Source organism: Streptomyces sp. NPDC090119, from assembly GCF_044747085.1.
GTDB lineage: Bacteria > Actinomycetota > Actinomycetes > Streptomycetales > Streptomycetaceae > Streptomyces.
The window spans coordinates 55,495-167,324 of sequence record NZ_JBIVDK010000005.1; the positions used below are offsets into that span (position 1 = coordinate 55,495).

The following is a 111,830-nucleotide window of genomic DNA, read 5'->3' on the forward strand; positions in this document are numbered from 1 at the left end:
GGACGACGACACCCCACCCACCGGCACGGAACCGGCGGCCTGAGGGCCGCCGGGTCCCTGGGGGGATCAGCGCGCCATGATGAGGCTCATCGCCTCGTTGCGGGTCGTCGCGTCCCGCAGCTGACCGCGCACCGCCGAGGTGATCGTCTTCGCGCCCGGCTTGCGGATGCCGCGCATGGACATGCACATGTGCTCGCACTCGATGACGACGATCACGCCGCGCGGTTCGAGTATCTCCATCAGCGAGTCCGCGATCTGCGTGGTCAGCCGCTCCTGCACCTGCGGGCGGCGCGCGTAGACGTCCACCAGCCGGGCGAGCTTCGACAGACCGGTGATCTTCCCCGTGACCGAGGGGATGTAGCCCACGTGCGCCACGCCCCGGAACGGGACCAGATGGTGCTCACAGGTGCTGTAGACCTCGATGTCCTTCACCAGGACCATCTCGTCGTGCCCGAGATCGAACGTCGTCGTCAGCACGTCCTCCGCCCGCTGCCGCAGCCCCGCGAAGATCTCCCGGTACGCCCGTGCCACCCGTGCCGGGGTTTCCAGGAGGCCCTCGCGGTCGGGGTCCTCGCCGACGGCTATGAGGAGCTCTCGGACGGCGTTCTCGGCGCGTTTCTCGTCGAACTCGCCGATGGTGCCGTCTCCGGCCAGCGTCACGGGGTCGGTCATGTGGTGCCTCGTTCCTGTGCGTCCAGCGCGCGGACATGGTGAAACGCCGCGCCCCCCAGGCTAGAACCCGGGGGGCGCGGCATGCATTCCGGCCAGGTGGCCGAGGGAGCGTCAGCTCTCGGGACGGTCCTCGGGGGTCTGCTCCGGGACCGGGCCGGGCTCGGCCGTCGTGGACTTGACCGTGCTGATCGCGGGCGTCACGCCGTTCGCCCCGTTGGTCAGTGCCAGCTCCTTGGGGGAGAGCACCGGCGGGCGGGTGGACGGCGTACGGCGCGAGGAGCCGGTCCAGGCCGGACGCGGCGGGCGCTTGTGGATCGACGAGAAGATCTCGGCGATCTCCTCCTTGCCCAGGGTCTCCTTCTCGAGGAGGGCCAGGACCAGGTTGTCGAGCACGTCGCGGTTCTCGACCAGGATCTCCCACGCCTCGTTGTGCGCGGTCTCGATGAGCTTCTTGACCTCTTCGTCGACCAGCCCGGCGACCTCTTCCGAGTAGTCGCGCTGGTGGCCCATCTCACGGCCGAGGAAGGGCTCGCTGTTGTCGCCGCCGAACTTGATGGCGCCGAGCCGCTCGGTCATGCCGTACTGGGTGACCATCGCGCGGGCCACGCTGGTGGCCTTCTCGATGTCGTTCGCGGCGCCGGTGGTCGGGTCGTGGAAGACCAGTTCCTCGGCGGCGCGTCCGCCCAGCATGTAGGCGAGCTGGTCGAGCATCTCGTTGCGCGTGGTCGAGTACTTGTCCTCGTCCGGGAGCACCATCGTGTAGCCCAGGGCACGGCCCCGGGACAGGATGGTGATCTTGTGGACGGGGTCGGAGTTCGGCGAGGCCGCCGCGACCAGGGCGTGTCCGCCCTCGTGGTACGCGGTGATCTTCTTCTCCTTGTCCGACATGATCCGGGTCCGCTTCTGCGGGCCCGCGACCACACGGTCGATCGCCTCGTCCAGCGCCTTGTTGTCGATCAGCTTCTGGTCACCGCGGGCGGTGAGCAGCGCGGCCTCGTTGAGCACGTTGGCCAGGTCGGCGCCGGTCATGCCGGGGGTCCGGCGGGCGACGGCGGCCAGGTCGACGTCGGGCGCGACCGGCTTGCCCTTCTGGTGGACCTTGAGGATCTCCAGGCGGCCCTGGAGGTCCGGCGGGTCGACCGCGATCTGCCGGTCGAAACGACCGGGACGCAGCAGGGCGGGGTCGAGGATGTCGGGCCGGTTCGTGGCGGCGATCAGGATGACGCCGCCCTTCACGTCGAAGCCGTCCATCTCGACCAGCAGCTGGTTCAGCGTCTGCTCGCGCTCGTCGTGACCGCCGCCGAGCCCGGCACCACGGTGCCGACCGACCGCGTCGATCTCGTCGACGAAGACGATCGCCGGGGCGTTCGCCTTGGCCTGCTCGAACAGGTCACGCACTCGGGAGGCACCGACACCGACGAACATCTCGACGAAGTCGGAACCGGAGATCGAGTAGAAGGGCACCCCGGCCTCGCCCGCGACGGCACGCGCCAGCAGGGTCTTGCCGGTACCCGGGCGGCCGTACAGCAGCACGCCCTTGGGGATCTTGGCGCCGACGGCCTGGAACTTGGCCGGCTCCTGGAGGAACTCCTTGATCTCGTGGAGCTCCTCGACGGCCTCTTCGCAGCCCGCGACGTCGGAGAAGGTGGTCTTCGGCGTGTCCTTGGTGATGAGCTTCGCCTTGGACTTGCCGAAGTTCATGACCCGCGAACCACCGCCCTGCATCTGGTTCATCAGGAACAGGAACACGACCACGATCAGGACGAAGGGCAGCAGCGAGAGCAGCACGCCGACGAACGGGCTCTGCTTCGCCGGAGAGACGGTGTATCCCTCGGTGATCTGCTTGTCCTGGAACTTGGTCTGCAGGGTCTGGGCGAGTGCCACACCCTGGTCGCCGATGTAGCTCGCCTGGATCTTCGAGCTGTCCTTGACCTTGACGCCGTCCTTGAGCGTGACCTTGATGGTCTGCTCGTCACCGGTGGTGAGCTTGGCCGACTTGATCTTGTTGTCGTTGATCGCCGCCACGACCTGGCCGGTGTCCACCGTCTTGTAGCCGCCGGAATTGCCGACGACCTGCATCAACACGACCACGGCAAGGACGGCCAGCACGATCCACATGACCGGCCCACGGAAGTATCGCTTCACGTCCATCCATACGGAGCGGTGACGCCCCGTCCCTCCTGCCACAGTGAGTTTGATAAGACAGTTCTTCTGACGGTACCCCAGCCTCGACGTCCGCAGCCGCACTCGGCGGTCCGGACGGACCACGGCCCGTCTTCCAATGCTCCAACGTCGCGGAGCCCGCCGGGGTTCCCGATCTTCCCCGGCGGTGCGGCCCGCCCGGCTCAGCCGCCGTAGACGTGGGGCGCGAGCGTACCGACGAACGGGAGGTTGCGGTACTTCTCGGCGTAGTCGAGGCCGTAGCCGACGACGAACTCGTTCGGGATGTCGAAGCCGACCCACTCCACGTCGATGGAGACCTTGGCGGCGTCCGGCTTGCGCAGCAGCGTGCACACCTTCAGGGAGGCGGGCTCGCGCGAGCCGAGGTTGTTGATCAGCCAGGACAGGGTCAGCCCGGAGTCGATGATGTCCTCGACGATCAGGACGTGCCGGCCCTTGATGTCGGTGTCGAGGTCCTTGAGGATGCGGACGACACCGGAGGACTGGGTGCCCGCGCCGTAGGAGGACACGGCCATCCAGTCCATCGTGACGGGGGTGGACAGCGCGCGCGCCAGGTCCGCCATCACCATGACGGCGCCCTTGAGGACACCGACGATCAGCAGGTCCTTGCCCGCGTACTCCGCGTCGATCTTCGCGGCCAGCTCGGCCAGCTTCGCGTCGATCTCTTCCTTGGTGATGAGCACCCGCTGGAGGTCGGCACCCATGTCTTTCGCGTCCACCCGCATCACTTTCGGTCGTCCCGCACTTACGGCCGCGCCGGCGGCCACCGGCAGGCCCGGCCCTTCGGAGTCGGGCTCCGGGGGTCGGATTTCAGCCTTGCCGAATCACCAGTCTGCCACCCTGCCGCCGGGCGCCGACCTTGCCCGGCAGATTGATGGCTCCCTGGCCGCGCCAGGCGGTGATCAGGCGGTCCATCTCCTCGATGTGCCGGGCGAAGAGCGAACCGGCCGGGGCACCGGCCTCGATGGCGGCCCGGCGCAGCACGCGGCGGCGGACGGCGGGGGGCAGCGCGTACAGCTTGGCGCACTCCAGCTCGCCCTCCGCGTCGCGTACGGAGGACTCGGCCTGGCCCGCCCAGGCGTCCAGGGCGTCGGCGTCGTCGCGGGAGAGCTGGGCGGTGCGGGCGAGCGCCTCCACGACGCCCTTGCCGAGCGCCTTCTCCAGCGCGGGCAGGCCCTCGTGGCGCAGCCGGGACCGGGTGTAGGCGGGGTCGGTGTTGTGCGGGTCGTCCCAGACGGGCAGGGACTGGACCAGGCATGCCTTGCGGGCGGTCTGCCGGTCCAGTTGGAGAAACGGGCGCCGGTAACGGCCGTCGGCCCCCGAGACCGCGGCCATGCCGGACAGGGAGCGGATGCCGGAGCCGCGGGCGAGGCCGAGCAGGACGGTCTCGGCCTGGTCGTCGCGGGTGTGGCCGAGCAGGACGGCGGCGGCGCCGTGGCGTTCGGCGGCGGCGTCCAGGGCGGCGTACCGGGCGTCGCGGGCGGCCGCCTCGGGGCCGCCCTCGCGGCCCACGGTGACGGCGACGGACTCGACGGGGGCGAGGCCGAGTTCGCGCATCCTGAGGGCGACCTCGTCGGCGCGCAGGGCGGAGCCGGGCTGGAGGCCGTGGTCGACGGTGACGCCGCCCGCGCGCAGGCCGAGGCGGGGGGCCTCGAAGGCGAGGGCGGAGGCGAGCGCCATGGAGTCGGCGCCGCCGGAGCAGGCGACGAGCACGAGCGGGGCGGTGGCGGGGGCGGGGCCCCGGTGGCGTTGCGCGGTGCCGGGACCGCCCGGGCCGCCCGGGCCGGTGGTGCGGCGGGCGACGGCCACGGAGCCGTGGCCGGTGGTGCCGTGCTCGGCGGCCTGGCCGGTGGCGATGTCGTGGAGGACGCGGCGGACCGCCAGGCGTATCGCCGCGACCGCGGGATGGGGACCCATGTCCGGTTCCCTTCATGAAGTTTCGGGGGACGAGCCCGAAGTCCGGTCACTCAGAGTGCGTCGATGGTGACAGAAGCGGGCCCTTCCCCGAGCATTGCACGCCTACGCATGGCTGACGGTCCCTCGGACGGGTGATTGGAGGGGCGTTTCCCTGCCGTCCGTCCGCCCGCACCGCTCTTAAGGGTCGGTCGTGCCTTAAAGGTCGGTCGTGCGGTGCACGCGCGCGACCCAGCCGGCCGGGTCGGAGATCTCGGCCTTGGTGGGGAGCGTGTTGGGCGAGGTCCACACCCGGTTGAAGCCGTCCATGCCGACCTCGCCGACGACCGCGCGGACGAAGCGCTCGCCGTCGCGGTACTGGCGCAGCTTGGCGTCGAGGCCGAGGAGCTTGCGCAGCGCGAGGTCGAGGCGGGAGGCGCCCTTGGCGCGGCGCTGCTGGAACTTCTCGCGGATCTCGGCGACGCTCGGCACGACCTCGGGGCCGACACCGTCCATGACGAAGTCGGCGTGCCCCTCCAGCAGGGACATGACGGCGGTGAGGCGGCCGAGGATCTCCCGCTGGGCCGGGGTCTGCACCAGCTCCACCAGCGAGCGTCCGCCGTCCTCCTGCTCCCCCTCGGGGCGACCCCCGGCGAGCGACTGGGCGGCGTCGCGGATGCGTTCGAGGAACGTCATCGGGTCGACGTCGGTCTCCGCGAGGAACGCCTGGATCTCGCCCTCCAGGTGGTCGCGGAGCCAGGGGACGGCGGTGAACTGGGTGCGGTGGGTCTCCTCGTGCAGGCACACCCAGAGCCGGAAGTCGTGCGGGTCGACGTCGAGTTCGCGCTCCACGTGGACGATGTTCGGCGCGACGAGCAGCAGCCTGCCGCCGCCGCCCGGGGTGGTTCCTGACGGGAGGTCGGGGGCGGCCGGGGCGAAGGTCTCGTACTGGCCGAGGACGCGGGAGGACAGGAACGACAGCAGCATGCCGAGTTCGACGCCGGTCACCTTGCCGCCGACGGCGCCGAGGACGGCGTTGCCCGCGCCGGGGCCGCGCCGCTCCTGCATCTTGTCGAGCAGGGGCTTGAGCAGTTCGCGGAAGCCCGCGACGTTGGCCCGCACCCAGCCGGGCCGGTCGACGACCAGTACGGGGGTGTCGTGGACGTCCCCGGTGCCCATGCGGGTGAACGCCCGTACGTGTTCCTCGGAGACCTTGGCGTGTCGGCGCAGTTCCGCGACGACCGCCCTGGCCTCGTCCCTGCTGATGTCCGGCCCCGGCCGCACGAGCCGCGTCGCGGTCGCCACCGCGAGGTTCCAGTCGACCATCCCCTGAGAAGCGGTGCCACCGAAGCTCGTCATGCGTCAACGGTACGTGAGCCCCCGCTCTCCGGGGAGTCCGTCGGACGGGCCGGAGGGGACGCCGGTGGCGGCGGGCTCCCGGGGGGAACGGACGCCGGTGTCCGCGGGACGAACCCGCGCCCGCACCGCACGGCGTGGCCGACCGCCCCGGCCCGGCAGGCCGACACGCACCGGCGGCGCCACGGCCCGGGCGCCGGGGCTCCAGGTGTCCGCCGGGCTCGACGGCCCGCCTCCCCTGGCATTTCCCGCGCGGACGCCCACTCCGCCAGGAGCACCCGGGTGCGCCCGGCCGGGTCCCGTCGAACCGCCGGAGGCGAGGGCCTGTCTTCCGGATCTTGCCGGGGTCGCGGGGTCTGGCACGCACATCTGCCGCGTTGTCGTCACTCGCCGACACTCCGCGTCGACTCCCTCCTCCGCCTTGCAGCTGCACGCACCAGACCCCGCTCAGGTCGGCCTGAAGGCGCCCTCGGCCCGAGCCGGCCTGATCCGGAAGACAGGCCCTAGCCGCAGCCGCACCCGGCCAGGGTCGTGGCCGTGCGGTCCAGGGCCGACTGGGCCGACTGGGGGTCGGTGGTGCCCGAGGTGAGGAAGGCGAAGGACAGCAGGCGGCCGTCCTTGGTGACGACCGTCCCGGCCAGGGAGTTGACGCCGGTCAGGGTGCCGGTCTTGGCGCGGACGACACCGGCGGCGCCGCCGTCGGCGTAGCGCTCGGCGAGGGTGCCGGTGAAGCCGCCGACGGGCAGGCCGGTGAGGACCGGGCGCAGGCCGGGCCGGGCGGGGTCGGCGGCGGTGGCGAGCAGGGAGGTCAGGAGGTCGGCGGTGAGCCGGTCGTTCCGGTCGAGGCCGCTGCCGTCGTGGAAGGCGGCGCCGCGCATCGGCAGTCCGAGCTTGGTCAGCCGGGCGGCGACGGCCTTGGCGCCGCCCGCGAAGCTGCCGGGCTGCCCGGAGGCGAGGGCGGTCTGCCGGGCGAGTGCCTCGGCGATGTCGTTGTCGCTGTTGGTGAGCATCCGCTCGACCACGTCGGACAGCGGGGGCGAGGAGACGGTGGCGAGGGTCGTCGCGCGGCCGGTGGCCTTGGAGGGGCCGGGCGGGGTGGCGGTGACGCCCGCCTCCTTCAGCAGGCCCGCGAAGGTGCGGGCGGCCTCGGCGGCGGGGTCGGCCACGCGGGTCACGGGTCCGCTGCCGGAGCCGTCGGTGCGGCCCTCGTCGGCGGTGAGGGGGGTGACCTCGGCGAGGTTGTCGTTGACGCCGATCGGGTGCCGGGAGGGGCCGGAGTACAGGGTCGTGTCGTAGGACAGCGTGACCTTCGTGACGCCGCGCTTCTTCAGCGCGGCGGCGGTGTCGGTGGCCAGGGTGCGCAGGCTGGCCCAGCCGCCGCCCGCCCGGTGCGCGGTGAGGGTGGGGTCGCCGCCGCCGACCAGGACGAGTTCGCCGGTGTCGGGTTCGAACGCGGTGCGGGTGGTGAGGCGGTGGTCGGGGCCGAGCGCGGACAGCGCGGCCACGGCGGTGGCGATCTTGGTGGTGGACGCGGGGGTGAACGCCTGGCCGGAGTGGGCGCCGTACAGGCGGGTGCCGGAGGCCACGTCCACCACGGCCGCGGCCTGGCCGTCGCCGAGGGCGGGGTCGGCCAGCAGGGGGCCCAGGACGCCCGCGATGCCGCTCGGCGGGACTTTGCCGGACGTGGCGGGCTCCGCGGCTCCGCCGAGCGCGCGCAGCACGGGCGGGGCGCTGGGGACGGTGTCGGGACCGCCCGCCCGGACGCCGCCGCCGTCGTGATCTGTGCCACGTGCGAGCGTGAGGGCGACCGCGCGGTCCCGCTCCGCCGTACGCTGACCCGCGCCGTCGAAGGGTCCGGCGACGGCCACGGCGCCGACGGCCAGCGCCAGTCCGGCGGTGGCCGCCGAGGCGGTGTACCACCCGGTCCGAGAGGGCCTGGGACCAGGCAGGCCGGGTCCGGGACGCAGGGCGGACGTCAACCGCGCAAGACGCGGTTTCACGACGGACGCCGTGTGCGCCAGACTCGGTCGTAGGGCGTCCGCGAGCCGCTTCACATGCGGTCTCGCGGCCCGCAAAGGTCCCAGCTCCGGCACGACCACCAGCCCCTTTCGCGATCACACTCCTGCGTGAGGGACACTTAATCACCAGAACTATGCGCTGATCATGGAGGAGTCACCGGTGGAGTTCGACGTCACGATCGAGATCCCGAAGGGTTCGCGGAACAAGTACGAGGTGGACCACGAGACCGGTCGGATCCGCCTGGACCGTCGCCTCTTCACCTCGACCGCCTACCCGACCGACTACGGATTCGTCGAGAACACCCTCGGCGAGGACGGCGACCCGCTGGACGCCCTCGTCATCCTGGACGAGCCGACCTTCCCGGGCTGCCTGATCAAGTGCCGCGCGATCGGCATGTTCCGGATGACGGACGAGGCGGGCGGCGACGACAAGCTGCTGTGCGTCCCGGCCACCGACCCCCGGGTGGAGCACCTGCGCGACATCCACCACGTGTCGGAGTTCGACCGCCTGGAGATCCAGCACTTCTTCGAGGTCTACAAGGACCTGGAGCCGGGCAAGTCGGTCGAGGGCGCCAACTGGGTGGGCCGCCAGGAGGCCGAGGAGGAGATCGAGCGCTCGTACAAGCGCCTGGAGGAGCAGGGCGGTCACTGACCTGCCCTTCCTCATCTGAGCGGGCCGTGCCATCCCGGCGGGGGTGGTGCGGCCCGCTCGTGTTTTCACGCGCATACTGAGGCGTAATCGGAACGTGCCATTCAGGGAGCGGTGAGAGGTGTCGGAGGCGGAGGACCGCAAGCCCCGGTCGGACGAGGCACGGGCCTCCTACGACCCGGAGATCACGTCCGAGTTCGCCATTCCGGAGGGGCTCGCGGTCGCCAGGACGGGCGGCGAGTCGGAGACGACGTCCGAGTTCTCCCTGCCCCGGGGCTACGAGGGGGCGCAGGCGGAGGCCGAGCCGGAGGGCTCGGCGTTCAACATGCCGCACACGTACAGCGTCAAGGACGCCCCGGCCGCGTTCACCCCCGCGACGGGCGTCCCGATGATCACGCTGATCACCGACGCGCCCTGGCAGGACCGGATGCGCACGATGCTGCGCATGCCGGTGGCCGACCGTCCGGCGCTGGAGCCGGTGGTGCGCGCCGAGGACGAGGGCCCCGCGGTCCCGCGCGTGCTCGACCTGACCCTGCGTATCGGCGAGTTGCTGCTCGCGGGCGGTGAGGGCGCCGAGGACGTGGAGGCCGCGATGTTCGCGGTGTGCCGGTCCTACGGGCTGGACCGCTGCGAGCCGACGGTGACCTTCACGCTGCTGTCGATCACCCATCAGCCCTCCCTGGTGGAGGACCCGGTGACGGCGTCCCGGACGGTCCGCAGGCGCGGCACCGACTACACCCGGCTGGCGGCCGTCTTCCGGCTGGTGGACGACCTCACGGACACCGAGGCCCATGTCTCGTTGGAGGAGGCGTACGGCCGGCTGGCGGAGATGCGCCGTAACCGGCACCCCTACCCCGGCTGGGCGCTGACCCTGGCGAGCGGGCTGCTGGCGGGTGCGGCCGCCGTGCTGGTCGGCGGTGACGTGATCGTGTTCATCGCGGCGGCGCTGGGCGCGATGCTGGGCGACCGGCTGGCGTGGCTGTGCGCGGGGCGCGGGCTGCCGGAGTTCTACCAGTTCACGGTGGCGGCGATGCCGCCCGCCGCGATCGGGGTGGCGTTCTCGCTGGCGCACGTCGACGTGAAGGCGTCCGCGGTGATAACCGGTGGACTGTTCGCGCTGCTGCCCGGAAGAGCCCTGGTGGCGGGCGTGCAGGACGGTCTGACGGGCTTCTACATCACCGCCGCCGCCCGGCTGCTGGAGGTCATGTACTTCTTCGTCGGCATCGTCATCGGCGTGCTGACGATCCTGTACTTCGGGGTGCAGATCGGCGGTCGGCTGAACCCGGACGCGCTGGTGAACATCCCGTCCCGGCCGGTGGTCCAGATCGTGGCGTCGATGGTGCTGTCGCTGACCTTCGCGGTGCTGCTCCAGCAGGAGCGGTCCACCGTGCTGTGGGTGACGCTCAACGGCGGTGTCGCCTGGTCGGTGTACGGCGCGCTGCACTACACCGCGGGCATCTCACCGGTGGCGTCCACGGCGGTGGCGGCCGGTCTGGTGGGCCTGTTCGGGCAGCTGCTGTCGCGGTACCAGTTCGCGTCCGCGCTGCCCTTCACCACGGCCGCGATCGGCCCGCTGCTGCCCGGTTCGGCCACGTACTTCGGTCTGCTGTCCATCGCGCAGAGCGAGGTGGACAAGGGGCTGGTGTCGCTGGCCAAGGCCGTGTCACTGGCCATGGCCATCGCCATCGGGGTGAACCTGGGTGCCGAGATCTCCCGGCTCACCCTGCGGATCGGCTCCGCGGGCAAGCGCCGCGCGGCCAAGCGGACCAGGGGCTTCTAGGGCGCCTGCCCTACTGGGGGCGGTGGCCGCCCTGGTCGTACCCGTAGGGGTAGGGCTGCTGGGGGTGCTGGGGGTGCTGCGGCTGCTGGGGGTGGCCGTAGCCGTCGTACTGCGGCTGCTGCTGGGGCTGCTGGCCGTAGTACGGGTCCTGCTGGGGCTGCTGGCCGTAGCCGCCCTGGCCCTGGCCGGGGTAGCCCTGGCCGCCCTGGTGCTGGTCGCCGTAGCCCTGCTGCCAGTGCTGCTGCTGGGGATGGTGCGGGGCGGCCTGCTGCTCGTAGGGGCGGCCGTACGGGTCCTCGTGGGGCTGGTCGGGCTCGATGCGGCGGAGCTGGGTGGTGGAGTCGTCCATGGCCGGGGCCTGCGGGTGCTCGTACCCGGACTGCTCGGGGGCCTCGCGCTGCGCGCGCTTGTTCTTGCCGCGGGCGCGCAGGAACTCGATGGCGATCGGGACCACCGAGATCAGGACGATGAGGATGAGCATCGCCTCGATGTTGTCCTTGACGACGCCGATGTTGCCGAGCCAGGAGCCCAGCAGCGTCACCCCGGCGCCCCACAGCACACCGCCGATGACGTTGAAGGTCAGGAACGAGCGGTACCGCATCCCGCTGACGCCCGCGATGATCGGCGTGAAGGTGCGCACGATGGGCACGAAGCGGGCCAGGACCAGGGACTTGGGGCCGTACTTCTCGAAGAACTCGTGCGCCTTGATCACGTTCTCCTGCTTGAACAGGCGCGAGTCGGGCCGGTTGAACAGGGACGGGCCGACCTTCTTGCCGAACATGTAGCCCGCCTGGTCGCCCAGGATCGCGGCGACGCAGATCAGCGCGATGGCGCCCCACAGCGGGAAGTCCAGCTTGCCGGAGGTGATCAGCAGACCGGCGGTGAACAGCAGCGAGTCACCCGGCAGGAAGAAGCCGATGAGCAGGCCGGACTCGGCGAAGACGATGAGCAGCAGACCCCAGATGCTGTAGGTGCTCAGCAGGTAGTTGGGGTCGAGCCAGCTCGGGCCGAGGGCGAGTGTCATCACGGGTCCGGGCTCCTGAGGGGGGAAGAGGGCGGCGACGGCGGCTGCGATGCGTGGGTGGCCGCCCAAAGCTATCAACGCTTCGTGGTCGGCCCAGGTTCCACCGGCCGTCCCAGAATGCACTGTGCGACGACCGGCGCAAAGCTGTGCGTCATGGGACTCGAAGACTACGGCGGCGGCCAGGGGCCCGAGCCGGACGTACTGGTGGTGACCGCGAACGACGTGCCCGGACGCCGGGTGGAGCGGGTGCTCGGCGAGGTCTTCGGCCTCACCGTGCGCTCGCGCCACCTCGGCAGCCAGATCGGCGCCGGGCTGAAATCGATGATCGGCGGCGAGCTGAAGGGCCTGACCAAGACCCTGGTGCAGACCCGCAACCAGGCCATGGAGCGCCTGGTGGAGCAGGCCCGCGCGCGGGGCGCCAACGCGGTGGTGGCCTTCCGCTTCGACGTCACCGAGGCGGCCGACCTGGGCACCGAGGTGTGCGCCTACGGCACGGCGGTGGTCCTGGCCCGGGAGTGAGCCAGGACCGGTGCGCGCCCTATGCCTCGTGCCGGTCGGCGTTGGCGGCGATCGCGTCGCGCAGATGCTGGGCGAAGCCGTCGCGCGTGGAGTCGTAGAACGCCCTGAAGCGCTCGTCGGCGACGTACATGTCACCCAGACAGCGGTGCATGGCGGGCGGGCAGTCGTAGTACCAGCGGCTGATGTGCTGCCGGTGCTCCTCGGCCAGGTCCATCGCGGCCTCGCCTCGGGGCGTGTCACCGGCGGCCATCAGGGCCGTGTAGCGGCCGGTCCAGTCGTCCATCTCGGCCTGGAGGCGCTTCCAGTCCTCCTTGCTGTAGCGGGCGGTGCGGCGCTGCGACTCGGCGTACGCCTCGGTGCCGCCCCAGCGCTGCTCCGCCTCCTCGGCGTACCGCGCGGGGTCCTTGTCCCCGAAGACCTCGAAGCGTTCCTCGGGGGTGAGGTCGATGCCCATCCTGCGTGCCTCCATGGCGTGTTCCACGGCCTCGGCCATCTGCCGCAGCCTCTCGATCCGGGCGGTCAGCAGCTCGTGCTGCCGGCGCAGGTGGGAATGCGGGTCCGCCGCCGGGTCGTCCAGCAGTACGGCCACCTCGTCCAGCGGAAAGCCCAGTTCCCGGTAGAAGAGGACCCGCTGGAGCCGGTCGAGGTCGGCGTCGGTGTAGCGCCGGTGTCCCGCGTGGGTGCGCTCGCCGGGCACCAGCAGTCCGATCTCGTCCCAGTGGTGCAGCGTGCGCACCGTGATCCCGGCGAATCCCGCGACCTGCCCCACCGACCAGCCCACTTCCCGCTCCCTGTCGTCGCCGTGACCGCCCGGACACCACGCTGCCGCCTCACGCCGCGTGAGGTGCAAGCCGCGTTCCGTTCAGGATGTTGTGTCCTTTGTGTCCGCTTATGGTGAGCCCGTGGCCCAGGACACCGCGCGGCAGCCGCCTCCGACCGCTCCCACGGCCCCGGCACGTGCGCTGCTGCCGCTGATCCTGCCCTCCGTGACGGTGGGGATCGCCTCCAGCCTCGTCTTCGTCGGGGTGAGCACGGCCGCCGAGAAGCTCCAGCACGTGCTGTGGGGACCGCTACCGGGCGCGCTGGGGGTGGGCCGGTACTCGGTGCTGTGGATGTTCGTGATGCTCTTCGCCACCGGTGTCGCGGTCGGCCTGGTGGTGTGGAAGGTGCCCGGTCACGCCGGTCCGGACCCGGCGACCCTGGGCCTGGACGCGCCGGTGCTGCCACCGGTGGTGCTGCCGGGGCTGGTGCTCGCGGTGGGGCTGATGCTGGCGGGCGGGCCGAGCCTCGGCCCGGAGAACCCGATCATCGCGGTCAACGTCGGCCTCGCCATGTGGCTCGGGCAGAAGCTGGTGCGCCGAGCGCCGGACTCGCTGTGGCCGGTGCTGGCGGAGGCGGGCACCATCGGAGCGCTGTTCGGCACGCCGGTCGCGGCGGCGCTGGTGATCTCCGAAGCGCTGGCCGGGCGCCCGCTGCGCGGACGGCTCTGGGACAACCTCTTCGCCCCGCTGACCGCCGCCGCCTGCGGTGCCATCACCACCACCCTGGTCGCCCGCCCCACCTTCGACCTGGGCCTGCCGCCCTTCGGCCACCCCCGCTGGAACGACGTGCTGGCCGCCCTGGTGATCGCCTCGGCGTCCGCGCTGCTCGGCATGTGCGGCGTCTACGTCTTCCCCTACGTCCACGCCGCCTTCCACCGGCTGCGGCACCCGATGCTGATGCTCCCGGCGGGCGGGCTCGTACTGGGGGCGCTGGCGGCGGCGGGCGGGCATCTGACGCTGTTCAAGGGGCTCACCGAGGTCGGGGAGCTGGCGCGGGACCCCGACGGCTGGTCGGCGGGCCAGTTCGCGGTGCTGGCGGTGGTGAAGCTGGCGGCACTGGTGGTGGCGGCCTCCTGCGGGTTCCGGGGCGGCCGGATCTTCCCGTCCGTGTTCATCGGGGCCGCGCTGGGCCTGTGCGCGCACGCGCTGGTCCCGGCCGTGCAGCCCGCGGTCACGGTGTCCACCGGAGTGCTGGGCATGCTGCTGGCCGTCACCCGGCAGGGCTGGGTCAGCCTGTTCACCGCCGCCGCCCTGGTCGCCTCCCCCGCCGTGCTCGCCCTGCTGTGCATCGCCTCGCTGCCCGCGTGGCTGCTGGTGACGGGGCGGCCGCAGATGCAGTTGCGCGCGGACGGTACCCCGATCCGCTGAACTCCCCCGGAACTCCCCCTGATGGAGGCATGGTCCATGGCGCTGCACCGAGGTTCCAGGAAGCACGGGGAACGTCACATATCCGTCAACCCGTTCTTCGGGGACGCCGACCCCGTCAGCGGGATGACCGAGGCCCCGCCCACCCACCGGATGCCGGACGCGCCGCTGGCCCCCGCGACGGCGTACCAGGTGGTGCACGACGAACTCATGCTGGACGGCAACGCCCGGCTGAACCTGGCCACCTTCGTCACCACCTGGATGGAACCGCAGGCCGGGGTGCTGATGGCGGAGTGCCTGGACAAGAACATGATCGACAAGGACGAGTACCCGCGCACCGCCGAGCTGGAGCGGCGCTGCGTGGCGATCCTCGCCGACCTGTGGAACGCCCCGGACCCCTCGGCCGTGGTCGGCTGCTCCACCACCGGCTCCAGCGAGGCGTGCATGCTCGCCGGGATGGCCCTCAAGCGCCGCTGGTCCAAGCGGAACGCCGACCGGTATCCGGGGGCCCGCCCGAACCTGGTGATGGGCGTCAACGTCCAGGTCTGCTGGGACAAGTTCTGCGACTTCTGGGAGGTCGAACCCCGGCTCGTCCCCATGGAGGGCGACCGCTTCCACCTCGACCCGCGCGCGGCGGCCGAGCTGTGCGACGAGAACACCATCGGGGTCGTCGGCGTCCTCGGCTCCACCTTCGACGGCTCCTACGAGCCCATCGCCGACCTCTGCGCCGAACTGGACGCCCTTCAGGACCGCACCGGCCTCGACATACCCGTGCATGTCGACGGCGCCTCGGGCGCGATGGTCGCTCCCTTCCTGGACGAGGACCTCGTCTGGGACTTCCGCCTCCCGCGCGTGGCCTCGATCAACACCTCCGGCCACAAGTACGGCCTGGTCTATCCCGGCGTCGGCTGGGCGCTGTGGCGGGACACCGAGGCGCTCCCCGAGGAGCTGGTGTTCCGGGTGAACTACCTGGGCGGCGACATGCCCACCTTCGCGCTGAACTTCTCCCGCCCCGGCGCCCAGGTCGCGGCCCAGTACTACACGTTCCTGCGCCTGGGCCGCGAGGGCTACCGCGCGGTGCAGCGCTCGACCCGGAACGTGGCGACCTACCTGGCCGGGAAGATCGAGGCGCTCGGCGACTTCCGCCTGCTCACCCGCGGCGACCAGCTCCCGGTGTTCGCCTTCACCACCGCCGACCACGTCACCGCGTACGACGTGTTCGACGTCTCCCGGCGGCTGCGGGAGTACGGCTGGCTGGTGCCCGCGTACACCTTCCCGCCGGACCGGGAGGACCTCTCCGTGCTGCGGGTGGTGTGCCGCAACGGGTTCTCCCACGACCTGGCCGACCTCTTCCTCGCCGACCTCACCCGCGCCATGACCGGCCTGCGCCGCCAGGAGGGGCCGACCGGTGACCGGGAAGCGGCCACCGGGTTCCACCACTGAGCGCTAGGACGCCTGCTGCCGCTCCAGCGCGACCAGCTCGAACGCCGTCTTCCCGTCCAGGGACTCGCGGATGATGTCGGCGTGTCCGGCGTGCCGGGCCGTCTCGCGGATCAGGTGGAGACAGAGCCAGCGCAGCGAGACCGCGCCGTCCGGCGGAAACCAGGGCGCCTCGGGCAGCGGGAAGGTGTCGTCCAGGCTGGGCGCGGAGCGGATCAGCTTCTCCGTCGCGGTGGCCACCTGCTGCCAGTACGCCAGGAACCCGGCCACCGTCTCGTCCTCGGTGAGCAGGAAGGACTCGTGCCAGTTCGACTCGTCCCGGGGTACCGCCGCGGGCTCCCGCAGGGCGCGGGCGACCCAGCCCTGCTCCACCTCGACGACATGCTTCAGCAGCCCGCCCAGCGACAGTTCGCTCACGCTGGGGCGGGTCCGTGCCTGCTCCTCCGTGACCCCCAGCATCGCCCGGCGGATACCGCCGCGCTGCTCCTCCAGGAAGGCCAGCAGTGCCCCGCGCTCGTCTCCCGGCGCCTCGGCTCCCACGTGAGCAACCATGATCGTCCGCCTCTCCTGAGGTCCCGCCGGAACCGTCCGGCCCCGACACCGACGAAGCTACGGGCCATCGAGGTCAGATCCTGTCCTCGATGGCCCGTGACGGCGGACGTTTCTCGCGGCGGCTCAGAAACGGTTCAGCGGCTCAGAAGGGGAAGCCGCTGCGTCCGTGCTGCACCGAGATCCACTTGGTGGTGGTGAAGGCTTCGAGGGTCGTCTCGCCGTTCAGCCGGCCGAGGCCGGAGTGCTTCTCCCCGCCGAAGGGGACGATCGGCTCGTCGTGCACGGTGCCGTCGTTCACATGGAACATGCCGGTGTCGATCCGCTGCGCGAAGGCCACCCCGCGCTCGATGTCACCGGTGTGGACGGCGCCGCTGAGACCGTAGGGGGTGTCGTTGACGATGCGGACCGCCTCCTCCTCGCCGTCGAACGGGACGAGGAAGACGACCGGCCCGAAGACCTCCTGCCGCAGCAGCTCCGACCCCTCGGGCACGTCGGTGAGCACGCTGGGCGCGACCAGGTTGCCCTCGACCGGGCCGCGCACCAGGGCCGTCGCCCCCTCGGCGAGCGCCTGCTCGACCACGGCGGAAAGGGCGTTCGCCTGCGTGGAGTTGATGACCGGGCCGATGACCGTGGCCGGGTCGCGCGGGTCGCCGACCGGCAGCGAGCGCACTTTGGCGACGAACTTCTCGGTGAACTCCGCCGCGACGGAACGATCCACCAGCACTCGGTTGGCGGCCATGCAGACCTGCCCCTGGTGCACGAACCGGCTGAAGACGGCCGCGTCGACCGCGTAGTCGAGGTCGGCGTCGTCCAGCACCACCAGGGCGCTGTTGCCGCCGAGTTCGAGCACCGCCCGCTTGAAGTGCGCGGCGCACACGGTGGCGACATGGCGGCCGGTGCCGTCGGAGCCGGTGAAGGAGATGACCCTCGGCACCGGGTGCTCCAGGAAGGCGTCCCCGATCTCCGCGATGTCGGTGACGACCACGTTGAGCAGCCCGCCGGGCAGACCCGCGTCCTCGAAGAGCTTGGCGATGACGGTGCCGCCCGCGATCGGGGTGTTCTGGTGCGGCTTGAGGACCACGCCGTTGCCGAGCGCGAGCGCGGGGGCGACCGACTTCAGCGACAGCAGGAAGGGGAAGTTGAAGGGGCTGATCACGCCCACCACGCCGACCGGGACCCGGTACAGGCGGTTCTCCTTGCCGTCCGCCGGTGAGGGCAGGATGCGGCCCTCGGGGCTCAGCGCCAGGTGGACCGCCTCACGCAGGAACTCCTTGGCGAGGTGGATCTCGAAGCCCGCCTTCACGCGGGTGCCGCCCAGCTCCGCGACGATCAGCTCGGCGATCTCCTCCTCACGCTCCTGGAGCAGGGCGAGGGCCCGCTCGAAGACCGCGCGACGGGTGTAGGGGCTGGTGCGCGCCCATTCCTTCTGGACGCGCTCGGCGGCGCGGTACGCCTGGTCGACCTCGTCGACCGAGGCCACGGTGATCGAGGCCAGCTTCTCGTCGTCGTAGGGGTTGAAGTCGATGACGTCCCAGGAGCCGGTGCCCGGCCGCCATTCGCCGTCGATGTACTGCTGGGCGAGGTCGCTGAAAAAGGCCGCCATGTGATCCCTCAATCGTGAGCGTACGGCTGAGTCACGCCGGGTGCTGATCACAGGCCATCGTACTGGTGCGCTACGCAGAGCGAGGAGCGCGTGGCTCCTCAACTCCCTTGTGCGTTACACCTGTTCGGCGAGCCTCGCGATGAGTTCGCGGCTCTCCTCCGGGCCCGGGCTGTCCTGCTGGAGCTCCTTGAGGGCGTGCTCGTACTGGGCGACGTCCTCACGCTTGTCCAGGTAGAGCGCGCTGGTGAGCTGCTCCAGGTAGACCACGTCGGACAGGTCCGACTCGGGGAAGCTGAGCAGGGTGAAGGCGCCGCTCTCCCCGGAGTGCCCGCCGAAGCCGAAGGGCATGACCTGGAGACGTACGTTGGGCCGCTCGGAGACCTCGATCAGGTGCCGGAGCTGCCCGCGCATGACCTCGCGGTCGCCGTAGGGGCGGTGCAGGGCGGCCTCGTCGAGCACGATGTGGAACTCGGGCGCGTGGTCGCCGAGCAGATGCTTCTGCCGCTCCAGGCGCAGCGCGACCCGCCGCTCCACGTCCTCCGCACTGGCGCCGCGCATGCCGCGCCGGACGACCGCGCGGGCGTAGTCCTCGGTCTGGAGCAGGCCGTGCACGAACTGCACCTCGTAGACCCGGATGAGGTGCGCGGCGCCCTCCAGGCCCACATAGGTGGGGAACCAGCTAGGCAGCACGTCGGAGTAACTGTGCCACCAGCCCGCCACGTTGGCCTCCCGCGCGAGGGAGAGCAGCGCCTCGCGCTCCGCCTCGTCGTCGATGCCGTAGAGCGTCAACAGATCCTCGACGTCCCTGGTCTTGAAGCTCACCCGGCCCAGCTCCATCCGGCTGATCTTCGACTCGGAGGCGCGGATCGAGTAGCCCGCCGCCTCGCGCGTGATCCCCCGAGCTTCACGCAGCCGCCTGAGTTGCGAGCCGAGCAGCATCCGCCGCACCACCGATCCGGGCTCTCCCGCGCTCACGTACGTCGCCTCCCCAACCGTCCTCAAGTGCCTGAGTCTGCCACTAAAACACTTCAAGCAGTACTCGTACGGTTACGGAAACGGAAAGAGCTGAACCGTTTCTGCCCGCCATAGGTCACGACCACTGGCGGTGCTGAGCACTCCGATGGCGGAAAAAATGGCCAAGAAGCGGTACGCGCAGGGCGATTTCGGCCGCGTGCACGTGCATCTGCCCTTGCATCTGCTGTGCGCATCCGAAACCATGGTGCCGCGCCACCGCCGCCTCGCAACGACCGCGAATCCCGGGAGTGCCTCGCATGGGGACGAATGGATCGACCATGCTCAAGCCGTTACGGCAGGGCCTTCCGCCGCTGGACCCCACGGCCGTGTCCGAAGCCGCCTCCTGCGCCCTGCCCGCCCGCTACGAGGCGGTCCGCGAGGCCCGGCACTTCACCCGCTCCACCCTGGGCCACTGGGACGTCGGCGACCGCTTCGACGACGTCGCCCTGGTCGTCTCCGAACTCGTCACCAACGCGCTGCGCCACGCGCTGCCCGCCGAACTCCCGTCCGGTGCCCCGCGTTCGGCGCCCGTCCGGCTGCATCTGCTGCGCTGGACCGGCCGGTTGGTGTGCGCGGTGCGCGATCCGAGCGACGAGACGCCCGTGCCGCGCGAGACGGAGGACGACTTCTCCGCCGAGTCGGGCCGGGGGCTGCTGCTGGTGGAGTCCTTCGCGGACGGCTGGGGCTGGCACCCCGTGGAAGGCGAGGCGGGCGGCAAGCTGGTCTGGGCGCTGTTCCGGCTGGGCGGCACCGCCTGAGCGGCCGGAACTCCCTTGCTGGTCAGCAGCGTTGACATCGTTGCCGACGCGGCTGCCGCCGGGGGCCCGCCGGTGGCGGGGTCAGCCGGCGATGAGGTGGTCGAACTCGCCGTCCTTGATGCCGAGGAGCATGGCCTCGATCTCCGCGCGGGTGTAGACCAGCGCGGGGCCGTCCGGGAAACGCGAGTTGCGCACCGCGACCTCGCCGCCGGGCAGCCGCGCGAACTCCACGCAGGAGCCCTGGGAGTTGCTGTGGCGGCTCTTCTGCCAGGCCACGCCGTCCAGCTGCGTGGCAGTCATGCCGTTGTACACGTCGTACCCCCCGTACACGCCGTCAACGTAGCGGTCCACAGGTCGCTCCCCGCTGTGCACTGTCTGATGTGGCCGTGGATCGTGGCCATGGATGCACTGGTCGATGTCGCTGATCGATGTCGTACTGATCGATGTCGCACTGATCGACGTCACGCTGGTCGATCGACCCGGATCATAACCTTGTTCATGTGCAGATGAATGGGCAGATGCACGTGCACGGCGGGTGTTCCCGCGGTTACAGCTTTGACGTCCGCTTTACCCGAGCCTCTGGGGCAGGTGGTGTTGACGCGTCTGCCCGAAAGCGGCTCGTGGCATGCGCGAGCGGGCGCCACGCCCGCGCTTCCGCGCCAGGTAGTCCGGATCGGAACGTCCCGCCCCGTGGACGGACGCGTGCCGCTCCCTCCCTGTTGCGCGGTGTCCCGGATTCGTCCGGGTAACGGCTGGTAACTTGCTGCGGACCTCCGGCTCTGGGGGGCCTCGCGCACGGCCGGCGGGGCGACCGGCTACTGGTTGGGAGCTTGACGTGACGACGGCTACGGCAATGGTGCGGGCCGCTGCGGCGGCGGGACTGATGGGCGCGCTCGCGCTGACCGCGACGGCGTGCGGCGGGGACGGCTCACCGGACGACTCCCCCACCACGAGCAGCGCGGCCCCGGCCCCGTCCGGCCCTGACGGCTCCGGTGGCGCCGAAGCCTCCGACGGGCTCCAGGGCAGCTGGGTCACCACCGGCGGTGGCAAGATCATCGCCCTGGTGATCACCGGGAAGCAGGCCGGGCTGTTCGTGACCGGCGGCACGGTGTGCAGCGGTACGGCGGGCGAGCGGGCGGGCAAGGGCGTGATCCGGCTGAACTGCCAGGGCGGCGACGACAGCCGGGCCGAGGGCACGGTCGACTCGGTCGACGGCAAGGCGCTGAAGGTGACCTGGAAGGGGAGCACCGGGTCGGAGTCGTACACCAGGGCCGAGGGCGGCAAGCTGCCCACCGGGCTGCCGACGAGTCTCCAGCCGTCGTAGGTCCACCGATGGTCCGCCGATGGTCCGTCGATTCCCCGGTTTCTCCGCCTGAAGTGGTGAATCGGCGGGGGTGGGTGCTCGGCCCCCGCGCGAAGGCGCCATGATGCGGGGAGACGTCACGACCTCGATGGGACCAGTACATGCGCCGTGTCATTCCGCTCACCCTCACCGCTCTCGCGGCCGCCCTCGCCCTGACCGCCTGCGGCGGCGGTGACGACGGCGGCGCGGACGGCGCCAAGAGCAAGGACGGATCGGGCTGCGCGACCGGCGCGGTCGCCCTGGAGGTCGGGTCCGCGAGCGTCGCGCCCGCCGCCGGGGACAGCGGCGAGGTGCCGGTCAGCATCACCAACCAGAGCGCCCCCTGCACCCTGGACCACTTCCCCGGCGTCACCCTGCGCCAGGGCGACCGGTCGGTGAAGCTGGCGGTGAGCGAGGGCGCGCAGGCGCAGACCCTGAAGCTGGCCAAGGGCGCCTCGGCGACCTTCACCGTCTCCTACGTGCGCGGCGCGGACGGCGACGCCAAGGCCCTCAAGGCGGGCACCATGGAGGTCACGCTGCCGGGCGGCGGGGACGCGAAGAGCTTCCCGTGGAAGTTCGGCCCGGTCGCGGGCAAGGGCGCGGACGGCCTGGACGCGTCGGTGAGCGCGTTCCAGCAGGTGGGCGACTAGGGCTCCGGCCGGGGGCGGGGGCTCGGCGGGCAGGCGCTCGCGGCCCGTGGCCGGTTCCGGGGCGGCGGGCCGCGGTCCGTGACGCGCTCAGGGCGACTCCGGCGTGACCGTCGGCGGCGCCGTCCTCACGGCAGCCGTCGGCGGGACCTCACCTGGGCCTCGTCCGCCGCCTTCGCTCCCTCCGTCCACCCGGCCTCGTCGTTGATGCCGCGCAGCCGGGTGGTGGTCGTCCGCGGGAACATGCTCTCCAGGCGGTCGGTCACCGCCGTCTCGCGGGTGACCAGCACCGGCAGCAGATCCTGGCTGACCTGGCTCTCGGCGGCGGCCGCGAGCCGGTCGCCGACGCGGTGGGCGTAGGCGGCGAGGAACGACTGCCGGAAGGTCTTGGTCCGCTTGCGGCCCCCGGCCCGCTGCGCCGCCTCGGCCTTGGCCATCGCGTGCGTGGCCTGCACCAGCAGCGACGTGTACAGCAGCTCGACGGCCTCCAGATCGGCCTCGAAGCCGACGACCGTGGAGAAGGCGTACGGCTCGTTCCACACCGCGCGGCAGTGGTTGGCGCGAGCGACCGCGTCCAGCAGCACGGCCTTGGCCTGCTCGTACGGTGGCTCGACGCCTATCCGGCAGGCGCCGGGCGCGTCCGGCGCCGGGGCGGAGGCGGCGAGCAGCGCCTCGTCGACGCTGTGCCGGGCCATCAGCTCCTGCGCCTTGGCGGTGAGTGCCTCGGCCTCCTCCGGATACCCGGTGCCCTCGGCCTTGGCGAGCAGGGCGCGGATACGGCCGAGCATGCGGGAGGTGCCGGGTCCGGCGGGGCGGCGGGGTTCCTCCAGCGGCTCCAGCGTGGGCAGCCGCAGCAGCAGCCGGTACAGCTCCAGGACGGTGGTGGCGTGCGAGAAGCGGTCGGTGGGGCGGGCGTCCGGCTGGTCGGCGAGGGCGTCGAGCTGGGCGGTCCAACGGGGGCCGCGCGGCCGGTCCTTCGCCGCCTGGGCACGGATCAGCGCGGCGGTGAGGCCGAGGTGGGTCTCGTCCAGCTCCCGGCGCACCAGCCGCGCCACGTCGGCGGGCTGCCACCCGCGCTGCCAGGCGGTCGCCATGAACTCCTCGCCGCGCCGGGTGAGTTCGGCGTCGGCGCCGATGTCGGCGGCGAGCAGGGACGCGCCGGTGTCGAGTCCCGAGTCGGTGTCGTCGTAGAGAGCGGCCGCGAAGGCGCGTTCGACGGTGCTGGCAGTGCTGGTCACGTGGTCGATCGTGCCATGCCCCGCCGACAGGCCGCCGAAGTTGTCCACAGGGTGTGGACAACGGCGGCTCGGCGCGATCCGGGAGCCCGGAAGAGAGTGTCAACCATCGGTTGACAGTGCCGGGGTGTCAACCTACGGTTGTCACATGGCGAGCAACCCGAAAGTCACGGCATCCGTACGCCTCGACGACCTCATCGAGGCCATCAAGACCGCCCACGCCGAGCCCCTCGAACAGCTCCAGGACGCGGTGATCGCCGCGGATCACCTGGGCGACGTGGCGGACCATCTGATCGGGCACTTCGTGGACCAGGCCCGCCGCTCGGGCGCGTCCTGGACCGACATCGGCAAGAGCATGGGCGTGACCCGGCAGGCGGCGCAGAAGCGGTTCGTCTCCAAGGAGTCGGCCGATCTCGACCCCAGCCAGGGCTTCAACCGCTACACCCCCCGCGCCCGCAACGTCGTCATGGCGGCGCACAACGCCGCGGTGACCGCCCGCAACGCGGAAGGCCGCCCCGAGCACCTGGTCCTCGGCCTGCTGGCCGAACCGGAGGGCCTCGCGGTGAAGGCGATGGAGGCACAGGGCGTCGAGGCCGACGCCGTACGCCGGACCGCGACCGCCGCGCTCCCCCCGGCCACCGGGACCACCCCCGACCTGGTCCCCTACGGTCCCGAGGCCAAGAAGGCCCTGGAACTCACCTTCCGCGAGGCGCTCCGGCTCGGCCACAACTACATCGGCACCGAGCACATCCTGCTGGCCTTGCTGGAGCAGGAGAACGGCGCGGGCGTCCTCACCGGTCTGGGCATCACCAAGGAGGGCACCGAGGAGTACGTGAACCGGGTGCTGGCGCTGCTCCTGGAGCAGAAGCAGGCGGCGGCCTCCGCCCAGCAGGCGGCCACCCACCCGGACGACGAGCAGGACGGCTGACGCGTCCGGACGACGAGCAGAACCGGTTGCTGCGTCCGGACGACGAGCAGGACGGCTGACCGGTCCGGACGACGAGCAGGACAGCCGCCGCGTCCGGACGACGGCCAGGACAGCCGACCCGCGCGGCGAAAGCACAGGTCAGGCGCATTGTCAGACCCCCCTGCCACACTCGCACTCATGACCGACCGGTGGGCGCTCGCACCGGCCGAGGACGGTGGCGTGGACGTCGCCCCCCTCGGCCGGGACGGGCTGCCCGCGGGTCCGGTCCGGCGCGAGAGCGATCTCGCCCAGGCGGTGCGGAGCCGCCCGGAGACCGGACGCTGGGTGTGGCGGTCGACCTCCGAGGTCTACCCGCGCCTGCTCGCCACGGGGGTGCGAGTGGAGCGGTGCTACGACATCGAGGACGCCGAGACCCTGCTCCTGGGCCACGAGGGGCGGTACGGCGAGCCACGCTCGGCCGCCGCCGCCCTGGCCCGTCTCCGGGGCGGCCCCGTACCGCCCGACCCGCCGCAGCGCGCGGCCGAACCGGGCGCCCAGTCCTCGCTGTTCGAGCCGTCCGGCACCCGGATGCCGCTGACCGGCCTCCTGGAGGTGTACGCCGAACAGCAGCGAAGACACGACCGGACCGCCCACCCCGACCGGATGCGCCTGCTGACCAGCGCGGAGTCGGCGGGGATGCTGGTGGCCGCCGAGATGAACCGCGTGGGCCTGCCCTGGCGCGCGGACGTGCACCGCGCCCTGCTGACCGACCTGTTGGGCGAGCGGTACGCGGGCGGTGGCGAACCACGCCGCCTCGCCGAGCTGGCCGACGAGGTGTCCACGGCCTTCGGCCACCGGGTCCGCCCGGACCTCCCGGCCGAGGTGGTCCGGGCCTTCGCCCGGGCCGGGATCAAGGTCGGCTCCACCCGCCGCTGGGAGATCCAGTCCCTCGACCACCCGGCCGTGGCCCCGCTGCTGGAGTACAAGCGGCTGTACCGGATCTGGGTGGCGCACGGCTGGTCCTGGCTGCGGGACTGGGTGCGCGAGGGCCGGTTCCGTCCGGAGTTCCTCGCGGGTGGCACGGTCACCGGGCGCTGGGTCACCAACGGCGGGGGCGCGCTGCAGATACCCAAGGTGATCCGGCGCGCGGTCGTGGCCGACCCCGGCTGGCGGCTGGTGGTGGCCGACGCGGCCCAGATGGAGCCCCGGGTGCTGGCGGCGATCTCCCGCGATCCCGGCCTGATGGAGGTCGCGGCCCGCGAGAGCGACCTCTACCAGTCCGTGTCCGACCGCGCCTTCTCCGGTGACCGCGACCAGGCCAAGCTGGCCGTGCTCGGCGCGATCTACGGCCAGACCAAGGGCGACGGCCTGAAGAACCTGGCCGCGCTGCGCCGCCGCTACCCGAAGGCCGTGGCCTACGTCGACGAGGCGGCCCGCGCGGGCGAGGAGGGCCGCCTGGTCCGCACCTGGCTGGGCCGCACCTGCCCGCCGGTGGCCGGAGCGGACGTGGCGGAGGAGGCGGGCATCCCGCTCGGCGAGGCGGAGATGTCCGGCTGGGGAACGTCGGGCGACCGCGGCCGGGGCCGTTTCGCCCGTAACTTCGTCGTCCAGGGCAGCGCGGCCGACTGGGCGCTGCTGCTCCTGGCGGCCCTGCGCCGCGCGTGCGCGGACCTCGCCGCCGAGCTGGTCTTCTTCCAGCACGACGAGGTCATCGTGCACTGCCCCGCCGAGGAGGCCGAGCAGGTCGTCGCGGCCATCCGGGAAGCCTCCGTCCTGGCGGCCCGCCTCACCTTCGGCGACACCCCGGTCCGCTTCCCGTTCAGCACGGCCGTGGTGGAGTGCTACGCCGACGCGAAGTGAGCGGACGCGTCCGCTGTGCGACCATGGCTGACAGAGCTCGATCGCGGCTCCTGGACGAGGTGCGCCGTACCCAGCCCACGACAAGACGGCGCGTGGAGTTCGACATGGGATGGATCGCGCTCGTGATCTCGGGAATGCTGGAAGCGGTGTGGGCGACAGCCCTCGGCAAGTCGGAAGGCTTCAGCCGCCCGCTGCCGTCCGTGGTCTTCGTACTCGGCCTGCTGCTCAGCATGACGGGCCTGGCCTTCGCCCTCCGCACGGTCCCGGTCAGCACCGGCTACGCGGTCTGGGTCGGCATCGGCGCGGCCCTCACGGCGGCCTACGCGATGCTCTTCGACGGCGAACCGGCCAGTACGGTCAAGATCGTGCTGCTGCTCGGAATCATCGCGTGCGTGGCGGGGCTGAAGCTGGCGCACTGAGGCGGTGCCCCGCGCGGCGGAACGGCGACCGGAAAGTCATGGCTCGTCCAGGGCAACCCCGACCCCACCTCATCGGTCACACGAACATCACTTGTCCGTGTTTCCGCAGGTCCGGAAAGGGCCCCACTTCCTGTGATGACTCGTACCCGCATGGCAGCCGCGACTCTGACGGCCGCGCTCGCCACGGCGGGCGGTCTGCTGACCGCCACCCCGGCTTCCGCCGTCACCTGTGCCTCGCCGTCCTGGACCGCGCAGTACTACGCGAACACCTCGTTCAAGGGCACGCCCAAGCTGACCGCCTGCGACTCGGCGATATCCGAGAACTACGGCTACGGCGACCCGGCCGGGGTCACCCTGCCGAAGGACAACTTCTCCGTCCGCTGGTCCGTGACCCGTGACTTCGGCTCCGGCGGCCCGTTCCGGCTCGCCGCGGCCACGCAGGACGGGATGCGCGTCTACGTCGACGGCATGCGGCGGATCGACCTGTGGCGGAACGTTTCCTCGACCGCGCGCAAGACCGTCGACCTGACCATCCCCGCGGGCAGACACACGCTCCGCGTGGACTACGTCGCGTGGACCGGCTACGCCTCCGCCGCCTTCACGTACACCCCGCGCACCGACGCCAGGACGGACACGGTCAAGCCCCTGGCGCCGACCGGGCTCACCGCCGCGTACGACCGCGGTACGGCGAAGGCCACGCTGCGCTGGACCCGGAACAAGGAGATGGACCTCGCCGGGTACCGCGTGTACCGGCGGGCGAGCGGCGCGAGCTGGGCCAGGGTCAGCGGCACCGGTCCTCTCACCTCGGCGTCCTTCGTGGACGCGCCGCCCGTGACCGGCCAGACCTTCTTCTACGAGCTGCGCGCCGTCGACAAGGCCGGCCGCGAGTCCACCGGCAGCGCGGACGTGTCCGCCACCACGGTGGACCGCACCGCTCCGGCGGCGCCGACCGGCCTGACGGCGACGGACGGGCAGGGCGGCGTCGCCCTGGCCTGGCAACCGGTCGCGGGTGCGGCCAAGTACACCGTCTTCCGCCGACAGCAGACCGAACCGGGCTTCCCGGAGGCCCCGGTGACCCAGGTCGCCACGCCGTCCTCGGCCTTCTGGACCGACACGACCGCCGCCGAGCGCACGGGCTACACGTACTACGTCGCCGCCGTCGACGCGGCGGGCAACACCTCGCAGACGCGCGCGACGGTCTCCGCCACGCGCGACGACCACGCCCCCGCACCGGTCACCGACGTGACGGCCGTGTTCAAGCCGGGCACCGGCATCGTCGTGAGCTGGGCCCGCTCGACCAGCGGCGACGTCGAACGGTACGAGGTCTACCGCGACGGTCACCTGTACACGGACGTGTCCGGAAGCACCTACACCGACATGACGGCCGAGCACGGCTCCACCTACACCTACACGGTGGTCGCCGTGGACATGGGCGACCACCGTTCCCCCGTCTCCGCGCCCGCTTCGGCCACCACGGACGGCGATCTCGTCGCCCCGGCCCCCGTCACCGGCCTGACGGCGACGCCCCGCGAGGACGGCGTCCTCCTGGAATGGACGCCGAACACCGAGTCCGACCTGAAGCGGTACGAGGTCTTCAAGGCCGAGAAGTACGACGACGGCGACGGCGGCCAGGTCTGGCTCGCCCACCGCGTCGAATACCTCGGCCCGGACACCACCTCGTTCCTCCACACCAGCGCGGCGGACGGCGAGAACGTGATGTACGCCGTGATCGCCGTCGACAACTGGGACAACCAGCTCAGCGCGACCGACGAGACCGTGCACTGGACCGAGGTCACCGAACTCGGCACCCCGACCGAGGACTGATCCGCGGTCCCTCGGCGGGGACGGTACTCAACTGCTCGACGCCGCGAGGAAATCGCGTGTTCTCGACAGGGCGACATCGGCGGCGCGGAACCGCAGCGACGATCCGTCGGAGGAAGCGGACACCTGGACCGTGCCGTCGGCCGCTCTTTCGACGTGGACGTCCTTCTGGCCCGGGGCACCCCAGCCCCGCACGCGCACATCCCGTACGTCATGGAAGCGGAGAAAGAACTCGAAGCCCTCGGCGCCGTGCACGCGGGAGAATCCGAGAGTGGCGGAGCGGCCTCGTTCGTCGAAATGGACGTAGAAGAGGTCGCTGTCGCTCAGGACGTCGTGCGCGCACAGTGCCGGGAGTTCCGGGCTGCTCTCGGCAGCACCCTCAGAGGCTTTCATGGAAAGTCTTCTCGCTCGGGTCGGGAACAGTGGTGTGGAGCCTGGCGTCGAGCCTGCCGAGGAAGTGGTGAGGCCCGCTGTCAGCGGATTCCGGACCGGCCCGGAATCCGCTGACATGGCCGACGAGCACATCGGCACTTCCGGTGAAGCGAAGGAATTCGGACTTACCGTCGTGCGACACCGCGACGCGCATCCTGTGCCTGCTCCCACTGCGCACCGCCAGTTCGAAAGAGACGGGCAGTCCGGGCTCCCAGTCGTCCAGTTCCAGATCCTCCACGGCGAGGAACTGGAGCTGCCCCTGCACCGTGTCGACATCCGCGGCCTCCCATTCCTCCGGCAGCGGCAAGGGCGGAGCGGGCAGGTCCAGCCGCAGCGTCACGGTGGGGCCGTGCCAGTCGAGGTGCACGGACCGGAGTCTGACGGAGCGCAGGTCCAGGGGGGCCGGCCCGTAGAGCGGGGCGAGAACCTCGCTGTTTCGGGGGGAGAGCTCAGCGGTCATCGTGAATCATTCCAGAACGGTTCGCCCACCCGAACTCTGATCTGCCTCTTCTGTTCGTCGTGGAAAGCCACTTCGACGGAGATTTTCGCGCCGACCTCAGGCAGGTCGAGCACCGGCGGATCGGGGTTGTACGAGGCGATGTCCAGGAATCCGATCACTTCGGGAGAGCCGTCCAGCTCGATGAAAACTCCGAACGGTCGTCGAATGCGGACCACCCCGTGGGTCTTACTGCCGACCGGATGCCGGAGCTTTGCGTCTTCCCATTCGCCTTCCATGGCTACCTGTGCCTCACTCTGGGGTAGTGGTTCAGATCCTCCACGGAAGTGTTCGGGATCTCGAGCTCGATCAGGGGCCCGCCCTCGTAAGGGCGCTCGTACTGCCCGAAGCGAAGATCATACTCTTCCAGGGGAATCTTGATCTCTATGACGCCTTCACCATAATGCTGGGCATATTTATCTGCGAGTTCACGCTCCTTGGCGAAATACGCATTTCCGTCCGAGTAGGGGTCATGGGGTCCGCCCGGGAAGTCTTCGGCCCGGTATCCCAGGGATTCTTGAATGTCACCCTGCCCCCGCTGGGGGGCCTTGTAGATCGACTGGTAGTCGGGAGCGAGGCCGAGCGAGTCGGACCATGTGGTCGGGTTGACCACGTAGGTGACGGGGTTGGGTGCGGGGGCCAGGCCCAGTGGATCGGGGGTCGTATAACGCCCGGTCTCCGGGCCGTAGTGGCGGAAGTAGTTGTAGTGGAGGCCGGTTTCGGGGTCGTAGTACTGGCCCGGGAAGCGGAGTGGGGTGTAGGTGGTGGCGGTGGTGTTCCAGGTGGTGCTTCCCCAGACGGTGGTGCGGGTGTGCCAGGCGATCTCACCGTCCTCCGCCACGAGTTCGCGTGGCGTGCCGACGAGGTCGGTGACGATCGCGAAGAAGCGGGAGTCGATCTCCGTCTGGGGGGCGTCGGCGGCGGTGATGCGTTCGGTCTGGGCGATCGGTTGCAGCCCGCGGTGGTCCCAGGTGAGGGTGACCGGGTTCGGGACGTCGGGTGCCGAGGTGGTCTGTTCGCAGAGGGTGGTGCCGTCCCAGCTGAAGACGACCTGTTCCGTCACCGTCGTGCCGTCTGCCGACAGACGTTGCTTCGAGGTGCGGCGGCCCAGGGCGTCGTAGGTGTAGCGCCACACCGTGCCGTCGGGGGTGGTGACCTGGGCGAGGCGGTCTTCCGGGTCCCACGCGTAGCGCCAGGTGTCGGGCTTGTGGGAGAGCCGGGGTTTCTGGCGGAGGGTGACACGGCCGAGGGCGTCGTGTTCGTAACGGACCTGGCCGGCGCGGGTGATGCGGGTGCCGGTGTAGGTGCGGTCGCCGGTGGCTTCGTGGCCGGGGTGGGTGGCCGGCCAGGAGGCCGTGGTCTGGTTCCCCGCCGCGTCGTAGGCGTACGACTCCGACCAGTTCGTGGCGTGGACGGCGGTGACGCGGCCTGCCGGGTCGAGGGTGAACGTGCGGGGGCCGTCGAGGTGGTCGTCGAGGGCGGTGAGGTTGCCGTCGGCGCGGTAGGTGTAGGCCCGGCGCTGCAGCAGGGTTTCGCCGTCCGTGGCCGCGGTCTGGGTGGCCAGGCGGCCCATCGGGTCGTAGGTGTGGGTGAGGGTGAGGAAGTCGCTGATTCCGCGGGTGAGTTCGCGGCCCGCGTCGTCGTAGGCGATGTCGACGGGACGGCCGGAGACGACCAGGTCCGTACGGCGGCCCGCGGCGTCGTACGACCAGGTGGTGCGGGCGCCGGTGGGGGTGGTGCGGCCGGTGCGGCGGCCCAGTTCGTCATGGTCGTACCTGAGGGTGCGGCCGTCGACCGTTTCCGTGCGGACGCGGCCGTACTGGTCGCGGAGGACGGTCAGGCGGGTGCCGTCGGGGCCGACCGCTTCGGCGAGCTGATCCGAGAGGTCGTACGCGAAGGTGCTCACTCGGCCTGCCGCGTCCTTGCGGAGGGTGCGCCCCAGCGCGTCGCGCTCGTACGTCGTCGTCTCGTCGAGTGCGTTCGTCCGGGAGACCAGGTGGCCCGCGGGGTCGAAGACGTACGCGAGGGTCCGGCCGTCGAAGTCGGTCTCGGACCTGAGGTGTCCGGCCGGGTCGTAGGCGTAGTCCCAGGTGAGGCCCTGCGGGTTGGTGACGCGGGTGAGGCGGAGCTCGGCGTCGTGGGTGAACTCGTGCCGGACGCCGTCGGGGGTGGTGCGGGCGGTGAGGAGGTCGAAGTGGGTGTACTCGAAGCGGGTGGTGCCGCCGACGGGGTCGGTGTGGGTGGTGCAGTTGCCTTCGCCGTCGTAGGTCCAGGTCTCGCTGGTGCCGTCGGGTGCGGTGCGCCGGGCGAGTTGCCCTTCGACGGTCCATTCGAGGCGGGTGGTGAGGCCGGTGGGGTCGGTCATGGTGACCGGGCGGCCGAAGGTGTCGCGTTCGTAGCGGATGACGGCGCCGAGGGGGCCGGTGATCTCGACCGGGAGGCCCGCGCGGTCGCAGCGGACCGAGGTCACCTGGCCGAGCGGGTCGGTGACCGAGGTGAGGCGGCCCGCTCCGTCATGGGTGAAGTGGGTCGTGTGGCCGGTGGGGGTGGTGCTGGTAAGGCGGTTGCCGCGATCGTCGTAGGTGTGGCGGGTGGTGTTGCCGTCCGTGCCACGGATACGGGTGAGGCGGTCGAAGTCGCCGTACTCCGCCGTCACTTCACGGCCGTCGGCGCGGGTCACCGAGACGACGTTGCCCGCGTCGTCGTACCCGCACGTGGTGATGTGCCCCAGCGGATCGGTCCGTGTCAGCACCCGTCCGAACCGGTCCCGCGTGAACCGGGTGACATGGCCCAGCGGGTCCGTCTCGGCGATCACCTGGTTCGCGGCGTCGATCAGATAGCGGCGGGTGTGGCCCTCGCCCGTCGTCGCCGTGGTGACGCGGTGACCGGTCGCCGGGTCCCGTTCGCCGTACGTGAGGCGGAGCGTCATGTGGCCCGCCTCACCGCCCTCGGCGACGCAGCGGTCCTGGTCGTCGTACTCGTAGGTGTACGAGCGGTCGTTGCTGTCGGTCCACGAGATGGCGCGACCGCGGTCGTCGTACGTGAACGTCAGCGGGAGGCCCGAGGAGTTGAAGACCTGGGTCAGGTCGCCGGACTCGGAGTAGGCGTAGCGCTTGATCTCCTGGTCGGTGCCGTCGGGCGCCGCGCCGGCCAGGGACAGGGTGGTGACGCGGTCGTCCTCGACGGTGAGGGTGAGGCGGTGGCCGCCGGAGGAGGTGACGGCGAGGGGGATGCCTTCGGGGGTGTGCTCGAAGGTGATCCAGTTGCCGTTGCGGTCGTCGATCTGTTCCAGTACGGACCGGTCGGCACTCCGATCGGTGAAGTGCCAGGTGCGGCCCGTGTGCGGGTCCGTGACGGTGTAGCCCTCGTCGACGCGGTCCAGGGGCCAGCGGCGGCTGCCGACGGTCGGGAGGGTCGGGACGCCGGGCGCGGGGTGCGGGTAGGTGAGGAGCAGGCCGTCCTCGGTGACGAAGATGACGCCTTCGGCGTCGATCTCCAGGCGCTGGTCGAGGGTCGAGGTCCAGGAGGGGCCGAACCAGTGGCCGAGCCGCGACCCCGATTCCAGGCGGCGGGTGAAGACCAGCGGGAGCGTGCCGGGCAGCGTGACGTCGGTCTGCGGCAGGTACATCGTGCCGGTGACCAGGTCGACCGGGTCGCTGGGGTCGTTCTCGACCTTCTCGCGCGGGTGCTCCGGGTGCGGCTCCTTCGTGGCCGCCTTGCGCGCGACGTTCTCGCCCTCGCGGAGCGCCGCCCGCTCGGTGCTCCGCACCCCCAGCCGGACCCCGCTGCGGGCGAGACCGGCGCCCTTCGTCCCGATCAGCTCGGGGATGAGACGGCCGACGAACTCGGAGGGGTCCTTCTTGAAGCCGTCGACGGCCGCGGTGACGATGCGTTCGGGGTGGGCGGCGGTGGAGGTGAGGCCGGAGAGCGTCATGGAGACGTTCTGCAGGTAGGCGGCGGGGTGGGTGAGGTTGTAGGGGTCGGTGGGGTTGAGGCCGCGGGCGAAGTTCACCAGGCCGGCCGTGCCCTTGAGCGCACCGCCGACCACGTGGGTGAGTTCGGTGTCGTACGCCTGGTAGCCGTCGACGATGTCGTTGCCGAGGCGGTCGAGCGGCGGGGGCTCGGCCGGGGCGTGGGCGAGGGCCGCCCTCACCTTGCCCTGGGCGTCACCGGCGGCGGTGTTGCGCTGCTTGCGGGCCTCGGCGAGCGTGTCGTACGCCTTCTTGATGTCGGCCTTGCCAGGGTCGTGGAACGGCTCGGGCCGGGGGCCGGGGTCCTCGTCCGCCTTGATCTTCGCGTTGTAGGCGTCGACCTTCCTGTTGTACGCGTCGGCCGCGTCGGCCGAGGACTTCTTGCCCTTCTTGTAGAGCTCGACGGCCTCCTTGGCCTTGCCCTGCGCCCACTTGACCGTGTCGGCGTACGCGTCGAGGGCGCCGCTCGCCTTCTCACAGGCGTCGGCGGCGTGGGCCCACTTGGCGGGATGGACGCCGAACTTCTCGCGGAACGCGTCGCCGCCCTCGCCGACCCAGCCGGAGGAGTCGACCTTGCGCATGCCGGAGCTGACGTGGTCGAACGCGGTGTGGAAGTCCTTGAGGTGCTTCGCGGCCTCGCGGATCTTGTCCGGGTCGCCGTGGACGAGTTCGTCGGCCTCCTCGGTCTGGCCGAGCTGCTGCTCACCGGGGGTGGCGCCGAGGTCGGAGGCGACGTCGTCGCCCCAGTCCTCGACCGCGTCGGCGGCGCCGTGCGCACCGACGTGATCGAGGCCGTCACCGATCTTGTCCGTGGTCCAGTCGACACCCTCGCCGACGAGCTTCTTCCCCGCGTCGACGCCGTCCTCGAGCTTGCCCAGACCGGCGTTGGCCTTGTCCTTGAGGTCGTCCAGAAGTCCCACGGCTACTCGCCCCCGCCGTGCGACGCCGACCGCACCGGGCCGCTCATCACCGCGTGGTCGTCGAGGCGTGACCTTGGTATGTTCCGCGACTGCTCCGCCGCACCCCCGTGCTCAGTCATGCCAGACATCATGGCCACACGGCCTCATGAACTGCAACGCACCTACGTCACAACCCCTTTGACGAAACCCGAGCCCGGACACGCGTGCCGAGGGGGCGCCCGAGACAAGAAAACCCCAGGTCACGGGTGATGTGACCTGGGGTTCAACTGAGCCGCTTTCGGGATTCGAACCCGAGACCTACGCATTACGAGTGCGTTGCTCTGGCCATCTGAGCTAAAGCGGCGTGTTGGACGCACCGGGGTGCGGGCGGCAACGTCGGTAAGTCTACACAGGTGCGGGGGATGGTTCGTACCGGCCCCGGTGGGCGGGGCCGGTACCAGGGGTGTCAGGTGCAGCGTTTGCCCTGGGTGGGCGGGGTGCCGCGGAGGAGGTAGGTGTCGATCGCGGAGTCGATGCAGGTGCTGCCGCGGCCGTAGGCGGTGTGGCCGTCGCCCTCGTAGGTGAGGAGGCGGCCGGAGGAGAGCTGGCGGGAGAGGGACTGGGCCCAGCGGTAGGGGGTCGCCGGGTCGCGGGTGGTGCCGACCACCACGATGGGCGCCGCGCCCTTCGCCTCGATGCGGTGCGGCTCGCCCGTGGCCCGCACCGGCCAGTACGTGCAGTTCAGGGAGGCCCAGGCCAGGCTGGGGCCGAACACCGGGGACGCCTTCTCGAACTCCGGCACCGCCTTCTCCACCTGCTCCGGGCCGTCGAAGGCGGGCGGGAGGTCGAGGCAGTTCACGGCCGCGTTGGCCATCATCAGGTTGCTGTAGTGGCCGCGGGCGTCGCGTTCGTAGTAGCTGTCGGAGAGCGACAGCAGGCCCGCGCCGTCGTTCTCGTCCATCGCCGAGTTCAGCGCCTCACGGAGCCGCTCCCAGCTGCTCTCGTCGTACATGGCCGCGATCACCCCGGTGGTGGCCAGCGACTCGGTCAGGCGGCGGCCGTCCGCGTCACCGGCCGGGAGCGGGTGGGCGTCGAGCGCGCGGAAGAACTTCTCCAGGCGGTCGCCGACCTGCCCGGGTGTCGCGTCCTTGCCGTCCAGGGGGCAGTCGGCCTGCTTGACGCAGTCCGCCGAGAACGCCCGGAACGCCGTCTCGAAGCCCGCCGTCTGGTCCAGGTTGAGCTGCCGGGCGTCCAGCGAGGGGTCCATCGCGCCGTCCAGCACCAGGCGGCCGGTGCGGTGCGGGAACAGCCCGGCGTACGTCGCGCCGAGGAAGGTGCCGTACGACGCGCCGACGTAGTTCAGCTTCTTGTCGCCGAGCAGTTCGCGCAGGACGTCCATGTCACGGGCCGCCTCGACGGTGGAGACGTGCCGGAGCAGCTTCGCGGAGTGCTTCCCGCAGCCCTCGGCGAAGTTCCGGTCCGCGCCGACCAGCGCGGTTTTCTCCTTGGCGTCGTCGGGGGTCATGTCCGTCTGGGTGAACGTGTCCATCTGGCGCCCGTCGAGGCACTCCACGGGCTCGCTGCCGGCCACCCCGCGCGGGTCGACGGCGACCATGTCGTAACGGGCGCGCACCTCGGCGGGGTAGCCGAGGGCCGCGTAGCTCTGGAGGTAGCCGATCGCGGAGCCGCCCGGACCGCCCGGATTGACCAGCAGCGAGCCGAGCGGCTCGCCCTTGCCGGTGGCCTTCTTCCGGGAGACGGCCAGCTTGATGTCGCCGGAAGCGGGCTTGTCGTAGTCGAGCGGCACCTTCATCGTCGCGCACTCAAAACCGGCGGCGCCGCACTTCCGCCAGCTCAGCTTCTGGGCGTAGTACGGCGACAGCGCCGACGGGGTCGACATCGGCAGCGCGGCCAGCGCCGCCCCCACCGTGCCGTCCGAGCCCGTACCGCTCGCGCCGCAGCCGGACACGAGCAGCGCGGACGCCGCGAGCAGGGCCGCTGCCGTCCGGGCCGTGGCGCGGGAGGCGGCCATCGGCCGGAACGGACGGCGCGCCAGCGGCGGCCGGGCGGGCGGGGGCGACGGGGAGGGCCTGGTGTCCATCAGGCGAGCGTAACGCTGAGCGACGCCCCGCGTGCTCTGCGTCCAGGTTGTGGCGTCACCCCGCGCGCAGTGCCATCGTCATCGCCTCCACCGCCAGCAGCGGGGCCACATTGCGGTCGAGGGCGTCACGGCAGGCGGCGATCGCCTCGATACGGCGCAGGGTGGACTCCGGGGAGCCCGCGCGGGCGACGCGCTGGAGGGAGTCCTCGGCGTCCTCGTTGGCGATGGCCAGCCGGGAGCCGAGCTGGAGGGCGAGGACATCGCGGTAGAAGCCGGTGAGGTCGCCCAGGGCCACGTCGAGGCTGTCGCGCTGGGTGCGGGTGCGGCGCCGCTTCTGCATGTCCTCCAGGTCCTTGATCACACCCGCCGTGCCGCGCGGCAGCCGTCCGCCCTGGGCCGCGCCGAGCGCCGCCTTCAGCTCGTCGGTCTCCTTGCCGTCCATCTCCTCGGCGAGCTGCTTGGCGTCCTCGGCGGCGGCGTCGACCAGCTCCTGGGCGGCCTTGAGGCAGGCGCCGACCTCGTCCAGCCGCAGCGGCAGTTTCAGTACCGAGGCACGGCGGCGGCGGGCCTCCGGGTCGGTGGCCAGGCGCCGGGCCCGGTCGACGTGCCCCTGGGTGGCACGGGCGGCGGCCGCGGCCACGTCGGGCTCGACACCGTCGCGGCGCATCAGCATGTCGGCGACGGCCGCGACGGGCGGGGTACGCAGGTTCAGATGGCGGCAGCGGGAGCGGATCGTCGGCAGCACATCCTCGATGGAGGGCGCGCACAGCAGCCAGACCGTGCGTGGGGCGGGCTCCTCGACGGCCTTCAGGACGGCGTTGGCCGACTTCTCGTTCAGCCGCTCGGCGTCCTCGACCAGGATGATCTGCCAGCGGCCGTTGGCCGGGCTGGTGAACGACTTGCGGACCGTGTCCCGCATGTCCTTGACCAGGATCTCCGCACCCACGGCCGCGACCGAGGAGACGTCCGCGTGGGTGCCGAGCAGCGCGGTGTGGCAGCCGTCGCAGAAGCCGCAGCCGGGGGTGCCGCCCATGGCGCGATCGGGGCTCACGCACTGGAGGGCCGCGGCGAAGGCGCGCGCCGCCTGGTTCCGGCCCGCGCCGGGCGGGCCCGTGAACAGCCAGGCGTGGGTCATCTTCGACGCCTCCGGCGGCGGCTGGTCCGCCGCGGCGGCCGTGACGAGCGCGTCGGCGTCCCGCGCGGCCGCCTCCAGCGTCGCGCTCACCTTCTCCTGCCCGACGAGGTCGTCCCAGACGCTCATGGGTCACGCCGCCCTTTCCGTCACTTCGTGTTCCGTCGTCCATTGTGCGGGGGACCACCGACAGCGCCGCCGACAGTGCCCGCACGGCGAAGGGCGGCACCCTCCGCGACGCCGAAGCGCCCGGTGGACACCGCCCCCTGGTTCCGCCCGGTCAGCCGCGCCGACCCCGGCCGCGCCGGCCTCCGTCGTCGTGCCGACCACGTTCGTCGTGCGCGTCGTGCTCGTCATAGGAACCGAGGAGTTCGTCCGCGAGCGACGGCAGGTCGTCCAGCGGGGTCTCCTCGGCCCAGTCGGGGCGCGGGCGCCGGGGCTTGCCGTCGGCGCCGAGCTGCGGGATCTCGCGGGTGCGGTCCTCGTCGTCGCGGACCGGCCGCAGGACGGCCGTCTCCTCGACAGAGCTCACCGGCGGCAGCACGGCCGTCTCGTCGGCGTCCCGGTCGGAGAACTTCGGCAGCAGCGCCGTCTCGTCCGCCGCGCCCTGCGGGGCGGGCGGCTGCGGCAGCTCGGCCGTCACCTCGGACTCGGAGCCGCCGTCGCGCACCGGGCGCAGCACGGCCGTGTCGTCGGTGGCGCGGGGCGCCGGGGCGTCCGGGACGGCGCGCTCGCGCTCGGACGGCTTGCGGGCGGCGGTGTCGGCCGCCGTCGCGGCCTCGGCCGCGCGCCTGCGGGCCTCCTCGGCGCGCAGCAGGGCGTCCTCGGCCTTGCGCTGCTTCTCCAGGCGCAGGGCCTCGGCCTCGGCGCGCTGCCGGGCCTCCTCCTCGGCCTCCTTGCGGCGCCGCTCGTCCTCGGCCTTGCGGCGGGCCTCCTCCTCGGCGCGGGCCTTCTCCTCCGCGAGGAGACGCTGACGCTCCTCCTCGGCACGGCGGTGCGCCTCCTCGGCGCGACGGCGGGCCTCTTCCTCCTGCCGCTCGGCCTCGCGGCGCTGCGCCTCCTCCAGCTCGCGGCGCTTGCGCTCCTCCTCCTCGGCGCGCAGGCGGGCCAGCTGCTCCTCGCGCTCGCGTGCCACGCGCTCTTCCTCGGCCTTGCGGGCGGCCTCCGCCTCGGCCTTGCGGCGGGCCTCCTCCTCGGCCTTCTTCCGCGCCTCCTCCTGGGCCTTGATCTCGGCCTCGGAGAGCGGCAGCACGGTGTCGAGCCGGTGCCGGATCACGGAGGTGACGCCCTCGGGCTCCTGGCCCGCGTCCACGACCAGATAGCGGCCGGGGTCGGCGGCGGCCAGGGTGAGGAAACCGGCCCGCACGCGCGCGTGGAACTCGGCGGGCTCGGACTCCAGCCGGTCCGGTGCCTCGGTGAAGCGCTCCCGCGCGACCTCCGGCGGCACGTCCAGCAGGACGGTCAGATGCGGGACGAGTCCGCCGGTGGCCCAGCGGTTGATGCGGGCGATCTCGGTCGGCGACAGATCACGGCCCGCGCCCTGGTAGGCGACGGAGGAGTCGATGTACCGGTCCGAGATGACGACCGCGCCACGCTCCAGGGCGGGGCGTACGACGGTGTCGACGTGCTCCGCGCGATCGGCGGCGTACAGCAGCGCCTCCGCGCGGTGCGACAGGCCCGCCTCGGACACGTCCAGCAGGATCGAGCGGAGCCGCTTGCCCACGGGGGTGGCGCCCGGCTCACGGGTCAGGACCACCTCGTGGCCCTTGGCGCGGATCCACTCGGCGAGGGCCTCGGCCTGGGTGGACTTGCCCGCGCCGTCACCGCCCTCCAGGGAGATGAAGAAACCGTTCGCCGCGGGGGCGGTCACCGGGTCGTCGCCGCCGAGCAGGGCGTCCTTGATGTCCTGGCGCAGCGGGATGCCAGAGCGGTCGTCGACCTTGGCGAGGACGAGCACGGCCACCGGCAGCAGCAGCGCGCCGACCAGCATCAGGGTGAAGGAGGCACCGCCGTGCGCGAAGACGAAGCGGCCGCTCTCCAGCCGGTGGCGGCCGATGAGCCCGGCGACGACCGGGGCGATCAGGGCGCCGAGCGCCATGAAGACCCGGACGACGGCGTGCAGGTGCTCGGTGATCCGGCCCCGGCGGGAGTCCTCGGTCTCCTGGTCGAGCAGGGCGTGCCCGGTGTTCGCGGAGATGCCCGCGCCGACGCCGGCCAGGGTGAGGATCAGCAGGACGGTGGTGACGTCCGGGACGAGACCCGCGGCCAGCAGGGCAACGCCGGTGAGCGCGATGGCCAGGGCGAGCAGCCTGCGCCGGGACAGCGAGGGCAGCAGGGCGGGCGCGGTGCGGATGCCGACGCCGACACCGCCGGTCAGGCCGAGCACCAGCAGGCCGTAGAGCACCGGGCCGCCGCCCAGGTCGGAGGCGTGCAGCACGCACACCGCGACGGCGGCGGAGATGGCTCCGGCCACCGCGGCGCAGGCGATGACCAGCAGCAGCACGGCGCCCGTGCGGCCCTTGTCGACGCCGGTGCCGGTGCGCGGGCGGCGCAGGCCCTCCAGCGGGGAGCGCGGGCGCGGGGTGCGCGTGCCGGGCAGCTTCAGCGCGGTCAGCACGGACACGGACGCGGCGAACAGACCGGCCGCGACGTACGCCGCGAGGGCCGCGTGGTGCTGGTCGAACCAGGCGATGCCGGTGCCCAGCAGGTTGTTGAACAGGGAGGCGGTGACCAGGGCGGCGGCGGCCAGCGGGAGCGCCACGAAAGCGGTGCGCAGCGACAGGCGGCGCAGGGCGTCCAGGTGGTCGGGCAGCGGCCGCACCGACGCGCCCTCGGGGGGCGGGGTCGGTAGCAGCGCGGGGGCCGCGCTCTCCCGGCACACCGTCCACAGCCGCTCGGCCACGCCGGTGACGAAGGCGGTGGCCAGCAGGACGGTCAGGGCGTCGCCCGGCAGCCAGTCGATCCACAGCGGCGCCACGATCAGCAGCGCGGCCCGCAGACCGTCGGCGCCGACCATGGTCCAGCGCCGGTCGAGCGGGCCGTCCTGGGCGGTGAGCGTGGTCAGCGGGCCGAGCAGGACGGCGCCGAAGAGCACGGTGGCCAGCACCCGGGCGCCGAAGACCGTCGCCACGGCGAACGCCGCGCCCCGGTATCCGCCGCCGAAGGAGCCGTCGGCGACGGCCGCCTGGAGGACGAGCACCACCAGCACGAGCAGCGCGAGGGCGTCACCGACACCGCTCACGAGCTGCGCGCTCCAGAGGCGGCGCAGGTCGGGTCGGCGCAGCAGTGAACGGACGGCTCGCTCGCGGGAATCCGCGACGAGGGCGTCGTCCGGTGCTGGGTGGGGGGCCGTTGGCTGCTCGGCTCGCGTCATGCGTTCAGCCTATCCGCAGCCACCCACCCCCATGCCCCCCTTGTCCCCACCCCTTCCCTGACCCTCACACCTTGATCCCCTAAGGGGCGCACGCCGGAGCGCGGACACCCCGGTACCGAGCCGGTACCGGGGTGTCCGCGCACGCGGAAGCGGGGGAGAGGCGCGGGGGTCAGTCCTCCGAGCCGGAGCCCGTCGCCTTGGCCGCCGTGGTCTTCTTGGCGGTCGTCTTCTTCGCCGTGGTCTTCTTGGCGGCCGCCGTCGTCGTCTTGGCCGCCGTCTTCTTGGCGGCGGTCTTCTTCGCCGGGGCCGTCTTCTTCGCGGTGGCCGCCTTCTTCGCGGGGGCCTTCTTCGCCGTCTTCTTGGCGGGCCCCTTCGCCCGCTTCTCGGCGAGCAGCTCGAAGCCGCGCTCCGGGGTGATCTCCTCCACACTGTCGCCGGAGCGCAGGGTGGCGTTGGTCTCCCCGTCGGTGACGTACGGACCGAAGCGGCCGTCCTTGACCACGACCGGCTTGGCGGAGACCGGGTCCTCGCCCAGCTCCTTCAGCGGCGGCTTGGCGGCGGCCCGGCCACGCTGCTTGGGCTGGGCGTAGATCGCCAGCGCCTCTTCCAGCGTGATCGTGAAGAGCTGCTCCTCCGCCGTGAGCGAGCGCGAGTCCGTGCCCTTCTTCAGGTACGGGCCGTAGCGGCCGTTCTGCGCGGTGATCTCCACGCCCTCGGCGTCGGCGCCGACCACGCGGGGCAGCGACATCAGCTTCAGGGCGTCGTCGAGCGTCACCGTCTCCGGGGACATGGACTTGAAGAGGGAGGCGGTACGCGGCTTGACGGCGTTCTTGCCGGTCTTCGGGGTGCCGTCCGGGAGGATCTCCGTGACGTACGGGCCGTAGCGGCCGCGCTTGGCCACGATCGGATTGCCCGACTGCGGATCGGTACCCAGCTCGACATCACCGCTCGGCTCGGCCAGCAGCGCCTCGGCCAGCTCCGTGGTCAGCTCGTCCGGCGCCATGTCGGTCGGCACGTCGGCGCGCTGGTGCTCCTCGGTGTCCTTCTCCCCGCGCTCGATGTACGGGCCGAACCGGCCCACGCGCAGCACGATGCCGTCGCCCACCGGGAAGGAGGAGACCTCGCGGGCGTCGATCGCGCCCAGGTCGGTGACGAGTTCCTTCAGACCGCCGAGGTGGTCGCCGTCGCCGTTGCCCGCGTCCGCCGCGGCGCCGGAGTGCGTGCCCTCGCCGAAGTAGAAGCGCTTGAGCCACGGCACGGACTGGGCCTCACCGCGCGCGATGCGGTCGAGGTCGTCCTCCATGCGGGCGGTGAAGTCGTAGTCGACCAGCCGGCCGAAGTGCTTCTCCAGCAGGTTGACCACGGCGAAGGACAGGAAGGACGGCACCAGGGCCGTGCCCTTCTTGAAGACGTAGCCGCGGTCCAGGATCGTGCCGATGATCGACGCGTACGTCGACGGGCGGCCGATCTCGCGCTCTTCCAGCTCCTTGACCAGCGACGCCTCGGTGTAGCGGGCCGGGGCCTTGGTGGCGTGGCCGTCGACCGTGATCTCGTCGGCGGCCAGCGGGTCGCCCTCGGAGACCTGGGGCAGCCGACGCTCGCGGTCGTCCAGCTCGGCGTTCGGGTCGTCGGCGCCCTCGACGTACGCCTTCAGGAAGCCGTGGAAGGTGATCGTCTTGCCGGAGGCGCTGAAATCGACGTCCCGGCCGTCGGCGGAGGCGCCGCCGATCTTGACGGTCACGCTGTTGCCGGTCGCGTCCTTCATCTGGGAGGCGACGGTCCGCTTCCAGATCAGCTCGTACAGCCGGAACTGGTCGCCGGTCAGGCCGGTCTCGGCGGGGGTGCGGAAGCGGTCGCCGGAGGGGCGGATCGCCTCGTGCGCCTCCTGCGCGTTCTTGACCTTGCCCGCGTAGGAGCGCGGCTGCGGCGGGAGGTAGTCGGCGCCGTACAGCTGCGTGACCTGGGCGCGGGCGGCGCCGATGGCCGTCTCGCTCAGGGTCGTGGAGTCCGTACGCATGTACGTGATGTAGCCGTTCTCGTACAGCTTCTGGGCGACCTGCATGGTCGCCTTCGCGCCGAAGCCGAGCTTGCGGCTGGCCTCCTGCTGGAGGGTCGTCGTACGGAACGGGGCGTACGGCGAGCGGCGGTACGGCTTGGACTCGACCGAGCGCACGGAGAACCGGGTGGTCTCCAGGGCGGCGGCGAGCGCGCGGGCGTTCGCCTCGTCGAGGTGGAGGGTGTTCGCGCTCTTGAGCTGCCCCAGGGAGTCGAAGTCGCGGCCCTGGGCGACACGCCGGCCGTCGACGGTCTGGAGGCGGGCGACCAGCACGGACGGGTCCGAGGAGTCACCCGGGCGGCCGGTGGCGAAGGTGCCGGTCAGGTCCCAGTACTCGGCGGAGCGGAAGGCGATGCGCTCGCGCTCGCGCTCGACGATGAGCCGGGTGGCGACGGACTGCACACGGCCCGCCGACAGCTTCGGCATGACCTTCTTCCACAGGACCGGCGAGACCTCGTAGCCGTAGAGGCGGTCGAGGATGCGGCGGGTCTCCTGGGCGTCGACCAGCTTCTTGTTCAGCTCGCGCGGGTTGGCGACGGCCTCGCGGATCGCGTCCTTGGTGATCTCGTGGAAGACCATCCGCTTGACGGGGATCTTCGGCTTGAGGACCTCCTGGAGGTGCCAGGCGATGGCCTCGCCCTCGCGGTCCTCATCGGTGGCGAGGAAGAGCTCGTCGGAGTCCTTCATCAGGTCCCGGAGCTTCTTTACCTGTGCCTTCTTGTCCGCGTTGATGACATAGATCGGCGCGAAGTCGTGTTCCACGTCCACACCGAGGCGGCGGACCTCACCGGTGTACTTCTCCGGCACCTCCGCGGCGCCGCTGGGAAGGTCCCGGATGTGCCCGACGCTCGCCTCGACTACGTATCCGGGGCCGAGGTAGCCCTTGATCGTCTTCGCCTTGGCAGGCGACTCGACGATGACGAGTCGGCGGCCGCCCTGTGCGGTCTCGCTGGTCGGGGACAACTTCGCTCTTCTCTCCGGTCGGCGCTGGGAATCCTCCCCAGGCGCTCGTCCCTGGGGTCGCGGCGTGGTGGCTGGTGTGACGCTGCGGAGTGTGACGGTACATCCCGCCCCCGTGTCAAACGGGAAAAGCCCACAACGGCCACTCGAACGGTAACCCGACTACCGCCATTCCTGCCGCCCGGAGTACCCGCCGAGCGCTCACCCCATGCCCGGAGCCCTCCGCTCCGACCGCCGCCGCGCCGACCCGGCCGACGCGGTCAGGGACGCGTCAGGCAGTACGCGGCCAGCCCCAGCGAGACGACCGCGGTGGCCCCAGCGAACACCGCTGATGCGACCCGGTTCACACCCACGGCGACCGGTTCGGCGCGGCGCACCCGCGCCCCGGTCCACACCATCAGAGCCCCTCCGAACAGCGCGAACACCACTCCCGCGAACACCGCCGGCACGCTTTCCATGATCCGTCCGCCCCTTCCGCGCCCGCGGCGCGGTCCGCTCCGATCCAGCGCGGGGAGGCTGCCACGCCAGGAGAACGGCGGGGCGACGCCGGGGTGAACGGACGGGGCCGCCTCTTGTCGCCGTCGGGCGGCACACATCACTTTCCGGCCTTTTTGCCGTTCCGCGCCGTGCCCCCGGCATACGACGATGATCCGGCGCACGTCCACCGGCCCGGGTACGCCGGGTACGACAGTCGGATCAGCCGCCGTACCCCGCGCCCGGCGGCTCAGCCCACCGGTTCCAGGAAGCCCTGCTCCACCAGGAGCCGGATCTGCGCGGGCGTGCGGTCGCGCAGCACCACGGGGTCCTCGCCGACCAGCTGGGCGATGGCGTCCAGGATGACGCCCGCGCTCAGCGAGCCGTCGCACACTCCCGCGAAGCCCGCGCCGATGGTGTCCACCTTCGTCGCCCGGCGCATGCCCCGGTGCTGACGGAGCACCACATGCTCGGGGTCCTCGGCGCCGGGCAGGCCGACCTGCTCCTGGACGACCTCGTCGGCGAGCCTGAAGTGCCCCTCCAGCAGGGCGGCGTCGTCGTGCGCGCGGAGGTGGTCGACGCGCTCGAAGTGGTCCCGGATGGTGTCGCCGAGGGGCTGCTCGACCGGGTGCGGCCACTCCTCCACGGTGACGGAGGGCTCGGTCGCGTCGGTGCGGCGCAGGGTGATCCAGCCGAAGCCGACGGCCTTCACCTTGCGCGCCTCGAACTCGTCCAGCCACGCGTCGTACCGCGACTGGTACTCCGCCTGGTCCTCGCGGTGGTCCCCGGCGTCCCTGAGCCACAGCTCGGCGTACTGCGTGGTGTCCTGGACCTCGCGCTGCACGATCCACGCGTCGCACCCGCGCGGCACCCAGGAGCGCACCCGGTCCTGCCAGTCCTCCCCCTCCACGTGCTGCCAGTTGGCGAGGAACTGCGCGAACCCGCCCTCGTTCAGCCTCTCCCCCGCCTGCTGGACGAGCGAGCGGCACAGATCGTCGCCGCTCATCCCGCCGTCGCGGTAGGTGAGGCGGGCGCCGGGCGAGATGACGAAGGGCGGGTTGGACACGACCAGGTCGAACGTCTCGTCGTCCCGGACCGGTTCGAACAGCGAGCCCTCGCAGAGGGTCGCGGCGGGGGCGCCGGAGAGGGCGAGGGTGAGCGCGGTGATGTGCAGGGCGCGCGGGTTGAGGTCGGTGGCGGTGACCCTGGTCGCGTGCTGGGCGGCGTGCAGCGCCTGGATGCCGGAGCCGGTGCCCAGGTCGAGCGCGGCGCCGACGGGGGTGCGCACGGTGATGCCGGCGAGCGTGGTGGAGGCGCCGCCGACGCCGAGGACCACGCCCTCGTCCCGGCTGCCGATGCCGCCCGCCCCGCCGACCGCGCAGCCGAGGTCGGACACGATGAACCAGTCCTCGCCGTCGGGCCCGCCGTAGGGGCGCACGTCGACGGTGGCGGCCAGCTCGTCGCCGCCGACCGGCGTGAGCCACCCGGCCTCCACCGCTTCCTCGACGGGCAGTACGTCCGTCAGGCGGGCGCGGGGCACCGGCTGCTGGAGCAGGAACAGCCGCACCAGGGCCTCCAGCGGCGTGTCGCCGCGGGTCGCGCGCAGGGCGGGCACGGTCTCGCTGCGGGCGAGCGCCGCGTACGCGGGCGCGCCGAGCAGATCGAGCAGGCCGTCCGCGGTGAAGGAGGCGGACAGCAGGGCGTCGCGCAGGCGGGTGGCCGCCTCGGGCCGGTCGGTGGCGGGCAGGGGGGCGGAGCCGGAGTCAGTCACGCACCCATTGTGGCCCGCCGCGCCGTCCCGGGTCCGCCGCCGCCGACCGTCCGTACGGGCGGCGTCAACCTGCGTACGAGTGCTGTCAGCTCCTGGCGGCGGGTGCTGTCAGCTCTTGGCGGCGGGTGCCGAGGCGGAGACCTTGCAGCTCTGCTGCTCGGAGATCGCCTCCTTGACGTCGCCCTGCTCCAGCCGCTTCAGCGCCTCGGTGCCGCTGTTGCTCTGGCGGCCGATCTCCTTGGTCTGGTCGGCGACCTCGTGCAGGCCCTTGGCGAACTTGCCCTGGTCCTTGGTGTCGAGCCCGTCGACCTTCTTCTTCAGGTTGGCGTAGGACGTGGCCAGGCTGTTGAGGTTCGTGACCGCGTCCTGCTGCCGCTTGGCCCCGCCGTCGACCCCGGGGGGTGCACCGGCGCCGTTGATGGCGGTGGCGATGGCCTTGTAGCCGTCGGACATGTCCTGGAACGCCTGCGCGTACGTCTGCTTGGCCGCCTGGGGCTGGAGGTCGCTGTCACTGGCGATCTTGGCGATGTCGGCATTGGCCGTCTTGATCTTGGTGTACTGCGCGGGCACCGCGTCGCACACCTTCTTCGCCCAGACACCCAGCTTGGGGTCGGGGCCGCCGCCGTCGCTGCCGCATCCCGTCAGCGCCGTCATCAGTACCGCGCCGCCGGACAGGGCGGCCGCGAGCTTCTTGTTCACCGGATCGGTCCCTTCCATGGCTATCGGCCACCGGAATCTACACGGCGGAACGAGACCATCCACACGACCGGTGCCCTATAAGCAGACTTTTGCGGTGCTTCGCACCATGCGAGAGAAGGCTCACGGCCGACGGGCCCTCCACACACGCGGGCGGGCGGGCGGCGCGTCAGCCGCACCGCCCGCCCGCCCGTCGACCTCCTCTTACGGCACCACCGCGGGGGGCGTCGAGTTGGGCACCTCGCCCGCGTCCTCGTCCCCCACCGCGATCCCGCGCCGCTTGGACACGTACACCGCGACCACGATCACCAGCAGGGCGAACACCGCGACCAGCACGCGGACGAGCAGGCTGCTGTGGTCGCCGTAGGAGAACTTGATCACGGCGGGCGCGATGAGCAGCGCGACCAGGTTCATCACCTTCAGCAGCGGGTTGATCGCCGGGCCCGCGGTGTCCTTGAAGGGGTCGCCGACCGTGTCGCCGATCACCGTGGCCGCGTGGGCGTCGCTGCCCTTGCCGCCGTGGTGGCCGTCCTCCACCAGTTTCTTGGCGTTGTCCCAGGCACCGCCGGAGTTGGCCAGGAACACCGCCATCAGCGTGCCCGCGCCGATGGCGCCCGCGAGGAAGGCACCGAGGGCGCCGACGCCGAGGGTGAACCCGATGAAGATCGGCGCCATCACGGCGAGCAGTCCGGGTGTGGCCAGCTCGCGCAGGGCGTCCCGGGTGCAGATGTCGACGACCCGGCCGTACTCGGGCTTCTCCGTGTAGTCCATGATTCCCGGCCGCTCGCGGAACTGCCGTCGCACCTCGAACACCACCGAACCGGCCGACCGCGACACGGCGTTGATGGCCAGCCCGGAGAAGAGGAACACGACGGCCGCGCCCGCGATGAGGCCGACCAGGTTGTTGGGCTGGGAGATGTCCATCGACAGGGTCAACGGCGAGCCCGGCCCGCTGAGCCGCTCCCCCACGTCCGCGACGCCGGTGGTGATCGCGTCCCGGTACGAGCCGAAGAGCGCCGCGGCCGCGAGCACGGCGGTGGCGATGGCGATGCCCTTGGTGATGGCCTTGGTGGTGTTGCCGACCGCGTCCAGGTCGGTGAGCACCTGGGCGCCCGCGCCCTGCACGTCCGAGGACATCTCGGCGATGCCCTGCGCGTTGTCGGAGACCGGGCCGAAGGTGTCCATGGCGACGATCACCCCGACCGTGGTCAGCAGCCCGGTCCCGGCGAGCGCCACCGCGAACAGCGCCAGCATGATCGAGGTGCCACCGAGCAGGAACGCGCCGTACACGCCGAGGCCGATCAGCAGCGCGGTGTAGACGGCGGACTCCAGGCCCAGCGAGATGCCGGAGAGGACGACGGTGGCGGGGCCGGTGAGCGAGGTCCGCCCGACGTCGCGGACCGGGCGGCGGCTGGTCTCGGTGAAGTAGCCGGTCAGCTGCTGGATGACGGCGGCGAGCAGGATGCCGATGGCCACGGCGACCAGCGCCAGCACCCGCGGGTCGCCGTCCTTGCCGCGGATCGCCGCGTCGGTCACCCCGGCCAGCTCGGAGTAGCGGCCGGGCAGATAGAGGTACACGGCGATGGCGACCAGCACCAGGGAGATCACCGCGGAGACGAAGAAGCCCCGGTTGATGGCGCTCATGCCGCTGCGGTCGGCGCGGCGCGGGGCGACCGCGAAGATGCCGATCATCGCGGTGAGCACGCCGATGGCGGGCACCAGCAGCGGGAACGCGAGCCCGGCGTCGCCGAAGGCGGTCTTGCCGAGGATCAGCGCGGCCACCAGGGTGACGGCGTACGACTCGAAGAGGTCGGCCGCCATGCCCGCGCAGTCGCCGACGTTGTCGCCCACGTTGTCCGCGATGGTCGCCGCGTTGCGCGGGTCGTCCTCCGGGATGCCCTGCTCGACCTTGCCGACCAGGTCGGCGCCGACGTCGGCGGCCTTGGTGAAGATGCCGCCGCCCACCCGCATGAACATGGCGATCAGCGCGGCGCCCAGGCCGAACCCCTCCAGCACCTTGGGCGCGTCGGCCGCGTAGACCAGCACCACGCAGGAGGCGCCGAGCAGTCCGAGGCCCACGGTGAACATGCCGACGACGCCGCCCGTGCGAAATGCGATCTTCATCGCCTTGTGCGAGACGACGGTGAGATCCTTTTCCGGTTCTCCCTCTCCGGGAGTCGCCTCCCGCGCGGCGGCGGCGACGCGCACATTGCTGCGTACGGCGAGCCACATGCCGATATAGCCGGTGGCCGCCGAGAAAACCGCGCCGATCAGGAAGAACAGCGAGCGTCCGGCCCGCTGGTTCCAGTCGTCCGCGGGAAGCAGCAGAAGCAGGAAGAACACGACGACCGCGAATACGCCGAGGGTGCGCAACTGCCGGGCCAGATAAGCCTTCGCGCCTTCCTGGACCGCCTCCGCGATCTCCCGCATGCGTTCGGTGCCCTCGCCCGCCGACAGCACCTGGCGCACCAGGACGCCCGCGACCACCAGCGCGGCCAGGGCGACCGCCGCGATCACGGCGACCAGGACGCGGTTGCCGTCGGTCAGGACCACGGCCGCGAGGGATGCGGAGTGACCCGCCTGACCAGGGATGGATAGCCCCGCCATTCGTCCTCCTTGACGCTTGGGCTGAGCTCAAGATGTGGACGGACTTGTAGCTACTCGATCGTGATCCCGACCGGGCACGGTAAACAGAATTGCCCGCCCCTTACCCTTTAGCAAACGATCGAGTGGAGGACCAGAGCACGGAACCCGGACGGAGTAATACCCCTGAGGCATTTACGGTCGCGGGTTCGCCGCGCGACCTGCGGGGGTTTCCGGTAGTGAATTCCTTCACGTATTCCGGGGCGGGCGCGCCCCGGCGGAAAACGGCCGGAACGACGCGAGGGGCCCTGCGGTGCAGGGCCCCTCGTACGTGCGTCGCGCGCGAGTCAGATCAGGACGGCGGGCGGCGGGACGGTCGGCCAGGACATGCGGATCAGCCCGCCGTTCTCACCGGTGGTGACCTCGACGTCGTCCACGAGGCCGCTGATGACCGCGAGGCCCATCTCGTCCTCCTCGGCCTCCACGTCCGCGTCGGCCGCGGCGCCTCCGGCCACCCGCTCGGCGGGGACGGCGTGCGGGGCCTCGTCGCCGACCTCGATGGAGAACAGCTTCTCGTCCTCGATCAGCGCCACCTTCACCGGCGCGGTGATGCCGACGCTCTGGTGGAGCCCGACCGCGCGGGAACACGCCTCACCGACGGCGAGGCGGACCTCGTCGAGTACGGCCTCGTCCACTCCGGCCCTGCGCGCCACCGCGGCCGCCACCAGACGGGCGGTCCGGACGTGCTCGGGCAGCGCGCTGAAGCGGAGTTCGACGGTGGCCATGCATCCCCCTCGCGTACTACGGGTGTGCGGTGCGGGGCCGGGGCCGCCGAAAGACCGCACGCCCACGATGAAACTTGTGCGCCCCGGACGCTTGCGGACCCGAGGCGGGGCCCACCGGCGTCCGGACCGCACAGACGGCCCGGACCCGGCGAACGACCCTGATCAGTCGGTGGCCGCCACCGCTTCCTCGACCGAGGTGTGGATCGGGAACACCTTGGTGAGGCCGGTGATACGGAAAATCTTCAGAATGCGCTCCTGGTTGCAGACCAGGCGGAGCGAACCCTCATGGGCACGCACCCGCTTCAGGCCGCCGACCAGCACGCCGAGCCCGGTGGAGTCGAGGAAGTCCACGCCCTCCATGTCGACGACGAGGTGGAAATTGCCGTCGTTCACCAGCTCGACCAACTGCTCGCGCAGCTTGGGCGCGGTGTACACATCGATTTCGCCACCGACCTCGACGACCGTACGATCGCCGACGGTACGGGTCGACAGGGACAGGTCCACGAATCCTCCAGCACCTTGCTATCGAGCGGTCATCCCTCGGGGACATCCCGGCTTACGGCCCTTGGAACACTTCGCCAGCCGCGATGGCATTCGATCACTTACCGGCAGGTGTTCACGACGCCTTGGCTCCATTGTCCGTCAAGCCGGTGACACACTCGGTGCCGATGGCCAAGAATCACCGACCCGATCACCCCCAGCCGGACCCGGCGTCCCGCCCGTCTCCGGAGACGGTTCTGCACCGGCTCGCCTCCGGTCCGAGCAGGTCCGCGCGCATCACTCATACGGAGCACTTGCCCCCGCGCGCGGGCCGCCATGCCGTCTGGCCGGACCGGATTCGCGCGGAAGTGATCGCGGCGGTCCAGGCCCGGGGGATCGAGCACCCCTGGGCCCACCAGGCGATCGCCGCCGAGCACGCCCTGGACGGCGACTCGGTGGTCGTCGCCACCGGTACCGCCTCCGGCAAGTCCCTGGCCTATCTGATGCCGGTGCTGTCCGCCCTGCTGGACGGCTCCGAGGCACCGAACGGGCGCGGCGCCACCGCCCTGTACCTCTCCCCCACCAAGGCCCTGGCCGCCGACCAGTGCCGGGCGGTGCGGGAACTCGCCGCACCGCTGGGCAACGCGGTGCGCCCCGCGGTCTACGATGGCGACACCCCGTTCGAGGAACGCGAGTGGGTCCGGCAGTACGCCAACTACGTGCTGACCAACCCGGACATGCTGCACCGGGGCATCCTGCCCTCCCACCCCCGCTGGGCCTCCTTCCTGAAGTCGCTCAAATACGTCGTCATCGACGAGTGCCACACCTACCGGGGCGTGTTCGGCTCGCATGTCGCCCAGGTGCTGCGGCGGCTGCGCAGACTGTGCGCCCGCTACGGCGCGTCGCCCGTCTTCCTGCTGGCCTCCGCCACGGCCGCCGAGCCCTCCGTGGCCGCCCGGCGGCTGACCGGGCTGCCGGTGGTCGAGGTCGCCGACGACGCCTCCCCGCGCGGGGAACTCGTCTTCGCCCTCTGGGAGCCCCCGCTCACCGAACTGCACGGCGAGAAGGGTGCCCCGGTGCGCCGCACCGCCACCGCCGAGACCGCCGACCTGCTGACCGACCTCACCGTGCAGGGCGTGCGCTCGGTCGCCTTCGTCCGCTCCCGGCGCGGGGCGGAGCTGATCTCGGTCATCGCGCAGGAGCGGCTCGCCGAGGTCGACCGCTCCCTGGTCCGGCGGGTCGCCGCCTATCGCGGCGGCTACCTCCCCGAGGAACGCCGCGCCCTGGAACGCGCCCTGCACTCCGGCGAACTACTCGGCCTCGCCGCCACGACCGCCCTGGAGCTGGGCGTGGACGTCTCCGGCCTGGACGCGGTGGTGATCGCCGGGTATCCGGGCACCCGCGCCTCCCTGTGGCAGCAGGCGGGCCGCGCCGGACGCTCCGGGCAGGGCGCGCTGGCGGTCCTGGTGGCCCGCGACGACCCGCTGGACACCTATCTCGTCCACCACCCGGAGGCCCTCTTCGACCGCCCGGTGGAGTCCACGGTCCTCGACCCGGACAACCCCTACGTCCTCGCCCCCCACCTGTGCGCCGCCGCCGCCGAGATCCCGCTGACCGAGGCCGACCTCGAACTCTTCGGCCCGGTCAGCGCCGACGTGCTGACCCAACTGGAGGCCGCGAAGCTGCTGCGCCGCCGCACCCGGGCCTGGCACTGGACGCGCCGGGAACGGGCCGCCGACCTGACCGACATCCGGGGCACCGGCGGGCCTCCGGTGCAGATCGTGGAGGAGGGCACCGGGCGCCTGCTCGGCACGGTCGACGCGGAGGCCGCGCACTCCGCCGTCCACGAGGGCGCGGTCCACCTCCACCAGGGCCGCACCTACCTGGTGCGCTCGCTCGACCTGAAGGACTCCGTCGCCCTGGTCGAACGGGCCGACCCGCCGTACTCGACCGCCGCCCGCGACACCACGTCCATCGCCGTCCTGGAGACGGAGACCGAGATCCCGTGGGGCTCCGGCCGCCTGTGCCTCGGCTCGGTCGAGGTCACCAACCAAGTGGTCTCCTTCCTGCGCAGACGCCTGATCACCGGTGAGGTGATGGGCGAGACGAAACTCGACCTCCCTCCGCGTACGCTCCGCACCCGCGCGGTGTGGTGGACGGTCACCGAGGATCAGCTCGACGAGGCCCGGATCAACCCGGAGATCCTCGGCGGCGCCCTGCACGCCGCCGAACACGCCTCGATCGGCATGCTGCCCCTCTTCGCCACCTGCGACCGCTGGGACATCGGCGGGGTATCTGTACCGCTGCACCCCGACACGCTGCTCCCTACGGTCTTCGTCTACGACGGCCACCCCGGCGGGGCGGGCTTCGCCGAGCGCGCCTTCCACACCGCCCGCTCCTGGCTGACGGCCACCCGCGAGGCCATCGCCGCCTGCGAGTGCGAGGCCGGCTGCCCCTCCTGCGTCCAGTCCCCCAAGTGCGGCAACGGCAACGAGCCACTGCACAAGCGGGGAGCGGTGCGGCTCCTCACGACGCTGTTGCGGGGGGCGCCGGAGGAGGCGGGGGCGGACGGGGCGGGGGCTGCTGGAGAGGGCGAGGCGAGCTAGGGGCTGGGGCCTGCGAGGCGGGTGCCCAGGCCTCCGTGCCCGACGGGTCGGGAGGTCCAGCCCTGGCCCGTACCTCCGCCCCGAACGGCCCGCCTCCCGAGCCCGCGCTCACGTCCGAGATCTCGCCGACGAGCGCGCACCGCACCAGCCTCGCGCCCTGGGCCGACGCCACCCGGCGCCCCGCGGCGCAGGCAGCCGCCACGCCCTCGGCCCAGTGGTCCGCCGCCGCGAGCGCCGCCAGATCGGCCGCGCCTGCCGCCCGGTGCCGGACGACGACGGCGTGCCCCATACCGAGCACGGCGCCGAACACCAAGCACAGCAGCGCGATGACCCCGAGACTCCAGACGGTGGCGGACCCCCGATCACTCTTCCGGCACCTCATGACCCTCCTCCCCGCCTCCCGTGGCCTCCTCGGCGGCGGCCACGGCCTCCTCGCGTACTTCGAACAGCAGCCCCGTCAGCACCGGGGGCCTGGCCACCACGGTGACGCGCACCCGCTCGCCCTCGCGGGCGACGCCGACCGTCGCCCCGCCCGGTGCCGTCTCGCGGGCCAGCCGGACCACCTCGTCGGGCGGGTCCTGGCGGGCGGCGGCTCGCGCTCCGGCGCGGGCGGCGTCCACGCACTGGATCTGGGCGGCCACGGCGAGCAGCCCCCAGACCAGCGCCATGGTGAACGCCACCAGCACCGACAGCACCACGGCAGCCTCCGCCGTCACGAACCCCCGGTCCGCGCCCCGGTCACATCCGCGCACTGAGCGCTCGTTTCACGATGCCCTGGAGTTCCGCCTTGACCTGGCCGCTGGTCACGACCTCGTAGAGCAGCAACGCGAAGCCGACCGCCGCGATGATCCCCATGGCGTACTCGGAGGTCACCATTCCGGCGTCCTTGCGGCAGCGTTCCCGCAGCAGCGCCCACGCCTTGCCCGCCTTCTCACGCATCTCAATTCCCTTTCTGTCCAGCTTGGTTGTCACGTTCGTCCGCATCGGTCCGCTCTGTCAGGGCCCACCTCCTCCCAGCGCGCCGCCCGCGAGGCCGATCACCACGGGCAGCACGCCGACCGCGATGAAGGCGGGGAGGAAGCAGAGCCCGACCGGCGCGGAGATCAGCACGGCCGCCCGGCGGGCCCGGACCGTGGCCGCCCTTATCGACTCCGCCCGCGCGTCCGAGGCGAGGCGGGCCACCGGGTCCGCCGCGGGGAGCCCGGAACGGTCGGCCCGCTCCAGCAGCCGGGCCAGCGCCCCCGCACCGGGCAGCGCCGCCAACCGTGCCCAGGCGTCCGCCGGTTCACCACCGAGCCGGGCTTCGGCCGCGCCCCGCGCCAGCGCCTCACCGACAGGGCCGCCGAGCGCCTCCCCCACCGCCCGGGCGGCGACGACGGGACTCGCACCGGACTCGATGCAGGCGGCCAGCAGCTCTGCGGCGAGCGGGAGTTGACGATCCACCGCGGCCGTGTCGACCGCCGATGCCGACGGCGCCACCCGGCGCTCCTGCCACCGCCACAGCAGCGCGGCGGTCACGATCCTCACCAGCGCCCCGACGGGACCGCCGACCATCGCCCACACCCCGCATGCCACCCCGGCCACCGGCAGCCACCGTCTGGCCAGGGCCGGGACCGCGAGGGAGCGGCCGGTCCCGGACGGCTCCGGGTCCAGCAGCCCCGCCAGCCGCTTCCGCGCCAGGCGCCGCTGCCGAGCCGACTCCAGCCACCGGGCCACCGAGCCGAGGGCGACGGCCACCGCCAGGGCCACCCCCAGGCTGTGGACGACAGCGCCGCTCACGCCGCCTCAGCTCCGCGCACGATCCGGGCCGCCCACCACACCCCGGCGCCCTCGAACAGCGCCCCCGCCACTAGACAGCCCAGCCCCGCCCCCGTGTGCAGGAGCACTCGCAGCGGGTCCGCGCCCATGGCCGCGCCGAGGAGCAGCCCGAGCAGGGGCAGTACCGCCAGCAGCAGGGCCGTGGCCCGGGCGCCGGACAACTGGGCTCGCAGGTCGGCACGTTGGTCCCGTTCCGCGCGCAGCGCGCCGTCCAGGCGGCCGAGACCGGCGGCCAGTCCCGCGCCCTGGTCCACCGCCACCCGCCAGCAGGCGGCCAGCCCCAGCAGCCCCTCGGCGCCCGGTTGCCGGGCCGCCACGGCGAGCGCCCCCGGCACATCGCCGCCGAACCGGGCCGCGGCGATCACGGCCGCCTGCGCCTCGCCCAGGCCCCCGGAGTCCCGTTCCGCCCGCAGCAGCGCCTCGCCCGGTTGCTGCCCGGCACGGACCTCCCCGGTGAGCACCCCGCACAGGGCGATCACCGCGTCCGCCCGGCGCTCCCTCACCAACCGGGCCCGCCGGGCCTTCGCCACCCGGCGCAGCACCGGCACCCCGGCGGCCCCCGCGACCACCGGGATGACCGAGGCCCCGGCCGCCGCCAGCACCAGCCCCGCCACCAGCGACCACCACTCGGCACCCACCCGGCCGTGCAGCCGCCGCAGTTCACCGAGGAGCCGTTCCCAGGGCGTCGGCCCGGTGTCCACCACTCCGTCGGCCGCGAACAGCAGCCTCGCCCGCCTGACCCCCAGATGCCGTGCGTTCAACAGCCAGGCCACTCCCCCGGCGCAGGCCAGCCCCGCGCCCGTCACCGTCTCTCCCATGCCGACGTCAGCCATCGCTCCCCCGCTCGCTTCCCGCCCCGTCCAGCAGCGCCCGCAGCCGCTCCCAGCCGCGCTCCGGCACGAAGGCCCGCTCGCCCCAGCGGAGGGCCGGTACCGTCCGCACCAGCCCCGAGGTGTCCCGCTCCAGCACATGGACCTCCGCGATCCGGCGCCGCCCGGCGCGGTCCCGCACCAGGTGGATCACCACCGACAGCGCCGCCGCCAACTGGCTGTGCAGCGCGGCCCGGTCGAGCCCGGCCGCCGTCCCCAGCGCCTCCAGCCGGGCCGGTACGTCGGCGGCCGCGTTGGCGTGCACGGTGCCGCAGCCGCCCTCGTGGCCGGTGTTGAGCGCGGCCAGCAGATGCACCACCTCGGGGCCGCGCACCTCCCCGACGACGAGCCGGTCGGGCCGCATTCGCAACGCCTGCCGGACCAGGTCCTCCAGCGTGACCAGCCCGGCGCCCTCCTGGTTGGCGGGCCGTGTCTCCAGCCGGACGACATGCGGGTGGTCGGGGCGGAGCTCGGCCGAGTCCTCGGCGAGCACGATCCGTTCACCGGGCCCGACCAGCCCGAGCAGCGCGCTCAGCAACGTCGTCTTCCCGAAGCAGGGTCAATGACACCACTAGTGAGGCACACTCACGTCATGAAGAACACCCAAACGGGGGGCGCCCGAACGCGCGCCGTGATCTACCTCCGCATCAGCCAGGACCGCGCTGGCGCCCACCTCGGCGTCGACCGCCAGCGCGAGGACTGCGAGGTGCTCGCCGAGCGAAACGGCTGGGACGTCGTCAAGACCTACATCGACAACGACATCTCCGCCTACAGTGGCAAGAAGCGCCCCGACTACCGGCGGATGCTTGATGACCTTGACCAGGGCGCCGCCACCATCGTCGTCGCCTGGCACACCGACAGACTCCACCGCTCCCCCACGGAGCTGGAAGAGTACATCGACCTGTCCGAACGCCGCGGCGTCAATACCCACACCTGCCAGGCCGGGCCCATCGACCTGTCCACACCGTCCGGCCGGATGACCGCGCGCATCCTCGGCGCCGTCGCCCGCCACGAGTCCGAGCACAAGGGCGAACGCGTCGCCCGCGCCCGCCGACAGAAGGCTCTCGCCGGGGAATGGATGGGAGGCATCCGTCCGTTCGGCTGGGGGCTGCCGACTGGAGAAATGCGCACCATCGCCGACCGGAAGACCGGCGAGGATGTCCAAGTCCCGGCCCTGGACATGATGAAGGCCGTGCCCGAGGAGGCCGTGGCGTTGCGCTTCTGGACGGACGAGATCCTGTCCGGCGGGTCGATCCGGTCCCTGGTGAAGTGGTGCGCCGACAAGGGCGTCCTCACGACCCGCGGCAACGCGGTCACCCATACCGACATGCGGGACATGCTGCTCCGCCCGAGGAACGCCGGGATTGCCGTCTATCGGGGCGAGGAGGTCGGCACCGGGAAGTGGGAACCCATCGTCGACGAGGCGAAGTTTCGGGCAGTCGCCGCGATCTTGAGGGACCCGAGCCGGACCGTGAACCGGGGCACACAACCGAAGTGGCTAGGCTCGCTGCTGTACCGGTGTGGCCGTCATGCCTGCACCGGGTACGTCACCGTCACCCAGTCGGGTGGCCGACAGTACCCCTCGTACCGTTGCCCCACCGGTCACGGCGGTGGCCGGCGCGCCGAGACCGTCGATCAGTACGTCGAGGACGTCATTGTCGAGCGGCTGTCGCGGCCGGACTCACACGACCTGCTTGAACCGGCGCCGGACGGCGTGGACGTGGCTGGCCTGCAGGCGGAGAGCGAGCAGGTCCGGCGGCGGATGGCGGATCTTGCGGGGCTTTTCGGCGCCGGGCGGCTGGAGCTGGCGCCGTTCACCCAGGGCATGGACACGGCCCGAGCCCAGTTGGACGGGGTGACCCGACAACTCGCCCGTGCAGCGACGCAGGACCCGCTGGTCGGCCTGGTGGGGGCGCCGGATGTTCGCAAAACGTGGAAGGTGCTGCCGTTGGACCGGCAGCGGCATGTGCTGCGGGCGCTGGTCGAGGTGACACTGAAGACACCGCGGCCCGGGCGAATGCCAGACGGCGGGTACTTCGACTATGACGCCGTGGTGTTCGAGTGGAAGCGCGGCCGGTAGGCACGGGCGGGACAGGTCGCCCTTGCCAGAGCCGCGCCTAGTGATCGGCCGTGTTGACCTCCGCCAGCCCAATCCCGAGGACCAGTTGCGCAGTCCGGTTGAGCTCCTTGAGTGTTTCCTCGGGCATGGCTTCGCGCCGGACGCCGAAAGCCACGCCGTAGCGGGTTCTGAAAGGGACGATCACCTCCCCGTCCGGCAGGTCGTCGGTGAAGAAGTACCACGCAGTAGGCGAGTCTGGCTGCTCCATGCGCTCCCCCATCTCCCGCTCACGCGTTCGATTTATGGTTCAGACCAGCCCCTTCTTCGGGTGCTGGGCCGGAGTCATGATCGCATCACACGCCCCATATATCTACAGCCCGCATTCAAACACTACGGTGAGTGAAGCTTAGGCATATGCCCCACCGGCTACTCACCCTGCGGTGGGACTAGTGAGTCAATCAGTCGCAGCAACCGCTCACGCTGATCTGCGGGGAGTTGATCAAGCTTCCGCACGTAAGCAACTGCTTCACCGGTCCCAGACCGCAAGGGCTCTACGCCGTGGAACTGAGCGCCAGCAGCATCTTGGAGCCTCTCAACGGGTAGCTGATAGCCCACCGCCAGCGCGCGCAGCTCCCAGAAATCCGGAGGCGTAATGCCTCCCTCCTCGTTCCCCTCCAAGCGATAGATCCGGCCACGCTTCACGACCTTCTGAGTCACTGGATCCACCGCTCGCGCGGCCACCTTGCTCAGACCGTCACCGAGTTCTGCGCGACGACTCCTGAGAAGGTCTGTGAGCTGAGCCCCGGGACCGTGTTCAGGGTTAACAGACAGCTCAGCATTGGGCGCCATGGGGCACATCCTGTCATTCCTCTCTCAACTGCGAACGTCGGCCCGTTCAGGCTCTTCGTGGATTCACGGGTCTGTACGAGCAGGTAACCAGACCCGTTCATCCATCCCACTGAACGGATTGTTCAGCAAGCCGAGCGCGACCGCCAGGTAGCGCGGAGTCGTTGGCTGATTACAAGTGCGCCCCCTTCCTCCATCTTGCTGGACAAGTCGTTCAGCTGGAGGGATACTCTCTCTACGCCGTCCATCTAGATGGACACGTCGTCCTGTGGAGAGAACGTGAGCAGTCAGACCACGATGTACGCCGTCGAAAGCGGCGCACGGCTGAAGCTCCTGATGGAGCGAACGGGGACCGGTAATTCGATCTCCAGCCGCGCGCTGGCCAGAGTTGCTGGAGTGGCGCACGGCACGATCGGCGCTCTCATGACCGGCGCCCAGAAGGCGGTGCCAGAAGACAAGGCCAAAACCATTGCCGCCGCGCTCGGCGTTGATTTGCTCGTCCTCTTCGTCCCCATGGAGCGCGCGGGTCGCGTCCTGATTCCGGCGCAGGCCACCGCATGAGCGCTCCTGCCCAGACCACTGAGTCCACGCGCCCCATCCGCTTCGCGGACTCCGCGCGAAACGTCGCCTACTGGGCCCGGATCAGCCGCCTTGTTGACGCAGCGCCCTCACTCACCAGCGAGCAGCGAGCAGCCGTCCGCACCGCGTTCCACCAGAGCTGAAACGCCGAAGGGCCGCCCAACCTGCCCGGCCTGGCGACCCCACGACCGGCGCCCCTGACAGCAGAGAAAGCAGAGGTCACCGTGACCACCGACAGTACCCCGGAAAGCATCTCGATCAGCGTGCAGCAGCCCGCCGTCCAAGCGCTGGCCCACCTGATCGCCGAGCACCCCACCCTGCCCGGCGCGTACATCACCGTGCACGACCTGCATGAGCTGTACCCCGGCCGCCTGGACCTGCAGTTCATGCGGGCCTGGGAGTTCGAGACCTGGCGCGAGGCCCTCAACATCCCGGCCAGCGACGTCAGCCTCGCCTTCTCCAGCACGAACAGCTGGATCGCCGCCCGCACCACCATCGCCGACGTGACCGTGGAGATCTCCGGGTTCGGCATCCACCTCACCCTCGCTGACGTCACCGCTCCGCGCGAGAACACCGAGGACGCCGCGTGAGCGCCGGAAGGGCCCGCGGCTCCGACCGCTTCACCACCGCCGGCCAGGACACCACCCTCACCCAGCGCGCCGCCGCCACCCAGCTGGTGCGCGAGCACGCCCGCGACCAGGCCGACGAGCAGCACCTCCTCGACGTCCTCGGCCTCACCGCCCCCAGCAGCAAGGACAGCTAGACATGGCGCGCACCAGCGGCAGCGACGAGATCGGCGAACAGCTCGCCGAGCGCATCACGGCCTTCATCGTGGACACCGCCACCAACGCGCCCCGCTCCCTGCAGAAGCGGATCGGGCCCAGCGAGGTCGGCGACCCCTGCGAGCGGAAACTGACGTACAAGGTGCTCGACTGGCCGACCGCCCGCGACGACGGCGACCCCGCCGCGTCGATCATCGGCACCGGCTTCCACAGCTGGATGCAGGAGGCGTTCGAGCGGCGCCAGACGGAGATGCCCGACGGCCGACCCCGGTACCGAGTCGAAGAGCGGGTCACCGTCCGCGACTCCCCGTACGAGGCCGCCGTCGTCGCCGGGTCCACCGACCTGTTCGACCGGGCGACCGGCACCGTCTGGGACTGGAAGCTCGTCGGCCACACCACGCAGGACAAGTACCGGCGTGAAGGCCCCGGCGACCAGTACCGCATCCAGGCCCACCTGTACGGGCTCGGACAGGAGAACGCGGGCGAGACCGTGCACCGGGTCGCGATTTGTTTCGTCGCCCGCTACCACGAGCTGCGCGTCCACGTCTGGACCGAGCCGTACACCCGGCAGATTGCCCTCGACGCGCTCGCTCGCCTCGACGCGATCCGCTCCCGCCTCGACAGCCCCGAGGCATCCGCCAGCGGCTACAGCCACACCTGGTGGACCCAGATCCCCACCTCGCCGAAGGCCAAGTGCCGGTTCTGCGAGTGGTCCAAGCCCGGCAGCAGCGACCTGAGCGTCGGCTGCCCCGGCATCCAGGCCGACCGCCCCGCGCGGCACGGCTTCGAATCCCTCATCGCATAGAAGGAGCGCATCCGCATGGACGCGAACAGCTTCCTCATGGGCGGCGGCGGTGCCCCCACCGCCAAGTTCCCCAGCATCGGCACCGTCGTCGGCGGCCGCATCACCGAACCCCCCACCATCGAGCAGCAGCGCGACATCCAGACCGGCGAGCAGAAGACCTGGAACAACGGCGACCCGATGATGCAGCTCGTCGTCACCGTCCAGACCGACGACCGCGACCCGGCCATCGAGGACGACGACGGCCGCCGCCGGATCTTCGTCAAGGGCCAGATGAAGAACGCCGTCGCCGACGCCGTCCGGGTCACCGGCGCCAAGGGCCTGGAGGTCGGCGGCATCCTCCGGGTCCGCTACAGCCACGACGGCGAGAAGAAGAAGGTCGGGTTCAACGCGCCGAAGCTGTACGACGCGCACTACACCCCCGCCGCGCAGGCCGAGTTCGGCGTGGCCCCGGCCGGAGTGAACACGGCCACCGGCGAGATCGCCAGCCCGCCGCCCGCCGCCCCGCAGCAGTACGCGGCCCCGGCCGTCCCCGCCCAGCAGCGCGGCGACGAACCCCCGTTCTAGGCCCCGCCCCTCGCACGCCGTCCCGCCGCCGCGCCCTACGCCGCGCGGCGGCGGGACGGACCAACCCACCAGGAAGGACCGGGCCGTGACCGAACGCCCATACACCGACGACGACCTTCGCGCCGAGGCCGCCCGCCAGCACGCCACGCTCACCGAGGACCCCGACTTCATGGGCGTCAGCGAGCAGATGGAAGGCCGGGATGTCACCCCCGACGGGGGCGTCGCCTGGGACGACTTCAGCGACGAGACCCACGCGACGGCGCAGCACAGCATTCACGACCTGATCAACGGCGCGGCTGACGTGTCCCGTTGGGCCGTCGACCTCGGCGCCGACGGACTGGAGCCCTCGCCCGACGTGATCAACCTCGACGGCGACAACGGGCCCGTGATCCGCGTCCTCTTCGCCTTCGAGCCCGGGATGCCGGAGGGCATGCGCCGGGCGTTCCAGATCGGCGTCGCGCAGGTCATCGCCGACAACTCCTGACCAACCCACCAGGAAGGAGCCACCTCATGGCCACGATCACCATCGACGCCGAGACCGCCCGGCACGTCCTGTGGCACTACGGCTGCGACGGCGGATGGGTCCCCGGCAGCTTCACCGTCCTGCTGATGCGGGTCATCGACGCCGCCGACATCATCCACACCTCCCGGCTCCGCACCGTCTACCCCGAGCTGGTCGCCGCCATGAACCTCGCCGCCACCCGCGAAGACGGCACCGCCCGGCTCCAGCGCATCGCCGGAATCCCGGCCCCCGCGCCCACCGCCTGACCCTCCGCGCCTCGGCGACCGCCCGCTTCCCCTCACCACCCGGCGGCCGCCCTCCCCGCCCGCCGCCGCGACCTCCCCCCGACGCGGCGGCGGGCACCCCGAACCTCGCAAGGAGCACCCACTCGTGACCACCGCCCCGGTCCGCGACACACCACTCGACGGCGCCCTCTGGCTCATCGGCCACGGCTTTGCCGTCTTCCCGGTGGACCACCCTGGGCTGCTCCAGTGCGCGGGCATCGGCATCGGCCACGACCCCGCCACCTGCGCCCAGCGCGGCAAACACCCGGCGGTCACCTTCACCAAGCGGCACACCCGCGACGAGAGCCTCGCCCGCCAGTGGTTCGGGCTCGACACACACCCGCGCAACGTCGGCGTCTTCGTCGGCGGCACCACCGGCCCCGACGGCGAGCAGCTCCTCGTTGTCGACTCCGACCGGCCCGGCGCCCTCGAGGACGCGGCCGCCACACTCGGCGAGCAGCACACCCCGACCATGCGGGTGAACACCGCGCAGGGGTACCACGACTACTACTGGGCCCCCGCCGGCCTGAAGCTCGGCAACGGACTCGGCGCCCTGCGCGGCCAGTTCGACGGCGACGTCCGCGCGGGCAACGCCTACGTCATCGGGCCCGGCAGCATCCACGCCACCGGCGTCCTCTACGAACTGGCCGACGCCGACCAGCCGCCCGCCGCCGCACCCGAGTGGCTGCTCACCACCCTCACCACCAAGCCCGCCGCCCCCGCCCCGGCCGCGCCCGGCACGGTCGTGCTGCCCGCCGACCGGCACGACGCCTACACCCGCCGCGCCCTCCAGGCCGAATGCGACGCCATCGCGGCCGCCACCGACGGCGACCAGAACAACCAGATCAACACCAGCGCGTTCAACATCGGCACCCTCGTCGGCGCCGGAGCCCTCACCGAAACCGAAGCCCGCGACGCCCTCCTCGCCGCCGCCCGCGCCGGACACCACCCCGACAGCCGGGCGCTGCCCACCATCCACTCCGGGCTCACCGCCGGGATCGCCCACCCGCGCACCCCGTGGCCGCCCACCCCGCGTAGCCGCAACGACTTCGGCCAGCTCCTCCCGCAGCAGCCCGCCCCGGCCCCCGCGGCCGCCCCGGCCTGGGCGGCGCCCGCCGAGCAGCCGGTCACCCTGCCCACGCCGATGCCCGCCCGCGACTGGGACGACCTCGGCAACGCCGAACGCGTCATCGACCGGCACGGCACCGAGATCCGCTGGCTCGCCGACATCGAACGCTGGGCCTACTACGACCGTGGCCGCTGGAACCTGAAGGCCGCCAACACCGGCGTCTGGACCCGCGTCGCCAACACCATCAACCGGCTCGCCGACGAGGCCGACAACTACAACGACCAGGCGCCGCCCCCGCCCGAGCCCGACAGCAAGGCCAAGCCCCTGCCCAGCGAGCAGGAGAAGTTCCTCGCCTGGGCCCGCAAGCAGCGCATGCGACCCAAGCTCGCCGCAGCCCGCGACGTCCTCCAGGCGTACCCGGCGGTGCACACCACCATGGACGCCTTCGACCAGCCCGACATGCTCCTCAACATCGCCAACGGCATTGTCGACTTGACGACTGGTGACCTCCGCGCCCACGACCGCGGCCTCTACCTCATGCAGCAGTCACCCATCCGCTACGACCCGCACGCCACCTGCCCCCGCTTCGACACCTTCCTCGGCGAGGTCATGCCCGACCCGGCTCGGCGCGCCTACCTCGCCCGCGTCGTCGGCTACAGCCTCACCGCCGCCACCGGCGAACAGGTCATGTTCATCCACCACGGCGAAGGCGCCAACGGCAAAGGCGTCTTCACCCGCATCGTGATGGGCTTGCTCGGCGACTACGCCCAGGCCGTCCCCGCCTCCACCCTCATGGCCAAGCAGAACGACGGCGGCATCCCCAACGACATCGCCCGCATGGTCGGCAAACGGTTCCTGTCCACGTCCGAGACTGGCCGCACCAGCGACGGGCGCGGCAAGCCCCTGGACGAGGAACTCGTCAAGCGCCTCACCGGCGAGGAGTCGATCCCGGCCCGCTTCCTCAACGCCGAGTTCTTCGACTTCAAGCCCGTCGGAAAGATCCACCTGGCGACCAACCACCTGCCCGACGTATCCGGCACCCACGGCATGGCCCGCCGCCTCCAGGCCATCGGCTGGGACGTCATCGTGCCCCCGGCCCGCCGCGACCAGAAGCTCGCCGAGAAGATCCTCGCCGCCGAAGCCGCAGGCATCCTCAACTGGGCCATCCGCGGCTGCCTCGACTGGCAGAAGCAGGGCCTGGCCGTACCCGACGCCGTCACCGAGAAGACCCGCGAGCACATCGCGCAGTCCAACCCGCTCGCCACCTGGCTGGAACAGGCGACCGACGAGGTACCCGACGCGGTCACCGAGAACAGCGAGCTGTACGCCAGCTACCGCACCTGGGCCGACAAGGCGGGCGTCAAGACGCCCATGTCGCAGAAGGCGTTCACCACCCGACTCATCGAACGCGGCTTCCAGCAGTCCAAGGACGGGCGCACTCGCCGTGCCCTCACCCATGGTCTCGCGCTCGCCCGCCTCGGGGGTGCCCAGTGAGCGACTGTGCGAAGGGGTTCGAAGGGGTTGCGAAGGGGTTTGCGAAGGGGTCTGCGAAGCCTTTGACCTGCAATTCGAAGGGGTCGAAGGGGTTTTCAGACACTCACGCATACAAGGAGATGCACAACACGATCGCCTCGTATGTAAGAGGAACCTCGCTCAACCCCTTCGATCCCTTCGCTTCGCAGGTCAACCCCTACGCGAACCCCTTCGACAACCCCTTCGCAACCCCTTCGCACCCCTTCAGGGCCGGGCCGTGACCGCCCGCCGCCCGCGGCCGACGCAGGCTGACCACGCCGAGGCCACCGCCACCACCGTCCGGCGGCGCCCCTGCCCGGCCTGCGGCCTCGAGATCCTCACCGCCCGCACCCCCGACCGTGTCCTCGCCGTCGACGTCCGCGCCGACCCGGCCCCACTCGACTGGGACGCCGAACACGCCGCCCGCCGGGCCGGGCTCCTCACCTGGTGCCTGACCGGCGGCCCCCACACCCCGCAACGCCTGCGCTGGCGCGACCGGGCCCACACCCGGCACTGCACGCACCAGGTCGTCGCCGACCACCACTGCCAGCCCCACACCCGCCCGACCTACCGTCAGGAGAGCTTCCTGTGAGCCAGTCCTTCACCATCTCGCTCCCGCCCGGCCTGCCGCTGCTCAACGCCAACCGGCGCGTCCACCACCACGTCCGCGCCACCCGCACCCGCGAACTGCGAGCCGCCGCCATCGAAGCCGTTGCCGGACACCGCGACCTGATGGCCGCGCTCGCCGCCGCCAAGTCCGGCCCCCTGTTCACCCGCGCCCGGATCGTCGCCTACCTCCGGCCCGCCCGCGCGGGCCGCGCCGACCCCGCGAACTGGTACCCCAGCTTCAAGGCGGTGGTGGACGGCCTCGTGGACGCCGGGCTCCTCGAGGACGACGACCACACCCGGCTCATCGGCCCCGACATGCGGCTCGGCTCCCGCACGCCGGGCGGCCAGCTGGTCCTCGTCATCAGCGACGCCACCGGCTGGACGGACGTGGCCGCATGAGCGAGGAGCCCGCCGTCATCACCGGCATCCGGCCCGGCCTGACGGTCCGCGCCGAAGAGTACGGCCGCAACCCGCGTGCCGACTGGCTGTGCCGGTGCGGCCACCACCAGCAGGCCCGCGGTACGGCCGCCGTCCAGCAGCTCGTCGCCGACGTCCGCGTCGGCCACTGCCCGCACTCCGCGAAGGGACTCGCCGCATGACCGGCACCACCCGCGCCCTGCGCCTGGCCTGTGTGACCGCCGCCGTCTACCTCACCGTCCTCGCCTACACCTCCGCCCTGCACCGCGCGCACGGGCACGCGGCCGCCCTGTGCTGCACCGCCTTCTTGCTGCTGACCGCGGCCCGCCGCGAGACCCTCGCCGCCCGCGACCGGCGTGCGGCGGCGGTGCGCGCCGAGCGGGCCGCCCGGGCCCGCGCCTACGCCGACGACCGGCCGTACGCCGCCGAGTACGCCCGGGGCTGGCTGGACCTGCACGCCTCCTGTTGCCTGACCGGCTGGCACACCGGCGGCACCGACCACGACCTCGTCCACTGCACCCGGAAGGACCACAGCCGATGAGCGAGCCCCTGCGCGCCGTTCTCACCGTCACCGTCGAGACCCGCAAGAACAGCGACTACTACTTCGACCACGACGACCTCCTGGCCAACGTCATCCCCTGGATCGAGAGCAGCCTCTCCGACCGCGACGACATCGCGAAGGTCACGATCACCGCACAGCCGCCCACCACCGAGCCCACCCTGCGCGACCGCATCGCCGAGGCGCTCGTCGACTGGGCGTACCGGAGCACGGACCGGAAGTACACGGCGTTGCGCCGCGACGAGACCGTCCGGGCGAACGCGTACAGCCGTGCCGACGCGGTGCTGGCCGTGCTGCCCGCGCCCGTGGACCGGGCCGCCGTCCTGCGCGAGGCCGCCGAGGTGGCGGAGTCCTTCGACATCGACGCCAGCCCCCAGTCGGTCGCCGCCGAGCTGCGTCGCCTGGGCGCCGAGACCCTGGCCGCTGAGCCGTCGGCCGACCGCTGCGACACGGAGTTCATCGGCGGCGGCCAGTGCACCAAGCCCGCCGGTCACCGCCCGCCCGGCAGCGACAACCCCTGCACGCCCCGCTACACCGCCGACACCATCACCGACAACGCCCTCGACACGCTGTACCGCGACCTCGCCGGGCTGCGCGAGGAGCTGGGCGGCCGCGACGAGGAGGCGCGCGAGCGCTGGGTGCAGAAGCAGGAGGAGCAGCTCGGCATCAAGTGGGCCGACTTCCGCGCGGGCAACTGGCAGATGGACCTGGCCGCTGGCCGGGACTTCGCCGCCGCCTACGTGGCCGCCGCCCGCGCCCTCCTCGGGGACGCACCGAACTACAGCGAGACCAAGCTGGAGTTCGACGTGAAGATCGCCGAGTCCCCCGAGCTGTACACGCTGGTCGTTCAGCGGCACGGGCCCGGCGTGCTCACCCCGCACGAGGCCCGGCAGCGCGCCGAGGGCGAGCTGGCGCGGGTGCAGGCCGCCATCGAGCGGGTGCGCGCCCTGCACGTACCCATGCAGCTCGAGGGGCAGGCTTGGTGCAACGAGTGCTGCGTGGGGCGCACCACCAGCCTGCGGACCGCAGAGTGGGTGGCGCTGTTCCCCCACCCGTGCCCGACTCTCGCCGCCCTCGGCGACACCGAGTGACCGCCCACCGCCCCCGGGTCCTAGACCTGTTCTGCTGCGCCGGCGGGGCAGGCATGGGCTACTGGCTGGCTGGGTTCGACGTCGTCGGCGTCGACATCGTGCCGAGGCCCCGCTACCCGTTCGAGTTCATCCAGGGGGACGCCCTCGACGTCATGCAGGACCGCTGCCAGGAGTTCCTCCTCGTCCACGCCTCCCCGCCCTGCCAGGCTCACACCGCGCTGACCAAGGGCACCAACAAGGGCCGCACCTACATCGACCTCATCCCGCAGATGCGCGAGCTGTGTGTCTGGTACGGCGTGGACTGGGTCATGGAAAACGTCAACGGCGCCGCGCTCCGCAAGGACCTCACCCTGTGCGGCGAACAGTTCGGCCTCGGAGTGCTCCGGCACCGCAACTTTGAACTCGGCTGGATCGGCTGCGCCCCGATCACGCCGATGCCACACCGCAGACACCGCGGCCCCGTCCGCGGCTGGCGGCACGGTGTCTGGCGCGACGGTCCTTACATCGCCGCCTACGGCAAGGGGGGCGGCAAGGGCACCGTCGCCGAGATGCAGCAGGCCATGGGCATCACGTGGACCGATGTGCACGAGGAACTCACCGAGGCTATCCCGCCCGCCTACACCGAGTGGATCGGGCGAGAGTGGCTGGTCCGAGGCGAATGGGGCGCGAACCGCGAACCCGATCCGAAGCAGCGGCTGGCGCGACTCCGACGCTCCTTGGCCACCGTCGCCTGACCGTACGACTCCGGCCGCCCGCGTTCTCACCGCGGGCGGCCGGGCCAGCCCCACCGTCCCACAGCCTGGAGAACACCTTGAGCACCTGCACCGCCTGCGACCACCGGGACGCCGGGGACCAGTACCTGTGCACGCCCTGCACCACCCGCCTCGCCGACCGGCTGGCCGGCCTCCCCGACCTGTACGCCGAACTCTCCCTGACGCCGCGGGTGACCGGGCTCGCCGAGGTCGTCACCGCCGCACCCGTGGAAGCCCGCGCGCCGATCGACCTGACCGCACTGGACCTGCCCGGCAACGCGGCCTGGAAGCTCGAGGTCCGGCGCCGCGACATCCAGCGGGTGCGCTGGCCCGACCGGAGCGGGCCCGAGCCCGCCAGCCTCATGGCGCACTGCCGCTGGCTGCGCATGGAGGTGGAGTGGATCGCCGCCCACTACCCGGCCGCCGCCGACCTCGCCGCCGAGGTCCGACACCTGGAGAGCGACGCGCTCACCATCGTCGGGGCGCCCCCGGCCCGCGCGCAGCGCCTCGGCTACTGCGTCGCCGTCACCGACGACCAGGGCACCGTCTGCGGGGCCGTGCTGCGCCGCTACCCGGGCGAGCCGGTGCGCTGCCGCTGGTGCCGCACCGAATACCGGAGCGAGCAGGACCTCCTGCTGCTGCGGCACTACCAGCCGAGCGAAGTCGCATGACCCGTACGGCACGGGGGGTTGTGCAAAACCCTGGGTGCGGTATCCTTCTGGAGGTGGAAACGCCCCCATGGCGGGACCGCCTCCGCGAGGCCGACGAGCTGCTGGAACAGCTCAACGCCCAAGCGGAGCAGGCCCGCAGACGCAGAGCGTTCGCGCTCAAGGACGGGGCTGAGGATCTCGGCAGCGTGTACGCGCTGGCGAAGGACCTGAGCCTCAGCCAGACCGCCGTATCCAAGGCGATCAAGAAGTACACACCCGCATAACGCAGAGCGGGAGCCAGAGCAGTAGCTCCGACGGTGCTGGAACACCGCCGGGCGCGCGCACCGCTCCGACTCCCTCACCGCTGACCATCCTGACCTAACCAGGAGGCATCGGCTATGGCCGATCTTGTCACGCCCGCGCCCCAGCGCGGCACCCACCCGACCCGCAAGCTCATCGCCGCGGGCATCATCCGCCGCACCCCGGCCAGCACGGCCGCCGCCCAGCAGCACCGGCTCGCCGCGCTGCACCGGGCCTGCCAGCGGGACTACGCGGACGCCGCCCCGATCCGCGCCCGCATGACCCACCGCGCGCCCCGCCTGTACAGCACCGCGGCGGTGACCCGATGAGCGAGCAGCAGAACTGGCCCGAAGGCGTGATCGCCCGCTACCTCACCGTCGGCGGCGCCACCGTCTACCTCATCCACGGGAACCGCACCTACCCCACGAACGACGGGATCGGAGCGACCCGCAACCACACCACTGCTGTCTGCACCGGCTGCCCCGCCGCCGAGGAGTTCAGCCACTGGAAGACCGTCCGGGGCAACTACTCGTCCTGGGAGACGCGTGACCCCGACTCCGCCGACCGGGACGCACGCGACTGGGCCCAAGCCCACGCCCAGACCTGCCGCGCCATGCCCCGCCCGGCGGTGACCCGGTGAACACCCGCACCCTCACCAAGGGCCAGATCGCCGTCCTGACCGCCGCTGCCGTGGCCATGCTCGCGGTCGGCACGGTCGGAGCGGTCGGCACCTACGGCAACGTGGTCTCCGAGTTCCACCGGCGGGCCACCGCGGGCGGTGTCGTCGCCTCCGGCGAGGGCCTCACCCTGATCCTGTCGCTGATCATGCTGGGCCGGACCATGCTCGGCATGGCCTCCCCGGCCGCCGTACGCGCCGGCCTCTGGCTCGCCCCGGTATCCGCCAGCTTCACCGGGCTGGCCATCGCCGACAGCGTCACCGAGTCCGCCGTCTACGCCGTCACCCCGCTCGCCATGTCCGGCGCCGCCGAAGGACTCGGGCTCATCGCCCGCTCCATCGTCGTCTACCGCACCGGTGTGGACGCCGAGACGATGCGCCGCAACGCGGACGTGGCCCGGCGCCTCGCCTACGAGCGGGCCGTCGCCGACAGCCACCCCGGCAAGCTGAAGAAGAAGTGGGCAGTGCGCCGGTACTGGCGGCTCGCCCAGCACGTCGGCGTCGGCGACGCCCAGCTCGGCGCCGGACTGGTCGACGTACAGCGCACCCGCGTCCGCGACGGAGCCGATGCCGCCCTCGCCTCCATGTACGGGGTGGCCACCCCACCCGCCCTGGAAGCGCCCGCCGAACCGTCCCGCCCGGCGTCCGCCACCGAGCGGCTGCGCACCACCTTCGCCGACATGGACCCGGCCGCCGCGATCCGGCTCGCCGCTGATGCGCGACCTGATGCGGACGTGGTCGAACTCGCCGCGATCCTCAGCACCTACGGCCTCGCCGTCGACCCCGTCGCCGTCGCCGTGGTACTCGGCGAGCGGCCTGCCGAGTACGAGGTGCACCGACCCGATGCGCCTGTTGCGCCGCAGGTCAGCCCGTCGCCTCCGGCTCTGCCCGCGCTGAGCCTGCAGGGCGCGGTCGAGGAGGCCGCAACAGCTCTCGGTCCCGATGCCACGGCCCGCGACATCGCGGCCCGCCTGGAAGAGACCCGGCGGCTGGTCGTCCCCGAGAACCACATCCGGAGCGCCTTGTCCCGGGCCGCAAAGAAGCCCGCCGCAACGCCCCGCAACGACCCCATGAAGGGCGGCTACAACTGATGCGCGCACTCTTCTTCGGCGCCCTGCTCGGGCTGCTGCTCTGCCTCCCGGCCGCCACCGAGGTGACCACCACCGTCGCCACGGCCGCCGCCACCCAGCCCGCCGTCATCGCGTTCGCCGCCGGTATCGCCGTCCGGCCCGCACTCGCCCGCCGGATGCGGGGGTGGACGGCATGAGCGACGCCCTGAAGGGAGCGGAGGCCGCCGTCCGCGAGGCCACCACGAACACCGCGGACGTCGCGCAGATCGTGGCCGCCGTCCTCGCCGCCCAGCAGGCCGCCACCCCCGCCCCCCAGCCGCCCGCCCCGCGGCCCAACCGCCCGGTTGGCCTGTACGTCGCCGCCGGAATCGGCGGAGCCGTCGCCCTCACCGCCCTCGCCATGGCCGCCGCACTCCTCGCGGTCGCGGTCGCCGTCGGCGCCGTCTGCGCCACCGTCTGCCTGCTCGTCCTGCGCTCCGTCTGGCAGGACATGCAGGTCGGACGCCGCCGGTGACCCGGCGCCGGCCGCCCGGCCGCACCACCTGCCGGGCCCTGGCCCTGATCGGGCTCGCACTCACCCTGACCAGCCTGTACATCGCCATCCACTGACCCGGAAGGAACCCCATGTCTGAGACCTTCGAGACCATCCGCTACACCGCCGATGTCGTCGTCATGACCACCAACGGCAACGTCCTCCTGATTCAGCGCGGCTGGGCCCCGTTCGAGGGCGCGTGGGCGCTGCCCGGCGGCCACGTCGACCCCGGCGAGACCAGCCGCGCCGCCGCAGCCCGCGAACTGGCCGAAGAGGCCAGCGTGTACGCGGCGCCGGAGGAACTGGTCCAGGTCGGCACGTTCGACCAGCCCGACCGTGACCCGCGCGGCCGGTACGTCACCGTCGCCTACCGCCTGGAGGTCATCCCCGGCATCCCGATCGAGGCCGGCGACGACGCAACCAACGCCCAGTGGTGGCCCCTGAACGCGCTCCCCGAGCTGGCGTTCGACCACGCCGACATCATCGCCGCCGCCCAGCGCGCACACTGACCTGCCCTTCCGTCCCCCACGGACTCGTGCCGTGGGGGAGCGGTGGGGCCGGACAGCCCGGCCCGCACACCCCGAGGGGACATCCGATGGACCGCACCCCAGACACCGGCAGCGAGATCGAGATCGAGGACGACGGCGACTACACGATCACCTTCTCCATGAGCCTCCCGCCCCAGCCGACCAGCACCGAGGACCAGGAGAAGTAGCCATGGCCAGCACCCCGTCCGAGGAGCCCACCACGTACACCGTCGGTGAGACGGCCCGCATGGTCGGCCTCGCTTTCCGCATCACCCGCCGCGAGGCCAGGGGCAAGTCCACCGCCCGGCTGGAGCGCCGCGCCGACCGCATCCAGGAGCAGGCCGAGGAGCGCAAGGCCGCCGCCGCCAAGGCCCGCAGGAAGTAGACCCGCCACGGGGCGGCCGCCACCCGGCCAAGGATCGTCGGCCGCCCCGTGCCCCCGGCACCCAGACGAGCACCCGGAGACGCACAGCATGACCCTCAGCCTGATCAAGCCGCCAGAGGACGCGCAGGACACCCCGGACAGCCCCGCGTCCCCGCCGTCCTCCACCCACCCCGAACGGCGCCGCGCCCGCTACCAGCGCATCGCCCGCGCCGCCCTCGCCGACGACCGCGTCCGCACCGCCGGACGCCTCACCGTCCGCCACGCCGCCTACACCCTCGGCGGCGCCCGCATCCTCACCCGCCGCGCCTGGGACTCCCGCACCACCGCCCGGCACGAACGCATGATGCGCGCCGCCGAAGCCGCCGGGAACGAGGAACTGGTCCGCCAGTGGGAACAGCGCGCCTACGCCTACCGGTTCGCCCGGCACAAGCGGCGCATGGAACTCCTCCAGATGGCCCTCAACGCCCCCAAGGCCGTCGGCTCCGCCACCGCCACCGGCGCTGGCACCCTGCTCCTGCTCGGCATCATGCTCGCCTGGTACAACCACGACCTCGCCGACATCCTCACGCCCACCAGGGCCGTCATCGAGTTCGTGGGCTGGGTTGCCTTCCTCGCCAGCGTCATCTGGGCGCCCCTGCTCTACTCCCTGCCCGTCCTCGCCCTCACCGGCGCCTGGGCCGTCGGCCGCCACCGCCAGGCCGCCCCCACCTGGGCCCTGCCCGGCGACCCCGAGACCCGCGACGTCGTTCCCGACGAGGGCGCCATCCTCAAGGCCCTCAGCAACCTCGGCATCGGCCCCCTCAACAAGGCCATCAAGGAGGGCTGGCAGCCCCGCTGGGTGTCCCCCACCACCCGCTCCGGCGGCGGCTGGCACACCCAGCTCCAGCTCCCCATGGGCGTCAACGTGGAAATGATCGCCGACAAGAAGCGGACCCTCGCTCACAACCTGCTGCGTAAGCCCGTCGAGGTGTGGCCGACCGAGCCGCGCGACCAGGCAGGCGTCCTCGACCTGTGGGTAGCCGACCCCGGCGTCCTCACCAAGCCGGTACCGGCCTGGCCGCTCCTGACCGAGGGCACCACCGACTTCTTCAAGGGCGTCCCCGTCGCCATCAACGCCCGCGCTGACCGGGTCACCGGACGACTGATGGCATCCAACTACCTGATCGCCGGAATCATGGGCTCAGGCAAGTCGTCGCTGGTCGTCGCCCTGCTGCTCGGCGCGATGCTCGACCCGCTGGTCGAGGTCGACGTCCACGTCCTGGCGTACAACATCGACTACGACCCGATGCGGCCGCGCCTGCGGACCCTGGTCAAGGGCGACGAGGACGAGCACATCGTCGCGGCCATGGAGACGCTGCGCTCCCTGGCCAGCGAGGTGTCCCGCCGGGGACAGGAACTGGAACGCCTCGGCACCGAGACCAAACTGACCCGCGAGATCGCCGAACGTGACCCGTCGATGCGGCCCCGGATCGTCGTGTTCGACGAGGTACACGAGCTGTTCGGACACCCCGACCACGGGAAAGAGGCCAAGGAGCTGGCACTGAAGGTCACCAAGAAGGCACGCAAGACCGGCATCGTGCTGCTGTGGATCACGCCCGACGCGGACGCCAACAGCCTCCCGCGCGGGATCTCCAAGACCGTGTCCCACCGGATCGCGTTCGCCATCAACGACCACCAGGGCAACGACGCGATCCTCGGTACCGGCATGCACAAGAACGGGTACTCGGCGACCACGCTCGTCGCGGGCGAAGACCTCGGCACCGCCATGGCCGCGGGCTTCGGGAAGACCCCTGGACTCATCCGCTCCTACTTCCTGCGGAAAGAGGCAGGCGCCGACGAGATCACACCCGTTGTGGAGCGCGCCGTTGCGCTGCGGGAAGGTCTCACGCCCGCGGACGCCCCGCACCCCACCTTCGAGCCCGCCGACCCGCTCGCGGACGTCGCTGCCGTTCTCGGAGACGACACCCGCATGCTCACGCAGGAGGTTCTGCACCGGCTCGCCGAGCGCCGCCCTGACGCCTATCGCGAATGGGGGCCCGCCGACCTCAAGCGGGCCCTGGAGCCCTACGGCGCCGAGCAGTACAAGAGCGCCGGGAAGTCCGTCGTCGCCCGCGGCCGCGTCCTGGACGCCCTTGCCGAGCGCCTCGCCGAAGCCGACGCAGACCTGGACAACGAGCAGGGAGCCGCCTGAATCTCGGGGAGTTCTCCCCAACCGCCTCCCTATCCCGCCTCCCCTGTGCTGACCTGCGAGAACACCAGCGTGGGGAGGCAGGGGAGGCAGCACCACAGGAGGCCGCTGCCTGGGCAAATTCGGGGTCTCACCTCCCCCGCGCAGGCTCCCTCCCTGCCCACCACCTACGCAAGGATGACGCCATGCATCGCATTAAGAAGGGCCAGACGTACCGGACGTGCAGCGGTGGTGCCACGTCGCACTACCCCGCCACCGTGATCGTGCTCGACGACCACGCCCCGGGCGCCCGCACCGTACGCGTCCGCCACGAGGACCGAGCAGCCCTGACCTACGAGATCCCGGCCAGCTACTTCCACCCGACGAACGAGACGACGGCGGGTCGGCGACGCATCACCGGCTACTTCCTGATCGCCGACCCGGGGAACTGACCGCGGGCATCATGGGGGCATGGAGTCGCAGATCATCCGGCCCGGCCACCTCACCGCCCACCAGACCGCCCGCGCCCTCGGCATCACCCTGGCCGGCGTCCGCAAGCTCAAGCAGCGCGGCCAGCTCACCCAGTCTGGCGGCACCATCGGCCAGCCGTGGTTCCCAGCCAACGAGGTGATGGCGCTCGCCGCCAAACGCCGGTCGCGCCCCGCCGCTTGACCGCAGGTCAGCGACGTGTCACGCTTTCCCCGGACTGCTGTGCCTTCACACAGCCCACACACTCACGACGAAGCCCCGGCAGGCCACCAGGCCCCGGGGCTTCGTCGTGCTCGTCTGCCGCCCGGCGTCGGGCAGAGGTGGCCCCGGTACGGGAGCGCCGGGCGGCAGACCCCCAACATCACAACCCGGCCACACGACTCCTCACAGGCCCCTACGACGGCGCATGATGCCCCCTCAGCGTCAGCAATCCCGTGGGGGGACCATGAGCGACTACAGAGACATCCAGACCGCCGTTCGCGTCGAGAAGATCCGCATCTGGCTTGCCTGGGTCACCGGCAACGTGATCCTTCTGATCGTCGCGTCGATGACACAGCACGTCCGCATCCTCAGCGTCATCACCCAGGTGCTGCTCGCCGCTGGCTTCCTCGCCCTGACCGTCGCCCTGTTCCGCATGACCGGCGCCCTCAACCGCAAGGCCGCTGCCGCCCGTAAGGATGTCCTCGGCGACGTGTAGACGGAGGTGGCGCCCGTGGCTGGCAATCCACGCAACGGGCGCCCCTACCGTCGCCTCTGCGACCAGCAGCGCGCCCTCGGACTGCCCTGCTGGTGGTGCGGCAAGGCGATCCGCTACGACATCATCGGCCGCGCCGCCCAGCGCCACCGCGACGCCTTCACCCTCGACCACGCCGTCCCGCTTTCGCGCGGCGGTGACCTCCTCGCCCCGGCCAACGCCCGCTCGGCACACCGTCGGTGCAACAGCGCCCGCGGCAACCGCACCGACCCGCAGCGCCAGCCGGTACGGTCCTCACGGAGGTGGTGACTGTGCTCGAACCGCACCTGACCCTGTGCAGCGAGGACCTGCTGTCCAAGTGGGGCTTTAACGACGGCGACGATCCTGAGGGCTGGCTGGTCTACTGCGAGACCGTCGGCATCGACTACAACGAAGTCGACTTCCCCCTCGCCGAGCTGGTCCGTAAGCACCTGCTCCCTGCCCTGGATCAGATCGTCACCGTGGTGGACATCGACACCATCCACAACCCGATCCGTGCCGAGAGGGTCAACGGGGTGGATGTGACGTGCCACTGGTACGGCCACACTGAAGGCGCACCCAAGCTGACCCCGGAGCAGATCAACATCCCCATGAGCGAGGTGGCCCGGCTCGTACGGAGGTGACGTCGCATGCTGTACGTCGTCACCGGCCCGCCAGCCGCAGGCAAGACCTCCTGGATCGAGGCGCGCGCCCGAGCGACGGACATCGTCATCGACCTGGACCGCATCACCCAGGCCCTCATGGGCCCCGGCGCCCCCGGCTGGTCCCAGCACCCCATCGCCCTGAAGGTCGCTCACCGTGCCCGCTACGCGGCCATCGACGAAGCGGTCAAGCACCTTGACCAGGTCGACGTGTACCTGATCCACACCATGCCGTCGGCCAAGTGGCTGGCCCGGTACCGGCGGCACGGTGCCGAGGTCGTCGCCGTCGACCCCGGCAAGGACATCGTTATGCAGCGCATCGCCGACATGCGCGCGCCAGGACTGCGCGCCGTGGCAACGCGCTGGTACGCACAGCGAGCGAAGCTCAAGAGCGAACGCACGGTCACCCGGCAGGCGTCACGGGCCTGGTGACCGCCGGGAGTCGAGCGCACCCAGCACCTCGTGGAGCGGTCGCCTCAGCCACCGCTCAGCCGCCCGGCCACCGCCGCCCGGCCCGGTCACAGGGTGTGGCCGGGCCCCGGACCGGCAGGCCAGAGCGGTGATCCAGCGGGCCGGACCTCCAAGGGGAGGGGGGCCCGAGGGCATCGTGAACGCGGGAGGGCGGGCGACCCAAACGCCCTTCTCGCCCGGTTTTTTGCGCGGCCCGAAATCAAGATCTATTCACGCGAACTCGGTTCGGTCGTTTTAGCGGCCGTCACTCTGCGTGATGTCACGGTGTGTGACGGGAGAGGTGATCATGGGGGCGGTCACCGACGCGGTCTCCGCAGAGATCGACACCCTGCACGGCGACGACACTGCACCCGGTCTGGCCCAACTCGCGCTCGCGTTGGCCCGGTCCATCGACGACACCGACGCCGCCACCGCGCGAGCCGTCGCGGGGCGTGAACTCCGGGCCGTGATGACCGACCTGCGCAAGCTGGCCCCCGTCGGGGAGGAGGGGGACGCGGTCGATGACATCGCTCGCCAGCGAGAGAAGCGCCGGGCTGCAGCCCGGGACGTCGCCGACGGGTGACGGCCCGCTGCGGGGCTGGCAGGAGCCGCCGATCCAGGTCGCCCCGCCGTTCGTGTCCAGCGCCGGACAGGAGGCCATCGACCTCGCGGCCCGCGCCGGGCTCGAGCTCGACCCGTGGCAGCAGCACGTCCTGCGTGTCGGCATGGGCGAACGGCCCGACGGCTCGTGGTCGGCGTTCGAGGTCGCGGTCAACGTCCCCCGCCAGAACGGCAAGGGCGGCATCATCGAGGCCCGCGAGCTGTGGGGCCTGTTCATCGGCGGCGAGGAGCTGATCCTCCACAGCGCCCATGAGTTCAAGACGGCGAAGGCCGCGTTCAAGCGAGTCGAGCGCCTCATCCGTGGGTGCCCTGACCTGCACAAACGCGTCAAGACGTACCGACAGACCGTCGGCGAGGAAGGCATCGAGCTGCACAACGGGCAGCTCCTGCGGTTCATCGCCAGGAGCAAAGGCAGCGGCCGTGGCTTCACCGGGCACTGCAACATCCTGGACGAGGACATGATCCTCGGCGACAACGAGATGGACGCCCTGCTCCCCACCATGGCCGCGGTCGACGACCCGCAGATCTGGTACCTGGGCAGCGCCGGCATCGGCGCCCTGTCCGTGCAGCTGGCCCGCCTGCGCAAGCGGGCCCTCGCCGCGATCGAGGAGGGCCGCACGGACCCGTCGCTCGCCTACCTGGAGTGGTCGGCCGATCTGCACGTCAAGGAGTGCCCGGTCGACTGCACCGCGCATGACGACCCCGCCTCCGACGCTGCGGTCCTGAAAGCCAACCCGGCGGTCGGCTACCGGCTGACGCTGGAGAAGGTCGCCAACGAGCGGTCCACGCTCAGCGCTGCTGGGTACGCCCGCGAGCGGCTCGGTGTCGGGGAGTACCCGTCGGAGGACGGCGACTCGTGGGCGGTCATCGGACGGGACGTCTGGGAGGCCCTGGCGGACGGGACCAGCCAGATGGAGGACCCGGTTGCGTTTGCTATCGACGTCACCCCCGAGCGCTCGCACGCCTCGATCTGCGCGGCTGGCCGCAACGGTGAGGCCGTGCACGTGGAGGTCGTCGACAACCGGCCCGGCACCGACTGGGTGGCCAAGCGGGCGCGGGAGCTGACGGAGAAGTGGCAGCCACGCTGCTGGGTCATGGACCCGGGCAGCCCGGCTGGCTCCCTCATCCGCGACCTGACAGACGCGTTGAAGGCCGACCCGGACGAGGAGGTCGGCGAGGACGAGGAGCCCCGGCTCCTGGCGCCGATCGTGCAGACCAAGACCCGGGACGTCGTCCAGGCGGTCGGACAGTTCTACGACGCGGTCGTATCCGGGCAGGTCGCCCACCTCGATCAGGCGCCGCTGGCGACCGCTCTGGCGGGCGCCCGGAAGCGGGACCTGGGCGAGTCGTGGGCGTGGGCCCGGCGCGGGGTCGGTGTGGACATCACGCCGCTGGTCGGGGTAACGCAGGCCCGGTGGGGCGTGTTCGTGGAGATCGAGGAGCCGGAGGAGGAGGTGGAACCGTGGGCCGACTTCGGCTGACTCGCACGGCCCGCGCGCGGTCCGGCGTCCTGAGCGGTGGCGCGATGGTCGCGGCCGGCGCCGGGCTGGGGCTCGGACTGGCGGTGGGCCTCGTCGTGGGTGGGGTGCTTCTGGTGGTGTACTGCCTGCTGCTGGCCGACACCGGTGACGGGGGCGGCCCGTGACGAATCTGTGGCAGCGCTCGCGCGGTGGCCGCGCCGAGTCGCGCGACATCGCGACGATCGACGACTTCGCAGCGGCCCTGCAGCAGTCGCTGGGCTGGGGCGCGATGTCCGCGCTGGGGCTCACCCAGACGCAGCCCGGCCAGGCCGCTGAGAAGGCGCCGACGGACCTGCCGGGGTACGCGCAGCTCTTCGCGACCAACCCTGTCGTGTGGGCCTGCATGGTGGCCCGCATGTCCGTGTTCTCCGCGCCGCGGTTCACCTGGCAGCGCCTCAACAACGGCACCCCGTCGCAGATGTTCGGCACGTCCGAGCTGGCGCTGCTGGAGAAGCCGTGGCCGGGCGGCACGACGCAGGATCTGCTGAGCCGGGTCATCCAGGACGCCGACCTGGCGGGGAACTCGTACTGGACGGCACAGCAGGGCGAGGCGGTGCGGATGCGCCCGGACTGGGTGCAGATCGTGCTGGAGCGCCGTACGCACCCGCACGGCGGCGATCTGGGCTGGCGCCGGTACGGCTACCTGTACCAGGAGCCCGGTGCGGAGCCGGTGTTCCTGTGGCCCGAGGAGGTCGCACACTTCGCGCCGGTCCCGGACCCGCTCGCGACGTACCGCGGCATGTCCTGGCTGACCCCGGTGATCCGGGAGACGCAGAACGACAACCTGATGGCCGCCCACAAGAGGAAGTACTTCGAGAACGCGGCCACCCCGAACATCGTGGTCCGGCTCGACAAGCAGGTCACGCCGGAGGCGTTCTCGAAGTTCAAGGCGAAGATGGACGCCGGGCACCGTGGTGTCGAAAACGCCTACAAGACCCTGTACCTGGGGGGCGGCGCGGACGTGACCGTGGTCGGCGGCGACCTGCGCCAGATGGACTTCAGCAGCGTGCAGGGCGCCGGGGAGACCCGCATCGCGTCGGCGGCCGGTGTACCACCGATCATCGTGGGCCTGTCCGAGGGCCTCAAGGCCGCCACCTACTCCAACTATGGACAGGCGCGGCGCCGCTTCGCGGACGGCACGATCCACCCGCTGTGGCAGAACGCCGCCGGGTCCTTCGCCCCGCTCGTCACGCCGCCCGGCTCCGGCTCGGGCGCGGTCCGCCTCTGGTACGACGCCCGGCACGTGCCGTTCCTGCGCGAGGACGCCAGGGACGCGGCCGAGATCCAGGGCGTGGAGTCCCGCACGATCCGCACCCTCGTCGACGCCGGGTACACCCCGGAGTCCGTCATGGCCGCCGTCACCGCGTCCGACTGGTCCCTCCTGGTCCACACCGGCCTGTTCTCCGTACAGCTGCAGAAGCCCGGCGGCACCCACGAGGACCTGCCGCCCGCGCCCTCCGAAGGGAGCCCCTGATGCCCGCCCTGTCCCCCGCGATGCGCGAACTGGAGAGGTCGGCGCCGTTCCAGCTGGCACGCGCCGACGGAGACGAGGAGGGCGACGGCCGGACGCTGTCCGGCTACGCGGCCCTCTTCAGCTCCCCCACCGAGATCAACTCCTGGGAGGGGGCCTTCACGGAGACGATTCGCAAGGGCGCCTTCAAGAAGACCATCCGCGAGCAGACGCCCGTCATGCAGTTCGACCACGGCCGGCACCCGCTGATCGGCTCCATCCCGATCGGCGCGATCGCCGAGCTGCGCGAGGACGACCAAGGTCTCTACGTAGAGGGCCGCCTCACCGACAACTGGCTGATGCAGCCCGTCAGGGACGCGATCGCCGAGAAGTCGGTGAACGGCATGAGTTTCCGATTCGAGGTCGTCCGCGAGGAATGGCGCGACGTCAACGGCAAGCTGGTCAAGCCCGAAGAGGTGTACGACCTGCTGTGGATGCCGGGCGACCGCGGGCCGCTGCAACGCGAGCTGATCGAGCTGAAGTGCCGCGAACTCGGGCCGGTCGTCTTCCCGGCCTACGCGGGTACGTCCGTCTCGGTCCGCGCGCGGGATGTCGCCGACCACCTCGCCCTGGACGACGAGATGACCCGGCGTATCCGCCACTCGCTCGCCCGGGACGCGTCCACGCCGTCCGTACCGGACGACCCGGAGCTGCGCCGCGAGGTCGCCACCGCCCTGCTCTACCAGCGAGACCGCTCACCGGCCGGGCCGCCCGCCGAGCACCCAGCCCCCACAGACCGTTCCACTGGCGCGCCGCTCCTTACCGAGCACCCGCCCACCCCCGACGCGCCGCCCGCCGATGGGCACCCGTCACCGTCCGACCGCACCGTCCGCATGCGCTCGCAGCTCGCCGAGATCGGCGGGCTCATGGATGACGTGCTGGCGTCCATCGACACCCCGAAGGAGACCCGCTGATGCCCAAGCCGCTTCAGCTCTCGCACCAGCAGGCGGTCATCCGCCTGCGTGACATCCGCGCCCAGCTCGAAGAGCTGGAGGCGCGGGACGACCTGACCACCGACGACGAGCGGCAGTTCGACGAGCTGACCACCGAGTTCGCCGAGGTCGACGACCACCGCCGCCAGATGGAGCGGCGTAGCGTCCTGGAGCGGGTCCGTTCCTCGACGCAGGCCGCCGACCGGCAGCCGCCCGCCCTCGGTGTCGAGCGCGGTACCCCGTCCGGCCGGGGCGGCGCCTACGACCTCGACCCGATCCTCAACCCCGACAGCGTGGAGGACCGCCGGTTCCGCAACCCGTGGGACCTCGGGGAGATGCGCACCTTCGGCCGCTCCCCGGAGGACGTCGGGCAGGAGCTGCGGGCCCGCGCGCTGTGCGCCGTGGAGAAGATGGCCGGTGCGAACGACGGCATCCGGTCCACGGCCACCAGCATCATCGAGGCGTGGGACGACAAGCGGGGCAGCATCGCCCGCATGTGCCTGGCGACCTCGTCCCCGGAGTACATGCGCGCCTGGTCCAAGCTGGCCCGTGGCGCTGGCCACATGGTCACCCCGGAGGAGCAGCAGGCTCTGGAGCGGGCCATGTCCCTCACCGACAACCAGGGCGGCTACCTGGTGCCCTTCCAGCTGGACCCGACGATCATCATCACGGCGAACGGGTCCATCAACCAGATCCGGCAGGTGGCCCGTCAGGTCGTCGCGACCGGCGACGTGTGGAACGGCGTCAGCGCCGGTGCGGTGTCGTGGCGGTGGGCCGCTGAGAACTCCGAGGCCGCAGACAACGCGCCCACTTTCGGACAGCCCACGGTGCCGGTGTGGAAGGCCGACGGGTTCGTGCCGATCTCCATCGAGGCGATGGACGACGCCGAGAACGTCACCACCGAGGTCGGCCGTCTCCTGGCGTTCGGCAAGGACACCCTGGAGGCTGGGGCGTTCGTCGCCGGTTCCGGCGCTGGGCAGCCTACCGGTATCGTCACCGCGCTCACCGGCACCTCGTCCATCGTCACGTCGACCACGACGGACACGTTCGCGTCCGGCGACGTCTACAAGACGGACACCGCGCTGCCGGGCCGGTACCGGCCGAACGCCTCCTGGCTCGCCAACCGCGGCATCTACAACGCCATCCGCCAGTTCGACTCCGCGGGCGGCACGAACCTGTGGGAGCGCATCGGCGCCGACGTCCCCCCGATGCTCCTGGGCCGCCGCGCCTTGGAGGCCGAGGACATGGACGGCATCGTCAACGCCACGCAGGAGAACTTCGTGGCGGTGTACGGCGACTTCGACAACTACGTCATCGCCGACCGCATCGGCATGAGCATCGAGTTCCTGCCGCATCTGGTGGGCGCCAACCGCCGGCCGACCGGCCAGCGCGGCTGGTACGCCTGGTACCGGGTCGGCGCCGACTCGGTGAACGACGGCGCGTTCCGGATGCTCAACGTCACCTGACCCAGCCCGCCCGCGACGGCCGGACACCTCACCACGGTGTCCGGCCGTCCGCGCCTTCCCCGAGGGAGCCCCTTCATGAGGCAGAGCCTCTACACCGTGGCGCGGGCCAAGCTGACGCTGCCCGTCGCCCTACGTACGAACGGCACCGTCAACGGCACGACCGTCGACCTGCACGAGAACAAGGACGCGTCCCGCTCGGCGATGCTCGTCGTCCACACCGGCACCATCACCGACGGCTCGCACGCCGTGGTGCTGCAGGAGTCCGACGACAACGCGACCTGGTCCACCGTGGCCGCCGCCGACCTGCAGGGCTCCGCACCCACCATCGCCTCCACCGACGACGACGTGCTCTTCGAGCTGGGCTACAAGGGCGCGAAGCGCTACCTGCGCGCGTCCGTGACCACGTCCGGCGCCACCTCGGGCGGCACGTTCGGCGCCACCATCCTGCGCGCCTTCCCCCGCCGCACCCCGATCGCGCACAGCTGAGGAGCATCATGCAGCGCTGCAAGGAATCCTTCACCGTCTGGCGCGACGGGGCCCCGGTCGCCTACGTCGTCGGGCAGTTGGTCGACGACGAGGACCCGATCCTCATCACCCACGAGCACCTGTTCGCTGCTCCCGAGGCCACCGTCCGTCCGGCGCCCCAGGCGGTCCGCGCAGAGCAGGCGACCGCCGCTCCGGGCGAGCTGCGGGCCCTGAGCGCGCCCCCGGCCACCGGGCGCCCGCGCAAGGGCACCCCCCGCAAGGAGTAGCCAGTGCCGTTCGATCTCGGCTCCACGGTGCGCCTGGCCGCCGACTGCACCGACCCCACCGGGGTGCTGACGACCGCTGCAACGGCGGCCGTGACAGTGACGCTGCCGGACGGGTCGACGGCCAGCCCGCCCGCGTCCGAAACCGGCACGACCGGCCGCTACCAGGCCGACTACGTCGCTACGGCCGCCGGACGGCACACGGTGCGCTGGCAGTTCACCGGCCCTGCCCACGCCTACACCGACATGTTCGACGTGCGGGACGCGGCACCCCCCGCCCTGCTGTCCCTGGCCGACGCCCGCACCCACCTGAAGAAGAACGACCACGGCGACGACGACGAGATCCGCGAGTGGATCGAAGCGTGCACGCGGGCAGTCGAGCAACTCGTGGGTCCGGTCGTCGTTCGCACCGTCACCCAGGACATCTTCTTCACCAGCGGCCGGTCGCTGACGCTCGCCTTGACGCCCGTCGTGAGCCTGGTGTCGGTGAGCGCGCTTAGCCCTGGCGACACCTCCTACGACGTACAGGGGCTACACCTGGACGGCGCCACCGGGATCGTCACCCGGCTTGACGGCGGGCTGCTGCACGGGCCACTACGTGCCATCAGCCGCGTGGGCCGTGTGGTGGTCACGGCGAATATCCGTGCCGCCGCGAAGATCATCCTTCAGCATCTGTGGCGCACCCGGCAGGGGCCCGGCCGACCGCAGCGCGGCATGGACGACTATGACGTCAGCGAGCCCATCCCCGGTCTCGGCTTCGCGATTCCCAACCGGGCCGTACAGCTGCTGGACCCGGACAGCCTCGGGCCGGAGGTGGGTTGATGGCCAGCTCGGCGGTGCCCGGCGCGATGGCCGCGCTCCTGCAGATCCTCACCGACACGGACAGCCTGACCGGAGTGGACGTCATCGACGGCCCACCGGTCGACGACATTGCCACACGCGACTTCCTCGCCGTCGGCTGGTCCGGCGGCGAGGACGAAGCGGTCACGATCGTGCAGGACTTCAACGCCGCCGGGGCCCGCACCCGCGACGAGGACTTCACCATCGCCTGCGTCCTGGACGTCTGGTCCGGAGACGACACCGTCGCCGTTGTACGTGCGCGGGCGTTCGCTCTCCTGGCCGTCGTGGAGACAGCTCTGCGCGCGTCCGACCCGAACCCCGAGGCGTCCACGCTGAACAGCACGGTGCTGTGGGCGCACCTGACGCGGGCCTCACTGCGCCAGTACTTCACCGACCAGGGCGTACGGGCTGCCCTGGGCTTCGCGGTGTCCTGCCACGCCCGGATCTGAGGAGGAGACCCATGGCGCGTGTGCGCTTCCTGGGGCCGGAGCCGGTGACGGTGCCCGAACTCGCCAGCCGCGAGGTCCAGCCGGATGAGGTCGTGGAGGTACCGGACGAGCGGTTCGACGGCTACGTGTGCCAGCCCGGCACGTGGGAGGCCGTGGAGGAGCCGCGACCCCCGGAGCCCGACCGTACCGAGCTGGCCCCGCTGGCGAAGAAGACCGCGGCCCGGCCGCAGAAGACGGAGGACTGACCGATGGCGATTGGATCGGGTCTCGGCGCGCAGATCGGTATCGCGGCCGAGACGACGTACGGCACCTACGTGGCGCCGTCGAAGTTCATCGAGTTCACCAAGGAATCGCTCGCCCTCAAGAAGACCACAGCTCAGAGCGCCGGGATCGCGGCGGGCCGCCTGCTGCCGCTGTCCTCTCGGCGCGTGGTAACGCGGCGTGAGGCGCAGGGCTCGCTGGAGATGGAGGTCACCAACAAGGGCATGGGTCTGCTGATCCAGGCTCTGATGGGGACCACGGTCACGCCGGTGCAGCAGGGTGCGGGCCCGGCCTACCTGCAGACCCACACCCTCGCCAGCACCGCGGGCAAGAGCTTGTCGGTCCAGAAGGGCGTGCCTCTCGTGAACGGCACGGTCACCGACAAGAGCTTCCTGGGCTGCAAGGTCACGTCGGGCGAGTTCTCGTGCGAGGTCGGGCAGATGCTGACCGCGTCGTTCGAGGTGGACGCGCGGGACTGTGACGAGGCCCAGCCGCTGGCCGCCGCCAGCTACTCGAACATGGCGCCGTTCCACTTCGCGCAGATGGCGTTGAAGACCGGCAGCTTCGGCTCGGAGGCCGTACTGGACGGCATCCGCAAGGTGTCCTGCAAGATCGAACGGCCGCAGGATGTGGAGCGCTTCTACGCGAACAACGCGGGCCTGAAGGCGGAGCCGATCGAGAACGACCAGGTGAAGATCTCCGGGACGATCGAGACGGACTACACCTCGACCACGCTGGACGACCTGCACACCAGCGATGGCGCGACCAGCCTCGTCTGGGAGTTCAAGGGCCCCTTGATCGCCGCGACCTACTACGAGACTTTCCGGCTCACGCTCCCGGCCATTCGTCTGGATGAGGGGCCGCCGACGGTGGACGGCTTCGGCGTCGTCAAGCCGTCGTTCACCTTCGTCGGGCTGTACGACGGGACGAACCAGCCGAAGATCGAAATCATCAGCACCGACACCACCTTGTAGGCCGCCATGGTGCAGGGCTTCCGTATCACCGGCACCGGCCAGCTGCTTGAGCTGGCGGCGCGGCTGCGCCGGGCCGGACACGAGAACATCCGCCAGAGCTACACCCGCCGAATCCGCCGCGCGGCCGAACCGCTGCAGCGCGACCTGCAGGACAAGATCCGGCACCTCGAAATCAGCTCGCCGGGGCGGGGCGGGGGCAAGCGCGGTGGCGCCTCGCCGACGACGCGGCCCCTGCGGGCCACCATCGCCGACGCCATCCGGATCTCGGTGCGGACCACCGGCAACCCCGGCGCCCGGGTCTGGGTCGACAAGGGCCGCCTGCCGCCCGACCTGCGCCGCATGCCCGACGTCATCAACAGCGGACGTATCCGCCACCCGGTGTTCGGCAACCGGCGCCGGTGGGCCACCCAGACTGCTACCCCGCTGTGGTGGGACCGGACGATCCGCGCCCACACCGACCGCATCACCCGCGAAGTCAGCCGTGTGGCTGACGACGTGAGACGCCGCCTCGAATAGGAGAACCCCCCTTGATTGTCGTCTACACCCCCGAGGGCGAGGAGCCCCAGCACTACGACGCCACCAAGCTCAGGACATCCGAGGCGGTGATCGTGCAGCGCACCGTCGACAAGACGTGGCAGGAGATCCTCAAGGGCTTGGAGAGCGACGACCTGGACGCGATGCGCGGCATCGTCTGGGTGCTGCGCAAGCGCAGCGAACCGTCGCTGCGCTGGGCCGACTGCGACCCCGGCGTGACCGAGCTGACGACCCGGATGAGTAACAAGGAAGTCGAGCAGGTCATCCGCGACGCCTTCGACTTGAGCAAGGCCGGGGACGAGGTGACCCCGGACATGGTCGCGGACATCCTCCGTGCCCGCGTCGACCAGGTCGCCGTCGACCCCGAGTACGCGTTCCGGCTCATCGACACCCTGGCGGCCGAGGGAAAAGCCGAGACGGAGGCCGCCCCGGACCGGGCGCCGGACGGAGGGGCGGCGAGCGAGGTGGCGGGTGGGAGCCCGAGCCCGACATCGAGCGGGCCCGAGACCTCTACCTCGGGCTCTTCGCTCACCTCCTCCACATCCCTCCAGCCGGAGTCGACGACCTCACCGTCACCGACTTCTACTCCCTGACCGCCTGGATCGAGCAGCACCAGGCAGCCCAGCAGCAGGAAGGCGGTGGCTGACCGGTGCCCTCGATGACGTTCACGCTGGACGGCCGGGACCAGCTCTCCCGAGTCCTGGACGGAGCTGGGGATGCGGCCGAGCGGCTGCGCCGCCGCCTGGCCCGCACCTCGGATGAGTCACGCCTCCGGCTGGCCGGGTTCACCCAGGACGCCGACGGCAGGCTGAGGAACCTGCGCGGGCAGTTCGTGGCGACCGGCTCGGTCGCCGACGCGCTGCGCACTCAGGTGCATGACCTCACCGAGCGCAGCCGCGCCGACTTCGACAAGTTCGGCGAGCACTCCGTCGGGTCGCTGAAGATGCTGGCGCTGGCGGCGCTCCCGGTGGCAGCGTCCCTGCTGCCGATCGTCGCCAGTGCGGGCACTGTGGGTGTGGCTGTCGGTGCGATGGGCGCCGCGATCGCCGGGCAGATCAAGTCGCTCGGCGAGGCGTCCGAGGCGGAGAAGGCGTGGGACGACGCGGTCGCCAAGTCCGGCGCCCATTCCAAGGAGGCCGTGGCCGCGCAGGCCGAGTACGCCCGCGCGGTGGCCGTTCTCCCGCCCAAGACCCGCGAGGCGGCAGCCGCGGTCGGGGTCCTCAAGGACAACTACCAGGCGTGGTCGGACAGTTTGTCCGGCGACACGATGGGCGGCTTCATCAAGGGCGTCGCCATCGTGGACGCGCTGCTGCCCAAGACGACCGGGCTGGTGAAGGTCGCGGGCCGGGAGACCGACCGCTTCATGACGATCGTCGGCGGCGAGATGGCCTCGCCCGGCCTGGACAAGCTGAACGCCCGCTTCACCGCGTTCGCCGACCGGACCCTGCGCGGCCTGAACGACGAACTCGTCCACCTGCTGCGGGTGTCGGACGGCGCGCAGATCGGCGGCGGCGTCGCCGAGTTCATGGACTGGGCGCGCGCCCAGGGCCCCACCGTGGTCAGCGTCCTGCGCAGCATCAGCGAGGCCGTCGTCAACGTGTTGCACGGCGCCGGGGACATGGGCGTCGGCATGCTGCAGGTCGTGGACGTCCTCGCCAAGGTCGTGTCTGCTGTGCCGCCCGAGGCCATCGGCACGATGCTGCAGATGGCTCTCGCCCTGCGGCTGGTCAAGAGCGCGAGCCTGGGGCTGGCGGCCGGCCGCAGTGTGGTGGCCGCGTTCGCCGCGCAGATGCTGCTGATGCGGACCGAAGCCGCCGCCGCGCCCGGCGCGCTGGCCGGTGCCCGCGCGGCCATCATGAGTCTGTCCCGCACAGCGAAGGTCGCGGTGGCGGGCACGGGGATCGGGCTGCTGTTGATCGCGCTGAGCGAGCTGTCCTCGCGCAGCGAGCAGGCACCCCCGGATGTCGACAAGCTGACGTCGTCGCTCAAGCAGCTCGGCTCCACGGGCAAGGCCACCGGGGAGGCGTCGCGCGCGTTCGGCAAGGACTTGGGCGGCCTGTACGACAAGGTCCGCAGCCTGACCGACCCGACCACCACGGACCAGGTCCAGCAGTGGATCGTGACGCTGGGCGGGCTGGGAACGTGGGACTCCACCCCGGTCAAGAACGCCAAGGGCAACATCGACGCGATCGACGGCGCGCTCGCCAACCTAGTGCAGTCCGGTCACCAGGAGCTGGCGGCCGCCGCGGTGCAGCGGCTGGGCGCCGCCTACGCCAAGGGTGGCCACGACACCTCTGAGTTCACCGGCAAGTTGACTGGCTACAAGCAGGCCATCGCCGATGTGAAGTTCGAGCAGCAGCTCGCCGCCGACAGCATGGGTGTCTTCGGGCAGCAGGCGCAGTCCGTGCAGCAGAAGCTCAACGCGCAGAAGCTCAGCGCGGACGGGCTGCGGCAGAGCCTGCAGGCCCTCAACGATGTCCAGCGCCAGGGCCTGGGCGGCATGATCGGGTTCGAGGCCAGCATCGACGCGGCGGCCAAGGCCGCCCGCGACAACGCGGGTTCGCTGCGGATGGTGCACGGCGAGCTGGACCTCAACTCGGAGAAGGCAAGGAACGCGGCGACCGCGCTCAACGACCTGGCGTCCAAGACCGACGAGGCCGCGTCCCAGGCGAGAGAGTCCGGCGCGAGCTGGGAGACCGTCAACGGGATCTACGACCGGGGCCGGTCCAAGCTAATCGCGGCCGCGCAGGCGATGGGGCTGAGCAGCACCGAGGCCAACCGTCTCGCCGGCCAGATCCTGAAGATCCCGGACAAGGCCGCCAAGGTCAGCATGAGCACGGAGGACGCGCGCCGCGACCTGGACGGCTTCATCTCCAAGGTCAAGGGGTCACCCGGCGCGAAGTCCGTCACGCTCACGACTCTGTCCGCCGGTGCCCAGCGGGTGTTGGAGGCGTTCGGCTACAAGGTCACGCACCTGAAGGACGGTCGGGTCCAGGTCTCCGCGAGCACGGGGACGGCGCTGTCCAACCTCTACGCCGTCCAGCGGGCCCGCAACGCGCTGACCGACAAAGCCATCACGATCACGACGAACCGCGTCACGAAGTTCACGTCGGTGCAGGGCGGCGTGACGGTCGCCAAGCGCGACTACGCCCAAGGCGGCAGGATTCGCGCGCTGGCGGGCGGCGGCCCAGCAGGTGACGTGCAGTACTTCCCGGACGGCGGCCCCATCTCCGGGCCGGGCACCGGCACGTCGGACAGCATCTGGGCGATGTTCGCCTCCGGCGCCCGCGCTCGCGTGTCGAACACCGAGTACGTCATCCGGGCTGCCTCGGTCGCACGGTACGGGGTGCCGTTCCTCGACGCGGTCAACTCGGGGACGTTCGACCTCAAGGCCCTGTCCAAGAGCGGGCTCGCTGGCGGCGGTCTGACCGGTGCGGGTGGGGATGCCGCGCGGGGCCTGGCGGTGGGGCTGACCGGCAGCACCGGTGTGGTCGACGCGGCCGCCCGGGTCATGGCCGGTGCGGTCGTCACCGGCATCAGGGCCGAGCTGGAGATCGCGTCCCCGTCGAAGAAGACGAAGGCGCTGATGGCCGACGTCGGCAAGGGCATGATCATCGGCCTGACCGGCTCCCAGGCGAAGATCAAGGCCACGGCCGCTGACCTCGCCAAGGACATCTGGACAGCGTTCTCGGGCAAGAAGGATGACCGGTACGTCGCCTACGTCAACACGGAGACGAACAAGCTCCTGGCGGCGGCGAAGAAGCGGGACGTCCTCAAGGCCAAGATCGCCCAGGCCAAGGCGTTCGCGTCTGACCTCACGAAGAACGCGCGGGAGGGCGCCGCCCTCAGCAACCTCGGACTGGAGCCCGGGCAAGTCACGGCGGCCAGCATCAAGGGCGGGCTCGCCGCCAAGCTGGCGCAGATCAAGCAGGTCACGAAGTACATCGGCATCTTGGCCAAGAGGGGGCTCAACAAGAGCCTCTTGCACCAGATCCTCAACATGGGCCCGGAGCAGGGATACGCCTACGCGAGCGCGCTGGTCGGTGCGGACAAGGCGACCTTCAGTTCGATCAACTCGCTGGAAACGCAGATCAACAAGTCGACAACGACGCTCGGGCAGGTCGGCGCGGACCGGATGTACGACTCCGGGAAGAATGCCTCGAAGGGGTTCCTCAAGGGCCTGGAGTCGGAGGAGAAGGCCCTTGAGAAGACGATGGTGAAGATCGCCACGGCGATGCAGAAGGCGCTCCGCAAGGCGCTCGGGATCAAGTCCCCGGCGCGGGCCACGATGCCCGACGGGGTGAACGTGGTCCGGGGTATCGCGGTCGGCGCCGTGCAGGGGCTGCCGTACATCGACCGGGCCATGCAGGCGGTGGGCGCCCGGATGACCGGCCACCCGGCGCTCGCCGTGACGCCGGGCCGGGCCGCGGTCGTCGGGTCCGGCGGGCAGCACATCAGCGTGCAGATCGACATCAGCGGTGCGCTCGATCCGTACGCCACCGCCCGCGAGGTGGAGAAGGTCCTCGCCAAGGTGAGGCGCGGGCGCGGTGGCGCGTCGTATGCGTTCGGCTGAGACAGGGGGGTGGACGCGGTGGCGCTGCTGGTGGAGATGGGCTGGGGCGGGCAGATTCAGTATCCGGGCACGATCCAGTGGACGGACATCAGTCGCCGCGTCGATGTCGTCCGTGGGGTGGTCATCAGCCGTGGGGCCTCCGACGAACTGTCGGAGACCCAGCCCGGAACGGCGACCCTCACCCTGACCAACCAGGACGGCTACCTCACGCCGGGGAACACCGCCAGCCCGTACGGGCCGTACGTCCGGCGCAACACCCCGATCCGGATCGCGGTGGCCCTGATCCCCACCGCGTCCGGATCGGCGCCCTACCCGATGTCCTCGCTCGGCGACGACTTCGACGACGACGTGCTCAGCACGACGCTGTGGCCGAACAGCTACGGCGGCGTGACCGAGCGCGGCGGCGTGGCGCGGGTGCCGGTGAGCACCGTCGCGGACGCGGGCCTGCAGTCCGCGCGGGTGTGGAAGCTGCTCGGCTCGAAGCTGACGGCCAAGCTCGTCACCGTCCCCAAGGCGGGCGGCTCCACGAACGCGGCCGCGTCGATGTGGGTGAACAGCACGACGGCGGGGACGCGGATCGGCTGGCGGTACGACGCCCTCACCGGCGTGCTCGCCGCCATGTCCCAGACCGGCTACTCCGACGCCACCCCCACCAGCCTCACGTACAACGTGGTGGACTTCGCCTGGCTGCGGGTGCGCGAGGCGGGCGGCACCGTGTACTGGGAGACCTCCCCGGACGGCACCGCCTGGACGGTCCAGCGGAGCATGGCCACCCCGGCCTGGGTGACGAGCCAGACGCAGGCCGTGGAGTTCCCCGCCACCCGCACCGGCGGCACCAGCGACGTCATCGAGTGGGACCTCGTCGGCGCCACGGTGAAGCCGCGGTTCTATGGCGTGGTCAACGAGTTCCCCGTCGACTGGGAGGGCCTGGCCAGCACGGTCACGATCTCGTGTACCGATCTGTTCAAGCGGCTCAACAAGCTGCCTGCGCTGCGGTCCATGCTGACCGAGGAGATCGTGGTCTCGTACCCGGTCGCGTACTATCCGCTGACCGAGCCCGCCGACTCCGTCACGGCCGGAGACCTGTCCGGCAACGCGCGGCCGTCGATGGCCATGACCCAGGCCGGGTCCGGTGGCACGCTCGCCCTGGGCGCCGACTCCGGACCGGCGGCCACCGGCGACAGCGTGCCGACCTTCACCCCGGCCAGCGCGACCTCCGGGCAGTACCTCACCGTCGACCTGGGCCCTGCAGCGCAGCAGCAGTTGAACTCGGCACCGACGGCCATCGAAGCCTGGTTCAAGACGACCACGACAGGGCGGGCGATCCTCAGCCTGTACTCACCGGACCGGCAGATCGTGCAGGTGCTGTCCCTGTCGGCGAGCGGCGCCATGCAGATCGAGTGGACGGCCACCGGCAGCAGCACCCTGGCAGTAGAGACGGTGTCCGGCACCAGCGGCCTCGCCGACGGGAACTGGCACCACGTCGTCTGGGACCAGACCGTCAACGGCACCGTCTGCGTGGACGGCGTCAACGTCGACCCCACGATCCCCGTCACCCTCGGGCCCGACCAGCGCATCCTGGAGATCGGCGGATACCGAGGCACCCGCCTGTGGTCCGGCTCCCTCGCCCACGTAGCCGTCTACGCCAACTCGTACATGAGCGCCGTTCTCAAGGACCACTTCAGTGCGGGTGCCGCAGGGTACGCGGGCGAGACGGCCGACGTCCGGATCTACCGCTTCTGCAAATACGCGGGCCTGCTCAGCACCATTTTCCAGGGTGGCACCTTCGACCCGATCGCCTCCCAAGGCCCTGGCGGCACGGGGGCGGTGGCCCGGATGCGGGAGGTGGAGAGCACTGAGAGCGGGCGGCTGTTCGCGTCCCGCGACGCGTATTTCATGACGTTCCAGTCCCGCGACGTGCGCTACAACCCGTCGCCTGGACAGGAGGCGTTTCAGATCGCGTACGCCGATCTGGAGACCCGGAGCGTCAGCGTCGCCGACGACGACCAGAAGCTGCTCAACGACGTCACCGGAACCCGGCCGGGCGGCGCCACCCAGCGCGTCACCGCGCCCGCGAGCATCGCCGCGTTCGGGACTTACCCGCAGGAACTGAACATCCTCAAGACCAGCGACAACAGCGTGCTGGACGCGGTGAACTGGCTGGTGTCCCGGTACGCCGCCCCGCAGCCCGAACTGCGCGAAGTGCCGATCGAGGCGTACACGATGCCGTCGTACGCGGCCGTCCTCGACGCCGACATCTCCAGCTACTTCTCCGTCACGAGCATGCCCGCGCAGGCGCCCACCCCCACGATGCGGGTCACCGTCGAGGGCTACACCGAGACGATCAAGGAGAAGTCGCACCTGATCCAGTTCCACACCAGCGCCTCCCTCACCGACAGCGTCTGGGTGATGGACGACCCCGTCTACTCCGTCCTCGACTCCACCACCCGCCTCGCCTACTAGGAGCACCACATGCCCGTGCCCGTCGTCAGAGCCGAGACCTTCTACACCCCACCCCCGCCACAGCCCGCCGACCTCTGGGCGGACGTGCCCGCCGCCGAGCGGGTCTGGAGCTGGTACGAGGTCCGCATGGGCCGCCGCGTCACCCCGCCCCAGGACACCGTGGACGAGGTCTACTTCGCGCGGATCAACCAGAACAGGTGGATCGCCGACTGCAGCTGCGGCTCCGCCGCCGTGGTGTCCCCGACCGACCCCCGCTACGCCTGCACCGAATGCGGCTGGGGCTGGTGCACGCTCGTCTTCCCCGACGACCCGGCCGCCGTGGAGGCCAGCCTCCTGGGCCTCCGGCCGAACCTGCGGAACTGGTGGAACCCGCTGGACCCCCGTAACCCCGACGCCACCACCGTCGTCAGTGCCTCATGACGTTCACGCCGCGCACCTGGGTGGTCGGCGAGGTGGTGTCCGCGGCCACCATGAACCAGGAGATCCGCGACCAGTTCAACAGCATGTTCGGCGCCTGGACGGCATACACGCCAACGTGGACCGCGAGCACCAATCCGGCCCTGGGCAACGGCACCCTGTCCGGCCGGTACATGAAGATCGGCCGCACGGTGCTGTGCGAGGTCACCCTGACCACCGGGTCCACGACCACCTACGGCTCCGGCGTCTACTCCTTCGGCGTGCCCGTACCGGCGGCGGCCAGCGGCATCGACCCCGTCGGCACCGCTCGCCTGACCGCCGGGTCCACCTACATCGGGCAGTGCTCCCTCGGCTCCGGGCAGAGCGCGATGAACGCCACGTTCCCGGCGTCGGGGTCCCCGGCGTCCGCGGCGAACATGAACGGCACCGCACCAGCCACGCTCGCCGCTGGCCACATCCTCCGCATGTTCATCACCTACGAGGCCGCCACATGATCACCGCACTCGGGCCCTGCACCCTCGCGGGCCTGTACGCCACCGACGAAGTCCCCGCGAAGACGCTGCCGATCGGCACGGGCCCCGGCCAGGGCTACCGCACGCTGCTCCGGGTCGTCGTCCCCGTGGCGCCCGGCGACGTCCTTGAGGTCACCGGCCGCGCCCGCGTCACCAACGACACCGCGCCGCCGTACACGGTCGGCGTCGGCTACCACCTGTGGATGTACGACTGCGACAACGGCAAGGGCAGCAGCGGCACCTGGACGCTGATCAGCAGCCTGTGCGGCGACAACGTCACCCGCGACCGGCACCACATGCCGGTGCTCACCGACACCGTCTACACCGTCCCCGCGGAATGGCCAGCCGGGCACCGCATGGTCGTGGTCCTGCGCGGCGACGCGATGTCCACCGCCGCCGACGGCCAGGCCATCACCGTCGACCAGACGTACGGGCAGCTCACCGTCCGCCGCTGGACCCCGCCCGCCTGACCCCGCCCCGCCCCCTCGCCCCGCGCCGACCCGGCCGGGGCTTTCTCTATGCCTGGAGTTCCACGATGAAGCTCGTCACGAGAGAGCAGCTGGGCTGGCCCGCGTCGGCCGCGCCCGACCAGCTCTCCACCAAGGGCGTGAAGGTCCACTACGAGGGCACGCCCGTGAGCGCGCGCCTGCTCACCGACCACACCGCCTGCATCGCCGAGTGGAAGGCCCTCCGCAAGTCCCACCTGGCCAACACCAAGGAGGGGTACAGCGACGTCGCCTACAACTACGCGGCCTGCCCCCACGGCTACCTCCTCGAGGGCCGGGGCATCGGCAAGCGGACCGGCGCCAACGGCAACCAAGACCTCAACAAGGGGCACTACGCGATCGTCGGCCTCGTCGGCAGCGACGGCCTGACCGAGCCCACGGACGAGATGCTCGGCGCGATACGCGACGGGATCGAGCTGCTGCGCCAGCACGGCGCGGGCGACGAGATCCGCGGACACCGCGACGGCTACGCCACCGCCTGCCCCGGCGGCCCGCTCTACGCCTGGGTGAAGAAGGGCGCCCCCCGGCCCGGCGGCACCACCGCGCAGCCGACGCCCCCCGCGGGCAAGCCGAAGTACGAGCCGTTCCCCGGCGCCGCAATGTTCCGCGCAGGCCGCCGCTCGCCGGTCATCGCCGCCATGCACAAGCGGCTCGTCGCCGAGGGCTGCGGCCGGTACCAGTCCGACGCCCACGCGGACACCTGGGGCTCGGGCGACGAGCGCTCCTACGCGGCCTGGCAGCGGAAGCTCGGCTACGCGGGTACCGACGCCGACGGCACCCCCGGCCCCACCTCGTGGAACAAGCTCCACGTCCCCAACACCTAGGAGAACCTCATGCTTGAGACCAGCCGGCCCGACGTCGACGCGGTAATGAAGACCGCGCGCACCTACGCCCGCGACCTCGCCGAGCGGGTCGTCGCCACGTTTCTCCAGGCGTTCGTCGGCGCCCTCATCCTCACCTCCCCATTCGACCTGGGCATGTGGCAGGCCGCCGCGATGGGCGGTGTGGCCGCCGCCCTGTCCCTCATCAAGGGCATGCTCGCGCGAGCCCGCTCCGTGTCGAACAGCGCGAGCCTCGCCAAGGGCGTCTGATGTGGGGGGCGACGGCACGGCCGGTGCTCTCGCGCCGCCGTGCCTTCCTCACCGTCGTCGGCACCGGCTGGGCCCTGTACGGCGGGCTCGGTATCATCGGCCAGCCCCGCTACGGCACCGCCCGCGGCCTCGCCTCCGTCACCCGCTACATCCCGCTCGACACGCTCGGCTGGATGTGGGTCGCCTGCGGTGGCATCGCCGCCACTGCCGGACTCCTCACCGGACACCCCCGCGTGCAGGCCCTCGGCTACGCCGCGCTCGGCGTCCCCGCCGGTCTGTGGTCCGGCGTCTTCGCGGTCGCCGCCGCGACGACACTCCCCACCGCCGTCGGCTCGGCATGCGGATGGGGGGCCTTCACCATCGGCGTGGTGCTGGTGTCTGGCATGGACGACCCGCCCCCGCCGTACCTGAGAAAGGCGGGTATCCGCTGATGGACGTGGGAGCGATGGTCGGCGGCATCGCCGCGCTCGTAGTCGGCGTACTCGGCTGGACGCAGAGCCGGGCGACGAACCGGCGCAGCGACTTCCAGACCATCACCGACCGGCTGGACGCCGAGGTGAAGGAAGAGCGCACCCAGCGCAAGCTCCTCACCCGCGCGTACCTGGACCTGTGGGGCTGGGCGCGGAAGGTCGGCCCGGACACCCCGGCCGGGCCCGCGCCCGACCCGCCCGTCGACCTTGACATGACCCCCTGGAAACTCTGACCGCGGCCCCGCTCTCCCTCGGGAGGGCGGGGCCGTTTCGTCATGCCTGGGGGCCGGCGGGCGGCTGGTCGGCGACGAAGGTCCCGATGCCGGTCTCGCCCCGCAGCCAGCCCTCGCGGCGCAGGTGCGCGAGCGCCTTCTGTGACGTGGACGTGGCAATGCTCAACTCGGTGGCCAGCTCCAGCGTGGACGGCACGCGCGACCCCGGCGGGTAGGTGCCGTCCTTGATCCGGCCGATGACGAGCTGTGCCACCTGCCGCCACACCGCCCGCGTCCGGTCAAGATCCATGCCCTGACCGTAGGTAGCCGCGCCTTACCGTGCGACCGCAGCTACCCTCGGCAAGGTGCGGTATGGCGCGGTAAGGTCGGGTCAAGAACAAGCCCCGCGACCGCTGACACGGTCCGGGGATTGGACGACTGCTGAGGAGTCGACGTGAGCCACCGTACCGCCACCCGTCCCACACCGGCAGGCCGCCCGCCCGGCAGTTTCCCCGCCGAGGTGCTGCCCCACCTCGGTGACCTCGCGCTCGCCGACGTCACCGCCGACCAGGCCGCCGGGCGCACGTGCATCTGGGGCGGCCGCGCCCTCCCGCTCGCTGCCGCCGTCGACCTCGGCGAGCACCCGCACGACGGAGTGCTGACCTTCCCCCAGTCGTGCGGACCCTGCATGGTCGAGCGGGCCACGGACGCCCTCGCCGAGCACTCCCTCGGCTGCGCCACCTGCCAGGACCGCGAGCGCTGGAAGGAGTGCGCGACCGGCTACGGCCTGCTCCGCGCCCAGCGGCAGGGACTGCGGGTGGAGCGGGGTGGCTGCCGGTGAGCCCCGTCATCCCCGACGACCCCGAGCTGTCGCACGCGACGTTCCGCGCCATGGGCTACTGCGGCGCCTGGGACAAGACCGACCGCCTCTGGTGCACCCGGTCACCTGACCACGACGGCGCACACGCACACCGCTACGAGAAGACGCACCCGCTCGACGCCGTCGGCGTGCAGTGGACCTAGACCCCCGGGCGGTCACCCGGGCGCGGCTCCACCCACGGCGACCGGGGTGGACCGCAGGCTGCCGCCGGAGCAGGACCCGGCCGGCGGCAGCCGCCTACTCGAGCAGCTCGGAGACGGGGACACCGATCGCGCGGGCAATCCGCAGCAGCGTCTCCAGCTTCGCGTTCTTCGTGCCGCTCTCCACGTGTTGGTAGTACGTGCGACTGAGCGGGGCCCGGAGGTAGACATCTTGCTGCGTTAACCCCTGGTGTATCCGCACCTCGCGGATACGCCGACCGATGCGGACGCGCTCATCGCGCAGCCAGGCGTCATCGTCGACAGGGTCAGTAGGCACTCGACACACCGTCTGGCCTGCGAGATCATGTGTCAGCCCTCCCCTGGATGGCTTTTTATGATCTTGATCTCCCAGGCTGCCGAGGCGTTGGGGCTAGGACCCCGGACAGGACGCTGAGGCAGAGCCGGGCGGACACGCGTGCGTGTCCGCCCGGCTCTCATCGTTCATGGCGACCCCAACTCCACTCCGAGTAACCATCAACTAGAGGTGTCATAGTCAGTGATTGGGGTTGCCGCTGCCGGTGCCGCCGCTGACCAGGAAGGACAGCCGGGCCCCGACCAGCGCCCGCAGCAGCCCCTCGCCGCCGGGCGGGAGCGTGCCCGCGCGGGCCAGCTCACCGAGGGTGAACGCGCGGGGCCGTACCACGCGCAGGGACAGGCAGGTGCAGCCGACAGCCACCGGGGGTAGCACCGCGTGCAGCCGGGTCCCGTCGGGGAGGCGGGCGTCCGCCCAGGGCCGCGCGTCGTCCAGGCGGCGTCCGGCGACGGCGGCCAGCCGCTGCGCGAGCCGTCGTACCGCCGGGGCGTCCGGGAAGGTGACTCCGGTCAGCTCCAGGCCGCCGCCCCGGTCCACCCAGACCCGGTCCGGCGCGGTGACCAGCACGTCGGTGACGCTCGGGTCGGCCAGCAGCGGTTCCAGCGGTCCGGAGCCGACGAGTTCGGAGCGCAGGTGTTCCGCGGCGCCGAGCACCTCGGCGTCACCCAGCACCCGGCCCTGTTCGCGCAGGGCCTGCGCGACGCGCGCGGGGGTGGGTTCGGCGCCGCTCTCGGCGAGCCTGCGCCGGACGCCGTCGAGGAGGGCCGCGCCGTCGGCCCGGTCGAGTCCGGGAAGCGTCATCGGGGGCCTCCCGACTCGGGCAGCGCCTGCTCCCAGAAGGCGGCGCAGAACCGGGACAGCGGGCCGCGTCCGGCCGCGCCGGGCGGCCTGGCCGTGCCGCGGGGCCGCAGCAGCGCGGGCTCCACGGGCACGGTGCCGATCAGCGGCAGTCCGAGCAGCCGGGCCACCTCGTCCTCGTCGAGGCCCGGCGCGTACGGCCCTCTGACCGCGACCCGCAGGTCCCGCACGACCATGCCCATGGCGGACGCGACCCGGCCGGCCGCTGCCAGGGCGCGCAGCTCCGCCGGTACGACGAGCACCGCCATGTCGAGCTGGGCGAGGGCTTCCGCGACGCCGTCGTCGAGGCGGCGCGGGAGGTCGACGACCACCGTGCCGCCGCGCCGCCGGGCGGCGGCGAGCACCGCGCGGACGGCCTGGGGCGGCACGGCCACGCAGTCGCCCCGGTCCCAGCTGAGCACGCGCAGCGCGTGCAGTTCGGGCAGGGACTCCTCCAGGGCGCCGCCGCCGACCCGGCCGCGCGAGGCCGCGAAGGCCGGCCAGCGCAGTCCTTCCGCGGTCTCGCCGCCGAGGAGCACGTCGAGTCCGCCGCCCAGCGGGTCGGCGTCCACCAGCAGGGTGCGCAGGCCCTGATGGGCGGAGGTGACGGCGAGGGCGCAGGCGAGGGTGGAGGCTCCGGCGCCGCCCCGGCCGCCGATGACGCCGACCGTGAGGGCGGGACGGCCGACGCCCTCGGCCACGTCGGCGATGCGGTCGATGAGCCACTGCTCGCCGTCGGGCAGCATCAGCACATGGTCGGCGCCGATCTCGACCGCGCGTTTCCATACGTCCGGGTCGTCCTGGTCACGGCCGACCAGGACCACTCCGCGCCGCCGGGCGGCGCCGCGCACCCGGCGGGCGGCGTCGTCACCGACCAGGACGAGGGGCGCGCCGTCCCATCCCCCGCCGTGGTCCGGGACGCCGTGGTGGACCTCCGGTGTGGCGCCCGCCGCCGCGCACAGGCGCAGCAGATCGTCGAGGATCGTCGCGTCCTCGGTGACGATGAGCGGCCGTCCAGGTCGTCCGGCCGTGGCCGGTGGTGGATCGTGCGCGACGGTTCCGGTCATGGTGTTCCCCCTTCACTGCGTCTTCCGCGCCGCCCTCACGGCCACGCGATTCCCGAAGATGTGGAGAACCCGTAACGGCCTCCATTTGAACGGCCGACTGGAACCGGCCAAACACGCTCGGCAATGCGATCCGGCCACGAACGGGCCCGGATCAGGAGCGCTGGAATCACGATGCGGCGATCCGCGAAATCGTGTGGATCTTGGTGGAAATCTGTGGACGACGGAGCGTCTGTGAATAACTTCGTCACCCATACCGGTGACGCCCGTACTGACTGTGTACGAGTTCCCGAGCGCACTCTGATGATTACCTTACGTAATCAATCGTGGGCATGACGAAAGGGCGGCCGCAGCCGCCCGGTGCCGGTCTCAGACCGGCCGAGGGAGAGGGAAAACGCGTCCGGACATGCGACGACCCCCGCCGGGGGGGAGAGCGGGGGTCGTCCCCACGGCCGACTCGGGGGGGGAGGAGTCGGACCGGGGTTAGCACGGTCGCGAACGATCCGTGACTTCCATGGTGTACCCGAGAGGCCTCTCAGGCAAACCCACACGCCACACCTTACGCCGAATGGTGGGCGCCTATGCTCAGGGATGTGGAAAACCACTCCTTGCCCCGCGCAGCGGCCTTCTTCGATCTGGACAAGACGGTCATTGCGAAGTCCAGCACACTCACCTTCAGCAAGTCCTTCTACCAAGGCGGTCTGATCAACCGCAGAGCGGCCTTGCGCACCGCATATGCCCAGTTCGTCTTCCTGGTCGGCGGTATGGACCATGACCAGATGGAGCGCATGCGGGAGTACCTCTCCGCGCTCTGCCGGGGCTGGAACGTGCGGCAGGTCAGAGAGATCGTGGCCGGGACGCTGCACGACCTGATCGACCCGATCATCTACGACGAGGCCGCCTCCCTGATCGAGGAGCACCACACCGCGGGCCGGGACGTCGTGATCGTGTCCACGTCGGGCGCCGAGGTGGTCGAGCCGATCGGCGAGCTGCTCGGCGCCGACCGCGTCGTGGCCACCCGCCTGGTCGTCGGCGAGGACGGCTGCTTCACCGGCGAGGTGGAGTACTACGCGTACGGCCCCACCAAGGCCGAGGCGATCCGGGAGCTGGCCGCCTCCGAGGGGTACGACCTCGACCGGAGCTACGCCTACAGCGACTCGGCCACCGATCTGCCGATGCTCCAGGCCGTCGGCCACCCGCACGCGGTGAACCCCGACCGCGCGCTGCGCCGGGAGGCCGTCTCCCGTGGCTGGCAGGTCCTCGAGTTCCGCAAGCCGGTCCGGCTCAAGCAGCGCCTGCCCGCCCTGTCGGCACCGAGCCCGGCGGTCGTCGCGGTGGCGGCTCTGGGCGCGGCGGCCGCGACCGCCGGGCTCGTCTGGTACGCCAGCAAGCGCCGCGGGACGAGCGCCTGACCGCTCCATCTCCGCCCGAGCCACCCCCTGCCCGATTCACCCCTCTTTGAAGGTAAAAGTAAAGAAGTGTGGGTAGGGGTTCCGCTTGCTCCGAGGGTGCAGTACAAAGGAAGCAACGGCCTGCGGGACCAAGGACATCCGAGAGGATTCCCTCTTACTACGCATGTGGCCCCGAAGACCCCGCATGGACACAGGGCACCCACGCGACGTCGGACCGTCGATTACGGGCCTGCTACACCAGGGCCGGGCAAAGACCCCGACCTGATGAGCAACATATCGAGGACGCTTGGTAACCAGGTGAACATGCCAGCGGCGGTACGAGAACTCGTACCGCCGCAACCCTGTTCGGGCCCCCTTTTGAGGGGGCCTTTCGTGTGACCGGTCAGGCCGCTCCGCGCTGGAGCGCCTCGCACACCGCCGTCGACTCGCGCGCCCCCAGCTCGACCGCCCGGCCGCAGTGGGCGATCCAGGCCGCCATGCCCGCGGGGGAGCCGGAGACATAGCCGTCGAGCGCGGCGAGGTAGGAGGCGCGGCCCAGGTCCGCGTGGCCCACCTCGGCCGGACAGACCGACTTCGGGTCCAGGCCGCTGCCGATCAGGACGATGCGCTCGGCCGCGCGCGCCACCAGCCCGTTGTGGGAGGTGAAGGGGCGCAGCGCGAGGAGTTCGCCGTGCACCACGGCGGCCGTCACCAGCGCGGGCGCGGAGGACCCGTTGATGATCAGTTCCGCGAGGCCGTCCAGGCGGCCCGCGACCTCCGGGGCGTCCGGCAGGGGCAGCTCGATGAGGGGTTCGTCGGCGAGTTCGCCCGCGCGGCGCGGGCGGCCGACCTCGTCGCCGTCGCTCGCGGCGGCCACCATGTGCAGCCGGGCCAGTACCCGTAGCGGCGACTGCCGCCAGATGGACAGCAGCTGCCCGGCCTCGGCGGTGAGCCGGAGGGCGGCGCCCATGACCTGCGCCTCGGCGCCGGTGCTGAAGTCGGTGCGTCGCCGCACCTCCTCCAGGGCCCAGTCGGCGCCGGACAGCGCCGCCGAGCCGCGGGCACCGCGCAGGGCCGCCTCGGAGGTGATGGCGTTGCTGCGACGGCGCATGATCCGGTGCCCGTAGACCCGGTCCACGGCCTTGCGCACGGATTCCACGGAGTCGGCCACGCCGGGCAGTGAGCCCAGGGCCGCAAGGGGGTCCCCCATGGTCGAGCTCGTTCGAGAGCTTGGGGGAGGCTCTGCGGTCGCTCCTGTCGTACTCATGAGGTCGACCCTACGCGCCCCCACTTCCGGGTGACCGGCACCCCTTTTTCGGCCCTCACACCCCTCGAAGGAGTGACCTTCGCCCACTTCCTGGCACACACAGCTACTCGATCACTACGCTTCGTGAACATGAAAATTGCTTTCGTCGGGAAGGGCGGCAGCGGCAAGACCACGCTCTCTTCCCTCTTCATCCGCCATCTCGCGGCCGCCGGAGCCCCGGTGGTCGCCATCGACGCCGACATCAACCAGCACCTCGGGCCCGCTCTCGGGCTCGACGAGGCCGAAGCGGCGGCGCTGCCCGCCATGGGCGACCGGCTGCCACTGATCAAGGACCATCTGCGCGGCACCAACCCGCGGATCGCCTCGGCCGACATGATGATCAAGACCACCCCGCCCGGCACGGGCTCGCGGCTGGTCCGGATCGCCGAGCCCGACGCGATCTACGACGCCTGCGCGCGCCCGGTGGAACTCGACGGCGGTGCCGTCCGCCTGATGGTCACCGGCCCCTTCACCGACGCCGATCTGGGGGTCGCCTGCTACCACTCCAAGACCGGAGCGGTGGAGCTGTTCCTGAACCACCTCGTCGACGGTCCCGGCGAGTACGTGGTGGTCGACATGACCGCGGGCTCCGACTCCTTCGCCTCCGGCATGTTCACCCGCTTCGACATGACGTTCCTCGTCGCCGAGCCGACCCGGAAGGGAGTCTCCGTCTACCGCCAGTACAAGGAGTACGCCCGCGACTTCGGTGTCACGCTGAAGGTCGTCGGCAACAAGGTCCAGGGGCCGGACGACGTCGAGTTCCTGCGCGCGGAGGTCGGGGACGATCTGCTGGTGACGGTCGGGCACTCGGACTGGGTGCGCGCCATGGAAAAGGGGCGCCCGCCCCGCTTCGCCCTGCTGGAGGACGGCAACGTCCGCGCGCTGGAGACGCTCCGGGCCGCCGCCGACGCGACGTACGGGCTGCGCGACTGGGAGCGCTACACCCGTCAGATGGTCCACTTCCATCTGCGCAACGCCCAGTCGTGGGGCAACGAGCGCACCGGGACCGACCTGGCGGCGCAGATCGACCCCGGTTTCGTGCTCGGCGAGAGCGTGGCGACTCCCGCCTGACACCCGGCGCCTACGGCCTGACGCCTACTGCTTGGCGGCCGGCGCTCCGGGGACACCCTTCGGCGCCGGGGCCGGGCGGCCGGAGAGCAGGGACGCCCAGCCCTGCTTGGGCTTCTCGCCCACCTCGAGGGTGCGCAGCTTGGTCAGGGTCTGCGGGTCCTGGGCGTCCAGCCAGTCGGTCAGCTCGTGGAACGAGACACAGCGGACGTCGGGCTTGTTGCACACGTTCTTGACGACGTCCTCGATGGCACGCATGTAGGTGCCGCCGTTCCAGGACTCGAAGTGGTTGCCGATGATCAGGGGCGCGCGGTTGCCGTCGTAGGCGCGGTCGAAGCCCTTGAGGAGGCCGTCGCGCATCTCGTCGCCCCACAGGGCGAACTTGTCGGGGTCGCCCTGGGTCCGGGTGCCGGACTGGTTGACCATGAAGTTGTAGTCCATGGTCAGCTGCTCGAAGGTGTGGCCGGGGAAGGGGACCAGCTGCATGGACAGGTCCCAGAGCCCCTCCTTCTTCTTCGGCCAGACCTGGTTGTTGACGCCGCTGGAGTCGTAGCGGAAGCCCATCTGGCTCGCCGCCTTGACGAAGTTCTTCTGTCCTTCCAGGCAGGGGGTGCGGGCGCCGATGAGTTCCTTGTCGTAGTCGAAGGGCAGCGGCGAGGACTTCTTCAGTCCCGAATTGGTCTTCCAGGTCTTCACGAACTCCTTGGCCTGGCTGATCTCGCTCTTCCACTCCGCCACCGACCACTGGCCGACGCCGCCCTCGGGGCCGCAGAAGTGGCCGTTGAAGTGGGTGCCGATCTCGTTGCCCTCGAGCCAGGCCAGGCGCGCCTGCTTGGCGGTGTCGGAGATGCCCTGCTCGTCGTTGAAGCCGATGTCGGAGCGGCCCGGCGAGTGCTGCGGCGGCTTGTAGAGGTCCCGCTTCTCCTCCGGGAGCATGTACACACCGCTGAGGAAGAACGTCATGTTCGCGCGGTTGTCCTTGGCGACCTTGCGGAAGTGCGAGAACAGCTTCTGACTGTCCTCACCCGCGCCGTCCCAGGAGAACACCACGAACTGCGGCGGCTTCTGACCGGGCTTCAGCTTCTCGGGCCGGGGCAGGTGCGGCTGGGCGCCGGTGTACGCGGTGGACCCGTCGCCGATCAGCCGGACGACGCTCTTGGGGGCCGGGGCGCCTTTCTGCGGGCCGGGCGCGCCCGCCCGTGCTCCGTCGGAGTCGGCGGCGCAACCCGCGAGGGACGCGGCACCGGCAGCGGCGACCATGGCACAGACGGCGATCCTCTGGGTGGCGGCCATGTTCCGCCCACCTTCTTCCTTCTCTCGGGCGAACTCTCAGGCGAACGCCGATGAGGGCGTTTTCTGGTGATGCGCCGGATTCCTCCCGGCGGCGCCGTCAAAGTCGCATGAGGCGAAGAAGGAACTAGTACGACAAGCCGACGAAATGCCCGCTTCACTCGGCCGAGTGCACATGTGTGCCATTTGCTTCGAAAAGATATGCCCTCCCTTTACTCTGGATTACGGTTCGTTTACCGAGCGTTGAATCATCCCGCCGCTGCACGCCGTGACCCACGGCCGCGACCGAACCCCCGCCCCGGGCGGGACCCCACAGACCGCGACCGCGCTGCCCCGGAGGAGACGGGAACATGTCAGCCTGCGCACCACCTCGTACCGAGCACTCCCCGCCCCACACCACCCCACCGCCCCGGCGCCGCCGTTTCCGCGTCGAGAGCGCCGACGTCTCGGCGGCCATCGCCGTCTTCCTCATCGCCCTGCCGCTCTCCCTGGGCATCGCCCTCGCCACCGGCGCCCCGCTCCAGGCAGGGCTGGTCGCCGCGGCGGTCGGCGGGATCGTCGCCGGGCGGATCGGCGGCTGCCCGCTGCAGGTCAGCGGGCCCGCCGCCGGTCTGACCGTGGTCACCGCCGACCTCATCCACCAGTACGGCTGGCGGGCGACCTGCGGCATCACCGTCCTCGCCGGACTCGCCCAGCTCGGCCTCGGCTGCCTCAAGGTGGCGCGCGGCGCGCTGGCCGTCAGCCCGGCGGTCGTGCACGGCATGCTCGCGGGCATCGGTGTCACCATCGCCGTCGCCCAGCTGCACATCGTGCTCGGCGGCAAGCCGGACAGCTCCGTCCTCGCCAACCTGCGGTCACTCCCCGCCCAGCTGGCCCGTCTCGACCCGGCGGCCCTGGTGATGAGCGTGCTGACCCTGACCCTGCTGCTGGCCTGGCCCCGCATCCCGGACCCCGCGGGCAGGCTGCTGCGCAAGGTCCCCGCCGCGCTGGTCGCCGTCATCGGGGCCACCGTGACGGCGGCGCTCGCCGGGCTCACCCTGCCCCGCGTCGATCTCCCCTCCTGGCGCAGCCACGCGCTGGCCGGACTGCCCGAGGGACCGACGCTCGGCATCGTCGCCGCCGTGCTCACCACCACGCTGGTGTGCAGCGTGCAGTCGCTGCTGGGCGCGGTGGCCGTGGACAAGCTGGCCGCCGGACGGACCGGTCCGGCCCGCGTCGGGCGCTCCGACCTCGACCGCGAACTGCTCGGCCAGGGCGCGGCGAACATCGTCTCCGGCGCGCTCGGCGGCCTGCCGGTCGCCGGAGTGGCGGTGCGGAGCACGGCGAACGTGAACTCAGGTGCCGTGAGCCGGAACTCCACGATGCTGCACGGCGCCCTCGTGGTGGTCGCCGCCCTGCTGCTGGTTCCGCTCCTGGAGCAGATCCCGCTCGCCTCGCTCGCCGCCCTGGTGATGGCCGTCGGCATCCAGATGGTGTCCCTGAACCACATCCGTACGGTGACCCGCCACCGCGAGGTGCCGGTGTACGCCGCGACCACCCTCGGCGTGGTGTGCCTCGGTGTCCTGGAGGGCGTCCTCCTCGGCATCGCCGTGGCCGTCGCCCTCGCCCTGCACCGCCTCACCCACACCCGCGTCACGCACGAGGAGAAGGAGGGGGTCCATCACCTCCGGGTCCGCGGCCAGTTGACGTTCCTCGCCGTGCCCCGGCTCAGCAGAGCCCTGCACCGCGTGCCTCACGGCACCCGTGCCGTGGTGGAGCTGGACGGTTCGTTCATGGACCACGCGGCGTACGAGTCGCTCCAGGACTGGCAGAACTCCCACACCGCGCGGGGCGGCTCCGCCGAGCTGAAGGACCGCCGCACCGGAGTGCGGAGCGCGGGTGCGCCGTCCTCCACCGTCTGCCGGTGCAGGCCCTGGACACCGTGGCGGAATCACCGGTGCGACATGCCGGTGGCGGCCGCGCGGAAGGGCGCGGAGAAGGGGGCGGCCGACCGCTCCGGCGAATCCCGTCCCCGCCCCGACAGCCATGAACTCGCCCGTGGCATCAGCTCGTTCCAGCGGAACACCGCCCCGCTGGTGCGGGAGGAGCTGGCCCGGCTGGCCAGGGAGGGGCAGCGGCCCTCGCAGCTCTTCCTCACCTGTGCCGACTCCCGGCTCGTCACCTCGATGATCACCGCCAGTGGGCCGGGTGACCTGTTCGTGGTGCGCAACGTCGGCAACCTGGTGCCGCCGCCCGGCCAGGAGCACGCCGACGACTCGGTGGCCGCCGCCATCGAGTACGCGGTGGACGTGCTCGGGGTCAGGTCGATCACCGTGTGCGGCCACTCCGGGTGCGGGGCGATGCAGGCGCTGCTGGCCGCCGAGCCCGGTGCCGCCGCGACCCCGCTGCGCCGGTGGCTCAGGTACGGGGAGCCGAGTCTGGCCCGGCGGGCCGACGGGCCGGAGCCGCCCCGGCTCGCCACGCGTCCGGTGGCCGACGCGGTGGAGGAGCTGTCCCTGACCAATGTGGTGCAGCAGTTGGCGCACTTGCGGGCGCACGAGTCGGTCGCGCGCGCCCTCGCGGCCGGATCGCTGGAGCTGCACGGCATGTACTTCCACGTCGGCGAGGCGCGGGCGTACCTGCTCGGGGAGGGGGCGGACGCAGAGGTGTTCCACGAGGTGCGGGAGGACGTGCGAGAGGGGGCGGAGGTGGGCAGCTTGCTCTGAGCGGCCGCCCTCGCGGTGACCGCAGAAAGGTCTAAACCAATTCTGCGGTCCACCCTTGTCATCAGCTCCGACGTCTGATGGGGTGTGGCCCGGGACACAACGGACACCCTGGGAAAGGGAGATGTCGTGAGCAACGAGAGCCTGGCCAACCTTCTTCGGGAGGAGCGACGCTTCGCGCCGCCGGCCGATCTGGCCGCGAACGCCAACGTCACGGCCGAGGCGTACGAACAGGCCGCGGCGGACCGGCTCGGCTTCTGGGCCGAGCAGGCCCGCAGGCTGAGCTGGGCCAAGGAGCCGACGAAGACGCTGGACTGGTCGAACCCGCCGTTCGCCAAGTGGTTCGAGGACGGCGAGCTGAACGTCGCCTACAACTGCGTGGACCGGCATGTGGAGGCGGGGAACGGCGACCGGGTCGCCATCCACTTCGAGGGCGAGCCGGGCGACAGCCGCTCCCTCACCTACGCCGAGCTGAAGGACGAGGTCTCCAAGGCGGCCAACGCGCTGCTGGAGCTGGGTGTCCGCAAGGGCGACCGGGTCGCCATCTACATGCCGATGATCCCCGAGACGGCGATCGCCATGCTGGCCTCGGCCCGCATCGGCGCCGCGCACTCGGTGGTCTTCGGCGGCTTCTCGGCGGACGCGCTGGCGACCCGCATCAAGGACGCGGACGCCAAGGTCGTCATCACCGCCGACGGCGGCTACCGCCGCGGCCAGCCGTCCGCGCTCAAGCCCGCCGTGGACGGCGCGGTCGCCAAGGCTGGCATCGTCGAGCACGTGCTGGTGGTCCGCCGTACCGGGCAGGACGTGGCGTTCGACGCCGAGCGGGACGTGTGGTGGGACGAGCTGGTCGGGCGCCAGTCGGCCGAGCACACCACGGAGGCGTTCGGCGCGGAGCACCCGCTGTTCATCCTCTACACCTCCGGCACCACGGGTAAGCCGAAGGGCATCCTGCACACGTCGGGCGGCTACCTCACCCAGACGGCCTACACCCACTCGGCCGTGTTCGACCTCAAGCCGGAGACGGACGTCTACTGGTGCACGGCCGACGTCGGCTGGGTCACCGGGCACTCCTACATCGTCTACGGCCCGCTGGCCAACGGCGCGACCCAGGTGATGTACGAGGGCACCCCGGACACCCCGCACCAGGGCCGGTTCTGGGAGATCGTCGAGAAGTACCGGGTCTCGATCCTGTACACCGCGCCGACGGCGATCCGGACGTTCATGAAGTGGGGCGACGACATCCCCGCACAGTTCGACCTGACCTCGCTCCGGGTGCTCGGTTCGGTGGGCGAGCCGATCAACCCCGAGGCGTGGGTCTGGTACCGCAAGAACATCGGCGCCGACCGCACCCCGGTCGTGGACACCTGGTGGCAGACCGAGACCGGCGCGATGATGATCTCGCCGCTGCCCGGCGTCACCGAGACCAAGCCCGGCTCCGCGCAGCGCCCGCTGCCCGGCATCAGCGCCACCGTCGTCGACGACGAGGCGAACGAGGTGCCGAACGGGGGCGGCGGCTACCTGGTCCTCACCGAGCCGTGGCCGTCGATGCTCCGCACCATCTGGGGCGACGACCAGCGCTTCCTGGACACCTACTGGTCCCGCTTCGAGGGCAAGTACTTCGCCGGTGACGGCGCCAAGAAGGACGACGACGGGGACATCTGGCTGCTCGGCCGGGTGGACGACGTGATGCTGGTGTCGGGCCACAACATCTCGACCACGGAGGTGGAGTCGGCGCTGGTGTCGCACCCGGCCGTCGCCGAGGCGGCCGTCGTGGGCGCCGCCGACGAGACGACCGGGCAGGCGATCGTCGCGTTCGTCATCCTGCGCGGCACGGCCGCCGAGGACGAGAAGCTGGTGGCCGAACTGCGCGACCACGTCGGCGCCACCCTCGGCCCGATCGCCAAGCCCAAGCGCGTACTGCCGGTCGCGGAGCTGCCCAAGACGCGCTCCGGCAAGATCATGCGGCGGCTGCTGCGGGACGTCGCGGAGAACCGTCAGCTCGGGGACGTCACCACGCTGACCGACTCCACGGTCATGGATCTCATCCAGTCCAAGCTGCCGTCCTCCTCCAGCGAGGACTGAGCACGGCGGAGATCGGGTGTCCCGGCGAGCGCGCCGGGGCACCCGATCTTAGGTAAAGTAAACAAAGTGCGGCAGTGGTCCGTGCCTCGAGGTGCGCCGGGAAGTCTGGTCGGCAAGCGTTCTGTCATGCCCACCAGCCGGAGGTTCCCACCGTGGCCGCGCCCCGCACCCCCAAGGTCGCCCGCAAGGCACTCGACCGGCTGTCGCTGCCCGAGCGGACCGCCGTCGCGGACGCGCTGCGCACCGAGACCGTGGGCGGTGTCCTCCTGCTCGCCGCCGCCGTCGCGGCACTGATCTGGGCCAACATCCCCGCGCTGAGCCACGCCTACGCGTCCGTCAGCCACTTCCGCCTCGGCCCCGCGGCCCTCGGCCTGGACCTCTCCGTCGCCCACTGGGCGGCCGACGGCCTGCTCGCGGTGTTCTTCTTCGTCGCCGGGGTCGAGCTGAAGCGTGAACTCGTCGCCGGGGACCTGCGCGACCCCAGGGCCGCCGTGCTGCCCGTGGTGGCCGCGCTGTGCGGCATGGCCGTACCCGCACTGGTGTACACGCTCACCAGCCTCACCGGCGGCGGCTCCCTGGCTGGCTGGGCGGTGCCCACGGCCACCGACATCGCCTTCGCGCTCGCCGTCCTCGCGGTCATCGGCACCTCGCTGCCCAGCGCGCTGCGCGCCTTCCTGCTGACCCTCGCCGTGGTCGACGACCTCTTCGCCATCCTGATCATCGCCGTCTTCTTCACCAGCCGGATCGACTTCGCCGCGCTCGGCGGGGCCGTCGTCGCCCTCGTCCTGTTCTGGCTGCTGCTGCGCAAGGGGGTGCGCGGCTGGTACGTGTACGTGCCGCTGGCGCTGGTGATCTGGGCGCTGATGTACAACAGCGGCGTGCACGCGACCATCGCCGGGGTGGCGATGGGCCTGATGCTCCGCTGCATCACCCGTGAGGGTGAGGAGCGGTCGCCCGGTGAGCGGCTGGAGCATCTGGTGCGGCCCCTGTCGGCCGGGCTCGCGGTGCCACTGTTCGCCCTGTTCAGCGCGGGTGTGCCGGTGTCCGGCGAGGCGCTGGCCCAGGTGTTCACGCGGCCGGAGACGCTCGGCGTGGTGCTCGGGCTGGTCGTCGGCAAGACGGTAGGGGTCTTCGGCGGGACCTGGCTGACCGTGCGCTTCACCCGTGCCTCGCTGGGCGAGGGGCTGGCCTGGGCGGACGTCTTCGCGGTCGCCACGCTCGCCGGGATCGGCTTCACCGTCTCCCTCCTCATCGGCGAGCTGGCCTTCGCCGGGGACACCGCGCTCACCGAGGAGGTGAAGGCGTCGGTCCTCGTCGGATCGCTGATCGCGGCCATCTGTGCGACCGTGCTGCTGAGGGTGCGCAACGCCAAGTACCGGCGGATGTGCGAGGACGAGGACCGCGACGAGGACCTGGACGGCATCCCCGACGTCTACGAGCAGGACGACCCGGCTTACCACCTGCGCATGGCCGGGATCCATGAGGGGAAGGCCGCCGAACACCGGCGTATCGCCGCCGAACTGTCCCGTGCCGCGCGCCACGCGCGTGCCGAAGTGCCGGGCGGGGCAGGCGAGGAGAACGGTCGTCCGGCATGATCTGACGAGACGGTACAAAACAAGACGGCACACAGAGCAGAGGGAGAGAACGCGATGAGCGCACCCGACGGCAGGCCGGTCGGCGCCGAACACAGCATCGGCCAGCTGGTCGCCTCGGCGACGACCGAGATGTCGGCGCTGGTGCACGACGAGATCGCACTGGCCAAGGCGCAGCTGAAGCGGGACGTGAAGCGAGGCGCGGCGAGCGGCGGGGCCTTCTCGGTCGCGGGCGCGGTGCTGGTGTTCTCGCTGCCGATGCTCAGCTTCGCGCTGGCGTACGGCATCCGGACCTGGAGCCACTGGAACCTCGCGGTGTGCTTCCTGCTGTCCTTCGCCGCCAATGTGCTGGTCGCCGGTCTGCTCGCCCTGGTCGGAGTGGTGTTCGCCAAGAAGGCCAAGAAGAGCAAGGGGCCGCAGAAGGTCGCCGCGTCCATGAAGCAGTCGGCCGGCGTGCTCCAGAAGGCCAAGCCGCACCCGCGCGAGCTGCCTCCGGCGGACCAGGCGCGCAAGGCTGTGGCACGCTCGTCCTCATGACGGAACCCGCCGCCGCCCCAGCCGTACGCCTCGACCT

Annotated in this window: 115 protein-coding genes, 1 tRNA gene, 2 pseudogenes and 1 riboswitch (2 of these 119 only partly in view); of the genes and pseudogenes, 77 read left to right on the top strand and 41 right to left on the bottom strand. The window is 71.5% G+C overall.

Going from position 1 to position 111,830, the window contains the following annotated elements; genetic code table 11:
- On the top strand, positions 1-43 hold the end of the coding sequence (locus tag ACIPPM_RS21685; protein WP_401450285.1) for a DUF3180 domain-containing protein. 446 nt of this gene lie to the left of the window's left edge; 43 of the gene's 489 nt are visible here — the last part of the coding sequence; its start codon lies off the left edge, out of view; it ends in the stop codon at positions 41-43.
- Positions 44-66: 23 nt separating this feature from the next.
- Here ACIPPM_RS21685 and folE read toward each other — a convergent pair whose 3' ends face one another.
- From folE to dacB, 6 genes are all read right to left on the bottom strand, one after another.
- Positions 67-672, bottom strand: a complete 606-nt coding sequence (folE, locus tag ACIPPM_RS21690; RefSeq protein ID WP_389004340.1) for a GTP cyclohydrolase I FolE — start codon at positions 670-672, stop codon at positions 67-69.
- Between the two features lie 111 nt (positions 673-783).
- Positions 784-2,823, bottom strand: coding sequence for an ATP-dependent zinc metalloprotease FtsH (ftsH, locus tag ACIPPM_RS21695; protein ID WP_393593850.1), 2,040 nt, complete (start codon positions 2,821-2,823; stop codon positions 784-786).
- 194 nt (positions 2,824-3,017) lie between these two features.
- Positions 3,018-3,578: a hypoxanthine phosphoribosyltransferase gene (hpt, locus tag ACIPPM_RS21700; protein WP_030811294.1), complete on the bottom strand. Its 561-nt coding sequence runs from the start codon at positions 3,576-3,578 to the stop codon at positions 3,018-3,020.
- An 85-nt stretch (positions 3,579-3,663) separates the two neighbouring features.
- Entirely contained in the window at positions 3,664-4,770 is a 1,107-nt protein-coding gene (tilS, locus tag ACIPPM_RS21705) for a tRNA lysidine(34) synthetase TilS (protein WP_401450288.1), read from the bottom strand.
- Between the two features lie 195 nt (positions 4,771-4,965).
- The gene (locus tag ACIPPM_RS21710) at positions 4,966-6,105 is read right to left on the bottom strand and encodes a zinc-dependent metalloprotease (protein WP_401450291.1); all 1,140 of its coding nucleotides are present in this window, start codon (positions 6,103-6,105) and stop codon (positions 4,966-4,968) included.
- Positions 6,106-6,605: 500 nt separating this feature from the next.
- Positions 6,606-8,156, bottom strand: a complete 1,551-nt coding sequence (gene dacB / locus ACIPPM_RS21715) for a D-alanyl-D-alanine carboxypeptidase/D-alanyl-D-alanine-endopeptidase (RefSeq protein WP_401451452.1) — start codon at positions 8,154-8,156, stop codon at positions 6,606-6,608.
- Between the two features lie 124 nt (positions 8,157-8,280).
- Here dacB and ACIPPM_RS21720 point away from each other — a divergent pair, with 124 nt between their 5' ends.
- On the top strand, positions 8,281-8,772 hold the full coding sequence (locus tag ACIPPM_RS21720; protein ID WP_401451455.1) for an inorganic diphosphatase: 492 nt from the start codon (positions 8,281-8,283) through the stop codon (positions 8,770-8,772).
- Positions 8,773-8,890: 118 nt separating this feature from the next.
- On the top strand, positions 8,891-10,549 hold the full coding sequence (locus ACIPPM_RS21725; protein ID WP_401450293.1) for a threonine/serine exporter ThrE family protein: 1,659 nt from the start codon (positions 8,891-8,893) through the stop codon (positions 10,547-10,549).
- A 10-nt stretch (positions 10,550-10,559) separates the two neighbouring features.
- On the opposite strand, the gene ACIPPM_RS21730 is transcribed toward ACIPPM_RS21725, so the two are convergent.
- Positions 10,560-11,576: a DedA family protein gene (locus ACIPPM_RS21730; protein WP_401450296.1), complete on the bottom strand. Its 1,017-nt coding sequence runs from the start codon at positions 11,574-11,576 to the stop codon at positions 10,560-10,562.
- Positions 11,577-11,726: 150 nt separating this feature from the next.
- Here ACIPPM_RS21730 and ACIPPM_RS21735 point away from each other — a divergent pair, with 150 nt between their 5' ends.
- Entirely contained in the window at positions 11,727-12,092 is a 366-nt protein-coding gene (locus tag ACIPPM_RS21735) for a YbjQ family protein (RefSeq protein ID WP_130338306.1), read from the top strand.
- A 19-nt stretch (positions 12,093-12,111) separates the two neighbouring features.
- Here the strand turns inward: ACIPPM_RS21735 and ACIPPM_RS21740 are convergent, their stop codons facing one another.
- Positions 12,112-12,873, bottom strand: a complete 762-nt coding sequence (locus tag ACIPPM_RS21740; protein ID WP_401450298.1) for a MerR family transcriptional regulator — start codon at positions 12,871-12,873, stop codon at positions 12,112-12,114.
- A gap of 121 nt (positions 12,874-12,994) precedes the next feature.
- On the opposite strand from ACIPPM_RS21740, the gene ACIPPM_RS21745 reads away from it, so the two are divergent.
- A complete protein-coding gene (locus ACIPPM_RS21745; protein ID WP_401450301.1) occupies positions 12,995-14,281 on the top strand; it encodes an ion channel protein in 1,287 nt (428 codons plus the stop codon).
- Between the two features lie 36 nt (positions 14,282-14,317).
- On the top strand, positions 14,318-15,721 hold the full coding sequence (locus tag ACIPPM_RS21750; protein WP_401450304.1) for a glutamate decarboxylase: 1,404 nt from the start codon (positions 14,318-14,320) through the stop codon (positions 15,719-15,721).
- Between the two features lie 3 nt (positions 15,722-15,724).
- On the opposite strand, the gene ACIPPM_RS21755 is transcribed toward ACIPPM_RS21750, so the two are convergent.
- The 3 genes from ACIPPM_RS21755 to ACIPPM_RS21765 all read right to left on the bottom strand — a co-directional run bounded on the left by ACIPPM_RS21755 (position 15,725) and on the right by ACIPPM_RS21765 (position 18,812).
- Positions 15,725-16,270 carry a DinB family protein gene (locus tag ACIPPM_RS21755; protein WP_401450306.1) on the bottom strand — a complete coding sequence of 182 codons (546 nt, stop codon included), beginning with the start codon at positions 16,268-16,270 and terminating at the stop codon, positions 15,725-15,727.
- A gap of 142 nt (positions 16,271-16,412) precedes the next feature.
- Positions 16,413-17,873 carry an aldehyde dehydrogenase family protein gene (locus ACIPPM_RS21760; protein WP_401450309.1) on the bottom strand — a complete coding sequence of 487 codons (1,461 nt, stop codon included), beginning with the start codon at positions 17,871-17,873 and terminating at the stop codon, positions 16,413-16,415.
- A 114-nt stretch (positions 17,874-17,987) separates the two neighbouring features.
- The gene (locus ACIPPM_RS21765; RefSeq protein ID WP_401451458.1) at positions 17,988-18,812 is read right to left on the bottom strand and encodes a helix-turn-helix domain-containing protein; all 825 of its coding nucleotides are present in this window, start codon (positions 18,810-18,812) and stop codon (positions 17,988-17,990) included.
- A gap of 353 nt (positions 18,813-19,165) precedes the next feature.
- On the opposite strand from ACIPPM_RS21765, the gene ACIPPM_RS21770 reads away from it, so the two are divergent.
- Entirely contained in the window at positions 19,166-19,645 is a 480-nt protein-coding gene (locus tag ACIPPM_RS21770) for an ATP-binding protein (protein WP_401450312.1), read from the top strand.
- Positions 19,646-19,726: 81 nt separating this feature from the next.
- On the opposite strand, the gene ACIPPM_RS21775 is transcribed toward ACIPPM_RS21770, so the two are convergent.
- Positions 19,727-19,945 carry a DUF397 domain-containing protein gene (locus tag ACIPPM_RS21775; protein ID WP_203617983.1) on the bottom strand — a complete coding sequence of 73 codons (219 nt, stop codon included), beginning with the start codon at positions 19,943-19,945 and terminating at the stop codon, positions 19,727-19,729.
- Positions 19,946-20,480: 535 nt separating this feature from the next.
- Here ACIPPM_RS21775 and ACIPPM_RS21780 point away from each other — a divergent pair.
- Positions 20,481-20,969 carry a hypothetical protein gene (locus tag ACIPPM_RS21780; RefSeq protein WP_401450314.1) on the top strand — a complete coding sequence of 163 codons (489 nt, stop codon included), beginning with the start codon at positions 20,481-20,483 and terminating at the stop codon, positions 20,967-20,969.
- A 140-nt stretch (positions 20,970-21,109) separates the two neighbouring features.
- Entirely contained in the window at positions 21,110-21,637 is a 528-nt protein-coding gene (locus ACIPPM_RS21785) for a DUF4232 domain-containing protein (protein WP_401450317.1), read from the top strand.
- 125 nt (positions 21,638-21,762) lie between these two features.
- On the opposite strand, the gene ACIPPM_RS21790 is transcribed toward ACIPPM_RS21785, so the two are convergent.
- Positions 21,763-22,872, bottom strand: a complete 1,110-nt coding sequence (locus tag ACIPPM_RS21790; protein WP_401450320.1) for a DUF2786 domain-containing protein — start codon at positions 22,870-22,872, stop codon at positions 21,763-21,765.
- 145 nt (positions 22,873-23,017) lie between these two features.
- Here ACIPPM_RS21790 and ACIPPM_RS21795 point away from each other — a divergent pair, with 145 nt between their 5' ends.
- The 4 genes from ACIPPM_RS21795 (at position 23,018) to ACIPPM_RS21810 (ending at position 27,879) form a co-directional block, all read left to right on the top strand.
- The gene (locus ACIPPM_RS21795; RefSeq protein WP_401450322.1) at positions 23,018-23,797 is read left to right on the top strand and encodes a Clp protease N-terminal domain-containing protein; all 780 of its coding nucleotides are present in this window, start codon (positions 23,018-23,020) and stop codon (positions 23,795-23,797) included.
- A 177-nt stretch (positions 23,798-23,974) separates the two neighbouring features.
- On the top strand, positions 23,975-25,636 hold the full coding sequence (locus ACIPPM_RS21800) for a bifunctional 3'-5' exonuclease/DNA polymerase (protein WP_401450325.1): 1,662 nt from the start codon (positions 23,975-23,977) through the stop codon (positions 25,634-25,636).
- Positions 25,637-25,666: 30 nt separating this feature from the next.
- Positions 25,667-25,731, top strand: a riboswitch (guanidine-III (ykkC-III) riboswitch).
- Between the two features lie 9 nt (positions 25,732-25,740).
- A complete protein-coding gene (locus ACIPPM_RS21805) occupies positions 25,741-26,055 on the top strand; it encodes a DMT family transporter (protein WP_401450328.1) in 315 nt (104 codons plus the stop codon).
- A 150-nt stretch (positions 26,056-26,205) separates the two neighbouring features.
- Positions 26,206-27,879 (top strand): fibronectin type III domain-containing protein, encoded by a 1,674-nt coding sequence (locus tag ACIPPM_RS21810; protein ID WP_401450330.1) that lies wholly within the window; start codon positions 26,206-26,208, stop codon positions 27,877-27,879.
- A gap of 27 nt (positions 27,880-27,906) precedes the next feature.
- Here ACIPPM_RS21810 and ACIPPM_RS21815 read toward each other — a convergent pair whose 3' ends face one another.
- The 15 genes from ACIPPM_RS21815 to bldG form a co-directional block, all read right to left on the bottom strand.
- Positions 27,907-28,269, bottom strand: coding sequence for a hypothetical protein (locus tag ACIPPM_RS21815; protein WP_401450333.1), 363 nt, complete (start codon positions 28,267-28,269; stop codon positions 27,907-27,909).
- Positions 28,256-28,768, bottom strand: a complete 513-nt coding sequence (locus ACIPPM_RS21820) for an Imm50 family immunity protein (RefSeq protein WP_401450336.1) — start codon at positions 28,766-28,768, stop codon at positions 28,256-28,258. Before ACIPPM_RS21820 ends, ACIPPM_RS21815 begins: the two co-directional genes overlap by 14 nt.
- Positions 28,765-29,043 carry a hypothetical protein gene (locus ACIPPM_RS21825; RefSeq protein WP_401450338.1) on the bottom strand — a complete coding sequence of 93 codons (279 nt, stop codon included), beginning with the start codon at positions 29,041-29,043 and terminating at the stop codon, positions 28,765-28,767. The genes ACIPPM_RS21820 and ACIPPM_RS21825 overlap by 4 nt, the downstream gene beginning before the upstream one ends.
- A gap of 2 nt (positions 29,044-29,045) precedes the next feature.
- Positions 29,046-33,695, bottom strand: a complete 4,650-nt coding sequence (locus ACIPPM_RS21830; protein WP_401450341.1) for a putative T7SS-secreted protein — start codon at positions 33,693-33,695, stop codon at positions 29,046-29,048.
- Between the two features lie 269 nt (positions 33,696-33,964).
- Positions 33,965-34,038 (bottom strand) — tRNA-Thr (locus ACIPPM_RS21835).
- Between the two features lie 102 nt (positions 34,039-34,140).
- Positions 34,141-35,775 carry an alpha/beta hydrolase gene (locus ACIPPM_RS21840; RefSeq protein ID WP_401450344.1) on the bottom strand — a complete coding sequence of 545 codons (1,635 nt, stop codon included), beginning with the start codon at positions 35,773-35,775 and terminating at the stop codon, positions 34,141-34,143.
- Between the two features lie 55 nt (positions 35,776-35,830).
- The gene (locus ACIPPM_RS21845; RefSeq protein WP_401450347.1) at positions 35,831-37,036 is read right to left on the bottom strand and encodes a DNA polymerase III subunit delta'; all 1,206 of its coding nucleotides are present in this window, start codon (positions 37,034-37,036) and stop codon (positions 35,831-35,833) included.
- A gap of 151 nt (positions 37,037-37,187) precedes the next feature.
- The gene (tmk, locus tag ACIPPM_RS21850; protein ID WP_401450350.1) at positions 37,188-40,280 is read right to left on the bottom strand and encodes a dTMP kinase; all 3,093 of its coding nucleotides are present in this window, start codon (positions 40,278-40,280) and stop codon (positions 37,188-37,190) included.
- Positions 40,281-40,449: 169 nt separating this feature from the next.
- Positions 40,450-43,299 (bottom strand): type I DNA topoisomerase, encoded by a 2,850-nt coding sequence (topA, locus tag ACIPPM_RS21855; RefSeq protein WP_401450353.1) that lies wholly within the window; start codon positions 43,297-43,299, stop codon positions 40,450-40,452.
- A gap of 257 nt (positions 43,300-43,556) precedes the next feature.
- A complete protein-coding gene (locus ACIPPM_RS21860) occupies positions 43,557-43,754 on the bottom strand; it encodes a hypothetical protein (protein ID WP_401450356.1) in 198 nt (65 codons plus the stop codon).
- A gap of 266 nt (positions 43,755-44,020) precedes the next feature.
- Positions 44,021-45,541 (bottom strand): methyltransferase, encoded by a 1,521-nt coding sequence (locus ACIPPM_RS21865; RefSeq protein WP_401450359.1) that lies wholly within the window; start codon positions 45,539-45,541, stop codon positions 44,021-44,023.
- A gap of 108 nt (positions 45,542-45,649) precedes the next feature.
- Positions 45,650-46,240: a small secreted protein gene (locus ACIPPM_RS21870; RefSeq protein ID WP_401450361.1), complete on the bottom strand. Its 591-nt coding sequence runs from the start codon at positions 46,238-46,240 to the stop codon at positions 45,650-45,652.
- Positions 46,241-46,441: 201 nt separating this feature from the next.
- Positions 46,442-48,844, bottom strand: a complete 2,403-nt coding sequence (locus ACIPPM_RS21875; RefSeq protein ID WP_401450364.1) for a sodium-translocating pyrophosphatase — start codon at positions 48,842-48,844, stop codon at positions 46,442-46,444.
- 323 nt (positions 48,845-49,167) lie between these two features.
- The gene (locus tag ACIPPM_RS21880; RefSeq protein WP_393593895.1) at positions 49,168-49,605 is read right to left on the bottom strand and encodes an ATP-binding protein; all 438 of its coding nucleotides are present in this window, start codon (positions 49,603-49,605) and stop codon (positions 49,168-49,170) included.
- Positions 49,606-49,767: 162 nt separating this feature from the next.
- Positions 49,768-50,109 carry an anti-sigma factor antagonist BldG gene (gene bldG, locus ACIPPM_RS21885; protein WP_010986038.1) on the bottom strand — a complete coding sequence of 114 codons (342 nt, stop codon included), beginning with the start codon at positions 50,107-50,109 and terminating at the stop codon, positions 49,768-49,770.
- Between the two features lie 83 nt (positions 50,110-50,192).
- On the opposite strand from bldG, the gene ACIPPM_RS21890 reads away from it, so the two are divergent.
- The gene (locus ACIPPM_RS21890; protein WP_401450367.1) at positions 50,193-52,691 is read left to right on the top strand and encodes a DEAD/DEAH box helicase; all 2,499 of its coding nucleotides are present in this window, start codon (positions 50,193-50,195) and stop codon (positions 52,689-52,691) included.
- Here ACIPPM_RS21890 and ACIPPM_RS21895 read toward each other — a convergent pair.
- From ACIPPM_RS21895 to ACIPPM_RS21920, 6 genes and pseudogenes are all read right to left on the bottom strand, one after another.
- Positions 52,612-53,073, bottom strand: coding sequence for an Rv3654c family TadE-like protein (locus ACIPPM_RS21895; protein WP_401450370.1), 462 nt, complete (start codon positions 53,071-53,073; stop codon positions 52,612-52,614). The two genes, ACIPPM_RS21890 and ACIPPM_RS21895, sit on opposite strands and share 80 nt — an antisense overlap.
- A complete protein-coding gene (locus tag ACIPPM_RS21900; RefSeq protein WP_401450372.1) occupies positions 53,054-53,407 on the bottom strand; it encodes a TadE family type IV pilus minor pilin in 354 nt (117 codons plus the stop codon). The genes ACIPPM_RS21895 and ACIPPM_RS21900 overlap by 20 nt, the downstream gene beginning before the upstream one ends.
- Before the next feature lie 22 nt (positions 53,408-53,429).
- Positions 53,430-53,630 (bottom strand): DUF4244 domain-containing protein, encoded by a 201-nt coding sequence (locus ACIPPM_RS21905; RefSeq protein WP_393593903.1) that lies wholly within the window; start codon positions 53,628-53,630, stop codon positions 53,430-53,432.
- A gap of 57 nt (positions 53,631-53,687) precedes the next feature.
- Positions 53,688-54,470: a type II secretion system F family protein gene (locus ACIPPM_RS21910; protein WP_401450375.1), complete on the bottom strand. Its 783-nt coding sequence runs from the start codon at positions 54,468-54,470 to the stop codon at positions 53,688-53,690.
- Positions 54,467-55,342 (bottom strand): type II secretion system F family protein, encoded by an 876-nt coding sequence (locus ACIPPM_RS21915; protein ID WP_401450378.1) that lies wholly within the window; start codon positions 55,340-55,342, stop codon positions 54,467-54,469. Before ACIPPM_RS21915 ends, ACIPPM_RS21910 begins: the two co-directional genes overlap by 4 nt.
- Positions 55,335-55,928, bottom strand: a pseudogene (locus ACIPPM_RS21920) (CpaF family protein); the annotation flags it as partial. The pseudogene ACIPPM_RS21920 and the gene ACIPPM_RS21915, both read right to left, overlap by 8 nt.
- A 42-nt stretch (positions 55,929-55,970) precedes the next feature.
- Between ACIPPM_RS21920 and ACIPPM_RS21925 the strand changes: the two are divergent.
- Entirely contained in the window at positions 55,971-57,458 is a 1,488-nt protein-coding gene (locus ACIPPM_RS21925) for a recombinase family protein (protein ID WP_401450381.1), read from the top strand.
- A gap of 37 nt (positions 57,459-57,495) precedes the next feature.
- Here ACIPPM_RS21925 and ACIPPM_RS21930 read toward each other — a convergent pair whose 3' ends face one another.
- Positions 57,496-57,705, bottom strand: coding sequence for a hypothetical protein (locus tag ACIPPM_RS21930; protein ID WP_401450383.1), 210 nt, complete (start codon positions 57,703-57,705; stop codon positions 57,496-57,498).
- A gap of 857 nt (positions 57,706-58,562) precedes the next feature.
- On the opposite strand from ACIPPM_RS21930, the gene ACIPPM_RS21935 reads away from it, so the two are divergent.
- From ACIPPM_RS21935 to ACIPPM_RS22195, 53 genes are all read left to right on the top strand, one after another.
- Complete coding sequence (locus tag ACIPPM_RS21935; protein WP_401450386.1) at positions 58,563-58,844, top strand: helix-turn-helix domain-containing protein; 282 nt, start codon at positions 58,563-58,565, stop codon at positions 58,842-58,844.
- A 242-nt stretch (positions 58,845-59,086) separates the two neighbouring features.
- The gene (locus ACIPPM_RS21940) at positions 59,087-59,452 is read left to right on the top strand and encodes a hypothetical protein (protein WP_401450388.1); all 366 of its coding nucleotides are present in this window, start codon (positions 59,087-59,089) and stop codon (positions 59,450-59,452) included.
- Entirely contained in the window at positions 59,449-59,625 is a 177-nt protein-coding gene (locus tag ACIPPM_RS21945; protein ID WP_401450390.1) for a hypothetical protein, read from the top strand. The genes ACIPPM_RS21940 and ACIPPM_RS21945 overlap by 4 nt, the downstream gene beginning before the upstream one ends.
- A gap of 2 nt (positions 59,626-59,627) precedes the next feature.
- Positions 59,628-60,449, top strand: coding sequence for a hypothetical protein (locus tag ACIPPM_RS21950; RefSeq protein WP_401450393.1), 822 nt, complete (start codon positions 59,628-59,630; stop codon positions 60,447-60,449).
- A gap of 15 nt (positions 60,450-60,464) precedes the next feature.
- The gene (locus tag ACIPPM_RS21955) at positions 60,465-61,013 is read left to right on the top strand and encodes a hypothetical protein (protein ID WP_401450396.1); all 549 of its coding nucleotides are present in this window, start codon (positions 60,465-60,467) and stop codon (positions 61,011-61,013) included.
- An 85-nt stretch (positions 61,014-61,098) separates the two neighbouring features.
- On the top strand, positions 61,099-61,497 hold the full coding sequence (locus ACIPPM_RS21960) for a hypothetical protein (protein ID WP_401450399.1): 399 nt from the start codon (positions 61,099-61,101) through the stop codon (positions 61,495-61,497).
- 26 nt (positions 61,498-61,523) lie between these two features.
- Positions 61,524-61,781, top strand: a complete 258-nt coding sequence (locus tag ACIPPM_RS21965; RefSeq protein ID WP_401450402.1) for a hypothetical protein — start codon at positions 61,524-61,526, stop codon at positions 61,779-61,781.
- Between the two features lie 124 nt (positions 61,782-61,905).
- Positions 61,906-64,362, top strand: a complete 2,457-nt coding sequence (locus tag ACIPPM_RS21970) for a phage/plasmid primase, P4 family (protein ID WP_401450404.1) — start codon at positions 61,906-61,908, stop codon at positions 64,360-64,362.
- Positions 64,363-64,618: 256 nt separating this feature from the next.
- The gene (locus ACIPPM_RS21975) at positions 64,619-64,972 is read left to right on the top strand and encodes a hypothetical protein (RefSeq protein ID WP_401450406.1); all 354 of its coding nucleotides are present in this window, start codon (positions 64,619-64,621) and stop codon (positions 64,970-64,972) included.
- Positions 64,969-65,388 (top strand): hypothetical protein, encoded by a 420-nt coding sequence (locus ACIPPM_RS21980; RefSeq protein WP_401450408.1) that lies wholly within the window; start codon positions 64,969-64,971, stop codon positions 65,386-65,388. Before ACIPPM_RS21975 ends, ACIPPM_RS21980 begins: the two co-directional genes overlap by 4 nt.
- On the top strand, positions 65,385-65,588 hold the full coding sequence (locus ACIPPM_RS21985) for a hypothetical protein (RefSeq protein ID WP_401450411.1): 204 nt from the start codon (positions 65,385-65,387) through the stop codon (positions 65,586-65,588). The genes ACIPPM_RS21980 and ACIPPM_RS21985 overlap by 4 nt, the downstream gene beginning before the upstream one ends.
- Entirely contained in the window at positions 65,585-65,947 is a 363-nt protein-coding gene (locus tag ACIPPM_RS21990; protein ID WP_401450413.1) for a hypothetical protein, read from the top strand. The genes ACIPPM_RS21985 and ACIPPM_RS21990 overlap by 4 nt, the downstream gene beginning before the upstream one ends.
- Positions 65,944-67,056 carry a hypothetical protein gene (locus ACIPPM_RS21995; RefSeq protein ID WP_401450415.1) on the top strand — a complete coding sequence of 371 codons (1,113 nt, stop codon included), beginning with the start codon at positions 65,944-65,946 and terminating at the stop codon, positions 67,054-67,056. Before ACIPPM_RS21990 ends, ACIPPM_RS21995 begins: the two co-directional genes overlap by 4 nt.
- Positions 67,057-67,109: 53 nt before the next feature.
- Positions 67,110-67,790, top strand: a complete 681-nt coding sequence (locus ACIPPM_RS22000; RefSeq protein ID WP_401450417.1) for a DNA methylase — start codon at positions 67,110-67,112, stop codon at positions 67,788-67,790.
- Positions 67,791-67,867: 77 nt separating this feature from the next.
- On the top strand, positions 67,868-68,479 hold the full coding sequence (locus tag ACIPPM_RS22005) for a hypothetical protein (protein ID WP_401450419.1): 612 nt from the start codon (positions 67,868-67,870) through the stop codon (positions 68,477-68,479).
- Between the two features lie 53 nt (positions 68,480-68,532).
- Positions 68,533-68,742, top strand: coding sequence for a hypothetical protein (locus tag ACIPPM_RS22010; protein ID WP_401450422.1), 210 nt, complete (start codon positions 68,533-68,535; stop codon positions 68,740-68,742).
- 114 nt (positions 68,743-68,856) lie between these two features.
- Complete coding sequence (locus ACIPPM_RS22015) at positions 68,857-69,087, top strand: hypothetical protein (RefSeq protein WP_401450424.1); 231 nt, start codon at positions 68,857-68,859, stop codon at positions 69,085-69,087.
- A complete protein-coding gene (locus tag ACIPPM_RS22020) occupies positions 69,084-69,398 on the top strand; it encodes a hypothetical protein (protein WP_401450426.1) in 315 nt (104 codons plus the stop codon). The genes ACIPPM_RS22015 and ACIPPM_RS22020 overlap by 4 nt, the downstream gene beginning before the upstream one ends.
- Entirely contained in the window at positions 69,395-70,525 is a 1,131-nt protein-coding gene (locus tag ACIPPM_RS22025) for a conjugal transfer protein (protein WP_401450428.1), read from the top strand. Before ACIPPM_RS22020 ends, ACIPPM_RS22025 begins: the two co-directional genes overlap by 4 nt.
- Positions 70,525-70,701 carry a hypothetical protein gene (locus ACIPPM_RS22030; protein WP_401450430.1) on the top strand — a complete coding sequence of 59 codons (177 nt, stop codon included), beginning with the start codon at positions 70,525-70,527 and terminating at the stop codon, positions 70,699-70,701. Before ACIPPM_RS22025 ends, ACIPPM_RS22030 begins: the two co-directional genes overlap by 1 nt.
- The gene (locus ACIPPM_RS22035; RefSeq protein ID WP_401450431.1) at positions 70,698-71,018 is read left to right on the top strand and encodes a hypothetical protein; all 321 of its coding nucleotides are present in this window, start codon (positions 70,698-70,700) and stop codon (positions 71,016-71,018) included. Before ACIPPM_RS22030 ends, ACIPPM_RS22035 begins: the two co-directional genes overlap by 4 nt.
- A gap of 110 nt (positions 71,019-71,128) precedes the next feature.
- The gene (locus ACIPPM_RS22040) at positions 71,129-71,545 is read left to right on the top strand and encodes an NUDIX domain-containing protein (RefSeq protein WP_401450433.1); all 417 of its coding nucleotides are present in this window, start codon (positions 71,129-71,131) and stop codon (positions 71,543-71,545) included.
- Positions 71,546-71,753: 208 nt separating this feature from the next.
- Positions 71,754-71,948: a DUF6257 family protein gene (locus ACIPPM_RS22045; protein ID WP_401450435.1), complete on the top strand. Its 195-nt coding sequence runs from the start codon at positions 71,754-71,756 to the stop codon at positions 71,946-71,948.
- 88 nt (positions 71,949-72,036) lie between these two features.
- A complete protein-coding gene (locus ACIPPM_RS22050; RefSeq protein WP_401450437.1) occupies positions 72,037-74,139 on the top strand; it encodes a cell division protein FtsK in 2,103 nt (700 codons plus the stop codon).
- A gap of 182 nt (positions 74,140-74,321) precedes the next feature.
- Entirely contained in the window at positions 74,322-74,567 is a 246-nt protein-coding gene (locus tag ACIPPM_RS22055; protein ID WP_401450439.1) for a hypothetical protein, read from the top strand.
- 19 nt (positions 74,568-74,586) lie between these two features.
- Entirely contained in the window at positions 74,587-74,787 is a 201-nt protein-coding gene (locus ACIPPM_RS22060; protein ID WP_401450441.1) for a hypothetical protein, read from the top strand.
- 262 nt (positions 74,788-75,049) lie between these two features.
- Positions 75,050-75,301 (top strand): hypothetical protein, encoded by a 252-nt coding sequence (locus tag ACIPPM_RS22065; protein WP_401450443.1) that lies wholly within the window; start codon positions 75,050-75,052, stop codon positions 75,299-75,301.
- 15 nt (positions 75,302-75,316) lie between these two features.
- Positions 75,317-75,607 carry an HNH endonuclease gene (locus ACIPPM_RS22070; RefSeq protein WP_401450446.1) on the top strand — a complete coding sequence of 97 codons (291 nt, stop codon included), beginning with the start codon at positions 75,317-75,319 and terminating at the stop codon, positions 75,605-75,607.
- A gap of 2 nt (positions 75,608-75,609) precedes the next feature.
- The gene (locus tag ACIPPM_RS22075) at positions 75,610-75,960 is read left to right on the top strand and encodes a hypothetical protein (RefSeq protein ID WP_401450449.1); all 351 of its coding nucleotides are present in this window, start codon (positions 75,610-75,612) and stop codon (positions 75,958-75,960) included.
- A gap of 6 nt (positions 75,961-75,966) precedes the next feature.
- Positions 75,967-76,410, top strand: coding sequence for a hypothetical protein (locus ACIPPM_RS22080; RefSeq protein WP_364928998.1), 444 nt, complete (start codon positions 75,967-75,969; stop codon positions 76,408-76,410).
- 325 nt (positions 76,411-76,735) lie between these two features.
- Positions 76,736-77,011, top strand: coding sequence for a hypothetical protein (locus tag ACIPPM_RS22085; protein ID WP_401450452.1), 276 nt, complete (start codon positions 76,736-76,738; stop codon positions 77,009-77,011).
- The gene (locus tag ACIPPM_RS22090; RefSeq protein WP_401450455.1) at positions 76,950-78,530 is read left to right on the top strand and encodes a terminase; all 1,581 of its coding nucleotides are present in this window, start codon (positions 76,950-76,952) and stop codon (positions 78,528-78,530) included. Before ACIPPM_RS22085 ends, ACIPPM_RS22090 begins: the two co-directional genes overlap by 62 nt.
- Positions 78,512-78,694 (top strand): hypothetical protein, encoded by a 183-nt coding sequence (locus ACIPPM_RS22095; RefSeq protein WP_401450457.1) that lies wholly within the window; start codon positions 78,512-78,514, stop codon positions 78,692-78,694. Before ACIPPM_RS22090 ends, ACIPPM_RS22095 begins: the two co-directional genes overlap by 19 nt.
- Complete coding sequence (locus ACIPPM_RS22100; protein WP_401450460.1) at positions 78,691-80,043, top strand: phage portal protein; 1,353 nt, start codon at positions 78,691-78,693, stop codon at positions 80,041-80,043. The genes ACIPPM_RS22095 and ACIPPM_RS22100 overlap by 4 nt, the downstream gene beginning before the upstream one ends.
- On the top strand, positions 80,043-80,993 hold the full coding sequence (locus tag ACIPPM_RS22105; protein WP_401450462.1) for an HK97 family phage prohead protease: 951 nt from the start codon (positions 80,043-80,045) through the stop codon (positions 80,991-80,993). Before ACIPPM_RS22100 ends, ACIPPM_RS22105 begins: the two co-directional genes overlap by 1 nt.
- Positions 80,993-82,477 (top strand): phage major capsid protein, encoded by a 1,485-nt coding sequence (locus ACIPPM_RS22110; RefSeq protein WP_401450464.1) that lies wholly within the window; start codon positions 80,993-80,995, stop codon positions 82,475-82,477. Before ACIPPM_RS22105 ends, ACIPPM_RS22110 begins: the two co-directional genes overlap by 1 nt.
- Positions 82,478-82,552: 75 nt before the next feature.
- Entirely contained in the window at positions 82,553-82,963 is a 411-nt protein-coding gene (locus ACIPPM_RS22115; RefSeq protein ID WP_401450466.1) for a hypothetical protein, read from the top strand.
- 8 nt (positions 82,964-82,971) lie between these two features.
- On the top strand, positions 82,972-83,229 hold the full coding sequence (locus ACIPPM_RS22120; protein ID WP_401450468.1) for a hypothetical protein: 258 nt from the start codon (positions 82,972-82,974) through the stop codon (positions 83,227-83,229).
- A 3-nt stretch (positions 83,230-83,232) separates the two neighbouring features.
- Entirely contained in the window at positions 83,233-84,048 is an 816-nt protein-coding gene (locus tag ACIPPM_RS22125; protein ID WP_401450470.1) for a hypothetical protein, read from the top strand.
- On the top strand, positions 84,048-84,515 hold the full coding sequence (locus ACIPPM_RS22130; protein WP_401450472.1) for a hypothetical protein: 468 nt from the start codon (positions 84,048-84,050) through the stop codon (positions 84,513-84,515). The genes ACIPPM_RS22125 and ACIPPM_RS22130 overlap by 1 nt, the downstream gene beginning before the upstream one ends.
- 11 nt (positions 84,516-84,526) lie before the next feature.
- A complete protein-coding gene (locus ACIPPM_RS22135) occupies positions 84,527-84,760 on the top strand; it encodes a hypothetical protein (protein WP_401450474.1) in 234 nt (77 codons plus the stop codon).
- A gap of 3 nt (positions 84,761-84,763) precedes the next feature.
- Positions 84,764-85,750 (top strand): phage tail tube protein, encoded by a 987-nt coding sequence (locus ACIPPM_RS22140; RefSeq protein ID WP_401450477.1) that lies wholly within the window; start codon positions 84,764-84,766, stop codon positions 85,748-85,750.
- Positions 85,751-85,756: 6 nt separating this feature from the next.
- Positions 85,757-86,266: a hypothetical protein gene (locus tag ACIPPM_RS22145; protein WP_401450479.1), complete on the top strand. Its 510-nt coding sequence runs from the start codon at positions 85,757-85,759 to the stop codon at positions 86,264-86,266.
- Between the two features lie 11 nt (positions 86,267-86,277).
- Positions 86,278-86,877, top strand: coding sequence for a hypothetical protein (locus ACIPPM_RS22150; RefSeq protein WP_401450481.1), 600 nt, complete (start codon positions 86,278-86,280; stop codon positions 86,875-86,877).
- A 65-nt stretch (positions 86,878-86,942) separates the two neighbouring features.
- Entirely contained in the window at positions 86,943-90,857 is a 3,915-nt protein-coding gene (locus ACIPPM_RS22155; protein ID WP_401450484.1) for a hypothetical protein, read from the top strand.
- An 18-nt stretch (positions 90,858-90,875) separates the two neighbouring features.
- Entirely contained in the window at positions 90,876-93,320 is a 2,445-nt protein-coding gene (locus tag ACIPPM_RS22160; protein ID WP_401450487.1) for a LamG-like jellyroll fold domain-containing protein, read from the top strand.
- Positions 93,321-93,329: 9 nt separating this feature from the next.
- Complete coding sequence (locus ACIPPM_RS22165; RefSeq protein WP_401450489.1) at positions 93,330-93,740, top strand: hypothetical protein; 411 nt, start codon at positions 93,330-93,332, stop codon at positions 93,738-93,740.
- Positions 93,737-94,231, top strand: coding sequence for a hypothetical protein (locus ACIPPM_RS22170; protein WP_401450491.1), 495 nt, complete (start codon positions 93,737-93,739; stop codon positions 94,229-94,231). The genes ACIPPM_RS22165 and ACIPPM_RS22170 overlap by 4 nt, the downstream gene beginning before the upstream one ends.
- A complete protein-coding gene (locus ACIPPM_RS22175; RefSeq protein WP_401450494.1) occupies positions 94,228-94,719 on the top strand; it encodes a hypothetical protein in 492 nt (163 codons plus the stop codon). Before ACIPPM_RS22170 ends, ACIPPM_RS22175 begins: the two co-directional genes overlap by 4 nt.
- Positions 94,720-94,784: 65 nt before the next feature.
- Entirely contained in the window at positions 94,785-95,579 is a 795-nt protein-coding gene (locus ACIPPM_RS22180) for a peptidoglycan-binding protein (protein WP_401450496.1), read from the top strand.
- A 9-nt stretch (positions 95,580-95,588) separates the two neighbouring features.
- Positions 95,589-95,846, top strand: a complete 258-nt coding sequence (locus ACIPPM_RS22185; RefSeq protein WP_401450498.1) for a holin — start codon at positions 95,589-95,591, stop codon at positions 95,844-95,846.
- Entirely contained in the window at positions 95,846-96,277 is a 432-nt protein-coding gene (locus ACIPPM_RS22190; protein WP_401450501.1) for a hypothetical protein, read from the top strand. The genes ACIPPM_RS22185 and ACIPPM_RS22190 overlap by 1 nt, the downstream gene beginning before the upstream one ends.
- Positions 96,277-96,549 carry a hypothetical protein gene (locus tag ACIPPM_RS22195; RefSeq protein WP_401450503.1) on the top strand — a complete coding sequence of 91 codons (273 nt, stop codon included), beginning with the start codon at positions 96,277-96,279 and terminating at the stop codon, positions 96,547-96,549. The genes ACIPPM_RS22190 and ACIPPM_RS22195 overlap by 1 nt, the downstream gene beginning before the upstream one ends.
- A 40-nt stretch (positions 96,550-96,589) precedes the next feature.
- Here ACIPPM_RS22195 and ACIPPM_RS22200 read toward each other — a convergent pair whose 3' ends face one another.
- A complete protein-coding gene (locus ACIPPM_RS22200; RefSeq protein WP_401450505.1) occupies positions 96,590-96,838 on the bottom strand; it encodes a GntR family transcriptional regulator in 249 nt (82 codons plus the stop codon).
- A 144-nt stretch (positions 96,839-96,982) separates the two neighbouring features.
- On the opposite strand from ACIPPM_RS22200, the gene ACIPPM_RS22205 reads away from it, so the two are divergent.
- Entirely contained in the window at positions 96,983-97,369 is a 387-nt protein-coding gene (locus tag ACIPPM_RS22205) for a hypothetical protein (protein WP_401450508.1), read from the top strand.
- Positions 97,366-97,551, top strand: coding sequence for a hypothetical protein (locus ACIPPM_RS22210; protein ID WP_401450510.1), 186 nt, complete (start codon positions 97,366-97,368; stop codon positions 97,549-97,551). Before ACIPPM_RS22205 ends, ACIPPM_RS22210 begins: the two co-directional genes overlap by 4 nt.
- Before the next feature lie 94 nt (positions 97,552-97,645).
- On the opposite strand, the gene ACIPPM_RS22215 is transcribed toward ACIPPM_RS22210, so the two are convergent.
- The 3 genes and pseudogenes from ACIPPM_RS22215 to ssd all read right to left on the bottom strand — a co-directional run bounded on the left by ACIPPM_RS22215 (position 97,646) and on the right by ssd (position 99,825).
- A complete protein-coding gene (locus tag ACIPPM_RS22215) occupies positions 97,646-97,885 on the bottom strand; it encodes a helix-turn-helix domain-containing protein (protein WP_401450512.1) in 240 nt (79 codons plus the stop codon).
- 231 nt (positions 97,886-98,116) lie between these two features.
- Positions 98,117-98,722 (bottom strand): annotated as a pseudogene (locus ACIPPM_RS22220) (ATPase, T2SS/T4P/T4SS family); the annotation flags it as partial.
- Entirely contained in the window at positions 98,719-99,825 is a 1,107-nt protein-coding gene (gene ssd, locus ACIPPM_RS22225; protein ID WP_401450515.1) for a septum site-determining protein Ssd, read from the bottom strand. The pseudogene ACIPPM_RS22220 and the gene ssd, both read right to left, overlap by 4 nt.
- Positions 99,826-100,403: 578 nt before the next feature.
- Here ssd and ACIPPM_RS22230 point away from each other — a divergent pair.
- Positions 100,404-101,234, top strand: a complete 831-nt coding sequence (locus ACIPPM_RS22230) for an HAD family hydrolase (protein ID WP_401450517.1) — start codon at positions 100,404-100,406, stop codon at positions 101,232-101,234.
- Between the two features lie 382 nt (positions 101,235-101,616).
- Here ACIPPM_RS22230 and ACIPPM_RS22235 read toward each other — a convergent pair whose 3' ends face one another.
- Positions 101,617-102,480 (bottom strand): oxidoreductase, encoded by an 864-nt coding sequence (locus tag ACIPPM_RS22235; RefSeq protein ID WP_401450520.1) that lies wholly within the window; start codon positions 102,478-102,480, stop codon positions 101,617-101,619.
- Positions 102,481-102,609: 129 nt separating this feature from the next.
- On the opposite strand from ACIPPM_RS22235, the gene ACIPPM_RS22240 reads away from it, so the two are divergent.
- A complete protein-coding gene (locus ACIPPM_RS22240) occupies positions 102,610-103,590 on the top strand; it encodes an ATP-binding protein (protein ID WP_401450522.1) in 981 nt (326 codons plus the stop codon).
- A gap of 24 nt (positions 103,591-103,614) precedes the next feature.
- Here the strand turns inward: ACIPPM_RS22240 and ACIPPM_RS22245 are convergent, their stop codons facing one another.
- On the bottom strand, positions 103,615-104,880 hold the full coding sequence (locus ACIPPM_RS22245) for a hypothetical protein (RefSeq protein WP_401450525.1): 1,266 nt from the start codon (positions 104,878-104,880) through the stop codon (positions 103,615-103,617).
- Between the two features lie 347 nt (positions 104,881-105,227).
- On the opposite strand from ACIPPM_RS22245, the gene ACIPPM_RS22250 reads away from it, so the two are divergent.
- From ACIPPM_RS22250 to ACIPPM_RS22270, 5 genes are all read left to right on the top strand, one after another.
- A complete protein-coding gene (locus tag ACIPPM_RS22250; protein ID WP_401450527.1) occupies positions 105,228-107,582 on the top strand; it encodes a bifunctional SulP family inorganic anion transporter/carbonic anhydrase in 2,355 nt (784 codons plus the stop codon).
- Positions 107,583-107,708: 126 nt separating this feature from the next.
- The gene (acs, locus tag ACIPPM_RS22255) at positions 107,709-109,664 is read left to right on the top strand and encodes an acetate--CoA ligase (protein ID WP_401450529.1); all 1,956 of its coding nucleotides are present in this window, start codon (positions 107,709-107,711) and stop codon (positions 109,662-109,664) included.
- A gap of 152 nt (positions 109,665-109,816) precedes the next feature.
- Positions 109,817-111,259: a Na+/H+ antiporter NhaA gene (nhaA, locus tag ACIPPM_RS22260; RefSeq protein ID WP_401450532.1), complete on the top strand. Its 1,443-nt coding sequence runs from the start codon at positions 109,817-109,819 to the stop codon at positions 111,257-111,259.
- 54 nt (positions 111,260-111,313) lie between these two features.
- The gene (locus ACIPPM_RS22265; RefSeq protein WP_401450534.1) at positions 111,314-111,793 is read left to right on the top strand and encodes a phage holin family protein; all 480 of its coding nucleotides are present in this window, start codon (positions 111,314-111,316) and stop codon (positions 111,791-111,793) included.
- On the top strand, positions 111,790-111,830 hold the beginning of the coding sequence (locus tag ACIPPM_RS22270) for an alpha/beta fold hydrolase (protein ID WP_401450537.1). The gene runs 895 nt beyond the window's last position; the window shows 41 of its 936 coding nt (coding positions 1-41); its start codon is at positions 111,790-111,792; its stop codon lies off the right edge, out of view. The genes ACIPPM_RS22265 and ACIPPM_RS22270 overlap by 4 nt, the downstream gene beginning before the upstream one ends.

Bases quoted from the DNA above. Each gene is read 5' to 3' on its own strand.
- ACIPPM_RS22145 (WP_401450479.1), top strand. From the start codon at position 85,757: ATGGTGCAGGGCTTCCGTATCACCGGCACCGGCCAGCTGCTTGAGCTG.
- ACIPPM_RS22045 (WP_401450435.1), top strand. From the start codon at position 71,754: ATGGCCAGCACCCCGTCCGAGGAGCCCACCACGTACACCGTCGGTGAG.
- ACIPPM_RS21840 (WP_401450344.1), bottom strand. From the start codon at position 35,775: ATGGACACCAGGCCCTCCCCGTCGCCCCCGCCCGCCCGGCCGCCGCTG.
- ACIPPM_RS21890 (WP_401450367.1), top strand. From the start codon at position 50,193: ATGGCATTCGATCACTTACCGGCAGGTGTTCACGACGCCTTGGCTCCA.
- ACIPPM_RS22265 (WP_401450534.1), top strand. From the start codon at position 111,314: ATGAGCGCACCCGACGGCAGGCCGGTCGGCGCCGAACACAGCATCGGC.
- ACIPPM_RS21905 (WP_393593903.1), bottom strand. From the start codon at position 53,630: ATGCGTGAGAAGGCGGGCAAGGCGTGGGCGCTGCTGCGGGAACGCTGC.
- ACIPPM_RS22035 (WP_401450431.1), top strand. From the start codon at position 70,698: ATGAGCGACGCCCTGAAGGGAGCGGAGGCCGCCGTCCGCGAGGCCACC.
- ACIPPM_RS21750 (WP_401450304.1), top strand. From the start codon at position 14,318: ATGGCGCTGCACCGAGGTTCCAGGAAGCACGGGGAACGTCACATATCC.
- ACIPPM_RS22175 (WP_401450494.1), top strand. From the start codon at position 94,228: ATGATCACCGCACTCGGGCCCTGCACCCTCGCGGGCCTGTACGCCACC.
- ACIPPM_RS21985 (WP_401450411.1), top strand. From the start codon at position 65,385: ATGAGCGAGGAGCCCGCCGTCATCACCGGCATCCGGCCCGGCCTGACG.
- ACIPPM_RS21805 (WP_401450328.1), top strand. From the start codon at position 25,741: ATGGGATGGATCGCGCTCGTGATCTCGGGAATGCTGGAAGCGGTGTGG.
- ACIPPM_RS21915 (WP_401450378.1), bottom strand. From the start codon at position 55,342: ATGGCTGACGTCGGCATGGGAGAGACGGTGACGGGCGCGGGGCTGGCC.
- ACIPPM_RS22240 (WP_401450522.1), top strand. From the start codon at position 102,610: ATGAAAATTGCTTTCGTCGGGAAGGGCGGCAGCGGCAAGACCACGCTC.
- ACIPPM_RS22110 (WP_401450464.1), top strand. From the start codon at position 80,993: ATGCCCAAGCCGCTTCAGCTCTCGCACCAGCAGGCGGTCATCCGCCTG.
- folE (WP_389004340.1), bottom strand. From the start codon at position 672: ATGACCGACCCCGTGACGCTGGCCGGAGACGGCACCATCGGCGAGTTC.
- ACIPPM_RS22155 (WP_401450484.1), top strand. From the start codon at position 86,943: ATGACGTTCACGCTGGACGGCCGGGACCAGCTCTCCCGAGTCCTGGAC.
- ACIPPM_RS21825 (WP_401450338.1), bottom strand. From the start codon at position 29,043: ATGGAAGGCGAATGGGAAGACGCAAAGCTCCGGCATCCGGTCGGCAGT.
- ACIPPM_RS21760 (WP_401450309.1), bottom strand. From the start codon at position 17,873: ATGGCGGCCTTTTTCAGCGACCTCGCCCAGCAGTACATCGACGGCGAA.
- ACIPPM_RS21755 (WP_401450306.1), bottom strand. From the start codon at position 16,270: ATGGTTGCTCACGTGGGAGCCGAGGCGCCGGGAGACGAGCGCGGGGCA.
- ACIPPM_RS22180 (WP_401450496.1), top strand. From the start codon at position 94,785: ATGAAGCTCGTCACGAGAGAGCAGCTGGGCTGGCCCGCGTCGGCCGCG.
- ACIPPM_RS22000 (WP_401450417.1), top strand. From the start codon at position 67,110: ATGGGCTACTGGCTGGCTGGGTTCGACGTCGTCGGCGTCGACATCGTG.
- ACIPPM_RS22250 (WP_401450527.1), top strand. From the start codon at position 105,228: ATGTCAGCCTGCGCACCACCTCGTACCGAGCACTCCCCGCCCCACACC.
- ACIPPM_RS22060 (WP_401450441.1), top strand. From the start codon at position 74,587: ATGGAGTCGCAGATCATCCGGCCCGGCCACCTCACCGCCCACCAGACC.
- ACIPPM_RS21925 (WP_401450381.1), top strand. From the start codon at position 55,971: ATGAAGAACACCCAAACGGGGGGCGCCCGAACGCGCGCCGTGATCTAC.
- ACIPPM_RS22090 (WP_401450455.1), top strand. From the start codon at position 76,950: ATGACATCGCTCGCCAGCGAGAGAAGCGCCGGGCTGCAGCCCGGGACG.
- ACIPPM_RS22050 (WP_401450437.1), top strand. From the start codon at position 72,037: ATGACCCTCAGCCTGATCAAGCCGCCAGAGGACGCGCAGGACACCCCG.
- ACIPPM_RS22190 (WP_401450501.1), top strand. From the start codon at position 95,846: ATGTGGGGGGCGACGGCACGGCCGGTGCTCTCGCGCCGCCGTGCCTTC.
- ssd (WP_401450515.1), bottom strand. From the start codon at position 99,825: ATGACCGGAACCGTCGCGCACGATCCACCACCGGCCACGGCCGGACGA.
- ACIPPM_RS22130 (WP_401450472.1), top strand. From the start codon at position 84,048: ATGGCCAGCTCGGCGGTGCCCGGCGCGATGGCCGCGCTCCTGCAGATC.
- ACIPPM_RS21820 (WP_401450336.1), bottom strand. From the start codon at position 28,768: ATGACCGCTGAGCTCTCCCCCCGAAACAGCGAGGTTCTCGCCCCGCTC.
- ACIPPM_RS21895 (WP_401450370.1), bottom strand. From the start codon at position 53,073: ATGAGGTGCCGGAAGAGTGATCGGGGGTCCGCCACCGTCTGGAGTCTC.
- ACIPPM_RS21845 (WP_401450347.1), bottom strand. From the start codon at position 37,036: ATGAGCGTCTGGGACGACCTCGTCGGGCAGGAGAAGGTGAGCGCGACG.
- ACIPPM_RS21880 (WP_393593895.1), bottom strand. From the start codon at position 49,605: ATGGCCACCGTCGAACTCCGCTTCAGCGCGCTGCCCGAGCACGTCCGG.
- ACIPPM_RS22165 (WP_401450489.1), top strand. From the start codon at position 93,330: ATGCCCGTGCCCGTCGTCAGAGCCGAGACCTTCTACACCCCACCCCCG.
- ACIPPM_RS22105 (WP_401450462.1), top strand. From the start codon at position 80,043: ATGCCCGCCCTGTCCCCCGCGATGCGCGAACTGGAGAGGTCGGCGCCG.
- ACIPPM_RS22055 (WP_401450439.1), top strand. From the start codon at position 74,322: ATGCATCGCATTAAGAAGGGCCAGACGTACCGGACGTGCAGCGGTGGT.
- tilS (WP_401450288.1), bottom strand. From the start codon at position 4,770: ATGGGTCCCCATCCCGCGGTCGCGGCGATACGCCTGGCGGTCCGCCGC.
- ACIPPM_RS21795 (WP_401450322.1), top strand. From the start codon at position 23,018: ATGGCGAGCAACCCGAAAGTCACGGCATCCGTACGCCTCGACGACCTC.
- ACIPPM_RS22040 (WP_401450433.1), top strand. From the start codon at position 71,129: ATGTCTGAGACCTTCGAGACCATCCGCTACACCGCCGATGTCGTCGTC.
- ACIPPM_RS22065 (WP_401450443.1), top strand. From the start codon at position 75,050: ATGAGCGACTACAGAGACATCCAGACCGCCGTTCGCGTCGAGAAGATC.
- ACIPPM_RS21770 (WP_401450312.1), top strand. From the start codon at position 19,166: ATGCTCAAGCCGTTACGGCAGGGCCTTCCGCCGCTGGACCCCACGGCC.
- ACIPPM_RS22020 (WP_401450426.1), top strand. From the start codon at position 69,084: ATGAGCGAGCAGCAGAACTGGCCCGAAGGCGTGATCGCCCGCTACCTC.
- ACIPPM_RS21765 (WP_401451458.1), bottom strand. From the start codon at position 18,812: ATGCTGCTCGGCTCGCAACTCAGGCGGCTGCGTGAAGCTCGGGGGATC.
- ACIPPM_RS21950 (WP_401450393.1), top strand. From the start codon at position 59,628: ATGGCGCGCACCAGCGGCAGCGACGAGATCGGCGAACAGCTCGCCGAG.
- ACIPPM_RS21875 (WP_401450364.1), bottom strand. From the start codon at position 48,844: ATGGCGGGGCTATCCATCCCTGGTCAGGCGGGTCACTCCGCATCCCTC.
- ACIPPM_RS21990 (WP_401450413.1), top strand. From the start codon at position 65,585: ATGACCGGCACCACCCGCGCCCTGCGCCTGGCCTGTGTGACCGCCGCC.
- ACIPPM_RS21775 (WP_203617983.1), bottom strand. From the start codon at position 19,945: ATGACTGCCACGCAGCTGGACGGCGTGGCCTGGCAGAAGAGCCGCCAC.
- ACIPPM_RS22085 (WP_401450452.1), top strand. From the start codon at position 76,736: ATGGGGGCGGTCACCGACGCGGTCTCCGCAGAGATCGACACCCTGCAC.
- ACIPPM_RS21930 (WP_401450383.1), bottom strand. From the start codon at position 57,705: ATGGAGCAGCCAGACTCGCCTACTGCGTGGTACTTCTTCACCGACGAC.
- ACIPPM_RS21710 (WP_401450291.1), bottom strand. From the start codon at position 6,105: ATGACGAGCTTCGGTGGCACCGCTTCTCAGGGGATGGTCGACTGGAAC.
- ACIPPM_RS22230 (WP_401450517.1), top strand. From the start codon at position 100,404: ATGCTCAGGGATGTGGAAAACCACTCCTTGCCCCGCGCAGCGGCCTTC.
- ACIPPM_RS21815 (WP_401450333.1), bottom strand. From the start codon at position 28,269: ATGAAAGCCTCTGAGGGTGCTGCCGAGAGCAGCCCGGAACTCCCGGCA.
- ACIPPM_RS22200 (WP_401450505.1), bottom strand. From the start codon at position 96,838: ATGGATCTTGACCGGACGCGGGCGGTGTGGCGGCAGGTGGCACAGCTC.
- ACIPPM_RS22080 (WP_364928998.1), top strand. From the start codon at position 75,967: ATGCTGTACGTCGTCACCGGCCCGCCAGCCGCAGGCAAGACCTCCTGG.
- ACIPPM_RS21810 (WP_401450330.1), top strand. From the start codon at position 26,206: ATGGCAGCCGCGACTCTGACGGCCGCGCTCGCCACGGCGGGCGGTCTG.
- ACIPPM_RS21955 (WP_401450396.1), top strand. From the start codon at position 60,465: ATGGACGCGAACAGCTTCCTCATGGGCGGCGGCGGTGCCCCCACCGCC.
- ACIPPM_RS22115 (WP_401450466.1), top strand. From the start codon at position 82,553: ATGAGGCAGAGCCTCTACACCGTGGCGCGGGCCAAGCTGACGCTGCCC.
- ftsH (WP_393593850.1), bottom strand. From the start codon at position 2,823: ATGGACGTGAAGCGATACTTCCGTGGGCCGGTCATGTGGATCGTGCTG.
- ACIPPM_RS22030 (WP_401450430.1), top strand. From the start codon at position 70,525: ATGCGCGCACTCTTCTTCGGCGCCCTGCTCGGGCTGCTGCTCTGCCTC.
- ACIPPM_RS21800 (WP_401450325.1), top strand. From the start codon at position 23,975: ATGACCGACCGGTGGGCGCTCGCACCGGCCGAGGACGGTGGCGTGGAC.
- ACIPPM_RS21785 (WP_401450317.1), top strand. From the start codon at position 21,110: ATGCGCCGTGTCATTCCGCTCACCCTCACCGCTCTCGCGGCCGCCCTC.
- ACIPPM_RS22170 (WP_401450491.1), top strand. From the start codon at position 93,737: ATGACGTTCACGCCGCGCACCTGGGTGGTCGGCGAGGTGGTGTCCGCG.
- ACIPPM_RS22235 (WP_401450520.1), bottom strand. From the start codon at position 102,480: ATGAGTACGACAGGAGCGACCGCAGAGCCTCCCCCAAGCTCTCGAACG.
- ACIPPM_RS21735 (WP_130338306.1), top strand. From the start codon at position 11,727: ATGGGACTCGAAGACTACGGCGGCGGCCAGGGGCCCGAGCCGGACGTA.
- ACIPPM_RS22245 (WP_401450525.1), bottom strand. From the start codon at position 104,880: ATGGCCGCCACCCAGAGGATCGCCGTCTGTGCCATGGTCGCCGCTGCC.
- hpt (WP_030811294.1), bottom strand. From the start codon at position 3,578: ATGCGGGTGGACGCGAAAGACATGGGTGCCGACCTCCAGCGGGTGCTC.
- ACIPPM_RS22140 (WP_401450477.1), top strand. From the start codon at position 84,764: ATGGCGATTGGATCGGGTCTCGGCGCGCAGATCGGTATCGCGGCCGAG.
- ACIPPM_RS21860 (WP_401450356.1), bottom strand. From the start codon at position 43,754: ATGGAAAGCGTGCCGGCGGTGTTCGCGGGAGTGGTGTTCGCGCTGTTC.
- ACIPPM_RS22015 (WP_401450424.1), top strand. From the start codon at position 68,857: ATGGCCGATCTTGTCACGCCCGCGCCCCAGCGCGGCACCCACCCGACC.
- ACIPPM_RS22135 (WP_401450474.1), top strand. From the start codon at position 84,527: ATGGCGCGTGTGCGCTTCCTGGGGCCGGAGCCGGTGACGGTGCCCGAA.
- ACIPPM_RS22195 (WP_401450503.1), top strand. From the start codon at position 96,277: ATGGACGTGGGAGCGATGGTCGGCGGCATCGCCGCGCTCGTAGTCGGC.
- ACIPPM_RS21995 (WP_401450415.1), top strand. From the start codon at position 65,944: ATGAGCGAGCCCCTGCGCGCCGTTCTCACCGTCACCGTCGAGACCCGC.
- ACIPPM_RS22120 (WP_401450468.1), top strand. From the start codon at position 82,972: ATGCAGCGCTGCAAGGAATCCTTCACCGTCTGGCGCGACGGGGCCCCG.
- tmk (WP_401450350.1), bottom strand. From the start codon at position 40,280: ATGACGCGAGCCGAGCAGCCAACGGCCCCCCACCCAGCACCGGACGAC.
- ACIPPM_RS21965 (WP_401450402.1), top strand. From the start codon at position 61,524: ATGGCCACGATCACCATCGACGCCGAGACCGCCCGGCACGTCCTGTGG.
- ACIPPM_RS22185 (WP_401450498.1), top strand. From the start codon at position 95,589: ATGCTTGAGACCAGCCGGCCCGACGTCGACGCGGTAATGAAGACCGCG.